Consider the following 115343-nt stretch of genomic DNA (forward strand, 5'->3'; position numbering starts at 1 on the left):
ACCACGAAGTGGCAATTTTCCCGCCGGGAGCCGGGATTGTTAAGGGTACGGCGATAGTACCCTTAACACGTTCACAGGCAGTATGGTTTCAGAGAAGTGATACCACTAAAGTGAACGGAACATTTTGCCAGAGATAACATGCCATTATCTTTGGTTCACCTGTAACGACAGGAGATTAATCTGCACGGCCCATATAGCGACGCTCTTCGATATGAATACGGATTTTTTCACCCGCACTCAAATACTCAGGAACCTGGATCACCAGACCGGTGCTCAGGGTTGCTGGCTTGTTGCGCGCACTCGCTGAAGCACCTTTAATACCCGGTGAGGTTTCAACGATTTCCAGGTCTACGGTCTGCGGCAGTTCAAGCGCCAGCAGTTGGCCGTCCCAGGTCAGTACCTGCATATCCGGCATACCGCCTTCCGGCATGAACAGCAGCTCTTCTTCAATCTGGTCTTTGGTGAAGGTATACGGGGTATAGTCTTCTTTATCCATAAAGATGTATTCGTTGCCATCGACGTAGGAGAAATCAACCCCGCGGCGGCTCAGGGTGACGGTATCCACGATATCGTCGCCTTTGAAGCGTTCTTCAACTTTCAGACCGGTACGCACATCAGAAAAACGCATTTTGTACAGCGTAGCTGCACCACGTGCGGATGGTGATTGAATATCGATATCTTTTACAATCAGCAGCTTGCCGTTGTAGTTTAGTACCATACCTTTTTTAATTTCGTTCGCTCTTGGCATCGAAAAAATCCTGTAGTGAGGAGTGTCTAAAATATCGCGTAAAACTACTCGCGCCGGGGCATTCAGGCAAGCGGAATTCATGCTTTTGCTGGTGCCAAAAAGGTGGTACTGTGCGCTTCCCGCACAATCCGATGGTTTACGATAAAGAGAGTACTGTATGGAATGCCGTCCGGATTGTGGTGCATGCTGCACCGCGCCTTCAATCTCCAGTCCCATCCCTGGCATGCCTGATGGCAAACCTGCTAATACGCCATGCGTTCAGCTGGATGAATCCCTGCGTTGCAAAATTTTTGCTTCGCCGCTACGACCAAAAGTGTGCGGCGGTTTACAGCCCAGTGCGGAAATGTGCGGACAGACGACGCACCAGGCCATGGTTTATCTCATCGAGCTTGAAGCGCTGACCGCGCCTTAAACGTCCTTGATGCGCGCCAGGCACACAACGGTGGCGACGATCATCACCAGCGCAAACCAGAACACCGCGTGATAGTTCCAGATTTCAGCGGCAATCCCCGCCAGCGATCCGGCAATAATCCAGCCCACGCGAATGGTATTCGTATACAGGGTCGTTGCTGAGCCTGCCTGTCCTGGCATCAGATCCTGGAAATAGAGCATGCCAATCCCGCCGAGGATGCCGATGTAAATCGCGTTCAGCAGTTGTAAGCCAAGTAATATCGCCGGAGAGTGAGCCAGCAGCATACCGGCATAAAAGAAGAACCCGGCGACGACGGCAATTCTCATCAACAGACGTTTGCCCAGACGCTTTGCAAAATAGCCAGCCAACAACATGGTCGGGATTTCCAGTCCGGCTGCGGTACCCATCATGATGCCAGCCAGTTTTTCCGGCAGATGCAGTTCGTTGATGATAAACAGCGGCATATTAATGATATAGAGACTATTAGTGCCCCACATTAATGTGCAGATAACAAACAGCAGCAGCGTGTCGCGTCGATTGCGGCGCGGGGCCTCAACTGCGCCTGTTGCGAGAGGCACGTTTTTACTCATCGAGGGTAAAAATAACCAGACCATTACGCCGCAGACAACAAACGCCACCGCTGCGCTGAGATACATCACCGTAAAGCTGAACCCCATGGCCAGCGCGTAGGCCAGCGGTGGGCCAATTACCCAGGCCAGCGAAACCTGCGCACGTAATATTGAGCTGAACATGACGGCTTCCCGACCTGTGCGGTCGGCGTGTTCACGGGCGAGAGCGAACATTTGCGGGTTGGCAGTCGATCCAAAGCTGCTGAGGAATACCCCGATAAACAGCAGAATAAAATAGTTACGGTTCCAGGCGAACAGCACGCAGGCCAGCATCCCCAGCACGCAGCAAAACACAATCAGGTTTTTGCGATCGCCTTTTTTATCCGAGCGCCCGGCCAGAAACTGACTCACCAAAATGCCGATCACGGCGCTGCCGGTAAAAAAGAACCCGACCATGCCGGGACGGGCATGGACTTCATCCGTCAGAAAAAGGCTAAGCGTTGGCGTCTGCAACGCACCGGCGATACCCGTCAGAAATGCGACAAGCAGGAACGCCGAAGACGTTAAATCAAACGCCTTGGGTGTGGCGGCTACGGGGGTGTTATGCATGTTTTGATATCAATGATGTGAAGAGACGCGGAGTTTACGCCGCTTGTCAGAAAATAAACAGGGAGCCAAATCAAAATCGGCATCAAAAATCAAAATAGCATTTCAGTCAAAGAATGCTGTTTGCTGACGTTGCTGAATCTGACAAGCTGACGCCGTTTTTCCGTCAGCAGTTTTTTCTCCCTCGCAGAGAAAATGTGCGTTATCTCTAAATTCAGCAAGTAATTTGTCAACTTTACTTGTGTGCTGAAGAAAAAAGAGCAAGACTTCTTGAAACGTTTCAGCGTCATCTCGCCATAACTGATGGAGTCAGGTGACGCCTTTTTTCTCATGTTAGCTGAATCGTTTCAAATCAGCGGGAGAGGAGAACCATGTTCCAGTTATCTGTTCAGGATATTCACCCGGGCGAACAGGCCGGGAATAAAGAAGAGGCTATTCGCCAGGTTGCCGCTGCCTTAGTGCAGGCGGGTAACGTCGCGGAAGGCTACGTCGATGGCATGCTGGCGCGCGAACAACAGACGTCCACGTTCCTCGGCAACGGTATTGCGATTCCTCACGGTACGACGGACACGCGCGATCAGGTGCTGAAAACCGGTGTGCAGGTTTTTCAGTTTCCTCAGGGCGTGACCTGGGGCGAAGGGCAGGTTGCTTATGTGGCAATCGGCATCGCCGCAAGCTCTGATGAACACCTCGGTTTACTGCGTCAGCTGACACACGTGCTGAGCGATGACTCCGTCGCTGAACAGCTGAAATCTGCGACCACGGCGGAAGAACTGCGTGCGCTGCTGATGGGCGAAAAGCAAAGCGAACAGCTGAAGCTTGATAACGAAACGCTGTCGCTGGATGTCGTGGCCAACTCGCTGGTGACGCTGCAGGCACTCAACGCGGCACGACTGAAAGAAGTCGGTGCGGTTGACGCCACCTTTGTGGCCAGAGCAATCAATGAGCAGCCGATGAATCTCGGTCAGGGGATCTGGCTGAATGACTGTGCTGAAGGCAACGTGCGTAGCGCTGTTGCGGTCAGCCGTGCAGCAACAACATTCGATGTAGAAGGTGAAGCGGCAGCCCTGCTGGTGACCGTCGCCATGAATGACGATCAACCGGTTGCCGTGCTGAAGCGCCTTGGCGATCTGCTGCTGAATAATAAAGCTGACCGTTTGTTGAAAGCCGATGCGGCAACGGTGCTGGCGCTGCTGACCAGCGATGACGCCTTAACTGATGATGTACTGAGCGCCGAATTTATTGTGCGCAATGAGCATGGTTTACATGCCCGCCCGGGCACCATGCTGGTGAATACGATTAAACAATTTAACAGTGAAATTACCGTGACAAATCTTGATGGAACCGGCAAACCGGCGAATGGACGCAGTCTGATGAAAGTTGTGGCATTAGGCGTGAAAAAAGGACATCACCTGCGCTTTACCGCCCAGGGTGAAGATGCTGAACAGGCACTGAAGGCGATTGGCGAAGCCATCGCGGCAGGTCTGGGGGAGGGCGCGTAATGAGCAGACGTGTTGCGACTATAACCCTTAACCCGGCTTACGACCTGGTGGGTTTTTGCCCGGAAATTGAACGCGGTGAAGTGAACCTGGTTAAAACTACCGGTCTGCACGCGGCAGGGAAAGGAATTAACGTCGCTAAGGTTTTGAAGGATTTAGGTATCGATGTCACTGTGGGCGGCTTCTTGGGTAAAGACAACCAGGATGGTTTTCAGCAGTTGTTCAGCGAGCTGGGTATTGCCAACCGTTTTCAGGTTGTACAAGGGCGTACCCGTATCAACGTCAAACTGACCGAAAAAGACGGTGAAGTATCTGACTTTAATTTCTCCGGCTTTGAAGTCACCCCGGCTGACTGGGAACGCTTTGTGAATGACTCGCTGAGCTGGCTGGGCCAGTTCGACATGGTGTGCGTCAGCGGCAGTTTGCCGACCGGCGTGAGCCCGGAAGCCTTCACCGACTGGATGACGCGCCTGCGCAGTCAGTGTCCTTGCATTATCTTTGATAGTAGTCGTGAAGCGTTGGTGGCGGGTCTGAAAGCGGCACCGTGGCTGGTGAAACCAAACCGTCGTGAGCTGGAAATCTGGGCAGGCCGCAAACTGCCGGAAATGAAAGATGTGATTGATGCGGCGCATGCGCTGCGCGAGCAGGGTATTGCTCACGTGGTGATTTCACTCGGCGCGGAAGGTGCGCTGTGGGTTAACGCTTCAGGTGAATGGATTGCTAAACCGCCGTCAGTTGAGGTGGTCAGCACCGTCGGCGCGGGTGATTCAATGGTTGGCGGTCTGATTTACGGCCTGCTGATGCGTGAGTCCAGTGAACATACCCTGCGTCTGGCGACGGCTGTTGCCGCCCTGGCAGTAAGCCAAAGTAATGTAGGCATTACCGATCGTCCTCAGTTGGCCGCAATGATGGCGCGTGTCGACTTAAAACCGTTTAACTGACAGCTGGAGAGGCATAATGAAAACGCTGCTGATTATTGACGCTAATCTCGGCCAGGCTCGCGCTTACATGGCGAAAACCCTGCTTGGAGCGGCGGCACAGAAAGCACATCTGGAAATTATTGATAATCCGAATGATGCCGAACTGGCAATTGTTCTGGGCGATACGCTTCCTGCCGACAGTTCGCTGAACGGCAAAAAAGTCTGGCTGGGCGACATTGGTCGTGCGGTTGCGCACCCTGAACTGTTCCTCAGCGAAGCGAAGGGCCATGCAAAACCTTACAGTGCCCCGGTTGCAACAGCACCTGTGGCCAGCAGTGGTCCAAAACGCGTGGTGGCAGTGACGGCGTGTCCGACCGGCGTTGCTCATACGTTTATGGCTGCTGAAGCGATTGAAACAGAAGCGAAAAAACGTGGCTGGTGGGTGAAGGTCGAAACCCGAGGTTCTGTTGGCGCAGGCAATGCCATTACGCCGGAAGAAGTGGCTCAGGCGGATCTGGTGATTGTGGCAGCTGACATTGAAGTTGATCTGGCGAAGTTTGCCGGCAAACCGATGTACCGCACCTCTACGGGTCTTGCGTTGAAGAAAACCAAGCAGGAGCTGGACAAAGCGCTGGAAGAAGCAACCCCGTACCAGCCAACCGGTAAAACGCAGACTTCAGCAACCGAAAGTAAGAAAGAGAGCGCGGGGGCATATCGTCACCTGCTGACGGGCGTCTCTTACATGCTGCCGATGGTGGTTGCTGGCGGTCTGTGTATTGCACTCTCGTTCGCTTTTGGTATCGAAGCGTTTAAAGAGCAGGGTACGCTGGCGGCGGCGCTGATGCAGATTGGCGGTGGTTCAGCTTTTGCGCTGATGGTGCCGGTTCTGGCAGGTTATATCGCGTTTTCCATCGCTGACCGTCCTGGTCTGACGCCGGGTCTTATCGGCGGTATGCTGGCGGTGAGCACCGGTTCCGGCTTTATTGGCGGGATTATTGCTGGTTTCCTTGCCGGTTATGTGGCGAAGCTTATCAGCACGAAGTTGAAACTCCCGCAGAGTATGGAAGCGCTGAAACCGATCCTGATCATTCCGCTGTTCTCAAGCCTGGTGGTTGGTCTGGCCATGATTTACCTGATCGGCAAACCGGTGGCTGGCATTCTGGAAGGTCTGACCCACTGGCTGCAAACCATGGGTACGGCGAATGCGGTGCTGCTTGGAGCGATTCTTGGCGGCATGATGTGTACCGATATGGGTGGTCCGGTTAACAAGGCGGCGTATGCTTTCGGTGTGGGTCTGCTGAGTACGCAAACTTATGCGCCGATGGCGGCCATCATGGCGGCAGGTATGGTTCCCCCGCTGGCTCTGGGTTTAGCAACGCTGGTTGCGCGCCGTAAGTTCGACAAAGCTCAGCAGGAAGGCGGCAAAGCTGCGCTGGTACTGGGCCTGTGCTTTATCACCGAAGGGGCTATTCCATTCGCAGCCCGTGACCCGATGCGCGTTCTGCCTTGCTGTATCGTTGGTGGTGCGATTACCGGTGCTATTTCGATGGCAGTGGGTGCGAAGCTGATGGCGCCACACGGCGGGCTTTTCGTCCTGTTAATTCCAGGTGCAATTACGCCGGTACTGGGATACCTGCTGGCCATTATTGCCGGTACGCTGGTAGCCGGTCTCTCCTACGCGGTGCTGAAGCGCCCGGAAGATGAGGTTGTGGCAAAAGCGGCATGATTTAATGCTGACATCAGGGGCAGAGATTTCTCTGCCCCTTTTTTTATCGATTAACTGCTGCCTGAAGATGGATATGTAAAACGGTTCAGGCAATCATTGGCGCGATGATAAAACCAAAGGCAACGCCAGCAATGATCCCACCCAGTCCTGGCAGCATAAACGGATGGTTTAAGACATACTTGCCCACGCGTGTTGTCCCTGTGGTGTCGAACTCCATTGCCGCCAGCGAAGTCGGGTATGTTGGTAGAACAAACACCCCGGTTACCGCCACATAGGAGGCCAGAATCGCCCATGTAGGTACGCCGAGCGCAACGGCCAGAGGGATAATCAGCGGCGTTGTGGCGCCTTGCGAGTAGAGAAGTGCGCAGGTACCAAACAGCACCAGCGCCAACAGCATCGGATAAGCCCGTAGAATATCGCCTGCGATATCCTTAATCTCCGCTAAGTGGGCATCAATGAAGGTCGTTCCCAATGTAACAATCCCGAGAATGACGGCCAGTGAACTCATCCCTGCTCGAAATGTGGAGGTCAGGACAATAGCATCGGTTGATGTTTTGCATAACACCACCATCAGGCAAGCGGCAGATAACATACAAATAATGATGATATCCCGGGTATTCATTGGGTTGCCGGCATCAAATCCTGGGCGTAGCTGCGGGCAGGCGGCAAGAATAACGATGACGACCGTTGCCAACATGAACAGGGCGACTGAGAGTTTGGCACCCGGTACAGTGCTGTTTTGCCCTTCATATTTACGCACCAACCCTTTTTGCAGGCGTTCAAGATAGACTTCATCATCTTGTAGCTCGCATCCCTGACGTGAGGCGATAAAAGCGGCGGCCATCGCGGCAACAAACGAAGCTGGCAGACATACCGCCATAACCTGGATAAAGGTGACACCGTTGCCTTCCATAATGGTCAGCATCGCCGCCATTGCGGCACTGATCGGCGAACCGGATATCGCCACCTGAGAGGCGACCACGGAGCCGGCGAGCGTACGAGAAGGGCGGATACCGGACTCTTTGGCGACTTCGGCAATCACCGGTAGGGTAGAAAATACAATGAACCCTGTTCCGGCCATAATGGTCATCGACCAGGTGATAATCGGTGCAATAATATTGATATATTTAGGATTACGCCGCATGAAATTACCGGCTACGCGAACCAGATAATCCATACCTCCGGCGGCCTGTAGCGCCGATGCTGCCACGACAACTGTCATAATAATGAGAATAACGTCAACGGGGGGCGAACCAATTTGTAGATCAAATCCCAACGTTAAAATAGCCAGCCCCAGCCCGCCGCATAAACCGATACCTATTCCGCCGAGGCGGATACCAAAAAATATTGCACCTAACACGACGATAATTTCTAACCAAACCATAATGGCCTCCGCCAGAGAATAATTTGTTATTAAAATAAGTGTTTGTTTAATGCTTTATTAATCTGGTGACGGCTGTTATTGCGCCAGAAGATGATGTTTACCAACCCGTTTTTCGTACCATTTAATACCAGCGCGTACTAATGAACCGGTTGAGTCAATATATTTATCTGGGGAGTTTTTGACTGCGTTGGCAAGAATGACGGGGACTTCAGTACATCCCAGTACAATGACTTCTGCACCGCGTGAAAAGAGCATTTCAGCCTGTTCATTCATCAGCGTTTGTGCCCGCTTAAGATCGCCGGCTTTTAAGCAATAAATACTATCCATGACTTTTTCCTGACCGGATGAATCAGGGCTGACACAGGTTAAGCCAAGAGATTCTATGCCTTTTTGGTAGAGTCCCATGTAAAGGGTGGCGTTGGTAGCAAGTAAACCGATACGCGATTTTCCGCAGTTTTTGACTTCATTCATGGTGGTTTCAACGATACTGAGTAACTCTGTATGACAGCACTCTTTTAATTCATTAAACCAAAAGTGGGCAGTATTACAGGGGATCACAATACACTCCGCACCAGCATCTTCCAGTTTATGCATATAATCACGCATTGCCGGAAGTGGGGAATGACCATGATGCATTAACGCATCGGTTCGATCTGGAATATCAGGGATGGATGAAATAATTAATGGGATATGTTCCTGATCGCGTTGCGCTGCGGTAAAGGTGACGAATTTATTAAAAAGATCGACGGTTGCAGCAGGTCCCATACCACCAAGTACGCCAATTAAACCTTTCACGATATATACCTCTATTACCGATATTTAATATCAGGGCTGGTGTGTGTCTGGTGTCTATGTTTAACAGCAGTGTGTCGTGAGGAGAAATGCAATAATGTATGGTTCAATGCAAAAACTGCATGGGTGCAGTTTCTTTTGCCACCTCAGCAGGCCAGTAATCAGGCAGGTGTCTGAAATTCCGCGGCGATAAGCGGTCGTGGTCGATGGGTAAAGAAACAGGTTAATGTCAAAAACGAAGGTGTTATGCAAAAAACGAATCACCTGATGCTGATGTTGAATATCATCTCTGAGCATATTCAGGCATGATGCTTAAGACTAATTGACATATTTAAACATCCGCGTGACAGGCATGAAAAATATCGAGACAAAATGGTTATATGACTTTTTGACGCTGGAAGCGTGTCGTCATTTTTCCCAGGCCGCGGAGGAGCGCAACCTATCCCAACCGGCATTTAGCCGGCGGATCAAGGCGCTCGAATCCGCCGTTGGGGTGTTGCTGTTTGACCGTACGACGAGTCCACTGCAGCTGACGGAGGAGGGTAAGTTATTCCATTCGCAGACTCGTAGCCTGCTGCAACAGCTGGAATGTAACTTAGATGAGCTTAGTGGTCACAACCTGCTTGGCGTTCCCAATATCAAAATAGCGGCAGCGCATTCTCTGTCGCTGACGATGTTGCCCAGATTAGTACATTCAATGTCGGCATGGGGCGAGGAGTTTGTGTACCACGTCGAAGCGATTGACGTAGTCCAGGCAGTGAATACGCTGCGCGAGGGGAAAAGTGATTTCATTATCTCCTTTCGCGATGAAGACTTAATGCAGTCACCTTTCTGCGGCTTGAAGGTGTTTGAGTCTGAGCTGTATCCCGTCTGTGCTGCGGATTCACAGGGTAAGGCGTTGTTTGATATCTATCAGCCGCAGGTGCCGATACTGAACTATACCAGCACATCCTACATGGGAAGATTGGTTAACCGTCACCTGGCGGAGGTGGGGAGTATTTCGGCGCGTACGCTGTTTATGTCTTCGATGAGTGAGCTATTGAAGAATATGGCATTGGATGGGCATGGTATTGCCTGGCTGCCAGCGTGGACGATCGTGAACGAACTACGGGATAAACGCCTGGTTTGTCTGGACACGCCGGAGTTGATGGTGCCTATTCAGGCCTATATTTATAGAATGGATACACGTTTGAATAAAACCGCTGAGCACTTCTGGCGGATTTTGTACAACCATATGCCAGAGGATCTGGTTTCACTTAGTTGATACGCGCCAGTTCGGCTGGCGCGTCTGAAAAACCTCGGGTTAGGCCACCGCTTTTTCTGTTTGCTGGGCTTTCAGCCAGGCAATCTCTTCTGCCCAAATATCTGGATTAATGGTTTCCAGCACCAGCGGAATGCCGTCAAAACGATTGTCCTGCATGATCCAACGGAAGGCATCGTGGCCAATATTGCCTTCACCTAAGCTGTGGTGACGGTCAACGCGGCTGCCAAACGTGCTCTTGGCGTCGTTCAGGTGCATACCGCGCAGATATTTGAAGCCGACAATTCGTTCAAATTCCGCAAAGGTCTTTTCGCATTCCTCAACGGAACGCAAATCGTAACCGGCCGCGAAGGCGTGGCAGGTATCAATACAGACGCCGACACGGGATTTATCTTCTACGCCGTCGATAATGGCGGCCAGGTGCTCAAACTTAAAGCCAAGGTTGCTGCCCTGTCCGGCGGTATTTTCAATGACCGCCGTAACGCCCTGGGTCTGGGCGAGGGCGATGTTGATCGATTCCGCAATGCGCGCCAGACATTCATCTTCCGGAATCTGCATCAAATGGCTGCCTGGGTGAAAGTTCAGCAGGGATAAGCCAAGCTGTTCGCAGCGTTGCATTTCATCAAGAAACGCATCACGCGATTTTTCCAGCGCATCGCTGACCGGGTGACCGAGGTTAATCAGGTAGCTGTCGTGAGGCAGGATTTGTGCGGAAGTATAGTGATACTTCTCACAGGCAGATTTGAAATCATCAATGATTTCGGTGGTCAGCGGCGCGGCACGCCACTGACGCTGATTCTTGGTGAACAGGGCGAATGCGGTCGCTTCGATTTCTGCGGCTCGAATAGCGGCGTTAGCCAAACCGCCAGCGGCGCTTACGTGCGCTCCGATGTATTTCATAAATTAAACCCGCCATACTCAAATGCAAAAGGAGGAAGTATAGCGGGTTAATGGAGGTGAGTCGTGCTCGTTTATGCCATCAGCGCGTGGATAGCGAGGTTAATCGCGCCACCGCCCACAATCAGCCAGACAAACAGCAGCAGGGCCATCAGTAACGGTTTAGCACCGGCTTTTTTCAGGGCGCTAACGTGAGTGGTCAGCCCCAGTGCGGCCATCGCCATTGCCAGCAAAATGGTATCCAGTGTTACCAGCATGTTCACTACCGACTGCGGCAGAAAGTGGAACGAGTTAAAAATCGCGACCACAATGAACAGGATGGCAAACCACGGAATGGTGATTTTGCTCTTCTCACCACCGGAGGCCGGAGACAGCTGTTTAACGCGAGCGGCCAACAGGATAAGGAACGGTGCCAGCATCATGACGCGCAGCATTTTGGCAATAACTGCGGCATTTTCCGCATCCGGGTTAATGGCGTGCCCGGCAGCCACAACCTGAGCGACTTCATGCATGGTGGAACCAATGTAAATGCCGTAGGTTTCCGGGCTAAACCAGTGTGCCAGCAGCGGATACATTGCCGGATACAGGAAGATAGCGATGGTACCGAAGATCACTACGGTGGCGACAGCGACGGTTACCTTACTGGCTTCCGCTTTCACTACCGGTTCGGTTGCCAACACGGCGGCGGCACCACAAATGCTGCTCCCCGCGCCAATCAGCCAACTGGTGTGGCGGTCCAGACCAAACACTTTTTGCCCCAGGAAACAGGCAATCATAAAGGTACTGCTTAGCGTTAACACATCAATCACGATACCGCTGACGCCGACATCAGCAATTTGCGCGAAGGTGAGGCGGAAGCCGTAGAGGATGATCCCCAGACGTAATAAATGTTGTTTAGCAAACAGCACACCGCCGTCACAGCTTTTCCAGATGTGCGGATAGACGGTGTTGCCGAGAACCATCCCCAATAAGATTGCTAAGGTGAGGGCGCTGAACCCGGCACCTGCAACGGCGGGAATGGATCCACCCCATAAGGCGACCCCAGTGATAACTGCACTCAGGGCGAGCCCCGGAATAAAATGCCACGCTGTACGACGATGAGTCTGCAAGGTGAGTTCTGTCATATCCTTCTCCTTTATCTGGGTAAAAGAGTACGGCGAAGTGGTTTAAAAATAAAATTGATTATATATTTATAATTAATCTATATAAGTGGTATACCCGTCATACTTCAGGTTGCATGTGCGCTGGCTGCAACTCGAATTATTTAGGGTATAAGTAACGGTTATCCGGTGGAAAACGACTATGCATATCACCCTGCGACAACTTGAAGTGTTTGCTGAGGTATTAAAAAGCGGCTCAACGACCCAGGCATCTGTCATGCTGGCATTGTCGCAGTCGGCGGTGAGTGCGGCACTTACCGATCTGGAAGGGCAACTCGGCGTGCAACTGTTTGACCGTGTTGGTAAACGACTGGTGGTCAACGAACACGGGCGCTTGCTCTACCCACGGGCGCTGGCGCTACTCGAGCAAACGACCGAAATCGAACAGCTTTTCCGCGAAGATAATGGCGCTATCCGGGTTTATGCCAGTAGCACCATTGGCAACTATATTCTCCCTGCCATGATCGCCCGCTATCGGCATGATTTCCCCGATTTGCCGCTGGAGCTTAGCGTGGGCAACAGCCAGGACGTGATCAATGCGGTGCTGGATTTCCGGGTAGACATCGGGCTGATTGAAGGGCCGTGTCACAGTACGGAAATTATCTCTGAACCGTGGCTGGAAGACGAGCTGGTGGTGTTCGCCGCACCGTCGTCACCGCTTACAAAGGGACCCGTTACGCTGGAACAACTGGCTGCTTCGCCGTGGATACTGCGTGAACGAGGATCGGGTACGCGTGAACTGGTGGATTACCTGCTGTTGTCTCATTTGCCGAGATTTCAGATGGCAATGGAGTTGGGTAACTCCGAGGCCATTAAGCATGCGGTTCGCCATGGCCTCGGGATCAGCTGTTTGTCACGGCGGGTCATTGCCGAGCAGTTACAGGCGGGAACGCTGAGCGAAGTTCCTGTGCCGCTTCCGCGTTTGGTCCGCACGCTGTGGCGTGTTCATCATCGACAAAAACATATCTCCAATTCCATTACGCGCTTTTTGCACTACAGCGACCAGGTAGAGCAGGGGGAATAGGACGTTCACTGTCGTAATGACTCCTTTTTGCATACTGGCGGTTGCGTTTTAACCGCCTTGCCCCCTCTATTTTCTGCTTTACTTATAATCCGCGGCCAGTCATGAAGGTCTCTTATAACAGCGCATTTGTGCCGGAAGAATGCCGTTTCGTCTGCTACAATCGCGCCTCATTTTTTGGATGGATAGCATTTTCACATGGTTTCCGAAACTAAAACCACAGAAGCGCCCACGCTACGTCGTGAACTGAAGGCGCGTCACCTGACGATGATTGCCATTGGAGGCTCCATCGGTACAGGTCTTTTCGTTGCATCTGGTGCAACTATTTCTGCAGCGGGTCCTGGCGGCGCGTTGTTCTCTTATATTCTGATCGGTCTGATGGTGTATTTCCTGATGACCAGCCTCGGTGAACTGGCGGCCTATATGCCGGTTTCTGGCTCGTTTTCCACCTACGGTCAGAACTACGTAGAAGAAGGCTTTGGCTTCGCGCTGGGCTGGAACTACTGGTACAACTGGGCGGTAACGATTGCCGTTGACCTGGTGGCCGCACAGCTGGTGATGAGCTGGTGGTTCCCGGACACGCCGGGTTGGATCTGGAGTGCGCTGTTCCTCGGCGTGATCTTCCTGCTGAACTACATTTCCGTTCGCGGATTTGGTGAAGCGGAATATTGGTTCTCACTGATCAAAGTTACCACCGTCATTATCTTCATCGTAGTTGGCGTAATGATGATTTTCGGTATCTTCAAAGGCGCTCAGCCGGTGGGCTGGAGCAACTGGACGACCGGTGATGCACCGTTTGCCGGTGGTTTTGCTGCGATGATTGGCGTGGCGATGATCGTCGGCTTCTCCTTCCAGGGGACGGAACTGATCGGTATCGCGGCAGGTGAATCTGAAGATCCTGAAAAGAACATTCCACGTGCGGTACGTCAGGTATTCTGGCGAATCCTGCTGTTCTATGTGTTCGCGATTTTGATTATCAGCCTGATTATTCCGTACACCGATCCAAGCCTGCTGCGCAACGATGTGAAAGACATCAGCGTTAGCCCGTTCACGCTGGTATTCCAGCATGCGGGTCTGCTGTCCGCGGCAGCGGTAATGAACGCAGTTATCCTGACGGCGGTGCTGTCTGCAGGTAACTCCGGGATGTACGCTTCCACGCGTATGCTTTACACCCTGGCATGTGACGGTAAAGCGCCACGTATTTTCGGTAAACTTTCTCGTGGCGGCGTACCGCGTAACGCGCTGTATGCGACCACCGTGGTGGCGGGGCTGTGCTTCCTGACCTCGATGTTTGGCAATCAGACCGTATACCTGTGGCTGCTGAATACTTCCGGGATGACGGGCTTTATCGCCTGGCTGGGGATCGCCATTAGCCACTACCGCTTCCGTCGCGGTTATGTGCTGCAGGGCCACGATGTGAAGGATCTGCCGTACCGTTCTGGCTTCTTCCCGCTGGGTCCGATCTTCGCCTTTGTGCTGTGCCTGATTATCACTCTCGGCCAGAACTACGAAGCGTTCCTGAAAGACAGCATTGACTGGGGCGGCGTGATGGCTACCTATATTGGTATCCCGCTGTTCCTGATTATCTGGTTTGGCTATAAGCTGACCAAAGGAACTCATTTTGTTCGCTACAGCGAAATGAAATTCCCGGGTCGCGTGAAGAAATAACAGTATAAAAAGCATAACAAAAACCCCGGCATGATGAGTGCCGGGGTTTTTTATTGCGTCAGACTTAGAAGCTGTATGTCATGCCAACCGTGTAACGACGACCATCGAGAACGGTGTCGTAGGTATCGTAATCGATTTGCTTATCCAGCACGTTATACACGCCAGCGGTCATCAACAGATCCTTGGTGGCATAGTAACGTAAACCCACATCGACCTGCGTATAGGACGGCGTACCCTGTGCCATGGAAGTACGGCTCAGGTATTCAGACGTTTTTCCACGCAGATTCAGGCGGCTCCAGAAACCGAGATCTTGCGTGGCCTGCCAGTCCAGCGTCGTGTTAAACATATGCTTCGGCATTTTGTTCAACGGCTGGCCGGAGAACTGACCGCTTTTCTGCTCAGATTCCGTGTAGGTGTAGTTCGCGGTCCAGTTGACGTCTGACGTAATCTTCCAGCCGAAGGTGGATTCTACGCCACGCATATTGGCTTTATCGACGTTAACGCGATCGCTGACGAAGTCATAATGGGTATTGCCGATGGTGCAGGCCGGATCGGAACTGCTGTTACAACGGCGCACTTCAGTGATTTTGTTCTTGAAGTCGGTATTGAACAGGGTGACGCCCGCGTTGAGGTTATCGCCGTTATCCCACAGTAAGCCGATTTCTTCGCTGAGGCTTTTCTCCGGCTTCAGGTCCGGGTTGCCGACAATGATTCCGTTCAGACGACCGCCGCCGGTGACCTGTCCCCAGTTTGCTGATGACTGGCGCAGATCCGGGGCGCGATAGCCCGCCGAAACGCCGCCTTTTAAGGTCCATTGATCGCTCAGATGCCATACGCCATAGCCGCGTGGCGTCCAGTTGTCACCGTAGTTTTCATCCTTATCCATACGCAGACCGCCGGTCAGCGTAAAGGTATCGGTAACGGCCCATTCATCTTCAGCAAACAACGCCCAGCTCCAGCGGGTCAGTTTGTTCAGCCCATCAGCCGCTTGCAGCTGGTTGCCGTTATCGCGCAGTTTTTCATAACGGTATTGCCCGCCTAGCGTCAGGGTATGCGCTCCAAGGAATACCTGGTTCTGGTTATTGAAAATCGTGTTGTAGGACTTCATCTGGCGACCCGGGTTTTCGCTCTCTTCCTGCTGGACATAGCTGGTGGAGTTGAAGTCGTCGTAATAACCGCTGTGGGTTAGTGAATATGTCGTGTGCACATACTTGCTTTCGCTTTTGCTGTTCGGCTTACAGCTTCCGTTACGACAGTTTTCCTCAGCCATAGATTTGCCTGGGGTACTGTCGCGATCCTGCAATTCACGTGCGTAATCGAAATCGATATCGTTTTTATCGTCTGGCGTAAAGTTCAGGGTTAAGCCCCCGTTACGCATACGCTGTTCATTGTAGCCATTGAGGATTTTATCTTCCGCCCGATGGGAGAATAACCCGGTCACCTTCGCGCCAAGTAATCCGTCAATCAGTGGCCCAGACGCATAGGCGTTGGTCTGGTAAATATCACCGGAGTCTCTGTCTTCCTGGAAAGTGGCATCGCCGTGCAGAGAACCGGTCCAGGCTTTGGTATTCGACACTTTCTTGGTGATGACGTTAATGACACCGCCCATCGCGTCGGAGCCGTATAGTGATGACATCGGGCCACGGATGACTTCGATACGCTCGATGGATTCAAGCGGCGGCAGCCAACCTTGTTCAATACCTGAGTTGTCGCTATTAGGACGTGTGCCGCGGGTGCTGATGCGTTTACCGTTGACCAGGAAGAGCGTGTATTGCGAAGCCATACCGCGAATACTGATATCGCTGCTGCTCCCCCCGCCGGTGACGACGACGCCAGGGACATCTTTTAGCGCATCGGTGACATCGCGATAGGCTTTGTCCTCAATCTGCTGCTTGGTAATAACAGATATCGAAGCCGGGGCATCCTGAATTTTCTGCTCAAAGCCGGTAGCGGTAACTACCACGGTATCTTGTTCAGCGGCATGGCCGAGTGATGGGAGACTGGCGACGCATACTGCGGCAGCTACAGCCTTAACGTGAGGTATAGTCATTTGTATCATTCCATTTAAATGAATCAAACTGCGCGTCATGTGAAAGGCCATGACAATTGTATGTATTTGTCTTTTAAGGACTCTTTTCAGTAAAGAAGCGGGAGGATTGTACAAAAGTATGAATATTTGTAAACACAAATGATAATAGAAATCATTTGTGTTTGATGTGATTTAGGGTGAAATACTTTTTTAATCAATAAGATAGTGAAGGAAGAAAAAAGGAGAAAAAGTGAAGGAATGATGGAGAAATGAAGAGGGCTTACGCCCTCAACTCAGAAATTACTTCAGCAAATACTGGGCGTGGAAGCGCAGGTGATCCTCAATAAACGACGCAATAAAGTAATAGCTGTGGTCGTAACCTGGCTGGATGCGTAGCGTCATTGGCCATGCGGTCTGACGGGCTATTTCGGCCAGCACTGCTGGCTGCAACTGATCGGCAAGAAACTGATCGCTGTCTCCTTGATCAATTAGCGTCGGAATCGCGTCTGTGGGCTTACTGGCCAGCATTAACGCGCAGCTATCCCACTCAGTCCATTGTGTTTTATCTTCACCCAGATAAGCGCTAAAAGCCTTCTCGCCCCACGGAACGCGACAAGGGTTTACGATCGGCGCAAAGGCTGAAACGCTGGTGTATTTCCCGGGATTTTTCAGCGCCATAATCAATGCGCCGTGACCCCCCATAGAGTGCCCGCTGATGGCGCAGCGATCGCTGACGTTAAACTGCGAATGAATCAGTGCCGGAAGCTCATCACGCAGATAGTCATACATACGAAAATGCGTTGCCCATGGCTGCTGAGTGGCATTGAGGTAAAATCCCGCGCCATGGCCTAAATCGTAACCATCATCGTTGGCAACCTGCTCGCCGCGCGGGCTGGTGTCTGGCATCACCAGGACAATGCCGAGCTCAGCCGCGATGCGCTGTGCGCCGGCTTTGGTGGTGAAGTTTTCATCATTGCAGGTCAGGCCCGACAGCCAGTACAGCACCGGAGGCGGGGCGTTATCGCGGGGTGGCGGAAGAAAAATACTGAAGGTCATGGTGCAATTTAACGTGGTGGAGTCGTGACGCCAGCGTTGCTGCCAGCCTTCAAAACAGCGGTGCTCTTCAAGCATTTCCATGCGTGGCTCCTTGTTGTGTTGAACCTGTATGTGTTTGCGAACTCACCATAATACAGATTATTCATTGCGCTGTGAGTAACTTTCACTTCCGCATTGAGCAAACATACTTCATCATCTATATAACTTTACATTAACACTCGACGTCACCGGGCTGAACAGAAAGTGAAGTTGCTACAGCTGAAAGGCTGTGCCAATTTCAATAATTATCGCGGTGAATACTGGATTATGTGCGCCACCTCACGCACAATGTTCTGGCTGTGATACAGCCTAAAAACTTTGCCCCATGCAGGGCAGAGGCGCCCCACCTGCAGGAGAAGAAGAAATGTCATCACTCAGTAAAGAAGCGGCACTGGTTCATGAAGCGCTGGTTGCGCGTGGTCTCGAAACCCCGCTGCGCCCGCCCGTGCAAGAGATGGATAACGAAACACGCAAACGTCTTATCTCTGGCCATATGACCGAGATTATGCAATTGCTCAATCTCGATTTGAGCGATGACAGTCTGATGGAAACTCCGCATCGCATTGCGAAAATGTATGTCGATGAGATTTTCTCCGGCCTCGATTACGCCAACTTCCCGAAAATCACCGTCATTGAAAATAAAATGAAGGTGGACGAGATGGTCACGGTCCGCGATATTACGCTGACCAGCACCTGCGAACACCACTTTGTCACTATCGATGGCAAAGCGACGGTGGCGTATATTCCGAAAGATTCGGTTATTGGTCTGTCGAAGATTAACCGCATTGTGCAGTTCTTCGCCCAGCGCCCACAGGTACAGGAACGCCTGACCCAGCAAATTCTCACCGCGCTGCAAACGCTGCTCGGGACGAATAATGTGGCGGTGTCGATTGATGCGGTGCATTACTGTGTGAAAGCGCGCGGCATTCGTGATGCGACCAGTGCGACCACCACCACTTCTCTTGGTGGATTGTTTAAGTCCAGCCAGAACACGCGTCAGGAATTCCTGCGCGCAGTACGTCATCACAACTGATTAGGGCAGGAACCATGGAGCGTAATGTCACGCTGGATTTTATTCGTGGCGTCGCCATTCTTGGTATCCTGCTTCTCAATATTAGCGCCTTTGGCTTGCCAAAGGCGGCATATCTCAATCCTGCGTGGTATGGCGACATCACCTTATCCGATGCCTGGACCTGGGCGCTGCTCGATCTCTTTGCGCAGGTAAAATTCCTCACGCTGTTTGCGCTGCTGTTCGGTGCCGGTTTGCAAATGCTGCTCCCACGCGGTAAACGCTGGATCCAGTCACGGCTTACGCTGCTGGTGTTATTGGGTTTTATTCACGGTTTACTCTTCTGGGATGGCGATATCCTGCTGGCATATGGCTTGATCGGCCTGATTTGCTGGCGGCTGATCCGGGATGCGCCGTCGGTAAAAAGCTTATTTAACACTGGTGTGCTGCTGTATCTGGTGGGCGTTGGCGTACTGCTGCTGTTGGGTGTGATCTCCGGGAGCGAAACCAGCCGCGCCTGGACGCCGGATGCTTCAGCGTTGCTGTATGAAAAATACTGGAAAGTGAACGGCGGAATGGAAGCAATCAGCAATCGCGTGGATATGATGTCCAATAGCTTGCTGGCGTTGGGTGCTCAGTACGGCTGGCAACTGGCGGGGATGATGCTGCTCGGCGCGGCATTAATGCGCAGCGGTTGGCTAAAAGGGCAGTACAGTTTGCAGCACTATCGACGTACCGGCGTGCTGCTGGTCATCGTTGGGATGGCGATAAACCTGCCTGCTATCATCGCTCAGTGGAATCTGGACTGGGCCTACCGCTGGTGTGCTTTCCTGTTACAAGCCCCGCGAGAGCTGGGAGCGCCGATGCAGACCATTGGTTACGCCGCGCTGATGTACGGTTTCTGGCCGCAGCTTAGCCGTTTAAAATGGGTCATTGCCGTCGCCTGTGTGGGACGCATGGCATTAACCAACTATCTTTTACAAACCTTAATCTGTACCACGCTGTTCTATCAATTCGGCTTATTTATGAAATTCGACCGACTGGAGCTGCTGTATTTCGTCATCCCGGTCTGGGTCATTAACTTACTTTTCTCCGTGATATGGCTACGTTATTACCGCCAGGGCCCGGTGGAATGGCTGTGGCGTCAATTAACCCTGCGTGCTGCAGGGACATCATTACCGCGAACATCCAGATAACGATCTGGATCACATTCATTAACAAAATGGATGTAAGCGCTTTCATTCCTGTGACATCACTCACGCAGTCCGTTTCATTGTGCTGACAAAATACCCAGCCTGGGGTGTCTGCGGGCAGCCGCAATCTAAAACAGGGCAGTGAATATGGTAACCATTCGTGATGTGGCACGGCAGTCTGGCGTTTCTGTAGCGACCGTTTCCCGCGTACTGAACAACAGTGCGCTGGTGAGTCCCGATACGCGTGAAGCGGTAATGAAAGCAGTCACTCAGCTTGGCTATCGACCTAATGCCAACGCACAAGCGCTGGCGACGCAGGTAAGCGATACGATTGGTGTTGTCGTCATGGATGTATCAGATGCGTTTTTTGGCGCGCTGGTAAAAGCCGTGGATATGGTTGCCCAGCAGCATCAGAAGTATGTCCTGATTGGCAACAGCTACCATGAGGCGGAAAAAGAACGTCATGCCATTGAGGTGTTGATTCGCCAACGCTGTAACGCATTGATTGTACACTCTAAAGCACTGAGCGATCGGGAACTGGCCGAGTTTATGGATCAAATCCCCGGCATGGTGCTGATCAATCGCCTGGTACCGGGTTACGCCCACCGTTGCGTCTGCCTGGATAACATCAGCGGCGCTAAAATGGCGACCCGTATGTTGCTGAATAATGGTCATCAACGCATCGGTTATCTGGCATCAAGCCATCGCATTGAAGATGACACCATGCGCAAAGAAGGGTGGTTAACTGCTCTGAAAGAGCAGGGGATTGTTGCGGCAGAAAGTTGGGTCGGCACCGGTTCGCCCGATATGCAGGGCGGAGAGTCTGCGATGGTGGAACTGCTGGGGCGCAATTTACAACTGACGGCAGTCTTCGCTTATAACGACAATATGGCCGCTGGCGCGCTGACCGCGCTAAAAGATAACGGTATCGCTATTCCATTACACCTTTCAATCATTGGCTTCGATGATATTCCCATCGCGCGTTACACCGATCCGCAGCTAACCACCGTGCGCTATCCCATTGCCTCTATGGCAAAAATGGCGACGGAGCTTGCACTACAGGGCGCGGCTGGCACGCTGGATCCGCAGGCGACGCATTGCTTTATGCCGACGCTGGTACGTCGCCATTCAGTGGCGCTGCGGCAGAATGCGGCACCGATCACTAACTTATAACGCAGCGCGATGTAACCGCTTTCAATATGTGAGTAAATTCACAGTATATTAACAATGCGATAGCTATGATGACACTGTTTGTTGCGCTGTAACTACTATGTAACGGTGAATAATCACTTTCATCGAGGTATAGCTGCCTTAAACGATAATTAAAGCCTGTTTTGGGAGCGTTGCCAGACACGGAAGAAATATTTTTAAAAGTGAGCTTCGGCGTTCAGTAACACTTCAGTAACGTTCTGCCTGCCGAGCATTTATCTCAAGTACTACCCTGCATAATAAAACCGGAGATACCATGAATAAGAAGGTGTTGACCCTGTCTGCTGTAATGGCAAGCATGTTATTCGGCGCGGCTGCGCACGCTGCTGATACCCGTATTGGTGTGACTATCTATAAGTATGACGATAACTTTATGTCAGTGGTACGTAAGGCTATTGAAAAAGATGCCAAAGCGGCGCCAGATGTACAACTGCTGATGAACGACTCGCAGAACGATCAGTCCAAACAAAACGATCAGATCGACGTGCTGCTGGCAAAAGGCGTTAAAGCACTGGCGATTAACCTGGTTGACCCGGCAGCTGCAGGCACGGTCATTGAAAAAGCACGCGGACAGAACGTACCGATCGTGTTCTTCAACAAAGAACCTTCTCGCAAGGCGCTGGACAGCTATGACAAAGCGTATTACGTCGGTACTGACTCTAAAGAGTCCGGTATTATTCAGGGTGATTTGATTGCCAAACACTGGGCAGCTAACCCGAACTGGGACCTGAACAAAGACGGCAAAATTCAGTTTGTTCTGCTGAAAGGCGAACCGGGACACCCGGATGCTGAAGCACGTACTACTTACGTGATTAAAGAGCTGAACGACAAAGGCATTAAAACTGAGCAGCTGCAGTTAGATACTGCAATGTGGGATACCGCTCAGGCGAAAGATAAGATGGATGCGTGGATGTCCGGTCCGAACGCGAACAAAATTGAAGTCGTTATCGCCAACAACGATGCGATGGCAATGGGCGCAGTTGAAGCGCTGAAGGCACACAATAAAACCAGCGTACCGGTATTTGGCGTGGATGCCCTGCCTGAAGCACTGGCGCTGGTGAAATCTGGCGCTATGGCCGGTACCGTGCTGAACGATGCTAATAACCAGGCGAAAGCCACCTTTGATCTGGCGAAAAACCTGGCTGATGGCAAAGGTGCGGCAGATGGCACTAACTGGAAAATTGAGAACAAGATTGTTCGCGTTCCGTACGTAGGTGTCGATAAAGATAATCTGGCCGAGTTCACCAATAAGTAAATACTCCGTCTGTGGGCGCAATTTCATTGCGCCCTTAATAACGCACTCTGCAAGGCCAACAAGGTATAATTATGGTCAGCACACATACTCAGTCGTCAGGCGAATACTTGTTGGAAATGACCGGCATCAACAAGTCCTTCCCCGGCGTTAAGGCGCTTGATAATGTCAATTTAAAAGTCCGCCCGCATTCTATTCACGCCTTAATGGGGGAGAATGGCGCGGGGAAATCAACATTATTGAAATGTCTTTTCGGCATCTATCAAAAAGATTCCGGCAGTATTTTATTTCAGGGTAAAGAAATCGACTTTCATTCTGCTAAGGAAGCGCTTGAGAATGGTATTTCGATGGTACACCAGGAATTAAACCTGGTATTACAACGCTCTGTGATGGACAACATGTGGCTGGGACGCTATCCCACCAAAGGCATGTTTGTCGATCAGGAAAAAATGTACCGCGATACCAAAGCGATATTTGATGAACTGGATATTGATATCGATCCGCGTGCGCGCGTCGGCACATTATCCGTTTCACAAATGCAGATGATTGAAATTGCGAAGGCGTTCTCCTATGACGCCAAAATCGTCATCATGGATGAACCAACTTCATCGTTAACCGAGAAAGAAGTTAATCATCTGTTCACCATCATCCGTAAGCTGAAAGAGCGTGGATGCGGTATTGTTTATATTTCTCACAAAATGGAAGAAATCTTCCAGCTGTGTGATGAAATTACCGTTCTACGCGACGGCCAGTGGATTGCGACCCAGCCGCTGGAAGGGCTGGATATGGATAAGATCATCGCCATGATGGTAGGGCGTTCACTGAACCAACGTTTTCCGGATAAAGAAAACAAACCTGGTGAAGTCATTCTGCAAGTGCGTAACCTGACCTCGCTGCGTCAGCCGTCGATTCGTGATATCTCGTTTGATTTACACAAAGGGGAAATTCTCGGGATTGCCGGTCTGGTCGGCGCAAAACGCACGGATATTGTTGAAACGCTTTTTGGTATTCGTGAGAAATCATCGGGTACGATTACGCTACATGGCAAAAAGATTAATAACCACAGTGCAAATGAAGCCATCAACCATGGTTTTGCGCTGGTCACGGAAGAGCGCCGCTCAACCGGTATTTATGCGTATCTGGACATTGGTTTTAACTCGTTAATTTCTAATATCCAAAATTACAAAAACAAAGTCGGTCTGTTGGATAATTCCCGCATGAAGAGTGATACCCAGTGGGTAATTGACTCCATGAGGGTGAAAACGCCAGGCCATCGTACGCAAATCGGTTCACTGTCCGGTGGTAATCAGCAAAAGGTGGTTATCGGCCGCTGGTTATTAACGCAGCCAGAAATACTGATGCTGGATGAACCGACGCGTGGTATCGATGTTGGCGCGAAATTTGAAATTTACCAGTTAATTGCCGAACTCGCGAAAAAGGATAAGGGGATTATTATTATTTCCTCTGAAATGCCGGAGCTGCTGGGTATTACCGATCGTATTCTGGTGATGAGCAATGGTCTCGTTGCCGGAATTGTTGACACTAAAACAACAACGCAAAACGAAATCCTCCGTCTTGCGTCTTTGCACCTTTAAGATTAGGGGCTCCTCATGAGTGCGTTAAATAAGAAAAGTTTTCTTACTTACCTGAAAGAAGGCGGAATTTACGTTGTTCTTTTGGTTTTGCTGGCGATTATTATTTTCCAGGATCCCACTTTCTTAAGCTTACTAAACCTGAGTAATATTCTCACACAATCCTCGGTGCGTATTATTATCGCATTGGGTGTGGCTGGACTGATTGTTACCCAAGGGACCGACCTGTCGGCGGGGCGTCAGGTTGGCTTGGCGGCAGTGGTGGCAGCGACTTTGTTGCAGTCGATGGAGAATGCCAACAAGGTGTTCCCGGAAATGGCGACGATGCCGATCATTGTAGTGGTGCTGATTGTCTGCGTGATTGGTGCCATTATCGGTCTGGTGAACGGTATTATCATTGCTTACCTGAACGTGACGCCGTTTATTACCACCCTGGGTACGATGATTATCGTTTACGGGATCAACTCCCTGTACTACGACTTCGTCGGTGCATCGCCAATCTCTGGCTTTGACAGCGGATTTTCAACCTTTGCACAGGGCTTTATTGCACTGGGCAGTTTCCGACTCTCCTACATCACCTTCTACGCGCTGATTGCCGTGGCCTTTGTGTGGGTGCTGTGGAACAAGACCCGCTTCGGTAAAAACATTTTCGCCATCGGCGGAAACCCAGAAGCTGCGAAAGTGTCTGGGGTAAACGTTGCGCTGAACCTGTTGATTATCTATGCGTTGTCTGGCGTGTTCTATGCCTTCGGTGGTTTGCTGGAAGCCGGGCGTATCGGCTCGGCGACCAACAACCTCGGCTTTATGTATGAGCTGGATGCGATTGCGGCGTGCGTGGTTGGTGGCGTGTCGTTCAGCGGCGGGGTAGGTACCGTGTTTGGCGTGGTGACCGGTGTGATTATCTTCACCGTCATCAACTACGGTCTGACCTACATCGGCGTAAACCCTTACTGGCAGTATATTATCAAGGGCGGCATTATCATCTTCGCGGTCGCGTTGGACTCACTGAAGTACGCGCGTAAGAAGTAATCGTACAACGTAAAAAGCCCGGTGCAGCGCAACCTGCACCGGGCTTTTTTATCTGCGTTACAACGTTAACGCATGTTCTTTCTCTCCGGGTTTAAATTTCACCTCGCCCAGATCAATACAGGCTACCGGGCAAACGTGACCGCATAATAAACATCCCACACATTTTTCCGTATTGCAGTGCGGTGTACGGGTTTCCTCATTCCATTCCATCGCCTGATGCCCGCCGTCATAGCAGGAGATGTAGCAGCGACCACAGCCGACGCATTTATCAAGATGGATGTTCGGATAGACAATGTAGCTACGGTCAAGCTCCTCGGCGGGGATGATATTGGCATTGGCCAGACCCACCATCTCCTCCAGTGAGTCAAACCCTTGATCGGCGAGGTAATGTGACAGCCCGCTGATCATGTCCTCCACAATCCGATATCCATACTGCATGATCCCGGTGGTCACCTGCAGCGTGGCCGCGCCTAACAGTAAAAACTCGGCGGCATCTTCCCAGGTCTCAATTCCTCCAATGCCGCTAATCGGAAAATCCCGCAGTTCAGGGTGCATGCGTAGTTGTTGGATAAATCTCAAAGCAATAGGTTTAACGGCCTTGCCGGAGTAGCCGGAAATACTGGATTTACCGTTGACGACCGGCATCCCGATTTTCCTGTTCAGGTCGATATTAGTGATGGATTTAACCGTATTGATGGTCGCGATACCGTCGGCTCCTCCGCGTTTTGCCGCCAGCGCCACCTCACACATATCACCAATATTTGGTGTCATTTTAGCCAGCATTGGCAGGGGCGAACCGCGTTTAACCGCCCGACAGTATTTTTCAACCAGCTCAGGGCTTTGTCCTACATCGCTGCCCATAGCATGCGAGGTCATTTGCGGGCAAGAGAAGTTACACTCGATCATATCTGCACCCGCTTCTTCAACCAGGCGGGCCAGTTCCTGCCATTGCTGCTCATTTTCCCCCATGATCGACGCAATCAGGACCTTATCCGGGTAGTCTTGTTTCAGTCGCCGAATAGCAGCCAGATTCTCCTCCAGCGGATGCTCGGCAATTTGCTCCATGTTTTTGAAGCCAATAAAGCCGGTATCTTCTTTGCTGAGATGGTCAAAACGTGGGGAAACTTCATTCGCAATAAAGAAACCGATCGTTTTAAAAACAATGCCGCCCCAACCGCTATCATAGGCTTTGGCGCACATTTCATAACAGTTGCCCACCGGGGAGGAAGAGAGGCAGAACGGGTTGGGAAATTTGACGCCGCAAAAGGTAATAGAAAGATCTTTCGTTAACATGAGCAAGCTCCCTCTAAATAGTGATGAATGGCCTGAGCGGCTTCTTTTCCGGTTTTCACGGCGTAAACGACCGTTTTATCGCCTTCAACAATATCGCCCGCAGCAAACAGAGCCGGATCGGCGGTTTGGTAGTTTTGCGTATTGATAAGATTGCGCTGTGGCTTTAACGTGGCGAAATTATCAAGCTGAGCGTGTTGACCGACGGCAAGAATAATGTGCTCGGCTTCTAGCGTGAGTTCGCCTGGCAGGCGTACGTGCTTAAAGGTAACTTGATTTCCGCTTACCGCCACGGGCGTGAAACCGTCAATAATCGACACGCCTAATGCCTGGGTGCTGCTGAATTCTTTATCGCTGGCCGGAAAATCAGCCAGTTCTTCACGCGCGACACAAGTGACTGACGGGCAGCCCAGCAGTTTCAACGTACTGGCGACATCCATCGCCACATCGCCACCGCCGATGATCAATACACTTTTGGCGACGGTAATATCTCCGATTGATTGCCGGGCTCTTTGCAGAAAATCGACGGCAATTTCAACGTGATTCGCTTTCTCAAAAAGAGGCAATGTTGAGCCGTAAGACATACCTGGGGTAACCAGTACGGCGCGATATTCTGCTTTGAGTTGCTCAACGGAAAGGGCATTGCCGACTTCACAATTGCACTTGATGGTCACGCCCATTTCAACGATACGGGCAATTTCATGATCCAAAACCGAATGCGGCAAACGAAACTCTGGGATGCCATAGCGCAACCAGCCGCCTGGCTGAGCCTGTTTTTCGAAGATGGTTACGTCATAACCAAGATTGCTCAGCGTTACGCTGGCCTGTAATCCTGCCGGACCTGCACCGATAATGGCGACCTTGCCCAGCGTTTTTGTTGCTGGCTGATATATTTTCATCGCGGTCTGCTGTTCAAAATCGGTTATAAAGCGCTGCAGACGCGCAATATCAATAGGTTTATCAATTCCTGAACGCGTACACCCGCGCTGGCATAATTTTTCGGTTGGGCAAACTCGAGCGCACACCGCACCGAGCGCATTATTTTCGCGGATAGTTTCGGCTGCGCCTTTAAAATTACGGAAATAAATGGAGCGAATAAATTTCCCCGGGTCGGTTTGCGCCGGGCAATCCTGACTACAGGGGGCATCGTGACATAATAAACAGCGGGAAGCCTCTTTTATTGCTAATAATGGGGTAAAAGCAGGCGTGAGCTCATCCAGATAATTTTGTTGTGGCATATTTTCTTCCTTAATGCTTGAGTAAATTAAGGCAAACCGTTAATAACAAAATATAAAAAGTGAAAGGCTATTCTTAAGGCTAAGCACTGCAGGAAGAGTATTCTGTGAAAGGATTCACAAATAGAAGATAGTTTGAGGGAAATGCTGACGGGCAGCATTAATCCCTTATCTTGAAATGGTAACTATTATCAAAATATTAGCTATTCTCAAACGCTAATATAAAGGCAAATGCGTTATCGATAAAAAACTAAGTAAATAACCATACCGAAGGATAAGCACCCGCATCCAGCATAAACCAGTACGTAAGACCAAAATTGCAGCGGCTCTTGATTGCGATAAGCGAAAACCGGTTCGCGCGCATTCTTTTTAATTTTATCTACGGCTCCCGAGCGCCAGCCTTTCCAGGCTTCACGAAAACAAAACACGGGAATGAGCAGAAAGGCCAACACGACGAAAAGGGTTTGTACATCCATGCTTATTTTCCTTGTTTCTTTTGTAATTCGAGCAGTTGTTCAGGCGTGACTGCCGGATATCCCTGTGCATCGTCCGGTACCTGATGCATGGTAGGGATAGGGACCAGTGGGCCTAAAAAGCGGGGTTCACGTTTAAAAATGTAGAGATCGGCAAGTGCACCAAAACGGGCGCCAAATTCACGTACCCGCACGGTGAGCATATCTTTTGGTGAAGGTACGGCGTAGCACTGGGCCTGGATACCCATATGGAGCGCAATAAACAAGGCACGCTCACAGTGGAATCGCTGGGTAATAATGATGAAATCGTTGGTATCGAACACCTTACGGGTACGCACGATGGAGTCGAGCGTTCGGAACCCGGCGTAATCAAGCACGATGTCAGCGGGATCGACGCCTGCGGCAATCAGATCTTTACGCATCGTCATGGGTTCGTTGTAGCTTTGCTGCGCGTTGTCGCCGCTTAACAGCAGATAGTTTACCTTCCCGCTGTTATAGGCGTTCAATGCGCCCTGAATGCGGTAGCGGTAATACTGATTGATGACGCCGGTGCGGTAATACTTCGCCGTGCCCAGAACCACACCTACCTGGCGGTAGGGTAAATCCTGCAGTTCGTCGTAAATGTAGGGAGCAGTCTTCCAGCTCATCCACCGATCGAGTCCAAGCACAGTCAAAAGCAGCAAGCCCAGCAGGACTAACAGGCTGTAAAACACGCGCTTTAACATGCAGAAAACTCGTTATTTGGATGGAATTTCAATCAGGCTACTGTACCGGAAGACGTAGCGCAAGAAACAGTAATCTGATTGAGGGGATTTTAGTCACTGTTGCCCGATGACGTTACGCCATCGGGCAACACGACTTAGTTGAGTAGCACGCGCTCAATATTGTCGCAGCCCAGTGCTTTCAGCGTGGCAGATGTCGCATCCCACTGAATTAACGGCGCATCGGCTTTTTCAGCCAGCACGGCGCGTTGGATATCTGAATAATCATAACCGTTCAGATTCAACAGGTTCAACGCGCCTTGCAGTGGTGGCAGGGTTGGGTTAAAAGCGGCATTTTCAGCATAGCTGCCGCTAAAAATACGACCATCTTTACACTCCAGCGCCACGCCGCTTGGGGATTTGCTGTACGGCATATGACATCTGTTGGCAGCGGTGATTGCTGCCTGGGTCAACGCATCGCCCTGCAGTGCGAAGCCGTGATCCTGATCGTCCATCAGCAGCGTTTTAATCTCCAGATCCTTCGGGCCGAAGGCATCTGGCAGATAATCGCGTAGTACGTGTGGCGCACGTCCCGGCAGATGAATACGTAAATCCAGTCCGCTGTTTAGTTCGTTCATAAACTGGCGACAGTGGCCGCACGGCGTGTAGTTGACGGTGATGGCAGCGAGCCCTTTTTCACCGCGCAGCCAGGCGTGGCTGATAGCGCTTTGCTCGGCATGAACAGTTTGCTGCATGGTCGCGCCCAGGAACTCCATGTTCCCACCGAAGTACCAGTTGCCGCTGATGCCGCGAGAAATAGCCCCAACGTTGAAATTGGACAGTGGAGTACGTGCGCAGGCCGCAGCCAGCGGCAGCAGAGCGAATGCCAGCGCGTCTTCGTCCAGTCCCGATTCGCGTTTCAGCAAAGAGACCTGCTCAGCAGTCAGCATGGCGGGGAAATGCGCATCCGCCAGAACAGGGGCCAGGGCTGATTGCAAGTTATCCGCGAGTTGGGCAAAAGCAGTTTGAAAACGTGGATGCATGGCGATGCCTCATAACAATGTAATGGAATCGTAGTTTACGGACCTGTTATGGCTTTATATGTGATCTAAATCCCATTGCGCATGCAACTTATGAAACTTAAATGAAAAATGTGCAACGCATCGCAAATAAATAGCTAAAAAATGAAGGTTAACCCACCACCGCCAGAATAATCGGGAACAGGAATGGGGCAACCAACGAGGTGATAATGCCGCAAATAACCAGCGCCAGAGAACTAAACGCGCCTTCCTGGTAGTCCAGTTCTGCACAGCGTGCGGTACCCAGGGCGTGCGACGCGGTGCCCATTGCCAGCCCCCGAGCGGCCTTGGTGCGAATGCGCATCGCATTAAGCAACGTATGACCAAATACTGCCCCGAGGATACCGACAAAAATAACGCATACGGCGCTGATAGCCGGAATGCCGCCAATACTGCCTCCCACGGCCATAGCGATAGGCGTGGTGACCGATTTTGGCATGATAGACGCGGCAATTTGCGGTGATGCGCCCATCAACAAAGCGATTGTTGTACCTGTTACCATTGCCACAACGCTCCCGGCAAAACAGATAGCAATGATTGATTTCCAGCGGGCGCGAATTTGGTGCAGCTGTTCGTATAACGGATAGGCCAGCGCGACCACGGCAGGTTGCAGTAAATCGTTCAGTACTTCGCTGCCTTTGAAATAGTGATCGTAGGGAATGCCGGTAAGCAGCAGAATGGGAATAATCACCACCATGGCAACCAGCAGCGGGTTCAATAGCGGCATTTTAAATCGTGCAGCCAGCTTACGTGCGCCAAAAAATACCGCCAGCGTAAGAGGTAACGACCACCAGATATACGACATCATTCTTTAGACCCTTTTTGCCCAACGATTTTGCGTTCACCGTGCACAATGTGCGAGCTCCAGCTCACCACCAGGAAAACGACCAGCGTACTGATGGTACAGGACACCACTACCGGACCAAATTGTGCGCGGAGCAGGTCAAAGTACTGCATGATCCCCACGCCAATCGGGACAAACAGCAGGGCCATATAACGAATCAGCACGTAGCAGCCAGGGTTAACCCATTTTGCCGGTAACACCTGCAAAGCCAGTAAGACAAACAGAATCAGCATGCCGATAATGCTGCCCGGAATGGTGATAGGAAGTAGCGACGCAAGAAAAATACCTGCGTAGAGGCAGGCATAAATCAGGACGAATGCGCGCAAATATTGCCAGATAACGTTCAGTGCTTTGCTCATAGTTGAAACCCTTGACGAGACTGATTCATCATACAATTAAACTTAAAAACGTGCTACCGATCACATCATGAATTCTAAGCATAGAGGAAATAGATATCTGGAACATCGGGCGATGGCCCTAACTCTCCGCGCTAAGCCTGTGCCAGATAATACAAAAAACGATTCAGGGCGGTAGTAGGTGTTTCGTTGTTGCGCCAGAATACGCCGACGCTGCCTTTTTGTTCAATCTTCGGCAGATTCAGAATAGCCAGCTGTCCCTGGGCGGCATACCGTTGTGCCAGACGCAAAGAAAGAATAGAGATCATATCGCTACTTTGCAGCAGGTTGGTACTGACGTTGATCGACGCCGATTCAATGATGTTTTCCGGCAACATGACGCCGTTATCAACCAGCGCATTATCAATGCTTATCCGGATAGGGGTTCCTGTCGGCCAGACAATCCAGCGCCAGTTCGCCAGATCGTGCCAGGTGAGCAAGGGATATTTTGCCAAGGGATGATCGGGACGGGCGACGAAACAGACCGGCTCGGTATACAGCACCTGGTAATTGAGCGGCAACTGAAGCGCCCGGCCACCGACGCGACCGACGACGACATCCACCGAACCCGCGAGCAGATCGTGCAGCAGCGGGGTCATCACTTTCTCTTCGATATTAAGGTTCAGGGTTGGCAACTCTTTGAGCAAACCCAGTATTGCCAGTGAAACGCAGTCGGTCGCCACGGGTGAGCAGCCAATCTTCAGACTTCCCACCAGGCCGCCTTGCTTAAAACGGGCGATTTCATATTGCGAACGTTCCATATCATTGAGCAGGCGTTGGGCATGCTGCAGTAGCAGTTTGCCGCCTTCGGAAGGACGCAAGCCTTTGCTATGACGTTCAAAGAGGGTGATGCCAATCTCATCTTCGAGCTGTGATAACCATTTTGACAACGCTGGCTGGGTGATATTCATCATCCGTGCGACGTGAGTCAGATTTCCCTGTTCGCCCAGCGCGATAAGCGTTTGCAGGTGTTGCAACTTAAGTTTCTGCGCCCAGTTTGCCATTTGCTATAACCTCCAGGTTATGCCTCTGCATGAAAAGCCATTGTACATTTCATCTCCAAACATACAAAGTCGCAACATACCTAAAACAAAACAGACATCTACTCTACCTGCACTGAGGCATTCACTATGACTCATCAACGTGATCTACAAGCACTGATCGATTCCGCTCCCGTCGGTAAGACCCAGTGGCGCGTTATCATTTGCTGTTTTCTGGTCGTCATGCTCGACGGATTTGATACCGCAGCTATTGGCTTTATCGCTCCCGACATTCGTACTCACTGGCAGCTGACTGCCGGCGATCTGGCGCCGTTGTTTGGCGCAGGCCTGTTGGGGCTAACCGCTGGCGCATTGCTCTGCGGCCCATTGTCTGACCGTTTTGGCCGCAAACGGGTGATTGAACTCTGCGTGGCGCTGTTCGGCGCCCTGAGCCTGATTTCGGCTTTTTCTCCCGATCTACAAACGCTGGTTATTTTGCGCTTTCTTACCGGGTTAGGTCTGGGCGGCGCGATGCCAAATACCATCACCATGACGTCAGAGTACCTGCCAGCGCGGCGGCGTGGCGCGCTGGTGACCATGATGTTTTGTGGATTTACTCTGGGATCGGCGATGGGCGGAATTGTGAGCGCGCAACTGGTGCCGGTTATTGGCTGGCACGGCATTCTGGTGCTGGGAGGCGTTCTACCACTCATGCTGTTTGTGGCTCTGCTGTTTGCGCTACCGGAATCCCCGCGCTGGCAGGTTCGTCGCCAACTGCCGCAAAACGTGATTGCCAGAACCGTTAGCGCCATCACCCGGGAACGTTATGACACTACCCATTTTTATCTCAACGAGGGCACCGCGATTGCTAAAGGAAGCATTCGCCAGCTGTTCGTCGGGCGACAGCTGCCCATTACCCTGATGCTATGGGTAGTGTTCTTTATGAGCTTGCTGATTATTTATTTGCTTTCCAGTTGGATGCCAACGTTGTTAAACCATCGTGGAATTGATCTGCAGCATGCCTCATGGGTAACTGCCGCCTTCCAGATTGGAGGAACGCTGGGGGCGCTGGCGCTGGGGGTGCTGATGGATAAATACAATCCTTTTCGCGTGCTGGCCGTGAGTTATGCACTGGGCGCAGTGTGCATCGTCATGATTGGCCTGAGCGAGAACGGTCTGTGGTTGATGGCTCTGGCTATTTTTGGCACCGGCATTGGTATTAGCGGTTCTCAGGTTGGTCTAAATGCGTTAACCGCCACGCTATATCCGACACAAAGCCGGGCGACGGGCGTCAGCTGGTCTAATGCGGTGGGGCGCTGCGGCGCGATTGTCGGCTCGCTTTCCGGCGGCGTGATGATGGCGATTAATTTCTCATTCGATAACCTGTTTTTCATTATTGCCGTCCCGGCGGCCATCAGCGCGGTGATGCTTACGCTGCTGACGGTTGTTATCCGCCAGTCGGCCTCTGCCTCAAATACTCTGCCTCGCGCAGGTGTTGTGAATGAATAAGGAGAATCCCTATGTCTGAACTGAATCAGGATGTTAAGAACAGCCGTCAGCAGTTTTACCAGCATATTTCCGGGCAGAATCTGACCCCTCTGTGGGAGTCGCTGCACCGCCTGGTGCCGCCAACACCGAACGCACATTGCGCGCCTGCGTACTGGAACTATCAGGAGATCCGCCCTCTGCTGTTAGAAAGTGGCGATCTGATTGGCGCGAAAGAGGCGATTCGCCGCGTGCTGGTGCTGGAAAACCCAATGTTGCGCGGACAGTCTTCAATCACCCCAACGCTGTACGCAGGATTGCAGTTAATTATGCCGGGCGAGGTTGCGCCGAGTCACCGCCACAACCAGTCTGCGCTGCGCTTTATTGTCGAAGGGAAAGGGGCATTTACCGCCGTGGATGGTGAGCGCACCCAGATGCATGAAGGCGATTTTATTCTGACGCCGCAGTGGCGCTGGCACGATCACGGCAACCCGGGCAGTGAACCGGTGGTGTGGCTGGACGGTCTGGACCTGCCGCTGGTGAACCTGCTGGGCTGCGGCTTTGCGGAAGACTACCCGGAAGATCAGCAGCCGGTCACGCGTCAGGAAGGGGATTACTTACCGCGCTACGCGGCCAATATGCTGCCGCTGCGCCATCAGAAGGGTAACTCATCGCCGATTTTTAACTATCGCTACGATCGCAGCCGTGAAGCGCTACATGACCTGACCCGTATGGGCGACGCCGATGAGTGGGACGGTTACAAGATGCGTTACGTCAACCCGGTAACCGGCGGTTATCCCATGCCTTCGATGGGAACCTTCCTGCAACTGTTGCCGCAGGGCTTTTCCTCACGAATGGCGCGTACCACTGACAGCACTATCTATCACGTGGTGGAAGGAAGTGGGCAGGTCACCATCGGTAACGAGACCTTCAACTTTTCGCCAAAAGATATTTTTGTGGTGCCGACCTGGCACGGCGTGTCGTTCCAGACCCACGAAGATACCGTCTTATTCAGTTTTTCGGACAGACCGGTTCAGGAAGCGCTGGGGCTGTTCCGTGAAGCACGCTATTAATTTGGGAGAGAGAAAATGACGCAATATGTATTCGAACCACAAGCGCCTGTTACCGTTCCGGTGGTTGGTAGTGATGAACAATTTCCCGTACGCCGCGTTTATTGTGTGGGCCGTAACTATGCCGCTCATGCGCGTGAAATGGGCTTTGATCCGGATCGCGAACCCCCGTTCTTCTTCTGTAAACCTGCTGATGCGATAGTCCCGGTGGCAGCTGGTCAGATCCTTGAACTGCCGTACCCATCGCAGACCGATAACTATCACTATGAGATAGAGCTGGTGGTGGCGATTGGTAAAAAGGGCAGCGATATTCCGCTGGAAAAAGCGCACGAATATATCTGGGGCTATGCCACCGGTCTGGATATGACCCGCCGTGACCGGCAGATGGAGATGCGTCAGATGGGGCGTCCATGGGAAATCGGCAAAGCGTTTGATCTCTCCGCGCCCATCGCGCCGTTGCATAAAGCCAGCGAAAGTGTGGATGTTAACCATGCGCCAATCTGGTTGCAGGTCAACGGCGACGATCACCAGCGTAGCGATATTCGCCACCTCATCTGGTCTGTGAATGAAACCATCAGCTATCTGTCAGGCTTTTTCGAACTGCAGCCAGGCGATCTGATCTACACCGGTACACCCGAAGGCGTAGGGGCGGTAGTGAAAGGGGATGTGATCACCGGAAATGTAGACGGTTTAACCCCCATCGCCGTGAAGATTGTCTGAGGTGGATAATGAAGCTGTACAGTTTCTTTAATAGCTCCGCGTCATATCGTGTACGCATTGCGCTGGCGCTGAAGGGGCTCGATTACCAGACGGTGGGCGTCAATATTCGCATTGGTCAGCAGAACGAACTGGCCTACCGGCGAATGAATGCGGTGGGACTGGTGCCGACGCTGGTGACCGATGACGGAGAATCACTCGGGCAGTCTCTGGCGATAACCGACTGGCTGGATGGCCACTTTCCACAGTCGCCGCTGCTGCCCGCCGATTTCCCGGCGCGTAGTAAGGTGCTGGAAATCGTTTATGCCATCGCCTGCGATATTCACCCTGTAAATAATCTACGGGTGCTGCGCTACCTGAGCGAAGAGCTAAAGGTCAGTGAAGAAGATAAAAAACGCTGGTATGCCCACTGGATCCAGCAAGGGTTAAGCGCGGTGGAACAGATGTTGCGCCAGAGTCACTCGGGGACGTTTTGCGTGGGGGACGCACCGACGCTGGCGGATTGCTGTCTGATCCCGCAGTGGGCAAACGCGTTGCGGATGGGTTGCGATCTGAGCGGATATCCACGCTGTCAGGCGGTATATGATGCCTGTACCCAGCTTCCGGCGTTTATCGCCGCTGCGCCCGAGAATCAACAAGACAAAATTCCAGCCTGATAAGGAGAACGACAATGGCTAAAGTGACACGCGCAATTATCGTGGGTGGCGGGATTGGCGGCGCGGCGACCGCGCTATCGCTGGCCCGTCAGGGCATTAAAGTGATGTTGCTGGAGAAAGCGCACGAAATTGGTGAAATTGGCGCGGGTATTCAGCTCGGGCCGAATGCATTCTCTGCTCTGGACAGCCTTGGCGTGGGGGAAGTTGCCCGTCAACGCGCCGTTTTTACCGACCACATCACGATGATGGATGCGGTAAATGCGAAAGAGGTAGTACGGATTGAAACCGGGCAGGCGTTCCGCGATCACTTTGGCGGTCCTTATGCGGTTATCCATCGAGTTGATATTCACGCCAGCGTTTGGGAAGCGGCGCTGGTGCATCCTAACGTTGAGTATCGCACTTCAACTAATGTGGTTGATATTCGCCAGACAGAGAATGACGTGACGGTATTTGACGAGCACGGCAACAACTGGACGGCGGATATTCTGGTGGGCTGTGACGGTGTAAAATCGGTTGTTCGTCAGTCTCTGATTGGCGATGCGCCACGCGTTACCGGGCACGTGGTCTATCGCGCCGTGATTGATTGCGATGATATGCCAGAAGATTTGCGCATTAACGCGCCGGTATTGTGGGCCGGACCGCATTGTCATCTGGTGCACTATCCACTGCGCGGCGGCAAACAGTACAACCTGGTGGTGACCTTCCACAGTCGTCAGCAGGAAGAGTGGGGGGTGAAGGATGGTAGCAAAGAGGAAGTGCTCTCCTATTTTGCGGGTATTCATCCACGCCCTCGTCAGATGCTGGATAAACCGACGTCATGGCGGCGCTGGTCAACCGCCGATCGTGAGCCGGTAGAGAAATGGGGAACCGACCGCATCACGCTGGTGGGAGATGCCGCGCACCCGGTGGCGCAATATATGGCGCAAGGAGCCTGTATGGCGCTGGAAGATGCTGTCACGCTAGGTAAAGCGTTACAGCAGTGTGACGGCGATGCGGCTGATGCCTTTGCGCTGTATGAGTCGGTGCGTATTCCGCGTACCGCACGTATCGTCTGGTCAACGCGCGAAATGGGACGCGTCTACCATGCCGCAGGCGTCGAGCGTCAGGTGCGTAATCTGTTGTGGAAAGACAAGTCGCAGGCGGAATTTTATCGCGGTATGGAGTGGTTATACGGCTGGAAAGAAGATAACTGCTTGCTGCCACGCTGAGCCTCTTTAATCTCCCGAACGGAGGCGCTACCATAGCGCCTCTTTTTTTGCGGGTGACGATATGCGTGTTTTACTGGCGCCGATGGAAGGCGTGCTCGACTCACTGGTGCGCGAGCTGCTGACTGAAGTGAATGATTACGATCTGTGCATCACCGAGTTTGTGCGCGTGGTGGATCAGCTCCTGCCGGCAAAAGTATTTCATCGACTCTGCCCGGAACTGCATAACAACAGCCGGACGCCATCCGGCACGTTGGTTCGCATTCAGCTGTTAGGACAGTATCCGCAGTGGCTGGCGGAGAATGCCGCGCGCGCGGTAGAACTGGGATCGTACGGTGTCGATCTGAACTGTGGTTGTCCGTCGAAGCTGGTGAACGGCAGCGGCGGTGGCGCAACGTTACTGAAAGATCCTGAGCTTATCTACCGGGGCGCAAAAGCTATGCGCGAGGCGGTCCCGGCTCATCTCCCGGTGACGGTGAAAGTGCGTCTGGGCTGGGATAACAGCGATCGGCAGTTTGAAATTGCCGATGCCGTGCAGCAGGCTGGCGCCAGCGAACTGGCGGTGCATGGTCGAACCAAGGAACAGGGCTATAAGGCAGAACATATTAACTGGCAGGCGATTGGCGAGATCCGCCAGCGACTGACTATTCCGGTTATCGCGAATGGCGAAATCTGGGACTGGCAGAGCGCCCAGGATTGTATGGCCATCAGCGGATGCGATGCGGTGATGATCGGACGTGGCGCATTAAATATTCCAAACCTGAGCCGCGTGGTGAAATACAACGAGCCGCGTATGCCGTGGCCTGATGTCGTGACGCTGTTGCAAAAATATACCCGTCTTGAAAAGCAGGGGGACACCGGGCTGTATCATGTAGCGCGGATTAAGCAGTGGTTAGGGTATCTGCGAAAAGAATATTCAGAGGCAACCGCGCTGTTTCAGGAAATTCGTGCGTTAAACAATTCGCCGGATATCGCGCGTGCGATTCAGGCTATTACCCTTTGAACACAGCTGATGCGCCAGACCGGATTAAATGCTAATGCCTTATCCGGGCTGGCTGATAGGCAGCAATATCAAAAAATCATCTTAAACACGCCTGTTACCACCAACAGTCCAATCAGAAAAATAATCAGAATAACCCACAGCAGAATTTTCATTAACTTTCCTTTTTTTGGTAAGTTCAGATTGAGTATAGGAAAGTATTAATCATTCTGCCTGGAGGCGCTGTTATGCTGGTTTACGTGCGCTGAGCAGAAACACCATCGGCCGCTCTTTTTCTTCATCTAACGCTGGGTTTTCAGCAATCTGTTGCGCGGAAGGTCCCCATTCATCGACACAAACGATGTCGAATCCGGCCCCAATCAGCGCATTAATCCAGGTCGCCAGCTTACGGTGCTGTTTTTTGACGCCCTCAGCAAACCAGTTACTGATGCGCTCACCTTCCTGCTGATAATGATTAATCGGCCAGGAGAGTTGCCCGGTTTTATCTTTGATCCAGCCCTGGTTAAGCGGTGCGGTATAAATTGGATGCTCAGCAGAGAAAACCAACATGCCTCCCGGTGTTAATGACTGGTAAATGGTTACGAATAATCGTTCTATATCGTGCAAATAGTGCAGGGCAAGCGAGCTATAAACCAGATCAAAGGAATTTGGGGACAAGGTAAGCGTTTCGAGATCTTCACGCTGATAAACGATGCCATTACCCTGCGTCATACTGTGCGCCTGAGTTAACATTTTTTGTGAAATATCCAGCCCCACTACACTGGCAGCCTGATTATCGCGTGCGTAGCGGCAAAACCAGCCATATCCACAGCCCAAATCAAGAATGTTTTTGCCTTGAAGAGAGGGGAGCATCGCTTGTATTGTCGGCCATTCTGGCGCGCCGTCGAGCCCCTTTACTGAACGATCCAGTGTGGCATATCCAGCAAAGAACTCAGGATCGTCATAGATATTCTGTGACATAAAATCTCCATCCATTAATTATTAAAACTATTTAACCTATATTATTCACGAGGTGTATATTTTTCTGATTTTATATTTTTATTGCCAAAGATGTATTGCCACGCGTAACTAAAAAAGCAAAAGCGACAAGTCGTAATCTCTGCACATCTTTTCTTACCTGTATATCTCCATGAATCGTAATTCTGTGTTTATCACCACGGCATTGTTGCCGCTTTTTGTTCTGATGGCAGGCTGTGCGCCTATGCATGATGACCGCCAGTCTCTGTCACAGCAGACCCCTGCTGCGAATGTCGATACCACATTGCCTGCCGCGTTAAAAAATGGCTGGCCGGACAGCCAGTGGTGGAGGGCATATCACGACCCACAACTTAATGCGTTGATTGACAGCACGTTGCGAAATTCTCCTGATATGCAGGTAGCGGAACAGCGCATTCAACTGGCGGAGGCGCAGGCTAAGGCCGTGGAAGCACAGGATGGCCCGGAGATCGACTTCTCCGCAGACGTTGAGCGTCAGAGAATGTCAGCTGAGGGTCTGATGGGACCGTTTGCCATTACCGATCCGGCCGCCGGAACAACAGGACCGTGGTACACCAATGGAACCTTTGGTTTAACCGCTGGCTGGAATCTGGATCTGTGGGGTAAAAATCGGGCTGAAGTGACGGCGCGTATTGGGGCCGTTAAGGCACGTGAGGCTGAGCGCGAGCAAACCCGGCAGCTGCTGGCGAGCGGTGTCTCCCGCCTTTACTGGGAATGGCAGACGCAGGCGGCGCTGAAAACCGTACTGACGCAAATCGAAAGCGAGCAGCAAAATGTGATAAGCGTCGATCGTCAGCTGTATCAAAACGGTCTAACTTCTTCAGTGGAAGGCGTTGAAACTGATATTGACTCCAGCAAAACAGAGCAGCAGTTGAATGATGTCAGCGGCAAAATGAAGGTGATTGAAGCACGGCTGAGCGCGCTGACCAATGCCCAGTCCACTGCCCTGAAGCTCCATTCGACCCCACTGCCCGCGGTCGAAAGCCAGCTCCCGTCACAATTGGGTTACTCGCTACTGGCCCGCCGCCCGGATTTACAGGCGGCGCACTGGTACATTGAGTCATCGCTGAGCAGCATTGATGCGGCGAAAGCGGCGTTTTATCCCGATGTGAATCTGATGGCATTTTTACAACAGGATGCGTTACATCTGAGTGACTTGTTCCGCCATTCCGCGCAGCAAATGGGCGTAACCGCCGGGCTGACTCTGCCTATCTTTGACAGCGGCAGGTTGAACGCAAATCTCGATATTACGAAAGCGCAAAGCAACCTGACGGTGGCGAATTACAACAAAGCGGTGGTGGATGCGGTGAATGACGTGGCACGTGCCGCATCGCAGGTAGAAACATTAGCGCAGAAAAATCAGCATCAGCAGCAGATTGAACATGACGCTCAGCGCGTAGTGGGGCTGGCTCAGGCGCGCTTTAATGCGGGTATTATTGCGGGCTCCAGGGTCAGCGAGGCAAAGATCCCGGCATTACGTGAGCAGTGCAACGGTCTGCTTTTGCAGGGCCAATGGCTGGATGCCTCAATTCAGTTGACCAGTGCGCTGGGCGGCGGTTATCACGCGTCCTGATTAATCGGCCCGACGGTGTTCCGCTGTCGGGCCATCTTCATTGCGCTTTACGCGTGCTTCGCCGTTTCATCCACCAGCGGACGCCCGCGACAATCCCGATAACCAGCACCAGCCAGATGCCATGCTTGATATGCTGGTCAAGGCTGTGCAGCCACGGCGCTATCACTTCACCACCGATGTAGCCCAGAGTCGTAAATAACGATGCCCAGACAAACGCGCCAAGAATATTTAGCGGTAAAAAGATCTTCGGCGGCAGGTGACTGGCGCCAATCAGTAAGGGACCAATAACGCGAAAGCCGTACATAAAGCGCGTACCGACCACAAACAGGTAAGGACGTCGCTGGATCATCTTCTGTGCGTAATCAATTTTCGCCTGGTGGCGCGAGAAACGCTGCAAAATTTTGCCGCCAAAATGACGTCCGAGTAAATAAAGCAACTGATCGCCAATCATCCCGCCCAGCGCGACCGAGAGTACCACCAGGGGAAATTTCAGGACGCCCTGATGCGCCGCAACGCCGCCTAACAGGGTAATGGTTTCGCCTTCCGCCAGACTGCCGATGATTAACGCAGCATAGCCGTATTGCGCAACATAATGATTTATATCCATACGATTGTATGACCTCCACTGCTAATAGCATACACCCTATGATTGTTTGATGCCGGAAAAGCCGCGTAGTAGCACTTAAGGTCGCTCAGCTCTCCAATGCCTGATGGCGCTTCGCTTATCATGCCTACGCCTGAACAAACTTTTTACCCGGCGCTTCGGTATTTTTTCTGTGTACATAAAATAATCAAAAGCTGAATTATACTTGAAGTGTTGAGGTCCGGAGCTGACAACAAGGGGGCGGTATGAACCATGTCTGGGGGCTGTTTTCCCATCCCGATCGTGAAATGCACGTGATCAACAGCGAAAACGAAAGCGTTTCGCATCACTATACCCACCATGTACTGCTGATGGCGGCAATCCCGGTGGTTTGCGCATTTATCGGCACCACGCAAATCGGCTGGAATTTTGGCGATGGCAATATCCTGAAGCTGTCTCTGTTGACCGGATTTGCGATGGCAATTCTGTTTTACGGGGTGATGCTGGCGGGCGTCGCCGTCATGGGGCGGGTTATCTGGTGGATGGCGCGTAATTACCCGCAGTGCCCATCGCTGGCGCATTGTATGGTTTTTGCAGGATATGTCGCGACGCCGCTGTTTTTAAGCGGACTGGTCGCACTTTATCCGCTGGTCTGGCTGTGCGCATTGGTGGGGACCATCGCGTTGTTTTACACCGGCTATTTACTTTATCTCGGTATACCTACGTTCCTGAATATCACACGCGAGGAAGGGTTAAGTTTTTCCAGTTCGACGCTGGCGATCGGTGTGCTGGTACTGGAAGTTCTGCTGGCTATTACGGTAATCCTGTGGGGTTACGGCTACCGATTATTCTGACGGATAAACCTGTCTGCGCTGCGTTGTTGACGTAAAAGTCAGCAACGCAGCATTTCGAGACGATTCTCCTGTGGCGGCAAACCTGCCGGATCGCTATGATGCCTGAGCTAGCTTGAGATAATACTTAGTCTCTGGCGGTGTGCGTTGTGACGTGCGTGAACCATTATCAGAAATCTCATCATGCTGAAATTCCGAGTTTCATTATTAAGCCTTGCCCTGGTGCTGGCCGTTCCTTTTGCACCCCAAGCCGTGGCGAAAACGGCAACTACCGCAGCGGCTTCTCAACCTGAGATAGCGTCCGGTAGCGCGATGATTGTTGATCTGAATACCAACAAAGTTATCTATTCGAACCACCCGGACCTTGTGCGTCCGATTGCGTCGATTACCAAATTAATGACCGCGATGGTGGTGCTTGATGCACGACTGCCGTTGGATGAGAAACTGAAAGTTGATATCAGTCAGACACCGGAAATGAAAGGCATCTACTCTCGTGTGCGACTGAACAGTGAAATTAGCCGTAAAGACATGCTGCTGCTGGCGCTGATGTCGTCAGAAAACCGTGCGGCAGCCAGTCTGGCGCATCATTACCCTGGCGGTTATAACGCGTTTATTAAAGCCATGAATGCCAAAGCGAAAGCGCTCGGCATGACTCAGACACGCTTTGTGGAACCAACCGGCTTATCGATTCATAACGTCTCGACAGCTCGTGATTTAACCAAGCTGCTGATCGCCAGCAAGCAGTATCCGCTGATTGGCCAGTTAAGCACTACGCGTGAAGATATGGCGACCTTTGCCAACCCGGCTTATACGCTGCCATTCCGTAACACCAACCATCTGGTATACCGCGATAACTGGAATATTCAGTTAACCAAAACCGGATTTACCAATGCGGCGGGCCACTGTCTGGTGATGCGCACGGTGATTAACAATAAACCGGTGGCGCTGGTGGTGATGGATGCGTTCGGTAAATATACCCACTTTGCCGATGCCAGCCGTTTACGCACCTGGATTGAAACCGGCAAGGTGATGCCGGTTCCGGCGGCAGCGCTGAGCTACAAAAAGCAAAAAGCGGCGCAGATGGCGGCGGCAGGTTCAGCTACGGGTGAGCAAACCGCGCAGAACGATTAAACCGTAGGCCGGGCAAGCGAAGCGCCCCCGGCAACGTGCCCGATGGCGCTTACGCTTATCGGGCCTACGATTCTTTCCAGAACTTTTGCTTACTCGTTTTACCAATACCCGGATTCATACTGTTGGTGGGGTCATTCTCGCGGTAAAAACGGGTTAATGTTTCCGGTGCTTTATACAGATGTCCGACGTTATGCTCTGCCGGATACTGTGCTCCGCGCTCGTGCAGAAGCTCCAGCATCTGCTCTTTCAGCGCATGTGCATCCACGCCTTTTTTCACGATGTAATCCTGATGGAATACATAGCACATAAAGTGACCGTAATAGAGCTTATGCACCAGTTGACTGTCGATTTCTGGCGGCAGATGCTCATACCATTCGGTGTCGTTACGACGCAGCGCGATATCCAGCGCCAGAATATCTTCTACTTCATCGGCATGTACGGCCTGATAACGAATCGCCGCGCCAGCCGCCGCAAAGCGATGCAAAAACGCCTTGCTGCCTTCTTCTGGGGTACAGGCAAAGAAGTCGCCTTCAGCGGTTTTGAAATATTCGCTGAGCCAGTTTTGCGCTTCAGCCACGCCGCCACCGGCCATTTTTAACAGCAGGTGATGCTCGTACTTATCGCGCCAGCTTTTCATGCGTGCCGGTAAGTGGCTGGGGAACAAATGACCAAATTTCTGCATTGCCCGGTCGGTGAAATGCGGACGGAAAATTTTCACTTTTTCCAGCATCGCATCGGTGCGACCTTTCAGGGTGAAAAAGAACGGCATTTTGTCGGTGCCGAGCTTGTCGATCATCAGAAACGTATCTTTGCCATATTGCTCGGCGATGTCGTAAATATCGCGGTGCATATATTCACCAGCAACCGGCAGGTGCTCGAATTTTGCCAGAATATGACGGCGGATTTCCGTCAGCACTTCAGGCTGATTGGTACCGATGTAAAAGACCTGCTGATTTTTTTCGGCTTCGAAGGTGTCCAGACGCACGGCGAAAACCGCTAGCTTACCTGCACAACCGGATGATTCAAACAAGCGATCCGGGTCGGCGTTATAGCGGGCGGGCGTGTCCGCCTCAATATCTCTGACGCGGGTGACATAGTCGTGATCGTGCGCGTGTCGCCCGTCGTGGCGGACATCGTCATCTTTAATCCGCTCGTCATCAAGTTTGCTCAGGATCTGTTCCGGGGTCTGGCCCAGCTCGATACCCAGATGGTTGACCAGCTGCAATTTACCTTGTTCGTCAATACGCGCAAACAGCGACATCTCGGTATATGCCGGGCCGCGCTGTACCAGCGAGCCGCCGGAGTTGTTGCAAATGCCGCCAATTACCGAAGCGCCAATACAGGATGACCCGATCACAGAATGTGGCTCACGGCCAAACGGTTTGAGCGCCTTTTCCAGCGAATACAACGTTGTACCGGGATAAGCCAGCACTTGTTCGCCTTTGCCGATGACGTGCAGTTTATCCAGGCGCAGGGTGCTGATAATGACAATTTCGCGGTCGTAATCATTTCCGCTCGGCGTAGAGCCTTCGGTCAGGCCGGTATTGGCGGCCTGCATCAGGATAATTTTATCAGCGGCGACGCAAGCATTGAGAACGCGCCACAGCTCTAAAAGCGAGCCGGGGAACACAACGGCGAGCGCTTCGCCCTGGCCGGAGCGGAATCCCTTGCGATAGCGGGCCGTTTTAGCAGGTTCAGTGAGCAGGTGAGAATGACCAACCAGACGGGTCAGTTCATTCAGGAAAGCTTTATTATCTGTTGTAATGGAAGACATTCTCCACTCCTTGTGGTGGGACTCAATATCAGGAACAAGCATAGCGCTTTGTATGACAATACGCTTTCTCATTCATATTGTCTCTGGTTCGTCTTCTAATGATTTGCGCTGGTTTTGAAAATTAGGAGAATAACCTTAGCTTTCTTTATCGCTCCCGTTTAGTCTTACGGCAAACTGCGGTTTTTGTTATATTTTCGCTGCCTCGTCGGGAAAAAATAAAGAGAGAATCAACATGAAATGGCTATGTTCTGTAGGTGTCGCGGTGAGTCTGGCGTTGCAACCAGCGCAGGCGGACACGCTGTTTGGTAACCATCCTCTGACGCCAGAAGCGCGGGATGCATTCGTTACCGATTTACTTAAACAGATGACCGTGGATGAGAAAATTGGGCAACTACGCTTGATAAGCGTCGGGCCTGATAACCCGAAAGAAGCCATCCGCGAGATGATCAAAGACGGGCAGGTTGGGGCAATTTTTAACACCGTCACGCGCCAGGATATCCGCAAAATGCAGGATCAGGTGATGGAACTCAGCCGCCTGAAAATTCCTCTCTTTTTTGCCTACGACGTATTGCACGGCCAACGTACCGTGTTCCCGATAAGTCTCGGCCTGGCGTCCTCTTTTAATCTCGATGCGGTCAGAACCGTTGGCCGTATTTCCGCGTATGAAGCCGCCGATGATGGTCTGAATATGACCTGGGCGCCAATGGTCGATGTCTCTCGCGATCCGCGTTGGGGCCGTGCTTCAGAAGGTTTTGGTGAAGACACGTATTTAACGGCTACGATGGGTAAAACCATGGTTGAAGCGATGCAGGGTAAAAGCCCGGCGGATCGCTATTCGGTGATGACCAGCGTCAAGCACTTCGCCGCTTATGGCGCGGTTGAAGGTGGCAAGGAATATAACACCGTCGATATGAGCCCACAGCGTCTGTTCAACGACTATATGCCGCCGTATAAAGCCGGGCTGGACGCTGGTAGCGGTGCGGTAATGGTAGGACTTAATTCGCTAAACGGTACGCCTGCAACCTCAGATGCATGGCTGCTCAAAGACGTGCTGCGTGATGAATGGGGCTTTAAGGGTATTACCGTTTCCGATCACGGCGCGATTAAGGAACTGATTAAGCACGGTACTGCCTCCGATCCTGAAGATGCGGTGCGTGTGGCGATCAAGTCCGGCATCAATATGAGTATGAGCGATGAGTATTACAGCAAATATCTTCCGGGCTTGATTAAATCCGGCAAAGTGACGATGGCGGAGCTGGATGACGCCGCGCGCCACGTGCTGAATGTGAAATATGATATGGGGCTGTTTAACGACCCGTACAGTCATCTGGGGGCCAAAGAATCTGACCCACAGGACACCAACGCGGAAAGCCGCTTGCACCGCAAAGAGGCGCGTGAAGTAGCGCGAGAAAGCCTGGTGCTGCTGAAAAACCGTCTGGAAACGTTGCCGCTGAAAAAATCCGCCACCGTGGCAGTCGTCGGTCCGCTGGCCGACAGCAAGCGTGATGTGATGGGCAGTTGGTCCGCTGCCGGTGTTGCCGATCAGTCGGTAACGGTACTGACGGGAATTAAAAATGCCGTCGGCGATCAGGGCAAAGTGCTGTACGCCAAAGGGGCGAATATCACCAACGACAAAGGCATTGTCGATTTCCTCAATCTATATGAAGAGGCGGTGAAGGTTGACCCGCGCTCGCCGCAGGCGATGATCGATGAAGCCGTGAACGCAGCGAAGCAGTCTGACGTGGTGGTTGCGGTAGTCGGCGAAGCGCAGGGTATGGCGCATGAAGCTTCCAGCCGCACCGATATCACTATTCCACAGAGTCAGCGTGACCTGATTGCCGCGCTGAAAGCCACCGGTAAACCTCTGGTTCTGGTACTGATGAACGGACGTCCGCTGGCGTTGGTTAAAGAAGATCAACAGGCCGATGCGATCCTCGAAACCTGGTTTGCCGGGACGGAAGGCGGTAACGCCATCGCCGATGTGCTGTTTGGTGATTACAACCCGTCAGGCAAGCTGCCGATGTCTTTCCCGCGCTCTGTCGGACAGATCCCGGTCTATTACAGCCATCTCAATACCGGTCGCCCGTATAACGCAGATAAGCCGAACAAGTACACGTCGCGCTACTTTGATGAAGCGAATGGTCCGTTGTATCCCTTTGGTTATGGCCTGAGTTACACCACGTTCACGGTTTCTGATGTGAAGCTCTCTTCTCCAACGATGAAGCGTGACGGGACCGTGACGGCCAGCGTGCAGGTGACCAACACCGGCAAGCGCGAAGGTGCGACGGTGATTCAGATGTACTTGCAGGACGTGACCGCTTCCATGAGTCGTCCGGTAAAACAGCTGAAAGGTTTTGAGAAAGTGAATCTTAAGCCGGGTGAAACCCAGACCGTCAGCTTCCCGATTGACATTGACGCGCTGAAGTTCTGGAATCAGCGTATGCAATACGATGCAGAACCTGGCAAGTTTAACGTCTTTATCGGCGTGGATTCCGCCAGAGTGAAGCAGGGCGAATTTGAGCTGCTGTAATTGATTAGCGAGTAAAGGCCGGGTTTCCGGCCTTTATCTTTAGGTGTATGCGCCGCGTCTGCTTCTTATTTCTCATCACGTTATTGCTAACGAATCCCTCTCTTACTCCCCAATTGCCAGGTTAAGCCCTGATTTTTCGACTATGCTTTTTCCTCAAGTCTCTGAAAAGGGCCGCAAAAGGATGAGGAGTACAGCATGATAATCTCAAAAGTATCGGCGGGTTCGCTGGCGCTGTTAGCTGCGATAAGCCTACCCTTACAGGCCGCGTCACCCGTCACGGTCGGTTCAAAAATAGATACCGAAGGGGCGCTGCTCGGCAACATTATTTTGCAGGTGCTCGAAAGCCATGGCGTGAAAACCGTCAATAAAATACAGCTTGGTACCACCCCAGTGGTGCGTGGGGCAATCACCTCCGGTGAGCTGGATATTTATCCGGAATATACCGGTAATGGCGCATTCTTTTTTAAAGATGAAAATGATCCCGCGTGGAAAAATGCGCAGGCTGGATTCGACAAAGTGAAAAAGCTGGATGCAGAGCAAAATAAGCTGGTCTGGCTAACCCCTGCACCCGCCAACAACACCTGGACCATTGCAGTACGCCAGGATGTTGCGCAAAAGAACAAACTTGAGTCCCTTGCTGATTTAGGCCGTTACCTGAAGGACGGAGGAACGTTCAAACTTGCCGCCTCTGCTGAATTTATCGAACGGGCTGACGCGCTGCCTGCGTTTGAAAAAGCTTATGATTTCAAACTGAATCAAAATCAGCTGTTGTCGCTGGCTGGGGGAGATACCGCGGTGACGATTAAAGCGGCGGCGCAGCAGACCTCCGGAGTCAATGCGGCGATGGCTTATGGCACCGATGGCCCGGTTGCGGCGCTCGGTCTGCAAACTTTAAGCGATCCAAAAGGTGTCCAGCCCATTTATGCGCCAGCACCCGTCGTACGTGAGTCGGTGCTAAAAGACCATCCGCAAATGGGAGAGTGGCTGCAACCGGTATTTGCCAGCCTGGATGAAAAAACGTTGCAACAACTGAATGCCAGCATTGCCGTGGAGGGACTGGATGCGAAAAAAGTCGCAGCAGATTACCTGAAGCAAAAAGGATGGGTGAAGTAACGGCGTTTGCAGCGGGTGGGTGTTTTGTCGAATATTTCAGTCAATCGGGTGCTGTTGTTGCTGGTGCTTCTTACTTTCGCGTCGGCAGCGCTGCCTTTCATTAGCTATGCACCTAATCGTCTGGTGTCCGGCGAAGGTCGTCAACTCTGGGATATCAGCTCCGACACGGCATGGGGATTGGCGGTGGCCTGTTTGCTGCTATGTCTTCTGAGCGTTGTACCGGGAAAGCCCGGCAATATATTGGCGCTTATCGTTTGCCAACTGTTGGTGATCGCCGCGCTGGTAACCGCAGGTACAACGGCAACGTATCTGGCGAAGACAGGGGCTCCGCTGGCCAGAACCAGTCTGGGCAGTGGATTCTGGTTGGGCGTGGGGCTGATGCTGCTGGCCGCCAGTGACGCTATTCGTCGCATCACCGCTCAGGCACTGTGGCGTTGGGCGCTGCATGCTCAAATATTCATTGTGCCGCTGGTGCTTTTGTTCTCCGGCACGTTTAACGATCTTTCCCTGCTTAAAGAATATGCCAACCGCCAGGATGTCTTCAACGACGCCCTGGCGCAACATTTGACGATTCTGTTCGCTACCGTGGTGCCCGCGCTGCTCATTGGTGTGCCACTGGGCATCTGGTGTGCTTTCTCTGTCGCCCGTCAGGGGCCGGTTTTTGCGGCACTGAATATCATCCAAACCATTCCTTCAGTCGCGCTGTTTGGCCTGTTAATTGCGCCACTTGCCGGGTTGGTGAAGCACTTTCCTTTATTGGGCAAGTTCGGCGTCGCGGGAACTGGTATGACGCCTGCGCTTATTGCGTTGGTGCTGTATGCGTTGTTACCGCTTGTACGTGGCGTTGTGGCTGGGTTGAATCAGGTTCCGCGCGATGTGCTGGAAAGCGCCCGGGCTATGGGGATGAGCGCGCGTCAACGGTTTATCTCGGTGCAATTTCCCCTGGCGCTGCCGGTCTTCTTACGCAGTTTGCGCGTGGTGATGGTGCAAACCGTGGGAATGGCGGTGATTGCTGCGCTGATTGGCGCAGGGGGATTTGGCGCGCTGGTCTTTCAGGGATTGCTCAGTAGCGCCGTCGATTTAGTGCTGTTGGGCGTGATCCCGGTCGTTGTGCTGGCAGTGTTGATTGATGCGCTGTTTGATTTAGGTCTCGCGCTGCTAAAGGTATCGAATAATGATTGAATTTCGCCAGGTCAGTAAAACCTATGGTCAGCAAAAAGCCGTTGATGACCTTAACCTGCAGTTAGGGGAGGGCAGCTTTTCGGTGCTAATCGGCACGTCAGGTTCGGGGAAGTCCACCACGCTAAAGATGATCAATCGGCTGGTTGAACACGACAGCGGGCAGATCCGCTTTGCCGGAGAAGAAATTCGTAGCCTGCCGGTGCTGGAGCTACGACGGCGCATGGGGTACGCGATTCAGTCTATTGGCTTGTTTCCCCACTGGACCGTCGCGCAGAACATCGCCACCGTACCGCAACTGCAAAAGTGGTCGCGCTCACGTATTGATGACCGAACAGATGAACTGATGGCTCTGTTGGGCCTTGAGGCGAGTTTGCGCCACCGTTATCCGCATCAGCTTTCCGGCGGACAGCAGCAGCGGGTCGGGGTTGCGCGTGCGTTGGCGGCGGATCCGCAGGTGCTATTGATGGATGAGCCTTTTGGCGCGCTGGACCCGGTCACTCGTGGTGCGCTGCAGCAGGAGATGACGCGTATTCACCGTCTGCTCGGGCGTACCATTGTGCTGGTGACGCATGATATCGACGAGGCGCTAAGACTGGCGGAGCATCTGGTGCTGATGGATGCAGGAAAGGTCGTGCAGCAAGGCACGCCGCTGTCGATGCTCACCGCGCCAGCGAATGATTTCGTACAAACCTTTTTTGGCCGCAGTGAACTGGGCGTACGGCTGTTGTCGCTGCGTACGGTAGGCGATTTTATTCGTCGCGGAGAACACTCAGACGGCGAGCCGCTGGTGGATGAGATGACGCTTCGTGATGCGTTATCGGTGTTCGTGGCGCGCGGTTGCGACGTTTTACCGGTCGTGACGCTGCAGGGGGTACCCTGCGGAACGCTCCATTTTCGCGATTTGCTTTCGGAGATGCCGACCCGTGAAACGTCTTGCTGATCCACTGCTGTGGCTTGTTGCGTTGTTTCTGATCCTGTTGGTTGGATTGCCTCACAGTCAGACCCTGTTTAGTTCGCTGTTTCCTGAGCTGCCACGTCCCGTGTATCAGCAGGAAAGTTTTACGGCGTTGGCGCTGGCCCATTTTTCTCTGGTGGGGATTTCAAGCCTGATCGCCATCATTATTGGCGTTGGGGCGGGAATTGCGGTAACCCGACCCTGGGGCGCGGAATTCAGGCCGATAGTGGAAACGATTGCCGCCGTGGGGCAGACATTTCCGCCAGTTGCGGTGTTGGCGATAGCTGTACCGGTGATGGGATTTGGTCCTGAACCGGCAATTATTGCGCTGATCCTGTATGGGGTATTACCGATCTTGCAGGCAACCCTGGCGGGACTTGGCGGCATTTCTTCCAGCGTGATGGATATTGCCAGTGGAATGGGCATGAGTCAGGGGCAACGGCTGCGTAAAGTAGAGTTACCGCTGGCGGCCCCGGTTATTCTGGCCGGGATTCGCACGTCGGTGATTATTAATATAGGCACCGCAACCATCGCCTCAACCGTTGGAGCGAACACGCTGGGTACGCCGATTATTATCGGGCTGAGTGGGTTCAATACCGCCTATGTAATTCAGGGGGCGCTGTTGGTCGCACTGGCGGCGGTAATTGTTGACCGCGGTTTTGAGAAATTAGCGAGACATCTTACCCGGCACGTAAAATAAAGGTATAACCTGCCAGCATGACACCGCCGATACCGCCGATGGCCATCAGCAGGAAGAGGGTAATGACACCGATTTTAGCTGCGCTCATTATGCACTCCTTATGTGAATCCAAGGATTGTACACTATTTGTTAATAGAATATTAAATACCGAGTGGATAAATATCGTGACCCAACGCGCGCCATTCATTCAGCTGTTGTTGCTGAGCGGGCGTTTGGTTCTCGCCGCACCAGACAAGCAAGGTGCGACCTTCAAACAGCTCCGGTCGCAGTTGGTTCAGCGAATGGGCAAGGACGTCAATGCGCCACCCCTGCTGGCTGGCGACCCAACCTTCCAGCCATAAGCGGGTCGTATCCTGAATGTTCCAGCCAACCACCAGAGCATCTTTGCCCTGTTTCTTGCGTGCTGAGGCAAGACAAATCGCGATGTAGTTGATCAGTACGCCGTCGAGGATCCCCAGTAACGCCTGGAGGATCGGCTGCTGACATTGCAGACGTCGGCGTAACGGAATGAATAAATGGGTGTTGAGCGTTTGTGCGGGATAATCCTGACCACGCTCTTTAATCCACAGTCTGAGGCTATGCAGATTATTACTTTGCAAATAGCTCAACAGCGTCTCTTGTTGTTCACGCCAACCGTTATGCACATCAATGCTCTCATTGCTGAGCAACATTTTAACCTTGCTGACCTGGACACCGTTGTTGATCCAGCGTTTTATCTCACGGATCCGATCGATATCCGCGTCGTTAAACAGGCGATGTCCGCCGTCTGTCCGTTGCGGTTTCAGTAATCCGTAACGCCTCTGCCACGCGCGTAAAGTGACAGGGTTGATATCACAAAGCAAAGCCACTTCACCTATTGTGTAAAGCGCCATCGTCGTCTCACTTATGCTTGCGAGGTCCCAGTTTTACTTTAGACGCTCTTTTGCGAACCAGGTAGTTTTGTCTGTTTTTTGATCAATGAATGGGTGAGTTTGTAGTCATGATCGCGCTTTCGAGTGATCGTTCTCACAAATTCCTTTTTTTTTGCAACACTTCAAAGAAAGTTACGCGCAGCCCATGTATGTTACGCGCTTTTAAGAGATGTGTGGTTGGCGGGTATGTACGAGTTTAATCTGGTGTTGCTGCTGCTTCAGCAGATGTGCGTGTTTCTCGTTATCGCGTGGCTCATGAGCAAAACGCGTTTGTTTATTCCGCTGATGCAGGTGACTATCCGGCTGCCGCACAAACTGCTTTGCTACGTTACCTTTTCCATTTTCTGCATTTTGGGCACCTATTTCGGGCTGCACATTGATGACTCCATTGCGAATACTCGCGCTATTGGTGCGGTAATGGGCGGGCTGCTTGGCGGCCCTGTGGTTGGCGGCTTAGTCGGTCTGACCGGTGGTTTACATCGTTATTCAATGGGCGGCATGACGGCGCTTAGCTGCATGATCTCGACCATTGTGGAAGGGTTGCTCGGCGGACTGGTGCACAGCGTGCTCACCCGTCGTGGTCGTACCGATAAAGTATTCAGCCCGCTGACGGCGGGCGCCATTACCTTTGTTGCTGAACTGGTGCAGATGTTGATCATCTTATTGATCGCCAGGCCGTTTGATGATGCCTATCGACTGGTCAGCAATATTGCCGCGCCTATGATGGTGACCAATACCGTCGGCGCCGCCTTATTTATGCGTATTTTGCTCGATAAACGGGCGATGTTTGAAAAATATACCTCCGCTTTTTCCGCCACCGCGCTCAAAGTTGCCGCTTCAACGGAAGGGATTTTGCGCCAGGGGTTCAACGAGGTTAACAGCATGAAGGTTGCTCAGGTGCTGTATGAAGAGCTGGATATCGGGGCCGTGGCGATTACCGATCGTGAGAAACTGTTGGCATTTACCGGTATTGGTGACGACCATCATCTGCCGGGCAAACCTATCTCTTCCTCGTACACCCAGCGGGCGATTGAAACCGGTGAGGTGGTTTATGCCGACGGCAATGAAGTCCCTTATCGCTGCTCTTTGCATCCGCAATGTAAATTAGGTTCGACGCTGGTGATCCCTCTGCGGGGTGAAAACCAGCGGGTGATGGGGACCATCAAACTGTATGAAGCCAAAAACCGTCTCTTTAGCTCAATCAACCGCACGCTGGGGGAAGGGATCGCCCAACTGCTTTCGGCTCAGATTCTGGCCGGGCAGTATGAGCGGCAAAAAGCGATGCTCACGCAGTCGGAAATAAAACTCCTGCACGCCCAGGTCAATCCCCATTTTCTGTTTAATGCGCTCAACACCATCAAAGCTGTGATCCGACGTGATAGCGAGCAGGCCAGCCAACTGGTGCAGTATCTGTCGACGTTCTTTCGTAAAAATTTAAAACGCCCGTCGGAAATTGTGACGCTGGCCGATGAAATTGAACACGTTAATGCTTATCTGCAAATTGAAAAGGCACGGTTCCAATCGCGTCTTCAGGTGACCTTGACGGTGCCAGAAGAACTTTCGCATCAGCAATTACCCGCCTTTACTCTGCAGCCCATCGTGGAAAATGCCATCAAACACGGTACTTCTCAGTTGCTGGATACCGGTGAAGTATCGATTACCGCCCGTCGAGAAGGGCAATATCTGATGCTGGATATCGAAGACAATGCCGGGCTGTATCAGCCAACGTCAGAAGCCAGTGGACTGGGTATGAATCTGGTCGATAAACGACTGCGCGAGCGGTTTGGCGATGATTTTGGCATCAGTGTAGCGTGTGAACCTGACCGCTTTACCCGAATCACTTTACGACTTCCTCTGGAGGAACTGGCATGATCAAAGTGCTAATTGTCGATGACGAACCGTTAGCCCGGGAGAATCTGCGGATCCTGTTGCAGGAGCAAAGCGACATCGAGATTGTCGGCGAATGTTCGAATGCGGTGGAAGCCATTGGCGCGGTACATAAATTGCGTCCGGATGTTCTGTTCCTTGATATTCAGATGCCGCGAATCAGCGGCCTGGAAATGGTTGGCATGCTTGATCCCGAGCATCGTCCGTACATTGTTTTTCTGACCGCCTTTGATGAGTATGCGGTGAAAGCCTTTGAAGAACATGCGTTTGATTATCTGCTCAAACCGATCGAAGAAGCTCGACTGGAAAAAACGCTGATCCGTTTGCGTCAGGAGCGCACGAAGCAGGATGTATCACTCCTGCCAGAAAATCAGCAGGCGCTGAAGTTTATTCCGTGCAGTGGCCACAGCCGAATTTATTTGCTGCAAATGGATGACGTGGCGTTTATCAGCAGCCGTATGAGTGGCGTATATGTGACCAGCAGTGATGGTAAAGAAGGCTTCACTGAGCTGACGCTCAGGACGCTGGAGAGCCGTACTCCTCTGCTGCGTTGTCATAGACAATATCTGGTAAATATGGCGCAATTGCAGGAGATCCGTCTGGAAGACAACGGCCAGGCGGAACTGATTTTGCGTAACGGGCTGACCGTTCCGGTGAGTCGTCGTTATCTTAAAAGTCTAAAAGAGGCGATTGGACTGTAAAACTGATACACTGCGCGCCATTGCATCACCGACTGTTGAAGGCTCTATGCTAAGTAACGATATTCTTCGTAGCCTGCGCTACACCCTGAAAGCGAACAATAACGACATGGTGCGTATTCTTGCGCTTGCTGACATGGAATCCATCTCCGCAAATTTCGATACCTGGACGACAAAAGAAGATGAAGACGGGTTTGTCCGCTGCCCGGATATCATTCTCTCCGGTTTTTTAAACGGTCTGATTTATCATCTGCGTGGTAAAGATGATTCTGCACCGGAACTGGCGCTTGAGCGTCGTGTTAACAACAATACGGTGCTGAAAAAACTGCGTATCGCTTTTTCACTGAAAACCGATGATATTCTGGCAATTATGACCGAGCAGAAATTCCGTGTGTCGATGCCGGAAATTACCGCCATGATGCGCGCACCGGACCATAAGAATTATCGCGAATGCGGCGATCAGTTCCTGCGTTATTTTCTGCGTGGTTTAACGTCGCGAGAGCATAAAAAGAAAGCGTAAAGCTGCGCTGGCGACCACGATCAAAATCGGGTCGCCGATGCTTTACTTCACTTCTTTAAAACCCGCCGATTCCATTACCGTTTGCATTTGCTTCATGCTGATGTTTTTATCGGCGTTTTCAGATAGTTTCATCCCTGAAATGGCCTGCAACGCTTTTATATCAACTTTTTCCATATCGATAGTGACATTTTCTTGCGCGTAGGTATCTGAATAGGTGAGTTTTTCTTCTATGCCAGTAATGTTTTGATATTTGGCGCTTAATGCGTCGAATACTTTTGCTGCTTCTTCTTTATTGCTGGCACCGACTGACGCATAGCTGATTTTACTTTCAGAGATTTGCTTCAGGACCTTATCACCTTTATAGGTGTAAGAGACAGTGATATCCGAACCGTTGAGGTTGGCATTAAATGTTTTTGTCTCTACTTTATCACCGCATCCTGCCAGGGAAAAAAACACAACCGATACCACGGCGAGAGAGAAAAATTTTAGTAACGCTTTCATGTAAAACTCCATTTCATGAATATTGGATGTTAAACAATAATCTCCACGAATCTGGTAAGCCCGGACTACCTTGATCCCAGAGCAGTATAGAATAAATCTAATATTAACAACTGAGCAGTCCGAAAATGGAGCAAGGGTTAAGATTAGAGGAAGCACTCACGTAGCAAAAAAAAAGCGCTGCGGTTGCAGCGCTTGAGATACTTGACTTACTTCACCTGTTGGCCCGGTTTTGCACCTTCATCCGGGCTTAACAGGAAGATATCTTTCCCGCCAGGACCTGCGGCCATTACCATCCCTTCAGAAATGCCGAAGCGCATCTTACGAGGAGCCAGGTTAGCAACCATAATGGTCTGGCGGCCAATCAGGGTTTGTGGATCCGGATACGCAGAACGAATACCAGAGAAGACGTTTCGTTTCTCACCACCGAGATCCAGCGTCAGACGCAGCAGTTTGTCGGAACCTTCCACGAATTCGGCGTTTTCAATCAGCGCTACGCGCAGGTCAACTTTGGCGAAATCGTCAAAGGTGATGGTTTCCTGAATCGGGTCATCCGCCAGCGGACCGGTTACTGGTGTGGCAGCGGCTTTTACTTCTTCTTTCGACGCTTCCACCAGCGCTTCAACTTGTTTCATGTCGATGCGATTGTACAGCGCTTTAAAGGTGTTGACCTTGTGACCGAGCAGTGGCTGCTCAATGGCATCCCAGCTCAGTTCGCAGTTAAGGAACGCTTCCACACGTTCAGCAAGCGTTGGCAGAACCGGCTTCAGGTAAGTCATCAGCACACGGAACAGGTTAATGCCCATGGAGCAAATTGCCTGCAGGTCGGCATCGCGGCCTTCCTGTTTAGCCACAACCCACGGTGCTTGTTCGTCAACGTAGCGGTTTGCCACGTCGGCCAGCGCCATGATTTCGCGAATAGCTTTACCAAATTCACGGCTTTCCCATGCTTCGCCGATCACTGCTGCGGCGTCGGTGAAGGTTTTATACAGCGCCGGGTCGGCCAGCTCAGTCGCCAGAATGCCGTCAAAACGCTTAGCAATAAAGCCTGCATTACGGGATGCCAGGTTGACTACTTTGTTGACGATATCGGCATTAACGCGCTGGACAAAGTCCTCCAGGTTCAGGTCGATGTCATCAATACGTGAAGATAGTTTCGCCGTGTAGTAATAGCGCAGACTGTCGGCATCGAAGTGCTTCAGCCAGGTGCTTGCCTTAATGAAGGTGCCACGAGATTTAGACATCTTCGCGCCGTTCACCGTCACATAACCGTGGACGAATAGGTTGGTCGGCTTACGGAAGTTACTGCCTTCCAGCATGGCAGGCCAGAACAGGCTGTGGAAGTAAACGATATCTTTACCGATGAAGTGATACAGCTCGGCGTCGGAATCTTTCTTCCAGTATTCATCAAAGCTGGTGGTGTCACCGCGCTTATCGCACAGGTTTTTGAATGAACCCATATAGCCAATTGGCGCGTCCAGCCAGACGTAGAAGTACTTGCCAGGCGCATTCGGGATTTCAAAACCGAAGTACGGGGAATCGCGGGAAATATCCCACTGTTGCAGGCCGGATTCGAACCATTCCTGCATTTTGTTGGCGACCTGCTCCTGTAACGCGCCGCTGCGTGTCCACGCCTGCAGCATTTCGCTGAATGACGGCAGGTCAAAGAAGAAGTGTTCGGAGTCACGCATCACCGGCGTCGCGCCAGACACAACGGATTTCGGCTCGATAAGTTCGGTCGGGCTGTAGGTTGCGCCGCAGACTTCACAGTTATCGCCGTACTGATCCGGAGACTTACATTTCGGGCAGGTGCCTTTAACAAAACGGTCCGGCAGGAACATGCCTTTTTCCGGATCGTAAAGCTGGGAGATTGTACGGTTCTTAATAAAACCGTTTTCCTTCAGGCGCGTGTAAATCAGCTCAGACAGCTCACGGTTCTCTTCGCTGTGCGTCGAGTGGTAGTTGTCATAGCTGATGTCAAAACCTGCAAAATCAGTCTGATGCTCCTGACTCATTTCACCGATCATCTGCTCTGGCGTGATCCCAAGCTGCTGTGCTTTCAGCATGATTGGCGTACCGTGTGCGTCGTCCGCGCAGATGAAGTTAACCTGGTGGCCGCGCATTCGCTGGTAACGGACCCAGACATCAGCCTGGATGTGCTCCAGCATATGGCCGAGGTGGATTGAGCCGTTGGCGTACGGCAGCGCGCACGTTACCAGAATTTTCTTCGCGACTTGAGTCATAGTGGGCAATTACTTCTTTTGTAGTGAAAAGGGCTTTGATAGTACCAAAATGGTAATTACTGCGCCAAGCGATAAGGGCATTTATCCGTAAATGAATAATTGTTGCGGTTGGAGTAAACTACCTGGTGACTATTGTATATTCAGAACAACAAAAAGGAGTCGGGATGAACGCACAATCCCAGGCCAAATCACCAGAGACCCTGCGCGCCATGGTTGCCGGGACGCTGGCGAATTTTCAGCATTCAACCCTGAAGCATAATCTGACGACGCTTAAAGCGTTGCACCACGTCGCCTGGATGGATGACACGTTGCACGTTGAGCTGGTCATGCCGTTCGTCTGGCATAGCGCGTTTGAGGACTTAAAAGAGCAATGTAGCGCCGATCTGCTGCGTATTACCGGCGCGAAAGCGATCGACTGGAAACTGTCGCATAACATCGCGACGCTGAAACGCGTGAAAAACCAGCCAGGTATTAATGGTGTGAAAAACATCATCGCCGTCAGTTCAGGTAAAGGTGGCGTGGGTAAATCCTCTACCGCCGTGAACCTGGCGCTGGCGCTGGCTGCAGAAGGGGCGAAGGTGGGGATTCTGGACGCCGATATTTATGGTCCGTCTATCCCGACAATGCTTGGCGCGGAAAACCAGCGTCCAACCTCGCCAGATGGTACCCACATGGCGCCGATCATGTCTCATGGTCTGGCAACGAACTCCATTGGTTATCTGGTCACTGATGATAACGCGATGGTGTGGCGCGGCCCGATGGCCAGTAAAGCGCTGTTGCAGATGTTGCAGGAAACCTTATGGCCGGATCTTGATTATCTGGTACTGGATATGCCGCCGGGCACTGGTGACATCCAGTTGACGCTGGCGCAGAACATTCCGGTAACGGGCGCGGTTGTTGTCACTACGCCGCAGGACATCGCGCTGATCGATGCGAAAAAAGGCATTGTGATGTTCGAAAAAGTCGAAGTGCCGGTATTGGGTATTGTTGAGAATATGAGTATGCATATTTGCAGCAATTGTGGCCATCATGAGCCAATCTTTGGCACCGGTGGCGCGCAGAAACTGGCCGAGCAGTACCACACCCAACTGCTGGGACAAATGCCGCTGCATATTTCTCTGCGTGAAGACCTCGATCGCGGTACGCCGACGGTTATCAGCCGTCCAGACAGCGAATTTACCGCCATTTACCGCGACCTTGCAGGGCGTGTGGCGGCACAGCTGTATTGGCAGGGAGAAGTTATTCCGGGCGAGATTGCTTTCCGCGCGGTGTAATTTATAGCGTTACAGATATTCACCGCATTAATGTATTATTGATGCGGTGAATATATCAAATTTAAAAATATTACGATATTGTTCATTCTGCGTTTATAATTCATACCTTTTTCCGAATAAATCATCTCAATGCATCACTGTAATTGATCAAATCTATCTCATTAATCTACAATTTCAATTGGATTGAACAGCGCGTTTTGCCCGTATTACGCTGACAGGCCATCTGCATGTTATTTGATGTTAACCACAGAGGTGACGATAAAAATGAAAATTAGCTCGCTGATGGGAACTATCATTCTGACTTATGGAATAAGTGCATCTGCGTTTGCTTCCGATACCGCGACCTTAACAATCAGTGGACGAGTAACCGAACCAACCTGTAGTACCGATGTTGTGAATAATGACGTGCAACAGCGGTGTGGCAAGACACTTCATTTTTCAACTGTTAACGATGTTGCTTCTTCACCTGCGCGCGGGGTGGTGACGGAAGTGGTTACAGTCCCTGGCGATACCACGCGACAGATCGTACTCAATCGCTACGATTAAAAAGAACGCCTTTATTAACCACATATCATTTTAATGAATGATATGTGGTTTTTTTATGCATAGAATAAATCCTTCCTGGCAGTTAATTGCATAGATTTATTAATTCTGAAAATAATACAAATCCTGATTTATTTGTTGCATGTATATTGCGATTTGTAACTTGTTTTAAATCAATAAAACAACGTGTTTACATTGCGGCAACGTTTCAGCTGTGAGAATTTCTTTTCAAGAGATAACTGCTCTTAACAAATCGAAATTAATTCATTAGGGAAGATATTATGAAACGTTCAATTATTTCTGCTGCTGTTCTGTCTGTTGTATTTATGAGCGCTGGGGCTTTTGCTGCTGATACCGATCAGGGTGAATTAATTATTACGGGTAAGGTGGTTGGAACTACCTGTAAATTTACTGGTGATTCCACCGCGACTATTGGTATGAACCAAATTGGTGCTGACAGATTAAATGCTTTGAGTGCTGGTGGTATTTATGATGGTTACACAAATAAAACTACTGTACCACTGACAGTAGAGTGTACGGGGACTGAAGCACCGAAAATTACTTTTTCCAGTTCTCAATTCGATAGCACGAATAAATACATTACACGAAATACTGCCTCGAATAACGGTGCTGGTTTTGCAGTCTATTATGGTAATGAACAGGTTAATCCTGAGTCTGGTATTCAGTTAACCAAAACAGCCGACAATAAATATGTTCTGGACTTTAGTGCGCGTTATGCGAAAGTTGGAACTGGTATTGTCGAGAGTGGTGATGTTGCCTCTTCGCTTACGATGACCGTAGTTACTGATTAAGATTACTATCCTGTTTGTCGGCGGCTGCGGCCGCCGATTATTTCTGTAGTAAGGATAATTATAATGAAAAAGATATTAGCATTATTTTTGGCTGGCACAGTATTGCCTGCGTGGGGTGGGATTTATATTTACGGTACGCGTATCATTTATCCGGCGCAGAAAAAAGAGATTACCGTGCAGTTAATGAATGAAGGCAATCGCAGTGCACTCGTCCAGTCGTGGATTGATGATGGTGACACCGACCTGCCGCCGGAGAAAATTCAGGTACCGTTTGTGATGACACCGCCGGTGGCAAAGGTGAGCGGTGGTTCTGGCCAACAGCTGAAAATTAAGCTGTTGCCAAATACGTTGCCGAAAGATCGCGAAAGTTTATTCTTCCTTAACGTGCTGGATATCCCACCGAACTCTGCGGATTCCGAAGGTAAGAACATCATTAAATTTGCGATGCAAAACCGTATTAAATTTATTTATCGCCCGCAGGGAATTGCCGGCGTTGATAAAAGTAGCTTTACCCAACTGAACATCAGGAATAGTGGTAGCGGTATTACAATCAAGAATAATTCGGCTAACTGGATAACTATCCCTGAGCTTAGCGGTAAAGCGAAACTTAATAAAGAAACTATGCTGTTGGCACCGTGGTCAGAAAAAATGCTGAGCACTGCTGCTATTGTGAGTCATTACAATGTTACGCTTATTGATGATCACGGCAATTATTTGAGTGAAAAAATCAAAGCTGAAAAATAGCTCAAGGACTGGCTATGTCAAAGATTAATTCGATTACACTGGCCATTTTGTCGGTGCTGGCGACTTCATCATCTGTATGGGCTGAAGAAGAAACGTTTGACACCCACTTTATGATTGGTGGTTTAAATGGTGAGAAAATATCACGCTATCTAATTGATGGTGATAAGCCCATGCCAGGCATGTACGAGATGGATATTTATCTGAATAATCAATGGCGTGGTCATTATGATATTAATATTAAAACCGATCCCGATGAAACATGTTTATCCTGGGCGCAATTACAGCAGATAGGCATTCGTACCGACGGTATTAAAGCGGATAAAAGCGTGGATTGTGTTCCGCTACGATCAGCAGTCCAGGGCGGCAACATAGGGTATGATATTGGGCAGTTTGCATTAAATCTAAGCGTGCCTCAAGCATTTGTGAACGAATATGAACCGGGTTATATGCCTCCCGAAACTTGGGACCGTGGAATTAACGCATTTTATACGGCTTATTATGCCAGCCAGTATTACAGTGATTATAAACACGGCGGTAATGATAAAAGTAGCTATGTTAATCTGAACAGCGGGTTGAATTTGCTGGGTTGGCAGCTGCATTCGAATGCCAACTATACCAAAGGCAACGAAGGTAGCGGCGAGTGGAAAAGTAATACGTTATATATGGAACGTGGTATTCCGTCAATTCTCGGTACATTGCGCGTCGGGGACATGTATACCGGGGCGGATATTTTTGACGCGGTACGCTTTCGCGGGGTGCGTATCTGGCGTGATATGCAAATGTTACCGAACTCAAAACAGAATTTTACCCCAGTAGTACGTGGTATTGCCCAGAGTAACGCGCTGGTAACCATCGAACAAAATGGTTTTGTGATTTATCAAAAAGAGGTCTCTCCAGGCCCATTTGCCATTGATGATTTGCAGCTTGCAGGTGGTGGTGCAGATCTGGATGTGAGTGTTAAAGAGGCAGATGGTTCGATAAGACATTACCTGGTACCTTATTCATCGGTACCGAATATGTTGCAGGCAGGTGTGGCGAAATATGATTTGGCTGCCGGACGTAGCGATATTGCAGGTGCGAGTAATCAGTCTGATTTTATGCAGGGTAGTTATTTTTATGGCTTGAACAATCTGCTTACAGTTTATAGCGGCTCAATGTTATCGGATAACTATTATTCATTTGTGCTTGGCACAGGATGGAATACGCCAATTGGTGCGGTTTCGGTAGACGCCACACGATCGCACAGTGAGCAGGATAACGGCGTTTTTGACGGACAGAGTTATCAGGTAGCATGGAATAAATATGTCGCACAGACCGGAACTCAGTTTGCGCTGGCGGCCTTTCGCTACTCTTCGCGGGATTATCGTACCTTTAACGATCACGTTTGGGCGAATAACAAAAATAGCTACAACCGTGATGAAAATGATGTTTATGACATTGCTGATTATTATCAGAATGATTTTGGCCGTAAGAATAGTTTTTCCCTGAACATCAATCAGGCATTGCCTGGCGACTTGGGATTTCTGGCCGTAAGCGGTTTGTGGCGTGATTACTGGCAACGCAGCGGAACGGGTAAAGATTATCAAATAAGTTATTCGAACTCCTGGCAACGTATCAGCTATACCTTTGCCGTTAGCCAAACGTACGATGAGGATAATCACGAGGATAAGCGTTTTAACCTGTATATCTCCATCCCATTCTCGTGGGGGGACGGGATATCTACCCCTCGCCGCGATCTGTTTGTCTCTAACTCAACGACATTCGATGATGACGGTTATCAGTCGAATAACACCAGCTTAAGCGGGGTGGCGGGTAATCGCGATCAGTTCAGCTACGGCGCCAACCTCAGTCACCAACGGCAGGGGAATGAAACAACTGCGGGCGGTAATATGGCCTGGCGCGCGCAGATAGCGACCATAGGCGGCAGCTACAGCCAGTCGAATAAGTATCAACAGGCCAGCGGTAATATTCAGGGCGGTGTTGTGGTGTGGTCTGACGGCGTGGCGCTGACGTCACGGCTTTCCGATACTTTCGCCATTGTTAAAGCGCCGGGTTTACAGGGGGCGGCGGTGCAGGGACACCGTTACTTAACAACGGACAGTAAAGGTTACGCTATGTATGACAGCCTGACGCCGTATCGTGAAAATATGCTGATGCTGGATTTGTCCGATAGTAAAAGCGACGTGGCGCTGCTGGGTAATCGTAAAGCTACTGTTCCTTATCGCGGCGCGGTCGTGATGACGGAGTTTGAAACCGATCAGCGTAAGCTATGGTATTTCCTCGCCAAACGACCAGACGGCTCTCCGTTATCGTTCGGCTATGAGGTTGAAGATAGCGCAGGTAATAACGTCGGTCTGATCGGCCAGGGCAGTCGGTTATTTATTCGCACCAACGATATTCCCGCATCGGTACGCGTCGTGGTTAATAAAAATCAGGGACAATTCTGCACGATTACCTTCGATAAGGTGATTGATGAGAATAAAGTCTATATTTGCCGATAAGGGATTCGTTTATGAAAAAATATTGGGTTTTAATTTTATGTTTGCTTCCTTTCTTGGTGCAGGCTAAATGTACCTTAGGTTCGAATACATCAGCACAACAAACGATAGAGCTGGACATGACGACAGTAACGGTGGGTTCTCCTGTTCGTCTTGTAATAAACACAAACCTAAACGATACTTTTTCATGTAATGAAAATACAGATTTTATGGATTATACGACGCCATTTCAAAACTATGTCATAGAATTGAAGGAACCCGGTGCGAATAAATCTATTTTTCTAAAGTTTAACATGCTCGAAAACACTGAATTTCCTGTTGCGACGGGTAATGGGGGAGGGGTAATTGCCTCAAAATCATATACAACACAAGAGGCGTTTAACTCAAAACCATTTATTCTTGAAGTTTCATATATAACACCTGGCAGTGCTGATTTAACGATATCTAGTGGTAATACGATAAATTTGGGGCGTCCGGCAATAAATATTTTAGCTGATAATTCATGTCGGAAGAGTCTTGGGGCGTGGCTATGGTGTTGGTTGACAGGTAAACTGAGTGGTAAAAACACTTACGCACAAAATATTACATTTACCGTCAAGCACAAACCAACAACCTGTCGTTTCTCCCAGTCGACATACGAAATTAAGATGCCGAATACGACGCTAAAAGAAATGTTAAGCGCAAACAATACTAAATCTGGTTCCACAGAACTGGAACTGAAATGCGAAAGCATCAATAACGTCACTACCAATCCAGTGAGTTTTAAAGTGGTACGCGGCGACTGGGATAGCAGTGGAACGATACTGAAAAATACCGTAATGAATGGCGCAAAGGGAGTGGGTTTCCAGATTTTTAACGGCAGTGCGACATCGCCGTTGAAATTGGGGGATACGCTGATGAACAAAATAGCTAAACTGACTGAAATCAAAAGTAGTTACACTTTTCCCATCACTGCGAAATATGTTCGCGTAACAGGAGAATCACTACAGCCTGGTGACGTACAAAGTAAAGTGACCTTTGCGGTATCTTACGACTAATTGATTGGTGGTTATCTCACGTACTTTCTTGCTGAAAGTACGTGTTTTTATTCGATTAGCGGTGATAAAAAATCTCGCCATCGTAGGCTTTAATGATCTTAGCATCGGCATCATTGACCAGCACATACGCGCCGCCCATGTAGGTCCAGTGGGTGCCTGCCGTCGGCGCGGGCAGATTGCGTAGATTCCACTGTTTAATGGTGTATTCTTCGGTGAGATACAGTGGTGGAACCTTGTCACCGGGTTTGAAATGGGTGAAGTCAGCAATAAAGCTGCTCAGTTCATACTTATCGATACCGGTGGGGGCAGCTGTTGCGGTTGGCGCGGCCCAGACGACGCTGCTTGCAAGCAGAAGTGCACCCAGCAACATTTTATTCTTCATACCCATCCTCTCTACCTCTTCGGGTCATCAAAATCAGTCATGTATCATTCCTGGCATACCGGATGTCTGACAAGGACTATTTTGTGATCACTCCAGTCATTTCGTAAAAAGTGTAAATGAAAGTACAGAATTGCAGCAACCTTGACCAGTAGTTTCACTGTGAGGGCGGGTAGTACGCCAATTTACATCGCTAAGCACAGGCAGTATCCTGTTACTGAAACCAGCATATTACGTTTGTGTTTCAACGACTCGGGGTGCCCTTCCTTGTGAAGGCTGAGAAATACCCGTACCACCTGATCTGGATAATGCCAGCGTAGGGAAGTCTGACACTGCCCGTGTCCCTTCTTCGCGCGGGCAGGAGCTGAACCATGCAGCCTGACCTGCACAGCCGCGCGCTCGCGGCTCACACTTTGCACCAATTTAGAACCCTATCCCCGCTCACACACTGTATGACCAATGAGGTCGTGCAAAGCTTTACTGCCAATACACTACTGGCGCTGGGCGCATCGCCGGCGATGGTGATCGAACCTGAAGAAGCCAGCCAATTCGCCGCTATTGCCAGTGCATTGCTGGTTAATGTCGGTACCTTAACTCAGGAGCGGGCCACGGCGATGCGCGCCGCCGTTGAGCGGGCTTATCATGCTAAAACCCCGTGGACGCTCGATCCCGTTGCCGTAGGCGCGCTTGAGTTTCGCCGCCGCTTTTGTCTGGATTTACTGTCGCTACAGCCTGCTGCTATTCGTGGCAACGCTTCGGAAATACTTGCTCTGGCCGGCATGAACGGTGGGGGACGCGGCGTGGATACAACCGATACAGCTGTCGCTGCGCTTCCGGCAGCGCAGGCGCTGGCTCGTCAGATTGGGACCATTGTCGTGGTTACCGGCGAAGTGGATTACGTCACCGATGGTCAGCGTACCGTTTGCGTGGACGGCGGCGACCCGTTAATGACTCGCGTGGTGGGCACCGGATGCGCGCTATCAGCGGTTGTTGCAGCCAGTTGTGCCTTGCATGGTGACCGACTTGATAACGTCGCCTCCGCCTGTAGCTGGATGAAACAGGCCGGGCAAATCGCCACCGAGCAATCAAACGGACCGGGCAGCTTTGTCCCGGCATTTCTCGACGCCCTCTATAACCTGAACGCCCAGGAGTAAGCATGAAACGGATTAACGCATTAACGATCGCCGGAACCGATCCAAGCGGTGGCGCGGGTATTCAGGCCGATTTAAAAACCTTCTCGGCGCTGGGCGCATACGGCTGTTCAGTTATTACGGCGTTGGTGGCGCAAAATACGCGCGGGGTGCAGTCGGTGTATCGTATTGAACCTGACTTTGTCGCTGCGCAACTGGACTCTGTGTTGAGTGATGTGCGTATCGACACCACAAAAATTGGTATGTTGGCGGAGACGGATATTGTTGAAGCGGTCGCCGAACGTTTGCGTCGCCATCGGGTACAAAATGTGGTGCTGGACACGGTGATGTTGGCGAAAAGTGGCGATCCGTTGCTGTCACCCTCGGCGGTAGAAACGCTGCGTACCCGTTTGCTGCCACAGGTTTCGATTATCACCCCTAATTTACCCGAAGCAGCTGCACTGCTCGGGGCATCGCATGCGCAGACTGAGCAGGAGATGTTAGAGCAGGGAAGAGCGCTACGGGCGCTGGGTTGCGAGGCGGTGTTGATGAAGGGCGGTCATCTGGATGACGCGCAAAGCCCGGACTGGCTCTTTACTCGCGACGGCGAGCAGCGTTTTACCGCGCCGAGGGTGATGACCAAAAATACCCATGGCACCGGTTGTACGCTATCGGCGGCGTTGGCAGCCTTGCGTCCGCGCCATAACAACTGGGCCGATACCGTACAGGAAGCCAAACTGTGGCTTTCAGCGGCGCTGGCACAGGCAGACACGCTGGAAGTTGGCGAGGGAATTGGTCCGGTGCATCATTTTCACGCGTGGTGGTAATGGGTATACTGGCTGCAGAAACGGCGGCCAGGGAAAAGATAAATGGAACAAGCGCATACCCAGCTTATCGCACAACTGAATGAACGTATTTCAGCGGCGGATAACACGCCGCTGTATATGAAATTTGCGCAGACGGTGAAGAATGCTGTGCGCAGTGGGATCCTGGAACACGGCAATATCCTGCCCGGCGAGCGCGACCTCAGCCAGTTGACCGGCGTTTCTCGGATTACGGTACGCAAGGCGATGCAGGCCCTGGAAGAAGAAGGTGTAGTAACACGTGCCCGCGGTTACGGAACGCAAATCAACAATATCTTCGAGTATTCGCTCAAAGAAGCGCGCGGTTTTTCTCAGCAGGTGGTGTTGCGTGGTAAAAAACCGGATACGTTGTGGGTTAACAAAAGAATTGTACCTTGCCCGGAAGAGGTGGCACAGCAGTTGGCTGTTGTCACAGGAAGTGATGTCTTTCTGCTCAAACGCATTCGTTACGTTGACGAAGACGCAGTATCTATTGAAGAGTCTTGGGTACCCGCACATCTAATTCATGACGTGGATGCCATTGGTGTTTCTCTGTATGACTATTTTCGTAGCCAGCATATTTTCCCGCAGCGTACGCGCTCACGCGTCAGCGCCAGAATGCCGGATGCAGAGTTCCAGGCGCACATTCAAATGGATAGTAAAGTGCCGGTACTGGTGATCAAGCAGGTAGCGCTTGACCAGCAGCAACGGCCTATTGAATACAGCATCAGTTACTGTCGTAGCGATCTATACGTTTTTGTGTGCGAGGAGTAGCGCCTCGCGTGATGGGGCGCAATCGCCGCCACGATGCCCAACTACCCAGGACGCCACCGCGTTACCTAACAGCACTGAGTCGGCCAGCGTCCAGCCAGACGCTAGTCCGGCCAGCATGCCACCGGCGTGGCTGTCTCCTGCGCCGATAGTATCAATGACCGCCGTTGCAAATGCCGGTACGCAGCCGGATGTCTGTGCGCTGAAATACCATGCGCCGTCTTTATCGTGACGCACGACCACCGGTGCGGTGAAACGCTGCACCCATTCTGCGCCAAAACCTTCCACATCCTGACTCAATGCAAATCGCTCGGCAGCAATTTCCGCCTCCTGACGATTAAGTGACACCAGCGGACGGCAGGCCATAATTCGTACCAGTAAGGGCTCGGGAATGTCGCCGATGCGCGGGCCAAAATCGATAAACGGTGTCACCTCTTCCAGACCTTCCAGCCACTGCACCAGCAATTCACCGCACGGGGACGCTAGCTGATAACCCGAGAGATACACCAGGCTATGACGCGGGATATCCAGCTGTGCCAGCCAGGCGGCATTCCACTGATTCTCAACGCCGCTAAAGGACATAAAGGTACGTTCGCCATCCGGCTCCACCAGCGCCAGACACCAGCCGTTATCGCCTTCGGCGTTGTCGATCAGACTGTGCAGCCCCTCTTTTGCCATCCGATTGCGGATAATGTCGGCCCACACCCCCTGACCCAGCGGTAACGCATTACTGGCGTCGATACCTAAGCGCTTGAGCGCTACGGCAATATTGAGTGCGCAGCCGCCAACGTTCACGCCTTGCTGTTTGAGTTCGATGTCACAGCCTCGCCAGGGAAGGGCATACGCATCGGCAATGACATCAATCACCGCTGCACCCACCACCGTTACTGGCCGCTGTGTACGTAACTGCGAGAGAAGTTGTTGCAGATGCGTATTGCTCATAGCGCCTCCCGCTGCTCACGCAGTCGCATTAACCCACTGGCGTAGCGGGTAAAGTCCAGCTGATTAACCGCATCCAGTTCATGTTTTAATACCGGATTAATCGCACTTACGCCATGGAGCGCGCCACAAATGGCGGTAGCCATCGCTCCGATGGTATCGGTATCGCCGCCGAGGTTCGCGCACAGAATGGCGCAGCGGTTGGGATCGGTCTGCGCCAGTTCGACCATCGCGATGGCGCAAGGCACGGACTCAATCGTACTGGTTCCGGCTCCCACCACCTGATACAGCTGTTCGCTGGCAGACTCAATGCCGTCGGCATCACGGACGATTTTCAGCGCCATCTCAAGGCGTGCAGAGAGAGAGGCGCTAAAGGTAGTGATCCGCTTTTGCTGCGCGTGAAGGGCAATGGCAGGCAGCGCATCGACAATCTCCGACCATGTTCCTCCGTCGATGGCGCGAGATACCGCCCACGCGACGACAACGGCTCCCGCGATAGCCAGATCCGATTTATGCGTCGGGCTGGAGGCCAATGCCACATCATCGATAAAGGCATCAAGATTGCGGGCGGGTAGCAGGCATCCCAGTGGCGAAACGCGCATTGCCGCACCGTTGGTCACGCCATTATTCTCCAGTTCGGCGACAGGTTTGCCGTCGCGAATGGCTTTGAGCGCAATTTTTGAGGTCGGGCCGAGCACGTTTTTATTAAAGGCATCAAAACGCTCTGCCCAGGCCAGAATATTGCGACCGATAACGTCGGGTACAATCTCGCCGTCGCACTCAAGCAGGGCATCTGCCAGACACAACGCCATAGACGTGTCATCAGTAAACTCTGCCTGGTTAAAGTAGCAGGCAGCATTATTTTCCGCCGGACCAGGCAAAAAACTGTCGATCCAACCGAAATGGGCTTTAACCCGGGTTCTTGGCCACAGTTCCGACGGCATGCCCATCGCATCCCCTAACGCCTGCCCATAAAGAGCACCGAGAATACGTTCTGCTTTCATTTTACTTCCCCTTGTTTCAACGCTACATCGCGATCGTCCACCTTAATGGCGGTGATTTCTTTGTCAGATTCGCGAAAGAAAATCATAAACATCACGGCAATGACGGCAATCATGACCGCGCCAAATCCCCACATGCCAGCCCAGTTAAAGGTGAGACCATTAACCGGTTCCTGGTAAGCAAACATTTTTTCCATCATCACGCCGCCCAGACGGTAACCGAGCAGGCTGCCGAATCCCTGACAGCAGAGGGTGATAAGCCCTTGCGCTGCGGTGCGCATGTGAACCGGCGCTTTTTTATCGACATAGATGTAGGCCGTGACGTAATAGAAGTCGTAACTGACACCGTGCAGCAGAATGCCGAGAAACAGCAGGGCGTAAGTGAAATATTCTTCCGCACCACCGTAAACGAAAAATCCGTAGCGGATCGCCGCAGTAATAAGACCAAGCAATAATACCTTTTTAATGCCAAAGCGTTTGGTGAAAAACGGTAGTGCCAGCATAAAGAAGATTTCAGAGAACTGGCCCAGCGTCATCCAGCCGGTGGCGTTTTTCATTCCGACTTCTGTCAGGTAGCCGTTGGCGAAGATGTAATAGAACGCCAGTGGCATCGCAAACAGGAAAGAACAAAAGAAAAAGACGAGGAAATTTTTATCGCGCAGCAGGATCAGCGCATCCAGACCCAGCATGACTTTGAAATCCATTTTACCGGTACTTTTTGGTGGCGTATCCGGTAAGAAGAACGCAAAGACGCCCAACAGTGCAGAGCTTCCGGCAGTGATCAGCAGGGGAATATTGGTGGGTGAAATGTCGCTATAGCCAAGCATTTGCGGTAAGAAACCACAGGCCAAACCAGAGGCAATCCAGCCGATGGTTCCCATCACTCGGATGCGCGGGAAATCACGCTCAACGTCCGGTACGTTGGCAAAAGCAATACTGTTAGTCAGCGCAATCGTCGGCATATAGGTCAACGAATAGGCCAGTAACAGCGGGAAGAATCCGCTGAAGGTGGTTTGCTGGGCGGCGAAGTACATCAGAATAGCGCCGACGAACATCAACACCGCCAGCACTTTTTGCGCGGAGAAAAAGCGGTCAGTGATTGAACCGACCAGAATGGGCGACAGGATCGCGGCGATCGCGGTACAAGCGTAGGACCAGCCGATCTCCCCGGCGCTAAAGCCGCTTTTACTCAGCCACAGCCACAGCGGTACAAACCAGGCGCCCCAGATAAACCACTCTACAAACATCATGAACGACAGCTTAACTGTAGTTTTCATCTTTAAATCCTTCATGACAGGTAAGGTACGCATTGATAGTACCATCATGCAATACCTTTAAAATACCTTTGAGGTCTAAATTTGACCGCCTTAACATTATTTCTTCCTGAATCGAGCCAGCAGAAGTTGCTGAAAAGTGCGCTAAAGATGGAAAAAAAGCGCAGTCGGTACCAGGCTTAATGCTGCCCGCAAAAAGTCGGGTCAGGACAATCCACATTCCGGTTTCAAATCGGAAATTACGGGAGCATAGCTATGACTGATATTGCGCAGTTGCTTGGCAAAGACGCCGACAACCTTTTACAGCATCGTTGTATGACCATTCCTTCTGATCAACTTTACCTGCCTGGACATGATTACGTCGACCGTGTGATGGTGGATAACAATCGGCCGCCTGCCGTGCTGCGTAACATGCAGACGCTGTATAACACGGGGCGACTGGCCGGGACAGGGTATCTGTCGATTCTACCGGTGGACCAGGGGGTAGAGCACTCCGCTGGGGCATCATTTGCGGCTAACCCGCTGTACTTTGATCCGAAGAATATTGTGGAGCTGGCTATCGAAGCAGGGTGCAACTGCGTGGCATCGACCTATGGCGTGCTGGCTTCTGTCTCCCGCCGCTACGCGCACCGCATTCCGTTCCTCGTTAAAATTAACCACAACGAAACGCTCAGCTATCCGAATACGTTCGACCAGACGCTGTATGCCAGCGTAGAGCAGGCGTTCAATATGGGCGCGGTTGCGGTAGGGGCAACCATCTATTTCGGTTCAGAAGAGTCCCGTCGCCAGATTGAGGAGATTTCGGCCGCATTTGAGCGTGCCCATGAGCTGGGTATGGTTACCGTGTTGTGGGCGTATCTGCGTAACTCCGCGTTTAAAAAAGATGGCGTGGATTACCATGTTTCTGCCGATCTTACCGGACAGGCTAACCATCTGGCTGCCACTATCGGAGCGGATATCGTTAAGCAGAAAATGGCGGAAAATAACGGTGGGTATAAAGCGGTTAATTTTGGCTACACCGACGATCGCGTCTACACCAAGTTGACCAGCGAGAATCCAATTGACCTGGTACGTTATCAACTGGCGAACTGTTATATGGGGCGCGCCGGGTTAATTAACTCCGGCGGCGCGGCTGGCGGCGAAACTGATCTCAGTGATGCGGTACGTACGGCGGTGATTAACAAACGAGCAGGCGGCATGGGGCTGATTCTTGGACGCAAAGCATTCAAGAAAACCATGGCCGACGGCGTTAAGCTGATTAACGCCGTGCAGGATGTTTATCTGGACAGCAAAGTTACCATCGCCTGATTACAGCCGGGGTGTCGTTGTGTTAGCGCAACAGTGGACAACCCGGCGGCAGTCTGCAACGTAACGCCTCAGGCAGGATTTCAATATGAAACTCCTGTCCGCTGAGCGGTTCGCCGTCAAGATTAAAGGTAATTTCGTGTGGGGCGCGGATATCAAACCACGATGATGCGCCCTCGATGATGTTAGGGTTGTCTTCGGATTGCGTTAACGCCGAAAGCAGCCCTGGCAACAGTTCTTCGCCGGTAAAAATGCGCAGTTGCAACAGACCATCGTTGATCAGCGCCGTTGGGCAAAGCTGTTGCCCGCCTCCTGCCTGACGACCATTACCGATACCAATCACCAGCGCCTTACCCTGCCAGTGAAAATCTTCCCCACGAATATCGCAGACGTCGGGTTTGAGCGTATCCATGCGCATTAATCCGTGGATAAAGTATGATACGCCACCCAACGCAGCTTTGAGTTTTTCCGGCGTTTCGGTAGTGATACGTGTGCCGAAGCCGCCGGTCGCCATGTTGATAAAACAGGTTTTATCATTGACCTGCACCATATCGATCGCTGTCGCATTTGCGGCGATAGCCAGCTTTAACGCCTTATCGAGGTCGTCGGGTATCCCCACGCTGGTGGCAAAATCATTTGCCGTTCCCAACGGTAAAATACCCAGCGCCGGAATATTGTCGCCCTGCGACTGGATCAGCGCCGTCGAAACTTCGTTGATGGTGCCGTCGCCGCCGCCGGCAATCACCGTTTCAACGCCTAGCTGACGAGCTTCATCAACGTAGCGTTGGGCATCGCCTTTTTCCCAGGTCACGCGAACATGGATTTCCACGCCTTCATCGCGAAGCTTCGCAATGGCATCACGCAGGGGGAGATTATCAGCACTTTTTCCATTGAGGATCAGTAAACTGGCAGGGAACGCTATCATCCGTTTGCCTCACTTTTTTTCGTTTTAACAAGTGTATGCCAGGAAAGTGTTTATGGCGTAAGAACTGACTGAAAGCGCAGGCGAAGAGATAAAAAAAGCCGCAGAGCGCGGCTTTTCAGATTGGGCAGACGTTACTGCGGGAACCACTGATCGCTGATTTTCTGGTACGTGCCGTCAGCTTTGATTGCCGCCAGCGCGCTGTTCAGTTTTTCCAGCAGGGCTTTGTTATCCGGGCGAACCGCGATGCCAAGGCCAGTACCGAAGTATTGCGGGTCGGTTACTTTGTCAGTGGCTACGCCTAACTGCGGGTTGGTTTTCAGCCACTCGTTAACCACAGCAGTATCGCCAAATACGCCATCAATACGGCCATTTTTCAGGTCGATAATCGCATTCTGATAGCTATCGTAGGCCACGGTTTTCACCTCAGGATGTTTATCCTGCAGGTATTTCTGATGGGTGGTGCCGTTTTCCATACCGATGCGCTTACCTTTCAGGTCGGCAAAGGTTTTATAGGTGTCTTTTTTCGCAATCACCAGCGCGGAGTTGGCATAGTAAGGCTGAGTAAACGCAACCTGCTTGCTACGCTCAGGTGTGATATCCATTCCGGAAATAACCGCATCATATTTCTTGAATTTCAGCGCGGGGATCAGGCTATCGAAAGCGTGATTGGTGAAAGTACATTCTGCCTGCATTTGTTTGCACAGCGCCGTTGCCAGGTCGATGTCAAAACCGACAATTTTATTGCTGGCGTCCAGTGATTCAAATGGCGGATACGTGGCTGATACACCGAAACTAATTTTATCAGCAGCTGAGGCGCCAGCGGCGAAAGTAGCAAGTAATGCGGCCAGTACTAACTTTTTCATGGTGGAACTCCCGTCTGTCAATCTTATGATTATTTACCGTGTCTGCGGCGTGGATTAACAATGCCATTTAATGAATTTGTATGCAATAAAAATGATTAAATATTTTTAATGGCATAAAAAAAGACGGACAATTTAGGTTGTTGTCCGTCTTTGTATTTTTTGCTTATGCACATTTTTCAGATGGCGGTGTTAGACCTTATCCGACCTACAAAGGCACAAATACCGATTTAATCCCGATGTTCAAACGCCAGCGCTTTACGTTCGATTAAGCGCATCATCAGCGTCAGCAAGCCGTTGACGATCAGGTAAATCACACCCGCAGCACCGAATACCATAACGTCATAAGTACGGCCGTACAGCAGCTGGCTATAACCCATGACTTCCATCAGGGTGATGGTGTAAGCCAGTGAGGTACTTTTAAATACCAGCACCACTTCGTTGGAATATGAGGAGAGGGCGCGTTTAAAGGCGTACGGCAACAGAATCGCCAGCGTATCCTTTTTGCTCATCCCCAATGCACCGCAGGACTGCCACTGGCCTTCCGGGATTGCACGGATAGCGCCGTAGAACAGTTGCGTAGTGTAGGCAGCACTGTTTAACGACAGCGCAATTAAGGCGCATAACCAGGGTTCAGAGAGCAGATGCCACAGTACCGGATATTCTTGCAATGCCGGAAACTGTCCTGGTCCGTAGTAGATCAGGAAGATTTGCACCAGCAGCGGTGTACCGGTAAACAGCGTGATATAAGCGCGAACCAGCCACACCAGTACCGGCGTTTTCAGCGTCAGGATGACGGTGAAGATCAGCGCCAGTACCAGAGCAACCACGATGGAGGCGACCGTCAGCGTCAGGCTTGTATGCAGCCCTTTCAACAATTCAGGTAAATACTCAAGCATCAGCCTGGTCTCCGCTCAAAACGTGTCGCGCGCAGGTCAATGCGTTTGAGAATGTACTGACTCACCAGCGTAATCACCAGGTAAATAGCGGCCGCCACAATGTACCAGGTAAACGGCTCCTGGGTACGGGTAGCGATGCTCTTGGTTTGCAGCATCAGATCGTTCACGCTGATAAGGCTGACCAGCGCGGTATCTTTCAGCAATACCAGCCACTGGTTACCCAGTCCCGGTAAGGCATGACGCCACATCTGCGGCATCACCAGACGAAAGAAGATCGCGGCTTTAGACAAACCTAACGCCTGACCTGACTCCCATTGCCCGAGTGGCACGGCCTTCAGCGCGCCACGCAGCGTTTGCGACGCGTAAGCGGCATACAGCAATGACAGTGCAATGACACCGCACAGGAACGGGCTGACGTCGAAGTTTTCGATCTGCATCTGAACCGGGATTTGTACAAACCCGAGATTGATCGTAAAGCCATCGGCCAGCGTCAGCAGCAGTTGTGAGGAGCCGAAATAGATAAACAGAACCACCAGAATTTCTGGCAGACCGCGCAGGATGGTGACCAGGGCCGAGCCCGCCCATGCCACCGGGCGCCATTTTACTGACTCCCAGACGGCAAAAAACATGGCGAGCGCAAGGCCAATGATCAGCGCACAAACGGCAAGGCCGACGGTCATCCCGGCGGCGCTTGCTAAAGGAAAAAATTCATTCATCAAATATTACTTCTGGAACCATTTGTTGTAGATGGTCTCGTAAGTCCCATCTTTCTTCACTTTTTCCAGCGCAGCGTTAAATTTCTGCTGCAGCTCGGTATTGCCCTGGCGCACAGCGATGCCCAGACCGGTACCGAAGTAATCTTTATCAGTGACTTTGTCGCCAACCGCGGCCAGTTTTGGATTGTCTTTCAGCCACTCTGTCACTACTGCGGTATCACCAAAGACGCCGTCAATACGACCGTTTTGCAGATCGAGTTTGGCATTCTGATAGCTGTCATACGGTACGGTAGTCACTTCCGGATGTTTATCCATGATGAATTTCTGGTGCGTCGTCCCGTTTTGAACGCCGACTTTTTTGCCTTTCAGCTGATCAATGCTGGTGTATTTACCCTGTTGGCCAACAAACAGCGCAGAGTTGTCGTAGTAAGGGGTGGTGAACAGAACCTGTTTTTCACGCTCAGGCGTGATGTCCATACCGGCCATCACCGCGTCAAAACGACGGAATTTCAGGCTCGGGATCAGGCTGTCGAAGGCCTGATTGGTGAAGGTACAGGTAGCGTCAATCTCTTTACACAGCGCATTCGCCAGATCAACGTCAAACCCTACGATCTTGTTGTTAGCATCGATCGATTCAAACGGAGGATAAGACGCTTCGGTGGCGAAACGAATGGTTTGGGCTGCGGTAGCGGAAAGGCTAAAACCTGCGATTAGCGCGGCAATCAGAACTTTTTTCATTGTATTGTCCCGAATCTTAGTGAGAAAGATAGTTTTTAAACGCTTCGGTTTGCGGGTTGGCAAAGCAGCTCGCATCCCCAAACTCGACGATATGACCGTTTTCCATGTACACCACGCGACTGGCCGTTTTACGAGCAACTTCCACTTCGTGGGTGACGATCACCTGAGTAATATTGGTTTCTGCCAGCTCACGAATGATGCTGACGATTTGGGCGGTGATTTCCGGGTCAAGCGCTGCGGTAGGCTCATCAAACAGCAGCACCTGTGGTTCCATCATCAACGCGCGGGCAATGGCCACACGCTGCTGCTGGCCGCCGGACAGATGCAGTGGATAGCGATCGCTGTACGGCTTCAGACGCAGTCGTTCCAGCAGTTTCTCGGCACGCGCCATCGCTTGCTCTTTCGTCAGCCCCAGTACGCGGCAGGGCGCTTCAATCAGGTTCTGCACCACCGTGAGATGCGGCCAAAGATTATATTGCTGGAAGACCATGCCCACGTTTTGACGCAGATCCCGAATGGCTTTATCTGACGGGGTTTTCGTGAAGTCGAAACGGTTACCAGCAATAGAGAGCGTGCCCGAGCGCGGCATCTCAAGCAGGTTGAGTACGCGCAGTAGCGAGCTTTTCCCGGCTCCACTTGGGCCAAGTAACACCAGTGTTTCACCCTGAGGGCAATCCAGCGTGATATCGAACAGCGCCTGATGTGCGCCGTAGAAGCAGTTAATGCCGTTTAATTGAATACTCATTGACACTCGATACTGGCAGTCTGATAGCTATTGAAGCCGCAGATACTACCTTTGACAGAATAGTTATGCAATATTTATGCGTTAAAAGTTAAATGCAAACCGCATTCTTCTCTAAACATAGCACAAAATAGCGAGGCCACCAGTGGGCAAGAATAATTGTCGGCATTCTATGCAGAATGCCAGACAATTAATGGGGGTTATGATTTGGGCGAGTAAATGGCGCGATTAACGGTTTTCGACAGACTGGCGCAACGTCCCGGCTGGCGCGTGTACGCTGCCGCCCAGATAGCGTACATCATCAACGACCCAGCACTGGCCTTCGCGGATCATCAGCACTTCATCACGCCAACTCTGGTCACCCTGTTTCAGCTCTACGCGTAGCGGAATGTTGCGTGCATCACTATTCGGAATAGTCGATGCGCTGGCGACGCTGGCACTGTCCGGAAGTGTGGCGCGGCTGGAGAACGGATCACTGTTAAACAGGTCGCGGTGTGCGTTATCGCGACTGGCATCGTTCAGCAGTTTAGCCAGGTTGTCGCTAAGGTATGGACGAAGTGGGGTAAGATCATTGTTTCGATGCTGAATACGGTAATCATAGAATTGTTGAGCCACGCTGTCTGGCCCGCCTTCTACGCATGAACCGCTACGCGTGCCGTTATCTTTATAGACCGGCGTCACGGTCGTACAGGCGCTGAGAAGTAGTGCAAATGGAACCAGCAGAGAGAGTTTCGAGTAGCGCATAATGATTTCCTTATTAGCTTTCTACTATTAGTGTTCTACGTTGATAGAATATATCCTTTCAATGATAGTGGATCGGTTCGATAATGCTTTTGAGATCGTGCTCTTAGCGCAAAAAGGAGATTAACCATGCAGTTTTCGACTACCCCTACGCTGGAAGGGCAGAGCATCGTGGAATACTGCGGTGTTGTGACTGGCGAAGCCATTTTAGGCGCGAATATTTTCCGCGATTTTTTCGCCGGCATTCGCGATATTGTCGGCGGTCGCTCCGGCGCGTATGAAAAAGAGCTGCGTAAAGCGCGTGAAATTGCTTTCCAGGAGCTGGGCGAACAGGCCAAAGCGCTGGGTGCTGATGCGGTGGTCGGTATTGATATTGATTACGAAACCGTGGGCAAAGACGGCAGTATGCTGATGGTGAGCGTCAGCGGTACCGCGGTGAAAACTCGCCGATGAAGCGTCTGTTGTGTCTGCTGGCATTTACGCTGTTGCTGGTGGGATGTGCTGGCGAAAAAGGGATTGTCGACAAAGACGGGTATCAGTTAGATACCCGCCGTCAGGCACAGGCTGCTTATCCACGCATTAAAGTGCTGGTTATCCATTACACGGCCGATGATTTTGACTCTTCTCTGGCTACGCTGACCGATAAAAACGTCAGCTCGCACTATTTGATCCCGGCTGTGCCGCCGCTCTACCACGGCAAACCTCGTATCTGGCAACTGGTGCCGGAAAAAGATCTGGCCTGGCATGCGGGGATTAGCTTCTGGCGTGGCGCTACGCGTATTAACGATACCTCAATTGGCATTGAGCTGGAAAACCGCGGCTGGCAAAAATCGGCAGGGATAAAATATTTTGCGCCGTTTGAGCCCGCGCAGATTCAAGCGCTGATCCCATTGGCGAAAGATATTATCGCCCGCTACGACATAAAACCGCAGAACGTGGTAGCCCATGCGGACATCGCGCCGCAACGTAAGGACGATCCTGGACCGCTTTTCCCATGGAAAGTGCTGGCCGAACAGGGAATTGGCGCGTGGCCGGACACTCAGCGCGTAGCATTTTATCTTGCCGGACGAGCGCCTCATACGCCGGTAGCAACCGAATCTTTACTCGATCTGCTGTCGCGTTACGGCTATGAGATAAAATCTGATATGACGCCGCGCGAACAGCAGCGGGTGATTATGGCCTTCCAGATGCACTTCCGCCCGACGCTGTGGAACGGCGTGGCGGATGCAGAAACTCAGGCGATTGCCGAAGCGTTACTGGAAAAATACGGGCAGGGTTAACGCAGAATACCAATGCCTGATGGTGCTTCGCTTATCAGGCCTACGGCTAATTTAGGCTGGATTTTGTAGGCCGGATAAGGCGCTTGCGCCGCCATCCGGCAATGGTTAACGCGGCAGCTTACCGTGGTCGCGCAGCCAGGCCGCGGTACGTTCAATCCCTGCATCCAGCGTCACAATGGGCTGATAACCCAACTCTTCCTGAGCGCGGGTAGTATCCAGCGTAAAATCAAAATTTAGCTTCGAGACGCCGTAATGCGTCAGCTTTGGCTCTTTTGCCGATTTATTGCCTAAACGCTCCATGCTGCGGGCAATCATGTCCAGCATCGGGTAGGGAACGGAGCGGATCCGACAATCAATATTCAGCTCGTCGATGAGCTTCTGCACAATGCTGCGCAGAGTGCGATGCTCGCCGTTGGTAATGTTGTACGCGCGACCTGACGGCAGCTTATCGCAGGCTTGCTGACTTGCCAGCCACATCGCGTGCACTGCATTTTCGTAGTAGGTCATATCTACCAGCGCACTTCCGCCGTGCGGCAACAGGATGCTGCCATAGTGGTACATCATATGGGCCAGGCGCGGGATAAAGACCTTATCGTGTGGTCCGAACAGGCTTTGCGGACGCAATACCGTAAAACGCGTCTGCGGGTTGGCCTGCGCCAGCAACGCGATCACGTCTTCGCCAGCTGCTTTGCTGCGGGCAAATTCATTGGCGAAGCGGTGCGGGCGAAAGTCCTCTTTGATATCGCGATGGTGGTGATAATCAAAATAGAGCGACGGCGAGGAGATATGAATGAAGTTGCGAACGCCCCAGGCCACGGCCCACTCGCCCAGACGGCGAGTTGCGCGAACGTTGGCCAGATCGAAGGCTTCCTGAGTTCCCCACGGTGAGGTAAAACTGGAGCAGTGCCACAGCGTGTCGATGCCGGCAAGCATCACTTTTGCTTGCGAAGAAACCAGCTCGGTCAAATCCGCATGCACAAACTCTGCGCCCATTTTCTCCAGCAGCTTGCCCATCGCTTCGTTGCGACCGGTGGCTCTGACGCTGACGCCTTTGCTGCATAAAAACTCAACCGCGTTTCGGCCCAAGCCGCTGGTGGCTCCGGTAACCAGTACCTTCATATCAATCCACTGTGTTTAAAAAACGTCGTGCGCATTCTTCCGTGAAATACGCCTGTATGCAATGGGAAACATGAAAGAATACAGGCTCTTTTTATCATTAGTCTGTGATTTGTTCTGCAAGTTTGGCTATACGCTTCGCCATCCCCCTGAAAATGAACAGGTGGGCGGGGATCATCAACAGCCAGTAGAAGAGGCCAGGCATACCGTGTGGATGCCACCAGGCGCGTACATCAATGCGTCGATGATCGCCTTTATCTTCCAGTGTGAAGCTCAGGCGACCCAATCCCGGCGCTTTCATCCCAAACAGCAGCGTCAGCTGTTTCTCCGGCTCAACGATGATGACTTTCCAGCTATCAACGGTGTCGCCAACTTGCAATAGTGGGTGTTCGGGACGACCTTTTGCCAGCTTATGGCCGACCAGCAGGTCCAACGCCGCGCGCGTCTTCCATAGAATATTGCCAAAGAAATAGCCTTCTTTGCCGCCGAGTCGATTCACTACCTGCCACAGTGCTTTTTTACTGGCGGAGGTTTCAACGCTAAAGCCAGCTTGTTTGGCGAAATAGCCATATTCTGGACGCCAGCGGGCAAACGCCTGTGCGTCGTAACCCCAGTCGCTGGAGTTGACCAGCTTCTCTTCTTCCTTCAACGTACTGCGCACCGCGTCATCAAAGGCAATCAGCTTTTGCGGGATCAGCGCACGTAGTTCGGTGTCATCTGCCAGCAGGTCGTGTTTTAAGCCCTGGATCAGCGCTTTGGCCGTGGTTGGCGGCACTGACGTAATGACGTTTAAAAACCAGACCGAAATCCAGCGGGTAGGGAAGGGGATGGGGATGAGCAGGCGATGTTTACCGCTGACCGCCATAAAATGCTCGAACTGTTCCTGATAGCTCAACACCTGCGGGCCGGCTGCTTCGAGTACGCGGTGATGTTGCGTGGGATGATCCAACAACGCCACCAGGTAGTACATCAAATTCTCCAGCGCGATGGGTGTGGTTCGTGAGCGCACCCAGCGCGGAGGGGTGAGTACGGGCAGGTTGTAGACCATGTCGCGCATCACTTCAAAGGCAGCGGAACCTGCCCCCACGATAATGCCCGCACGCAATTCCGTCATTGGCACGCCTGATTCACGCAGAGTATCTGCGGTTATCTGTCGCGCACGCAGATGATCGGATTGTTCATGCCGGGGAGCCTGTAATGAGCTCAGGAAAATAAGCTGTTTGACCGGTGTATTACGCAGTGCATCGCGGACGTTCATCGCCACCTGACGTTCGTGGGCGATAAAATCACCGCCTTCACCCATGCCATGGACCAGGTAATAAACCGTATCAACACCCGCCAGCAGCGGGGTGAGGTTATCTGGCCAATTCAAATCGACTTTATGGCAACTGACGTTGGCCAGTTGCTGCTTTTCCAGCCGTTCAATGCGACGTGCCGCAGCCAACACCTGATGCCCTTGCTGACTGAGCGCCTGTACCAAATGCTGACCAATGTAGCCACTGGCGCCAAGAACCAAAATCCGTTGCGGCACGCCCATCTCCTTATTGGGTTAAAAAAGCGCGCCAGTGGGCGACGACTTCAGCAAGTTGTTCACGTGATACGTCCAGATGCATCACCAGGCGCACAATCGGGGAGGCGTTAATCAGCACACCCTGCGCTTTCATATATTCACCCAGCGCGGCCGCGTGCTCTTCGCCAACGCGAACAAACAGCATGTTGGTGTCGTGGCGCATGACGTCCGCCCCTGCTTCGCGCAGTTGCTCCGCCATCCAGGCGGCGTTGTCATGGTCTTCCTGCAAACGCGCCACGTTATTTTTCAGCGCATACAGTCCGGCCGCCGCCAAAATACCCGCCTGGCGCATGCCGCCGCCGGTCATTTTGCGCCAGCGAATGGCACGCTTGATGTACTCGTGGCTGCCGACCAGCAGCGAGCCTACCGGCGTTCCCAGACCTTTGGAAAGACAAATGGTGAACGAGTCGCAGTATTGCGTGACATCTTTAAGCTCACAGCCATAGGCGACGATGGCGTTAAAAATACGCGCGCCGTCGACGTGCAGGGCAAGATTGCGCTCCCGGGTGAATTCCCAGGCCTCTTTCAGATACTCGCGCGGCAGCACTTTGCCGTTATGCGTGTTTTCCAGACTGAGCAGACGGGTGCGGGCAAAATGGATATCGTCTGCTTTTATTTTTGCTGCCACTTTGTCCAGCGGCAGGGAGCCATCCGGCGCGGCATCGATGGGTTGCGGTTGAATGCTGCCGAGCACCGCTGCGCCACCCGCTTCGTAGAGATAGTTATGCGCGCCCTGACCGGCGATATACTCTTCGCCGCGCTGACAATGGCTGAGCAGTGCAACCAGGTTCGCCTGAGTGCCGGTAGGTAAGAAAATGGCGGCTTCTTTGCCAGAAAGCTCGGCCGCGTATTGCTGGAGGGCATTAACGGTAGGATCATCACCGTAGACGTCGTCCCCGACCGGGGCGGCCATCATCTCTTCGAGCATGGCGCGACTGGGTCGGGTGACGGTATCACTGCGTAAATCAATCACGGGCATTCCTTTTTAAGTGAGGTAATGCCCTCTGTTTTACCTGAGCCAGTTCGTTTTCGCCAGTTCGATCACTTCATCACCGCGTCCGCTGATGATTGCGCGCAGCATATACAGGCTAAAACCTTTGGCTTGTTCGAGTTTGATCTGCGGCGGGATCGCCAGCTCTTCTTTCGCCACCACCACATCGACCAGCACCGGGCCGTCAATTGACATCGCCCTTTGCAGCGCCTCATCAACCTCTGAAGATTTCTCCACGCGAATGCCCGTGATGCCACAGGCCTCGGCAATCCGCGCGAAATTCGTGTCGTGCAGTTCGGTGCCGTCAGTCAGATAACCACCAGCTTTCATCTCCATCGCCACAAATCCCAGCACGCTGTTGTTGAAGACAATAATCTTCACCGGTAACTTCATTTGTACCACCGACAGAAAATCGCCCATCAGCATGCTAAAGCCGCCGTCACCGCACATTGCCACAACCTGACGTCCTGGTTCGGTCGCTTGTGCGCCGAGTGCCTGCGGCATGGCATTAGCCATCGACCCGTGGTTAAACGATCCGAGCAGGCGACGTTTGCCGTTCATTTTCAGATAGCGTGCTGCCCACACCGTTGGCGTGCCAACGTCGCAGGTAAAGATGGCATCGTCAGCGGCAAAGTGGCTGATCTGTTGCGCCAGATATTGCGGGTGAATGGCTTTATCGCTGGGTTTGGCTAAATCATCCAGCCCTTTGCGCGCCTCGCGGTAGTGCTCCAGTGCTTTGTCCAGGAACTGCCGCTCGGTTTTCTCTTCCACCAAAGGTAGTAGGGCGCGTAACGTGGATTTAATATCGCCTACCAGCGCCATATCAACTTTACTGTGCGCGCCAATACTCGCCGGATTGATATCAATCTGAATAATTTTGGCGTCGGTGGGGTAGAACGGGCGATAGGGGAACTGGGTACCGAGCAGGATCAGCGTGTCGGCATTCATCATGGTATGGAAGCCGGATGAAAAGCCAATCAGCCCGGTCATACCCACGTCATAGGGGTTATCGTACTCAACATGCTCTTTCCCGCGCAGAGCGTGCACGATCGGGGCTTTGATTTTAGCCGCAAACTCAACCAGCTCTTTATGCGCACCGGCGCAGCCGCTGCCGCACATCAGGGCGATGTTGCTGGAGTAGCGCAGCAGTTGCGCCAGTTTTCTCAGCTCTTCCTCTTCCGGGGTGACTACCGGGAGCGGCGCATGATACCAGTGCGTGGTGGCGCTTTCAGGGGCGGGCTTCAGCGCCACGTCGCCGGGTAATACCACCACGGAGACGCCACGGTTGAGCACCGCTTTACGCATAGCTATAGCCAGCACCTGGGGGATCTGCTCAGGGCTGGAGACCAGCTCGCAATAGTGGCTACATTCACGGAACAACTCTTGCGGGTGGGTCTCCTGAAAATAACCACTGCCTATCTCACTGGATGGAATATGCGCGGCGATTGCCAGTACCGGAACGTGGTTGCGGTGGCAATCAAACAGGCCGTTAATCAGGTGCAGGTTTCCCGGTCCACATGAGCCGGCACAGACGGCCAGCTCACCGGTCAGTTGGGCTTCTGCGCCTGCGGCAAAAGCGGCAACCTCTTCATGGCGGGTTGGCATCCAGTCAATCGTGCCCATACGATTCAGACTGTCACTAAGGCCATTGAGCGAGTCTCCCGTCACACCCCAAATACGTTTAACGCCAGCTTGTTCGAGTGTTTTAGCAATAAAAGCGGCAACCGTTTGTTTCATGGTTTTCCTTCTCCTCTAATGTGATACCGGTTACAAGTTTAGATGAAGATAATCGTTATGCTTCTCATTACCCCTTATTTCCGGCAGGTTTCATTTAATCTGTATTAAGCGTAGTTTGTTATTGGACATGGTGAAACAAGGAATAAATTCAAATGGTTATAAAACTATTAAATACAGTTAACCGGGTACTGACTCACGAAGATTTTGGCAAGTTTTTGTTACGCCTTGCCGTCGGTGGGCTGATGCTGTTTCATGGGCTGCATAAACTGTTTGCTGGTATTGATGGCATCAGCGGTATGTTGATAGCGAAAGGTTTCCCAGGCTTTATTGCGTACGGCGTTCTGCTGGGAGAGGTTGTAGCGCCGTGTCTGATTATTCTAGGCATCCTGACGCGTCCGGCAGCGTTGGGGCTGGCGTTTACGATGGTTGTGGCATGGCTGATGGTCGGGATGGGCGAAACCTGGACACTGGATAAAACCGGTGCATGGGCGATTGAAAGTCTGGTGTATTTCTTCATCGGTGCGCTGGCCGTGGCGTTTTTGGGGGCGGGGCGTTACTCCGTTGCAGGAAATTCTGCCTGGCGATAGTTACCATTTGAGAGTCAATACCGAGGCGGGGGGCGCTAACGGTTTGCCCGCCTCGTCGTTCAATCTATCGCTAATCTATATGTCATCACTGTTCCATAGTTTGTGCCGACGTCTCAGCGCTCGCTGCGTCAATGCCCTTGCCATCGCGGCGCCTATTTCAGCACTGACAACCAGTCCCTGAATAAACGGACGATCGTGCATCAACCACGGCAGCCCGCCAAAAGCGATGCGATTGCGGGCGTTTTCCGGCGCTTGCAGCGTGTAATCTTCGCCGATGTCCGGGATCTCATCGCCACAGGCCAGCAGTTGATGGCGTAGCGTTGGGAAAGGGATATCTTTGCTCTGCAATGCCCGTTGCCCTCGGGCGTCAATAAACACATCGAATTCGCTGCGTCGACCGTGGTGGTAAATTACCGTCATTTCCTGCTCATTCGTACGCTCATAATCCGCACCAAGTGTGAGGATCTCAATCAGCCCGGCGTCGTGCAGCGCCAGCAGTCGGCGGACTGATTCAGACGGGATTGCCGCATAATTATCGATAAACACGCGCGCCAGTCCTTGCTTAAAGCGCTTTTCATCAGGCGGATCAAGATGCGGGACGATCTCTTCGATTACCTCGTGTAGCCGCAGCAGGGTATAGCGCCACGCGACGGTACGCTGTTCCTGTTTGTTGCGTTCAACTTCAATCAGGTTGCGCTTCGCCCATTCAAAAGGTTCGTGCTCAAGCCTGTCGGCAAAGTAGGCCTCGGGGAATGTATCGGCGTTGAGCGTCTCAAGTGCTATCTCTTGGCTCCATTGCGGGGCTGCATCTTGCAGTTGTTGTACAATAATCCGGAAAATGCGGTCCAGTAATCCTTTTTGCCCATGGACAATGACGTCTTCAATTGCTTCAGGCGTTGCGATATTCAACGATTCATAGGGCAGAGGGCAGTAAAAATCCGCTTCAGGCAGCACACCGCTGCGCGACGTTAGGGTCAGCTTCAGGCTTTGGCTGTCGGATTTACAGATAAACTGGAGTGCGTTATCAGCCCCGGTGGTGAAGTCACCGTGTTGGCAGGCCACGGCCATCGCTGCGTCAATCGCGCTGAGCGAGGTGCCGAGAATTCCTACCCGACAAGCGCTAATCTGGACGTCCATCAGACCGGTCCACGGGCTGGGGAAAAACTTCCGTGTCTGTACATCCGTTTCAGGCCACAGATGACCGGTGGCGATAGCGGCGAAGTCCACCTCGACAGGCTGTAAAGCATGATTGATCCACAGAGAGACCCCATTCGGGGTCGCTTGCAGGTCGGTGACTTTGCTTAATTCGTTTATGCTAATCGTGAAGCCTGAGCCTCGCGCTTTCTCGACGATAGCGAATAAACGATCGCGATAATAGTCACCGAGGATCACGCGGGGCAAAAATTGCCGTTCATGCAAAGAATTACGTTCAATCCGAAACTGCGCCAGATAGTCATCACTTTGATTCTGTAGCCACGTCAGATAACTGATATAAATCGGTGGGATCTCTATGCTGGCTATATTTGCCAGCATGAAGTCTGCGTTGTTGTCGCTGTTATAAGGCATGCCAACGCCCGCCTCTTCAGCTTGCTCATAAAGCTCTATTTCCAGCGGTTCACCGCGCTCAACCAGGGCATGAAACGTATAAATCCCGGTGGGACCGACGCCGACAATGGCCACTTTTTTCATGGGGATCCTTGTAGAAAGTTCGACGTGGTAGTCGGGGATTATGCTTAATCTGCGAAGGGTAAGTGTGGTCGATAATTCACGGGGGGAAGGAGGTATTTTGCCGGGTAGAGTGAAAATATCAGAATTTTGCAGCGCCTGAGAGCATAAAAAAAGGCCACCCGGTACAGCCAGGCAGCCTTTTGCACATCAGATACCGGCCAATTACGCCAGCACTAAATCACCCTGCGGATGGCAGGAACAGGCCAGCACATAACCTTCAGCGATTTCTGCGTCGGTCAGCGTCATGGTGCTGCTGACCGTGTAGTTACCGTCAACCACTTTGGTTTTGCAGCAGCCGCAAACGCCTGCACGGCATGCGGCGACAACCGGAACCTTGTTGCTTTCCAGCGCTTCCAGCAGCGTACTGCCCACCGGCGCATAGAACTCTTTCGCCGGCTGTAGCTTGGTAAACTTCAGACCACTGGTGGCGGCTTCGGCAACAGGTGTGAAGAACTGCTCTTTAAAGAAGCGCGTCACACCCAGTGCTTTGACTTCTTTCTCGACCAGATCCATATACGGTGCCGGGCCACAGGTCATCACTGTACGCGAGGTCAGATCCGGTACGCTTTTCAGCAGTTCGGTAGTCAGTCGGCCAGAAACAAAACCTTCGGTGGCATTGTTTTCAGCAACTAATGTCACCGGATATTCACGCCACTCGTCGGCAAAAATGACATCTTGCGGCGAGCGAACGTTAAAGATTACCTGTACATCCGCTTGCGGGCGGTACTTTGCCAACCAGCGACGCATTGACATGATTGGCGTAACGCCACAGCCTGCGGCCAGCATCAGGAACTTGTCTTCCGCTTTATCTTCACAGGTGAACTCACCCATGGCATCGGACAGCCAGATATAGTCGCCGCGCTTCACGTCGCGGGTTAGCCACTGTGAACCTGCGCCATCGTCAATCCGGCGGATGGTCAACGTAATGTACTCGCTAACGCCCGGTGTTGAGGAAATGGTGTAAGCACGCAGCGTATCCGCTGAATTACGTACGCTGACCAGTGCATACTGCCCGGCGCGGTAAGGATAATAATCGTGGCACAGCAACGAAATTGTCCATACATCCGGCGTTTCCTGATGGATGTGGTGAACCTGCATCCGCCATGGGCACTGATGAGTTGGCATTGTCATTCTTTACTCCTTACGCGCTCAGCAGTTGCTTCATGTCTTCTTCAACGGTGGTCACGGAACGCAGACCAAATTTCTCGTTGAGAATTGCCAGCAAATCCGGTGTGAAGAAACCAGGCGCAGTCGGGCCAGTGACGATGTTTTTCACGCCCAGAGACAGCAGGGTCAGCAGAATAACAATCGCTTTCTGTTCGAACCAGGAGAGCACCAGAGACAGCGGCAGATCGTTCACGCCACAGCCCAGTTTCTCTGCCAGGGTGACCGCCAGGATAATGGCAGAGTAGGCATCGTTACACTGACCGGCATCGACCAGACGCGGCAGACCTTCGATATCGCCGAATTCCAGTTTGTTGAAACGGTATTTACCGCAAGCAAGGGTCAGAATCAGGCAGTCGTCTGGTACGCTGGTGGCGAAGTCGGTGAAGTAGTTACGTTCACCACGTGCGCCGTCACAACCGCCAACCAGGAAGATGTGACGCAGTTTTTCGCGGCTCACCAGGTCGATCAGGGTATCAGCAGCGCCCAGCAGGGTCTGACGACCGAAACCTACGGTGATCAGGTGCGGAATTTCACTGTACGGGAAGCCAGCCATCTGCTGCGCCTGTGCGATAACCGGACCGAAATCGTCACCTTCAAGGTGGCTCACGCCCGGCCAGCCGACGATGCTACGGGTCCAGATACGGTCGTCGTAGGCGCCAACGGTTGGGTCGATGATGCAGTTAGAAGTCATCACGATTGGGCCAGGGAAGCGGGCGAATTCAACCTGCTGGTTCTGCCAGCCGCTGCCGTAGTTACCGATTAGGTGTTTGAACTTACGCAGTTCCGGATAGCCGTGTGCTGGCAGCATTTCACCGTGGGTATAAACGTTAACACCGGTGCCTTCAGTCTGCTCAAGCAGGTTGTACAAATCTTTCAGGTCGTGACCGGAGATCAGGATGCACTTACCTTCGGTTGCTTTTACGTTGACCTGAGTCGGGGTCGGGTGACCGTATTTAGTGGTTTCACCGGCGTCCAGAATGCTCATCACTTTGAAGTTCATCTGGCCGATTTCCATTGAACACTCCAGCAGAGCGTTCATATCGGAAGGCCAGGTACCCAGCCACGCCATGATTTTGTGGTACTGAGCATAGATATCGTTGTCGTACTGACCAAGAACGTGGGCGTGCTCCATGTAAGCTGCCGCACCTTTCAGGCCGTACAGACACAGCAGACGCAGGCCGAGGATATTATCGCCGATGGTCGCTTTGTCTTTATTCGGGGTGAATTCAGCGGCCTGACGTTGCAGGTCGCCCAGATCGTCGCTGACCAGTTGCAGATCGGCCATCGGGTTGGTGACAGCTGCGTTCGCGTCGATGTTCAGGCATTGTGCTTTCAGGGCGTCGCGCATGGCGATAGCTTCACGGGCATAGCCAACAATACGCGGGGAATCGAAGTTTACGTTAGTCAGCGTGGAGAAGAACGCACGCGGCGCAAAGTTATCAACCTCATGGTCGATGATGCCGTATTCACGTGCTTTAACAGCCCATGCAGACAGACCTTGTAGGGAAGCAATCAGCAGATCCTGCAAATCGGAGGTTTCAGCCGTTTTACCGCACATACCCTGCGCGTAAGAGCAGCCGTTTCCTGCCGGAGTACGGATGGTTTGTTCACATTGCACACAAAACATGGTCACACCTTTTAAAGTTATATTTAATATACATGTTTAAGATTATGCCTGTGCGCGTAGGGATAAAAGGGATTTCTGCTACTACTTGCAGGGAGATTGATTTAGCGCAATTTTGGCGGTAGCTGACTACCGCCAGAGAGGTATTTGCCCGGGCGTCAGGCGGAGAAAAACGCCATCAGCAGAGGCACTAACAGACTCAAAATAAAGCCGTGGACGATGGCTGCCGGGACCATTTCCAGGCCGCCGCTGCGTTGTAAAACGGGCAGGGTGAAATCCATTGATGTCGCGCCGCATAATCCCAGTGCGGTAGAGCGGCTGCGGCCCACCATTCCTGGAATCAACATAATGGCGATCAGTTCACGGGCCAGGTCGTTAAAGAAGGCGGCACTACCAATTACGGGTCCGAACGATTCGGTCAACAGAATACCGGACAGGGAATACCAGCCAAAACCTGATGCCATCGCCAGCGCGGTTTTCAGCGGCAGACCGAGGATCAATGCATTGATAACCCCCGCCAGCATCGAACTGGCGACGACGACGACGGCCACGATCATCCCCCGACGGTTTAGCACAATTTGCTTTAAGGTCATACCGCTGTTGCGCAGTTGGATCCCCACCAGGAACAGTAAAAAGATTAACGTATATTCGCTGGCTTCGGTGGCATGCTGCAGAATGGAAAGCCCAGTGAGGCCGAGCAGGAAACCGATGACGACGACGCCGCAAAGCTGGAGCGACTCAAGCGCCATTGCAATTCGCGAGGGGAGCTTTTCTTGCTTGTGGTTGTGTCTCCAGGGCAGCGAACGCTCCAGCCAGAACAGCGCCGCAATATTACACAGTATAATGACCGTCACGCTGACTGCAGAATAATGAAGAATAGCTAACAGGTTGCTGGCGAGATTATCCAGAAACGCCAGGCTAATACCCATAAAAAAGAGAATAAGGTAGACGATCCAGCTCAACAGGCGATTGATAAGTTGTAATGCAGTCCTGTGCCGGAGCGGAATAAGGTAGCCCACAATAAGGGGAACCAGAATGATTAACAGCCCTGAAAACATGAAAACCAGATCCTTGCTGAGAAGTAAGACGAAATGCGCTAGCACACACTACTCAAAGCAAAGAGGGGAGTAAAGTTGCAAATAAAAGGAAATATAGAGAGGATAAAAAAGACCTGACTTGCGCCAGGCCTTTTTTGTTAGCGATTAATCGCGTTTTTCCAGCAGAGTGCGGTAAATAAGGCCGCCGAGTACCCCACCGATAATCGGCATAACCCAGAAGAACCACAATTGTTGCAATGCCCAGCCGCCCTGGAAAATGGCTACTGCGGTACTACGTGCCGGGTTTACGGAGGTGTTAGTGACTGGAATACTGATCAAGTGGATCAGAGTTAACGCCAGACCAATTGCGATAGGTGCAAAACCTGCCGGAGCATGTTTATCGGTCGCGCCGTGGATCACTAATAAGAAGCCTGCGGTCAGAATAATTTCAATGACGACGGCAGAAAGCATGGAATAACCGCCTGGTGAATGTTCACCAAAGCCGTTTGAAGCAAAACCACTGGCCGTTGCATCAAAACCTGCTTTACCGCTGGCAATAAGATACAGCGCCGCTGCTGCAACAATACCGCCTACAACCTGAGCAATAACGTAACCAATAACATCTTTTGCCGGGAAACGACCGCCAGCCCATAAACCGAAGGTTACCGCCGGGTTAAAATGCCCACCTGAAATATGACCCACGGCGAATGCCATGGTTAATACGGTCAGGCCGAATGCCAGCGCGACACCGGCAAATCCAATTCCCAATTCCGGGAATGCGGCTGCCAGCACTGCACTACCGCACCCACCAAAAACGAGCCAAAACGTACCGAAGAATTCAGCTGCTAATTTCCTGAACATAACCACCTCAATTAAAAGTTCCGGGTTCGTATTCCTTGCCCGGTAATTCATCGCTAAAAGGGACGATGATGAAAGAGCGGGTATTTTAGAAAAAAATATCATCCCTTCGCCAGTTAAATTGATGAAAAAATTTGATTTAAGGCAATATGTTGCGATTCCTTTTTGAATCTTGGATGAATGAAGCATAGTCCAACTAGCGAAAGGACGATGATTAAGTTCTGAAATTATATTCAGGAGAAAACATAAGAAGAATATTCTTATTTTTTTTGCTTTTGCGATTCACGCCAGATTGATATCGGGTGTCCTGAGCACCCGCTTGCCGTTATACTCCTGATAACTTGAAGGAAAAAGTTAGCATTTCCGGAGGCTATATGATTCTCGAACGCGTTGAGATTGTTGGATTTCGTGGTATTAACCGTCTGTCGTTGATGCTGGAGCAGAGCAACGTGCTGATTGGGGAGAACGCGTGGGGTAAATCCAGTCTGCTGGATGCCTTAACCCTGCTGCTGTCGCCGGAGCCAGACTTGTATCATTTTGTCCGCGAGGATTTCTGGTTCCCGCCGGGCGATATACAGGGCCGGGAACACCACCTGCACATTATCCTGACGTTTCGTGAATCCCAGCCGGGTCGTCACCGGGTACGTCGCTATCGCCCTCTGGAAGCCAGCTGGACGCCGTGCCAGGATGGCTATCACCGCATTTTTTATCGTCTGGAAGGCGAGTGTGCGGATGACGGTAGCGTTCTGACCTTGCGCAGTTTTCTTGACGGCGACGGCCATCCATTACCTCTCGATGACATTAACGATCAGGCGCGGCATCTTGTGCGCCTGATGCCGGTACTGCGTCTGCGCGACGCGCGGTTTATGCGACGGATCCGCAACGGTACCGTGCCGGATTCGGCGGACGTCGAAGTCACCGCCCGCCAACTGGATTTTCTGGCGCGTGAGCTGGCTACCCGACCGCAAAACCTGACCGACGGACAGATCCGCCAGGGGTTATCGGCCATGGTGCAGTTGTTGGAGCACTATTTTTCCGAGCAAGGGGCTGGCCAGTCCCGCTACCGTCTGATGCGCCGTCGCTCCAATAACGAACAACGGAGCTGGCGCTATCTGGATATTATTAACCGCATGATTGATAAACCCGGAGGACGTACGCATCGGGTTATTCTGTTGGGCCTGTTTTCGACCCTGTTGCAGGCCAAAGGCACGCTGAGGCTGGATAAAGACGCCCGACCTTTATTGCTGGTGGAAGATCCGGAAACGCGTTTACATCCCATCATGCTGTCGGTGGCCTGGCACTTGTTGAATTTACTGCCTCTGCAGCGAGTGGCGACTACCAACTCCGGTGAGCTGTTGTCCCTTACGCCCGTGGAACATGTTGTTCGTCTGGTACGTGAATCATCCCGCGTTGCCGCCTGGCGGCTGGGGCCGGGTGGGATCAGTGCAGAAGATGGTCGGAGAATCGCATTTCATATTCGTTTTAATCGTGCGTCATCGTTGTTTGCCCGCTGCTGGTTGCTGGTAGAAGGCGAAACGGAAACCTGGGTTATTAACGAACTGGCCCGTCAGTGCGGACATCACTTTGATGCAGAAGGGATTAAAGTTATTGAATTCGCCCAGTCCGGCCTTAAGCCGCTGGTTAAATTCGCCCGCCGGATGGGTATCGAGTGGCATGTGCTGGTCGATGGTGATGAAGCCGGGAAAAAGTATGCGGCCACGGTACGTAGCTTATTGAATGACGACAGAGAGGAAGAGCGTGAGCATTTGACCATGCTCCCCGCGCTGGATATGGAACACTTTATGTATCGCCAGGGGTTTGCTGACGTCTTTCACCGGGTGGCGCAAATCCCGGAGAACGTGCCCATGAACATGCGCAAAATTATCTCCAAGGCGATACATCGTTCGTCAAAACCGGATTTAGCCATTGAGGTAGCGATGGAAGCCGGGCGGCGCGGCGTTGACGCAGTGCCAACGCTGCTGCGAAAAATGTTTTCCCGCGTGCTGTGGCTGGCACGCGGCAGAGCGGATTAGTGGTGAAACATCGACGACAGCTGCGAATGGATGCTGTCCAGTAGCTGATAGCGGCGGCGGTATTCTGCGCGTTTTTTGCTGGCAATATCCGCCTCGCTTTTTCGCGCCAGCGTGCGCGGAATATGATAGTACCCGTGTCTGTCGCACTCGCCGCCAACCGATTCCCAAAATGCGTTGTAGTCGGAATGAATTACCTTATTTTTATCGTGGTAGCGTTGGCTGCGAAAGATATGCTGTTCATTGCTGACTGCCATAACATTATCGATATTCAATCGCTCTGCTAACCGGCAAATGGCTTCCATTACAATACGTTTTGGGAATATCCCGTGACAGGACTTGGTCGCTTTTTGGATTGCTTCGTGAGGAAGTTGCGCATTGCCCTGCACACCGCCAATAAATAATGTACTTTTGCCATTATATTCGCAGAACGTAAACGTCATTTTAGTCAGTACGTCGCCGTCGCCATTTTGCACCTGAATAGTGCTCTCTCCCTCTTTATCCAGCACCGGGAACATCATCATGGTTACGGTAAATATATCGCCATCTTTGCCTTCAATTTGCGCCAGTTGTAAGCCGTCATTGCTTAATAAGGCGTTAAATTCTGCGGGTAAAAATGCATGGCGGATAACATTATAATGAAAACGCACCGCGTCTAAACGCATTTTACGGGTGAAGTTTGCGGCAAGGTAAGGACGATGCAAACGCACCGGCAATCGGGGTTGGTGGGATAGCAGGTTTTCAAGATCCGGCCATTGGGACAGTTCTGTCATCCATTCCTGGGTGAGGCGAGGTATCAAGAGTGAGCGCCAGATAAACTTACGACGAAAGCTCCGCTTATCCCAGCAATGTGCGGGACGTAAATGACCGCTGCTCAGGCTGTAAAAAAGACCAAAGCTGGTGACGGGTTTGGTGGAAAGAAAAGTGCTTTCAGTTAGTTGACTCATAATATAAATCCGATTGATACCCTGGTACTAATTTCAGCACAGCGGATCTTAACCATTCATCAATAACTCTGTTATTCTTGCGCTTTTCAACGGCGATTTATTTAACGTTGATGTTTAGCACTCCACTCTGGTGGACGTATTGGGGGAATTGGGGCATTTATGAAGCTCAAGGGAAAAATCAAAAAACGCTATTTTCTGTTCGCCATCATCCTTATTGTGGCGGTAATTGCACTTTGGCGAACGCTTAATGCGCCTTTACCTCAGTATCAAACATTAATTGTTCGTCCGGGCGATCTGCAGCAAAGCGTGCTGGCTACCGGTAAACTGGATGCGCTGCGTAAAGTTGACGTCGGGGCGCAGGTCAGCGGGCAGTTAAAAACGCTGTCGGTCGCGATTGGCGATAAAGTAAAAAAAGATCAGTTGCTCGGCGTAATCGATCCTGAACAGGCGCAAAACCAAATCAAAGAGGTTGAAGCGACGCTAATGGAATTGCGCGCCCAGCGTTTACAGGCAGAAGCTGAGTGGAAACTGGCGCGGGTGACGCTTTCCCGTCAGCAACAGCTGGCAAAAACCCAGGCCGTTTCACAGCAGGATCTCGACACGGCGGCCACCGAAATGGCGGTCAAACAGGCGCAAATTGGCACAATTGACGCGCAAATTAAACGTAATCAGGCTTCTCTCGATACGGCAAAAACCAACCTTGATTACACCCGCATTGTCGCGCCAATGGCAGGCGAAGTAACGCAAATTACTACCCTGCAAGGGCAAACCGTTATTGCCGCCCAGCAGGCACCTAATATTCTGACGCTGGCGGATATGAGCACCATGCTGGTAAAAGCGCAGGTTTCTGAGGCTGATGTAATTCACCTGCAACCTGGGCAAAAAGCCTGGTTTACCGTACTGGGCGATCCGCAGACGCGCTACGAAGGCACGCTCAAAGATGTTCTTCCGACGCCAGAGAAAGTGAATGATGCGATTTTCTACTATGCCCGCTTCGAAGTTCCCAATCCGAAAGGGATCCTGCGTCTGGATATGACCGCGCAGGTCCATATCCAGCTCACTGATGTCAAAAATGTTCTGACGATCCCGCTGTCGGCACTGGGCGATCCTATTGGTAACAACCGCTATAACGTCAGGCTACTGCGTAACGGCGAAACCCGCGAACGTGAAGTGGTTATCGGCGCGCGGAATGACACCGATGTGGAGATCGTGAAAGGGCTGGAAGAGGGGGATGAAGTCATTACCGGCGAGGGCAACGCTGGAGCTGCAAAATGACAGCATTGCTTGAACTGAGCCATATCCGCCGCAGCTATCCCTCAGGTGAAGGCCAGGTTGAGGTGTTGAAGGACGTATCCTTGAGCATTCAGGCCGGGGAAATGGTGGCGATTGTCGGGGCGTCGGGTTCGGGTAAATCTACGCTGATGAACATTCTCGGCTGTCTGGACAAACCTACCAGCGGTACGTACCGGGTTGCCGGGCGGGATGTTTCCACGCTGGATAGCGATGCGCTGGCACAGCTGCGCCGTGAGCATTTCGGCTTTATCTTCCAGCGCTATCATTTGCTGTCACATTTAACCGCGGCGCAAAATGTCGAGGTGCCTGCTGTCTACGCTGGCACCGAGCGTAAGCAGCGCCTGGCGCGTGCGCAGGAATTACTCCAGCGGCTGGGTCTGGGCGACAGGGTTGATTATCAACCTTCTCAACTTTCCGGTGGTCAGCAGCAGCGGGTAAGTATTGCGCGTGCGCTGATGAACGGGGGACAGGTTATTCTTGCTGACGAACCCACCGGCGCGCTGGATAGCCATTCCGGCGAAGAAGTAATGGCGATTTTGCATCAGCTGCGCGATCGCGGACACACGGTAATTATCGTCACGCACGACCCGCAGGTTGCCGCACAGGCCGAGCGGGTCATTGAAATTCGTGACGGCGAGATTGTGCGCAATCCGCCGCCACAGAAACCCTCTGGCGGACGCGATATCGCGGAGCCAACGGTGAAAACGGCATCCGGCTGGAGCCAGTTTGTCAGCGGTTTTCGTGAAGCGCTTACCATGGCCTGGCTGGCAATGGCTGCGAATAAGATGCGAACGCTACTGACCATGCTTGGGATCATCATCGGTATTGCTTCTGTGGTGTCGATCGTGGTGGTAGGCGATGCGGCTAAACAACTGGTACTGGCAGATATTCGCGCTATTGGTACTAACACCATTGATATCTATCCTGGCAAAGATTTCGGCGACGACGATCCGCAATATCAACAGGCATTGAAGTATGACGATTTGACGGCGCTACAGAAGCAGCCCTGGGTCAGTTCGGTAACACCTGCAGTATCGAAGAACCTGCGGTTACGCTATGGCAATATCGACGTTGCTGCCAGTGCTAACGGCGTGAGCGGCGACTATTTCAACGTCTATGGCATGACATTTAGCGAAGGGACCACCTTTAACGCCGAGCAACTGGCGGGGCGCGCTCAGGTGGTGGTGCTCGACAGTAATACCCGGCGCCAGTTGTTCCCCAATAAAGCGAAAGTTGTCGGCGAAGTCGTGCTGGTGGGAAATATGCCGGCCACGGTAATTGGCGTTGCAGAAGAGAAACAGTCGATGTTCGGCAGTAGCAAGATCCTGCGGGTCTGGCTGCCCTACAGCACCATGTCCGGACGAATTATGGGGCAGTCGTGGCTGAACTCGATCACTGTGCGAGTAAAGGATGGTTTTGACAGTGCCCAGGCCGAACAGCAACTGACCCGACTGTTGACGTTGCGCCACGGTAAGAAGGATTTCTTCACCTGGAATATGGACGGTGTCTTGAAAACCGCTGAAAAGACCACACGTACATTACAACTCTTCCTGACGCTGGTGGCGGTGATTTCGCTGGTGGTTGGTGGGATTGGCGTGATGAATATTATGCTGGTTTCGGTAACCGAACGAACGCGTGAGATTGGCATTCGTATGGCGGTTGGCGCGCGTGCCAGTGATGTGCTGCAACAGTTCTTAATTGAAGCGGTGTTAGTGTGTCTGGTTGGTGGCGCGTTGGGCATTAGCCTGTCGATGCTGATCGCCTTTACACTTCAGCTATTCCTGCCGGGCTGGGAAATTGGATTCTCACCCGTCGCGCTGTTGACGGCGTTCCTGTGTTCGACTGCAACCGGGGTGTTGTTTGGCTGGCTACCGGCGCGGAATGCGGCACGTCTGGATCCAGTAGATGCTCTGGCGCGGGAATAATGCCACAGAGATAAAAATGCCAGCCGCAAAGGCTGGCATTTTGACTGCGGGATGTACACAATGAGACAGAAGAGCTATGCGACAGCTTCTGCTTCAATGACAGGCACGATGACACTGGCATGATTGCCTTTTGGCCCCTGGTGGACATCAAACTGGACAGACTGTCCGGCTTTTAGCGTTCTGTAACCATCCATCTGAATGGTGGAATAATGGGCGAAAATATCTTCGCCGCCGCCTTCGGGGCAAATGAAACCAAACCCTTTGGCGTTGTTGAACCACTTAACAGTACCCGTTTCCATACTTCGACATCCTTCGTAAATCTTATATAAGTAAGATGGAATGAACCGGTGGCGGAGTGGGGGCTGTTCAAAACCTCGCCAACTCTCGAAACTACAATTTAGAGAAATCAGGCGGGGCGTCAAGCGCCAGGCAGACAGAATAGGGTAAAAATGCATCAAAATTTGAAGCAGTTAACGCTATTGTCGGTTATGTGACAGATGTCGCGGATGGCACTAATAGATGATAGTTATCTAATACTTGAGGTAGATTGATTGTGCGCATAGGCTGCTTGTCAGCGGCAAGATTTTCTGCCGGAAACCGTAACTGAAGATGACGACTGACAATGGGTAAGACGAACGACTGGCTGGATTTCGATCTGCTGGCGGAAGACAAATTGCGCGACGCGCTAAAACCGCCATCTATGTATAAAGTGATATTAGTCAATGATGATTACACTCCGATGGAGTTTGTTATTGACGTGTTACAAAAATTCTTTTCTTATGATGTAGAACGTGCAACGCAACTGATGCTTGCAGTTCACTATCAAGGCAAAGCGATTTGCGGCGTGTTTACTGCCGAAGTGGCTGAAACCAAAGTAGCGATGGTGAACAAATATGCGAGGGAGAACGAGCATCCGTTGCTGTGTACGCTGGAAAAAGCCTGAATGCAGGCATAAACATTGGGGGAGGTGCCTATGCTCAATCAAGAACTGGAACTCAGTTTAAACATGGCTTTCGCCAGAGCGCGCGAGCACCGACATGAGTTTATGACCGTCGAGCACTTGTTACTGGCGTTGCTCAGTAACCCGTCGGCCCGCGAAGCGCTGGAAGCGTGTTCTGTGGATCTGGTGGCGCTCCGTCAGGAACTCGAAGCCTTCATTGAACAGACCACACCTGTATTGCCTGCCAGTGAGGAAGAGCGCGACACGCAGCCGACGTTGAGTTTTCAACGTGTACTGCAACGTGCGGTCTTTCATGTTCAGTCCTCCGGACGCAATGAAGTTACCGGCGCAAATGTGCTGGTTGCTATCTTCAGCGAGCAGGAATCTCAGGCGGCTTATCTGCTGCGTAAGCATGAAGTAAGTCGTCTTGATGTGGTGAATTTTATCTCTCATGGCACGCGTAAAGATGAACCCAGCCAGTCTTCTGACTCTGGGAATCAGCCAAATAACGAAGAGCAAGCTGGCGGGGAGGACCGTATGGAGAACTTCACGACTAACCTTAACCAGCTTGCCCGAGTGGGCGGAATTGATCCGCTCATTGGCCGGGACAAAGAGCTGGAGCGCGCCATTCAGGTACTGTGCCGTCGCAGAAAAAACAACCCGCTGCTGGTGGGAGAGTCTGGTGTCGGTAAAACCGCCATTGCCGAAGGCCTCGCCTGGCGTATTGTCCAGGGTGATGTGCCTGAAATCATGGCTGATTGTACCCTTTACTCCCTGGATATCGGCTCGCTGCTGGCAGGCACCAAATATCGCGGTGATTTTGAAAAACGCTTTAAGGCGCTGCTGAAACAGCTGGAACAGGATACTAACAGCATTCTGTTTATCGATGAGATCCATACCATTATTGGCGCGGGTGCGGCATCGGGCGGCCAGGTGGATGCGGCTAACCTGATCAAGCCGTTGCTCTCTAGCGGTAAGATCCGTGTTATAGGCTCCACAACCTATCAGGAATTCAGCAATATCTTTGAAAAGGACCGTGCGTTAGCGCGCCGTTTCCAGAAAATTGATGTCACTGAGCCATCGGTAGAAGAGACCGTGCAGATAATCAATGGTCTGAAGCCGAAATACGAAGCGCACCATGACGTCCGCTATACCGCCAAAGCGGTGCGTGCAGCGGTCGAACTGGCGGTGAAATACATTAACGATCGTCATCTGCCGGATAAAGCGATTGACGTGATTGATGAGGCGGGCGCACGTGCGCGTCTGATGCCGGTCAGCAAGCGTAAGAAAACCGTCAACGTGGCGGATATTGAGTCCGTAGTGGCCCGCATTGCGCGGATCCCGGAGAAGAGCGTATCGCAGAGCGATCGCGACACGCTGAAAAACTTGGGCAACCGTTTGAAAATGCTGGTATTCGGACAGGATAAAGCCATTGAGGCGCTGACTGAAGCGATCAAAATGAGCCGTGCCGGTCTGGGACACGAGCATAAGCCTGTCGGTTCGTTCCTTTTTGCCGGACCAACTGGCGTCGGTAAGACCGAAGTCACGGTGCAGCTCTCCAAAGCCCTCGGCATTGAACTGCTGCGTTTTGATATGTCCGAGTACATGGAACGCCACACAGTCAGCCGTCTGATTGGTGCGCCTCCAGGATATGTCGGTTTTGACCAGGGCGGTTTGCTGACGGATGCTGTTATTAAGCATCCGCATGCGGTACTGCTGCTGGATGAAATCGAAAAAGCGCACCCGGATGTCTTTAACCTGTTGCTGCAGGTGATGGATAACGGCACGCTGACCGACAATAACGGGCGTAAAGCGGATTTCCGCAACGTGGTGCTGGTCATGACCACCAACGCTGGTGTACGTGAAACTGAGCGTAAATCGATTGGGTTGATTCATCAGGACAACAGTACTGATGCGATGGGCGAAATCAAAAAAGTGTTTACGCCGGAATTCCGTAACCGTCTCGACAACATTATCTGGTTCGATCATCTCTCTACCGAGGTGATTCATCAGGTTGTTGATAAGTTTATCGTCGAGCTTCAGGTTCAGCTGGATCAGAAAGGTGTCTCTCTTGAAGTGAGTCAGGAAGCACGTGACTGGCTGGCAGAGAAAGGCTATGACCGCGCAATGGGCGCACGTCCAATGACGCGTGTTGTCCAGGATAACCTGAAAAAACCATTGGCTAACGAACTGCTGTTCGGTTCGCTGGTGGATGGCGGTCAGGTGACCGTTGCGCTGGATAAAGAGAAAAATGAGCTGACCTATGGTTTCCAGAGTGCACAAAAGCACAAGCCAGAAGCGGCACATTAATCTTTAATCACCTAATGAGCCGGGCGTAATGCCCGGTTTTTTTTCGCCTGAAAGTAAAGATTTGAATTGGGGAGATTCGGAGAGTTTAAACGGCAGGCAAAAAATAAGCCTGCGTAAGGGAGATTACGCAGGCTAAGGAGGTGGTTCCTGGTACAGCTAGCATTTATGGGTTATGTTTTTCAGCGGAGGGGATAATACCCTTAATGAACGAAACGGTATGTGATCGATTTCTAAGAATCTTCCGAACGCTGGAAAATAACCGTAATTAACTACTTAGCATGCGGGTTACGTGTGGACTCGCTGGCAAAATTACGCATCAACAATGCATAATTCAGGTCGATATCCTCTGGTACAGGCATCCACACGGTGTAACCATCGCCCGGCGCAACTGGCATGGCTTCGCCTTTCGCGTTTTCCATCTGCTCGAGAGTAAAGTTGATATTGCCTTGTGGGGTCATCAGCTCCAGGCTGTCGCCGACGGTGAATTTGTTTTTTACCAGCACGGCCGCCAGTTCACCTTTACGTTCGCCGGTGAATTCGCCGACAAACTGCTGACGCTCGGAAACAGAGAAGCCGTATTCGTAGTTCTGATAGTCGTCATGTGTATGGCGGCGCAGGAACCCTTCGGTGTAACCACGATGCGCCAGGCCTTCCAGCGTTTCCAGCAGTTGCGGGTCGAACGGTTTACCGGCTGCGGCATCATCAATGGCTTTACGATAGACTTGCGCGGTACGTGCACAGTAATAGTACGACTTGGTGCGGCCTTCGATCTTCAGGGAATGCACGCCCATCTGCGTCAGGCGCTCAACGTGGGCAATGGCACGCAAATCCTTCGAGTTCATGATGTAAGTGCCGTGTTCGTCTTCGAATGCGGTCATGTACTCACCCGGGCGCTGGGCTTCCTCAATCATAAAGACTTTGTCTGTTGGTGCGCCAATACCCAGCGTGGGTTCGACGTTTTGTACCGGGATAGGCTCGTACTTATGCACGATATTGCCCACTACATCTTCTTTCCCTTCCTGCACGTTGTATTCCCAGCGGCAGGCATTGGTACAGGTACCCTGGTTTGGGTCACGCTTGTTGATGTAGCCAGAGAGCAGGCAACGTCCGGAGTAGGCCATGCACAGCGCGCCATGAACGAAGATCTCAAGCTCCATATCCGGCACCTGGGCGCGGATCTCTTCAATTTCTTCCAGCGACAGCTCACGGGAGAGGATCACGCGGGTCAGCCCCATCTGCTTCCAGAATTTCACCGTCGCCCAGTTTACGGCGTTAGCCTGTACCGAAAGGTGAATGTCCATGTCAGGGAAGTTTTCGCGCACCAGCATAATCAGACCAGGGTCTGACATGATCAGTGCATCCGGCCCCATTTCCACCACCGGTTTCAGATCACGAATGAAGGTCTTCAGCTTGGCATTATGTGGGGCAATGTTAACCACCACATAGAATTTTTTACCCAGTTCATGGGCTTCATTAATACCGAGTTGCAGGTTATCGTGGTTGAATTCGTTGTTGCGTACGCGCAGTGAGTAACGCGGTTGGCCCGCATACACAGCGTCTGCGCCATAGGCGAAAGCGTAACGCATGTTTTTCAGCGTTCCCGCCGGGGAAAGGAGTTCCGGTTTAAACATAATTTTCTCGTTCTGATGACAGGTCAGACTCGCCCCACTCAATGAGGCGGTTAGGGGAGTGCCCCCATATTAAGGGCGGGCATTGTAGCGCTGCAGGGAAGGCAGGTAAAGAAAAACGCCGGGCGACAGCGTTGCGTTACCCGGCTGAGCGAGTAATTATCAGGTCTTATCTTTTATCGTCTGACTGACACCATTGGTCTTAACCGAAGTAATACCGGTCTCGCGTGACTGTTCATTCGCATACAGTTGACTGCTACCAATAATCTGGTGGTTTGCAGCTTTCAGGTTGAAATGTAATTTTCCATTAGCCGCTGTTTTTTTCTCATAACGCTCATCCATAGGGCTGTTAGCCTGGACAGATGCGATCCCTTTTTCCGCAGCGCTTTTGGTAGTGTAAAGCTCGCTGGTAAGGATTATTTCCCCGTTCCCAGCTTTAAGAACAAAGCGGTACTGATCATCGCTACTCTTACTTAATTCAAACCAACCAGCCATATGAACTCCTTGATTAAAAGTTTTAGATCAAACAGTTATTGACGACAGTGTTGTCAGAAAGAGTATGAGCGATATTTGGAGAGTTGCTAGTCACCAGGGCCGCATGAAGCAGCGGGCCCTGAAGGGCAGGAGTGTTTAAGCAATTCGGCAGGCGTCGGCTTCCCAGCGATACCCCACGCCATAGACCGCGCGGATAAACGACTGCTCAGCATCCAGCGACTCCAGCTTGCGTCGCAGGTTCTTAATATGGCTGTCGATGGTGCGGTCGGTAACGACGCGATAATCGTCATAGAGATGGTTAAGCAATTGTTCTCGGGAGAATACTTTTCCCGGCTCATGTGACAACGTTTTAAGTAAGCGGAATTCAGCGGGTGTTAAATCGAGCATCTTCCCACGCCAGGAGGCCTGAAAACGGCCTTCATCGACGATAAGCGGGCTTTCTGCATCCATTTGTTGTAGTTCGCGCTGCGGTTTGCATCGGCGCAGGATCGTTTTAACACGCGCGACGACTTCGCGCGGGCTGTACGGTTTACAAATATAATCATCTGCACCGATCTCCAGCCCCAGCAGGCGATCAATCTCTTCGATTTTAGCGGTTACCATCATGATGGGGACTTCTGAGAAGCGGCGGATTTCCCGACACAGGGTCAGACCATCGGTACCGGGCAGCATCAGATCCAACAAGATCAGAGCGGGCGGTGTTTGGCGCACGTAAGGCAGAACCAGGTCGCCGTGGCTGATGAGCGTAGGAGCGTAGCTCGCTGCCCGCAGGTAGTCGATGAGCAGTTGCCCCAGCTTGGGTTCGTCTTCCACGATCAGAATACGCGGTGTGTTTTCATCAATGGGTAACTCAGTCATACATCTCTCTGTAAATCGCGTTCCAGCGGTAACTCTACTGTAATGCTAACCCCACCAAAAGGCGAATGGGCGGCGCGGATCAGACCATTATGCGCTTGTACGATATTGACGCAAATCGCCAGCCCCAGTCCGGAACCTCCGCTGGAGCGGTTACGCGAGCCTTCGGTGCGATAAAATCGTTCAAACAGCTTCTGTAACTGCTCGTCACTTACGCCGGGAGCGGAATCCGCGAAGGTTAATAACACCATGCGTTCGCGTTGTTCGGCGCTGATGTGCAGCCCGCCGCCGCTGTCGGTGTAGCGCAGGCTGTTTTCCAGCAGATTGTTGAACAACTGCATCAGACGATCCCTGTCGCCAAATACCGTCATGCTGTCCGGGAGCGAGAGTTGAATCGTCAGTCCACGGCTGGCAAAGCGTTCACGAAATGCGCCGCTTGCCACCTCAAGCAGCGGGATAAGATCCAGCGATGATTTCTGATAGGCCAGCGCGCCTTCATCTGACATGGAGAGCTGATGAAGGTCGTCAACCAGTTTGGTGAGCGTACCCACTTCAGCCTGCAAAGAAGCAACGGAGTCGGGCGTGAACTGGCGGACGCCATCCTGAATGGCCTCCAGTTCACCGCGCAACACCGCCAACGGCGTGCGCAGTTCGTGAGAAATGTCGGCCATAAAGTCACGACGCATCTGCTGGTTTTTTTCCAACGTACTGGCGAGCTGGTTGAAGTCCTGCGCCAGCTTGCCTAGCTCATCCGTACTGGTTGGCGTAACGCGAGTGGTGAAATCGCCCGCCGCCAGTTTGTGCGTGCCTTCCACCAACCGTTTAACCGGGGCCAGCAGGCTGCGCGCCAGCGTAAACGTTGCCAGCGCAGCCAGAATCGTGGAGAGCGCGACGATAAGCCAGCTGGAACGTCTTTGCTGCATGTCGAAATTGATATCGGTATTACGCGTTAAACGCTCCACCGGAGAGGCAATCACAGCACCCACTTCGCTACCGTTGACGCGGATGGGATGGCGCATACCGTCGCGGGGGACAGGAGCCCGCGGGCCGACCAGTACGTGGGCATTTTGATCGACAACCCAAAACTGTGTACGCCAGCCGTGTGGCGGCATGCCTGGACCCGGTTTATCATCGTCGTTGTCGTGTTCAAAAGAGCGCAGGATCTGGAAAACAAAACGATCGTTATTGCGTAAGAATCGCCAGTTGCCGTGCTGCGCGTACTGCTCGCTTAACGCGTCGCTGAGCATTTGCAGCCGCTGTTCGTTACCGTGCTTAATATAGTCGATAAAACCGCGTTCGAAGCTTATGCGTACGGCCCAGTGCATGCTGATCAGCAACACAATGCAGGTGGCGAAAATCGCCAGAAACAGTTTGCCGGTGATACCGGGCCGCCAGAACTTCATCAGGTGCTCCTTTTGCGTCGTGAAATCACCGCATTGGTTTGCGTGTCGTTCGGCACGCGGGCAAAAATAATGGCGGGCAGCGCAATAATGAATGCAATGCACAGCCAGGTATACATAAAGACGCTATGCGTACTACCGCTGTCGATGGCGATATGTTGCTGGCCAAACATGCCTAACAGCAGACCCGCGATGGTCACCCCGATACTCATCGACAGCTGCATGATCATCGACAGCAAGCTGTTGCCGCTGCTGGCGAGATCGTCAGGCAGATCTTTTAACGTCAGGGTATTCATGGATGAAAAGCGCGTTGAGTTGACCATTCCCTGTAAAAACAGCACGAAGGGCAGGGCGTAATACCAGCCCAGCAGTGCCGTGGTCATTAGCAACAGACTGACCAGCGACAGGCCAAGCGTGGTGGTAATCAGTACGCGACGATAACCAAAGCGGTTAACGACCTGCACCACAATGCGCTTCATGCCCATACTGCCCAGCACCATCGGGATCATCATCAGTCCGGCATGAAACGGTGAAAAACCGAGGCCAATCTGTAAAAACACCGGCGTCATAAACGGCAGCATACCGCTGCCGATGCGACCGGCAAAACTGCCGAACAGACCTAGCGAGAAGGTCGATGTGCGAAACAGATTCAGGCTAAACAGCGCGCGGGGATTTCGATGGGCGTGTTTCAGATACAGCGCAATAGCCAGCACCCCGCAGATAACCAACGCCGCCAGCGTGATACTGGAGAGGCCTGTTCCTTTGCTGCCATCGAGCGCCAGCGTCAGAACCGCCATACCGACCGCCAGCATCGCGAATCCGGAGAGGTCGAAGCGTCGGGTTTGCATGGTGTAGTTGGGCATCAACATTAACGTCGCTATCGCGCCGACAATGCCTACCGGAATGTTAATCAAAAAGATCCAGTGCCAGGAGGCGTATTCAACCAGAATTCCGCCTAACGCTGGGCCCAGCAGCGGGCCGATTTGACCGGGTAAAGTGACAAACGTCATCGCCGCCATATATTGCTCACGCGGGACGATTTTCATCACCGTCAGCCTGCCAACTGGCACCATCATCGCACCGCCAACGCCTTGTAAGACGCGCGCCATCACCAGCTCGTTGAGCGTGCTGGACCAGGCGCAAAACAGCGAACCAAGCGTAAACAGGATAATGGCGGTGAAGAAGATATTACGCACGCCAACTTTGTCCGCCAGCCATCCGCTGGCGGGCAGCATCACGGCAACGGTTAAAACATATGACACTATGACCATATGCATGTGTAACGGGCTTTCCCCGAGGCTTGCCGCCATCGAGGGAAGCGCGGTATTAACGATGGTGGTATCCAGCGACTGCATAAAAAAACCAAATGCCACAATCCAAAGTTGCCAGCGGGTGCTGTCGGGAAGTTCTGTCATAACTCTGCTACCGGTTTGCTGTTTTTACGCGAAAAACGCAGACGCAGACGGTCGAAAAAGAGATAGACCACAGGCGTGGTGTACAGCGTCAGGAGCTGGCTCACGACCAGCCCACCGACAATGGTTATCCCCAACGGCTGGCGCAGCTCAGAGCCATCCCCTGCGGATAACACTAACGGCAGTGCGCCAAATAACGCCGCCAGCGTGGTCATCATGATTGGGCGAAAGCGCAACAGGCAGGCCTGGAAAATAGCTTCTTCCGGCTGCAGCTGACCGTTTCTCTGCGCTTCCAGCGCAAAATCGACCATCATGATGGCGTTTTTCTTCACAATTCCAATTAATAGCATGATCCCTATCAGGGCGATTAGGCTGAATGGGGCATTGAACAGCTCCAGCGCCAGCAAAGCCCCGACCCCTGCCGAAGGTAGCGTGGAGAGAATGGTCAGCGGATGTACATAGCTTTCATACAGCATACCCAGCACGATATAGACGGTGGCGATGGCGGCGATAATCAGGATCACCTGCGAGTTCATAGTGTCCTGAAATACCTGGGCGGTACCGGCAAAGCTGCCACGAACCGTGGAGGGGACGCCGAGCTGGGTCATGGTTCTGTTGATGGCCTCTGTCGCTTCTGACAGTGAAGAACCTGTCGGCAGGTTAAACGACACGGTTGAGGCGGCAGATAATCCCTGATGGTTTACCGACAGTGGGGCATTCGCTGGCTGCCATTTGGCAAAGTACGATAACGGGATCGCTTTACCGTCATTGTTGATGACGAACATTTTGTCCAGTGCGCTGATGTCCTGGGTGTAACGTCGATCGACCTCCATCACCACTTTGTACTGGTTCATCGGCTGATAGATGGTTGAAATTTGTCGCTGACCAAAGGCGTTATTCAGCAGGCTGTTGGCGGCCGCCACGTCGATCCCAAGACGAGACATGGTGTCGCGATCGTAAATCAGATTCATCTCCGCGCCATTGTCCTGCTGATCGGAGTTGACGTCCGCCAGTTGGGGCAGGGCGGCAAGCGCCTTACGGATCTTCGGTTCCCACTCACGCAGCGCCGCCAGATCGTCGGACAGCAATGTGTATTGATAGCTGGCGTTGGCCTGGCGTCCGCCAACGCGGATGTCCTGCACCGCCATCAGAAACAGATTCGCACCTGGTTCTTTTGAAAGCGCAACGCGCAGGCGGTCGATCACCTGCTGAGCGGTTTCACGGCGCTCATCGCGTGGCTTGAGGGTAATAAACATCATCCCGCTGTTAACCCGTGACCCACCGGTAAAGCCGGTGACATTGTTCACCGCCGGATCGTCGCGGATGATCTTCATAAAATCCTGCAGTTTACCGCGCATCGCCTGGAAAGAGATGCTCTGGTCAGCCTGGATCCCTCCCATCAATACGCCCGTATCCTGCTCCGGGAAGAAGGTTTTGGGGATGGAAATATAAAGCCAGATATTCAGCGCAATGGTGCCGAGTAATACCACGCCCACCAGTCGCGTGTGGCGCAGTACCCATTTAAGTGAAGTGCCGTAGCTTTGCTGCAGCGCTACCAGCACGCGACCAAATCCCTGTTTACGCGGCTGTTCACGTGGGGCGCTGGATTTAAGCATCCAGCCGCACATCATTGGCGTTAATGTCAGCGACACCAGCAGCGAGATACCGATGGCAACCGACAGCGTGACGGCAAATTCGCGCAGCAGGCGTCCAGGCAATCCGCCCATTAACAGCAGCGGCAGGAATACCGCCACCAGCGACAGGCTCATGGAAAGCACGGTGAATCCCACTTCGCGCGTACCCTGTAACGCCGCCTGGAGTGGCTTCATTCCCGCTTCCAGGTGGCGGGCAATATTTTCCAGCACCACGATAGCGTCATCTACGACAAATCCCGTGGCAATGGTTAACGCCATCAATGACAGGTTGTTCAGGCTGAATCCGCACAGATACATGGCGGCAAAGGTACCGATCAGCGAGACCGGAACCGCTACGGCGGGGATCAGAGTCGCACGCCCGGATCGCAGGAAAACAAAGACCACCAGGATAACCAGCGCCACGGAGATAATCAGCGTCTGTTCAACTTCCTCTAATGAAGCGCGAATGGTCGGTGAACGGTCCTGGGCGATTTGCAGATCGATGGCGGCCGGGACCAGCGTTTGTAACTCCGGTAATTTGGCGCGAATGCTATCTACCGTCTGAATAATATTGGCTTCCGGTAGCTTGCGGATCATCAGCAGAATGGCCGGTTTGGCGTTGGTCATCCCCGCGTTACGAACGTCCTGTACAGAGTCGGTTATAGACGCAACATCACCCAGTCGCACCGCTGCGCCGTTGTTATAGTGGATGATAATAGGTTGATATTCGGCGGCGGTTTTCAGCTCATCGTTAGTTTGTACCTGCCAGCGATGGGTATCATTCTCGATAGCGCCCTGCGGCTTACGCACGTTGGCATTGTCGATCGCGCTACGCACGTCGTCCAGTGACACGCCCTGGTTAAACAGCGCCTGCGGGTTGAGTCCTACCCGCACGGCAGGCAGAGAACTGCCTCCAACGTCCACGTCACCTACACCGTCGATTTGCGCGATGGTCTGCGCCAGTTGTGTTGATGCGAAATCGTACAGTTCACCCTGCGAGTAAGTGTCCGACGTCAGCGTCAGGATCATGATTGGCGCATCGGAAGGGTTAGCTTTGCGATACGTTGGTCGGCTCGGCATCCCGCTGGGCAGCAGGCTTTGCGCGGCGTTAATCGCGGCCTGAACGTCCCGCGCCGCGCCATTGATGTCACGGTCGAATTTGAATTCGAGAATAATACGCGTACTGCCAAGCGAACTACTCGAAGTCATTTCGTTTACGCCCGCGATGCGGCCCAGCGAGCGCTCCAGCGGAGTTGCGACCGAAGACGCCATCGTTTCAGGGGAGGCACCGGGTAATGATGCGCTGACCATTATCACCGGAAAATCCACCTGCGGCAGCGGAGCGACCGGCAGCAGACGAAAGCCCAGAATACCGCATAGGGTGATAGCCACCGAAATGAGAATGGTCGCCACCGGCCGATGAATGAAAAGCGCGAAAAATTTCATTTACGCTTCCTCTTCCTGACGCGGGAAGCGGCTTTTCACATACAGCGACAGACGGTCAAACAGCAGATAAATTACCGGGGTGGTAAACAGGGTTAATACCTGACTCACAAGCAGTCCACCGACCATGCCAATGCCTAACGGACGGCGTAACTCTGCGCCCACGCCGGTACTCAACATCAGCGGCAACGCGCCGAGCAGTGCCGCCAGCGTAGTCATCAGAATTGGGCGGAAACGCAGCAGACAGGCCTGGAAAATAGCATCGCGCGGTGCCATGCCTTGTTCGCGCTCCGCGGCAAGGGCAAAGTCGATCATCATGATGGCGTTTTTCTTGACGATACCGATGAGCAAAATAATGCCAATAATCGCGATGACGTCCAGTTCGCTGCCGGCAATCATTAACGCCAGCAGTGCCCCGACGCCCGCCGTCGGCAGCGTGGAGAGAATAGTAATTGGGTGAATAAAGCTCTCATACAGCACGCCGAGCACGATATACATCGCCACAACCGCAGCCACAATCAACCAGATGGTATTTCCCAGCGCGGCCTGGAAGGCGAGCGTGCTGCCCTGGAACTGGGTCGTTATATTTGCGGGCAGGTTAAGCGTTTTTTCGGCGTCCAGAATCGCCTGTACCGCATCACCCAGCGAATGTTCGTCTGGCACGTTGAACGAGATGGTAGTGACCGGGAACTGATCGAGGTGGTTAATCGACAGCGGGGCAAAACGCTGTTCAATACTGGCGATTGCGCTGAGCGGTACTATGCCACCGTCGCTACTGGTCAGACGTATTGTATCCAGTGCCGCAAGCCCCGGCGTATTGTTGGTGTTATGTTCTAACACCACGCGATATTGATTTGCCTGGGTGTAAATAGTCGAAATCAAACGCTGGCCGAAGGCGTTGTACAGGGCGTTGTCGACATCTGACATGCTGATGCCCAAACGGCTGGCGCTGTCGCGATTGACGTTCACATACGCTACCAGCCCTTTGTCCTGCCAGTCGCTGCTGACGTCGGACAGTTGCGGTAGCTGCTGTAGTTTTGCTATCAGCTGTGGAACCCAGGTGCTGAGGGCATCAAGGGATGTCGCTTGCAGCGTGAACTGATATTGCGTCCGGCTCACCTGAGTATCAATCGTCAGATCCTGAGTGGGTTGAAGATAAAGGTCAACTCCGGGAACCCTGTCAACCGTGTCCTGTAAGCGCGCAATCACTTTCTGCACCCGATCGTCACGTTCATCCAGCGGTTTAAGGTTGATTTGCAAACGCGCGCTGTTCAATGCCGGATTAGTACCATCCACACCGACAAAAGCGGTCAGGCTCTCTACCGCCGGATCTTTAAGGATGACATCTGAAACCTGGCGCTGGCGCTCGGCCATGCTGGCGAATGAGCTGGACTGCGGTGCCTGTAGCGTACCCTGGATAATGCCGTTGTCCTGGATTGGGAAGAAACCTTTGGGGATAAAAACCCAAAGCATGACGCTCAATGCCAGCGTGCCGAGCGCTACGCTAAGTGTGAGCCACGGATGGTTAAGTACTTTTGCCAGCCAATGACCGTACCCGGCTATGACGCGATCAAACATTCGCTCTGAGGCGCGGGAGAAGCGATTTTGCTTACGCAATGAGGCCTGATTCAGCATGCGCGCGCACATCATCGGCGTAAGAGTGAGCGAGACAACGGCGGAAATCAGAATCGCCACCGCCAGCGTAACGGCGAATTCACGGAACAAACGCCCGACAATATCGCCCATGAATAGCAGTGGGATCAATACCGCAATCAATGAAAACGTCAGGGAGATGATGGTAAAACCAATCTCGCCCGCGCCCTTCAGGGCAGCAGTCAGCGGTTTTTCGCCTTTTTCGATATAGCGTGAAATATTCTCGATAACCACGATAGCGTCATCCACAACAAAGCCTGTCGCGATGGTTAGCGCCATTAAGGTCAGGTTGTTGATGGAGAAATCAAGAAATACCATCACCGCGAAGGTGCCGATTAACGACAACGGTACGGCGACTGCAGGAATAATCGTCGCCGGAACATTGCGCAGAAACAGGTAGATAATCATCACCACCAGCGCTATCGCCAGCATCAACTCGAACTGGGTGTCTGCAACAGAGGCACGAATATTGGTGGTGCGATCGGAAAGTACGCTGACCTTAACCGATTTGGGCAGGCTTTCGGTGAGCTGTGGCAGCATCTGGCGGATACTGTCTGCCGTGGAGATAATGTTCGCCCCAGGCTGGCGCTGCACATTCATCACTATAGCTTGTTGCTTATTTGCCCATGCACCCAGCCAGCTGTTTTCTGCTCCTTGTTCGACGGTAGCAACATCGCCCAGACGCACCGGTGCACCGTTTTTATAGGCAATAATGAGCTGACGATATTCATCTGCGGACTGCATCTGGTCGTTAGCTGAAAGGGTAACGGCGCGCGTTGGGCCATCAAGACTCCCTTTTGCTGAATTGACGTTGGCACCGGTAATGGCCGTACGGATGGTTTCGCTGGTAAGACCGAGTGCGGCAATGGCCTGAGCGTTAAGTTTCACGCGGACCGCCGGACGTTGCCCACCGGAAAGTGTTACCAGACCCACGCCGGATACCTGAGAGATTTTCTGCGCGACGCGGGTTTCGACCATATCTTCCACTTGCGTCATCGGCATGGCGCTGGAAGTGACCGCCAGCGTCATGATCGGCGGATCTGCCGGGTTTACCTTGCTGTAGACCGGAGGGTTAGGTAGATCGCTGGGTAATAAATTGGTGGCGGCGTTAATCGCGGCCTGAACTTCTTGCTCGGCAACATCCAGCGGGAGCGTCAGTTGAAACTGTAACGTAACGACCGATGCGCCACCGGAGCTTTGTGATGACATCTGTTTTAAGCCAGACATCTGGCCAAACTGACGTTCAAGCGGCGCGGTTACCGCCGAGGTCATGACGTCCGGGCTGGCGCCAGGGTAGAGCGTAACGACCTGAATCGTGGGGTAATCCACTTCAGGTAAGGCGGCGATTGGCAGAAAGCGATAACCGATAATACCGGCAAGCAAAATCGCGACCATCAGCAGCGTAGTGGCGACGGGGCGCAGAATGAACAGGCGCGATGGTCCGCCTGTGTTGTCCGGAGGTAACACCTGCATCAGGAGTTGGCTCCTTTTTTGCCGTATCCGCGTGGCGCTGTTTTCTCATCGGAAACAGAGGCGTCGTGCGCCTCAACGACTTCGACTTTTGCGCCTTCCGTCAGACGGTCAATACCGTCAGTCACGACCCGATCGCCTGCGGACAACCCAGCGGCGATCACCACTTTTTGGCTGTCCTGAATACCCGGTTTAACCAGATGCTTGCTCACTTTGTTGTCGCTGTTCAGTACCCAGACAAAGTGCCCTTCGTTGCCCATCTGCAGGGCTGCTGTTGGGATCACAACGGCATTTTGCTGCGTGTCGACCAGCATGCGGGCGTTGACGAACTGGTTAGGGAATAACGCATCATCCTGATTGTTAAAACGGGCTTTAACTTTGATGGTTCCTGTAGTGGCATCAATCTGATTGTCGAGACTGAGCAGGACGCCTTCACTCAGTTTTTGTGAATTGGTTCGGTCCCAGGCTTCGACCTTCAGCTGGCTCCCCGATTTTTGTGCCTGCAACACGGTAGCAATGTCGTTTTCAGGCAAAGTAAATATCAGGTCGATGGGATGAGTTTGCGTAATGACGACGATCCCGGTGGTATCGCCGCTGGAAATTTGGTTACCGACATCGACCTGCTTCAGGCCGACACGACCATCGACAGGTGCGGTTATCCGACTCCAGTCGAGCTGCAACTGAGCGCTGGCGACACTGGCTTCATCCGCTTTGATTGTGCCTAACGTCTCATTGACCAGCGCCTGCTGGGCATCCAGCTCCTGGCGGGAGACCAGATTGGTTTTAACCAACTGTTGATAGCGGGCAAGATCGCGACGGGCATTCGCCAGCGTGGCTTTATCTTTTGCCAGTTGTCCCTGCGCCTGAGCCAGAGTGACTTTGAACTGGCTGGGATCTATCTCTGCCAGCAGGTCGCCGGCTTTTACCTGTTGTCCTTCCTCAAAGTGTAAGGCAATGAGCTGACCGTCCACCCGGCTACGTACCGTGGCGGTATTGGCGGCAGTAATGGTACCCAGCCCTGTCAGGTAACGTGGAACGGCTTCCTCGGTGGCAGTGGCAGCCTGCACGGGAGCCAACGGTCCGGAGCGCATTCCACGGCGTGCCGACCCAGGCGTGTGCTGTGCTGGTTTGGTCGCGCCCGGTGCGGTTTCCTGGGAAGCGCTGCGGCTTTGCCAGAACCAGATGGCGGCGACGGCGGCCACGACGATCACGATTGCTATCACCCAGCGGGATTTATTACTGCCTTTCATTGTTATGAGTTTCTCATCCTGAAACGATTCGCGGAATGATACTAGTTTAGCCAGTGAACAAGGGAGAAAAATGGAGGAATTATGAAACACTGTCGGGATTCGTCTGAATGCTGACGCGGCTTTGCGAGGCGTTACGCAACAATCGGTGGTGAAGATAGCGAATGCGCAATTGTGCGATAGAGTGCTGACAAGGCAAAAAGGAGGAAAGCCAGAGATTTCTGCGGGACGCTGGAACGGGAAAGCCCCTCCCGAGGAAGGGGCCAAAATAAGGAAAGGGTTATGATGAAGCAGGTCATCATACTGGTGATACTCTTAGTCATTAGCTTCGCGGCTTACTAAGACACCAGGGGGAGGGGAAACCCTCCCTAACCCTCACTCCTGAAAATAAGGCACAGTAACGATGATGTCAATACGCGTACCTTTAAGCCTGCGAGCCGCTTAGCGGAA

Annotated in this window: 104 protein-coding genes and 1 riboswitch (1 of these 105 only partly in view); of the genes, 49 read left to right on the forward strand and 55 right to left on the reverse strand. The window is 52.2% G+C overall.

Annotation, left to right across the window (positions count from 1 at the left end; genetic code table 11):
- Nucleotides 1-175: 175 nt before the first annotated feature.
- Entirely contained in the window at nucleotides 176-748 is a 573-nt protein-coding gene (yeiP, locus tag OGX67_RS24545) for an elongation factor P-like protein YeiP (protein ID WP_003027452.1), read from the reverse strand.
- A gap of 157 nt (nucleotides 749-905) precedes the next feature.
- On the opposite strand from yeiP, the gene OGX67_RS24550 reads away from it, so the two are divergent.
- Nucleotides 906-1160 carry a YkgJ family cysteine cluster protein gene (locus OGX67_RS24550; RefSeq protein WP_003027451.1) on the forward strand — a complete coding sequence of 85 codons (255 nt, stop codon included), beginning with the start codon at nucleotides 906-908 and terminating at the stop codon, nucleotides 1158-1160.
- On the opposite strand, the gene setB is transcribed toward OGX67_RS24550, so the two are convergent.
- Nucleotides 1157-2338, reverse strand: a complete 1182-nt coding sequence (setB, locus tag OGX67_RS24555; RefSeq protein WP_286527730.1) for a sugar efflux transporter SetB — start codon at nucleotides 2336-2338, stop codon at nucleotides 1157-1159. The two genes, OGX67_RS24550 and setB, sit on opposite strands and share 4 nt — an antisense overlap.
- Before the next feature lie 368 nt (nucleotides 2339-2706).
- On the opposite strand from setB, the gene fruB reads away from it, so the two are divergent.
- From fruB to fruA, 3 genes are read left to right on the forward strand one after another with little or no spacing between them, the layout of a single operon-like run.
- On the forward strand, nucleotides 2707-3837 hold the full coding sequence (gene fruB, locus OGX67_RS24560) for a fused PTS fructose transporter subunit IIA/HPr protein (RefSeq protein ID WP_044711441.1): 1131 nt from the start codon (nucleotides 2707-2709) through the stop codon (nucleotides 3835-3837).
- Nucleotides 3837-4775 (forward strand): 1-phosphofructokinase, encoded by a 939-nt coding sequence (gene fruK, locus OGX67_RS24565; RefSeq protein WP_003027446.1) that lies wholly within the window; start codon nucleotides 3837-3839, stop codon nucleotides 4773-4775. Before fruB ends, fruK begins: the two co-directional genes overlap by 1 nt.
- Before the next feature lie 16 nt (nucleotides 4776-4791).
- On the forward strand, nucleotides 4792-6480 hold the full coding sequence (fruA, locus tag OGX67_RS24570; protein ID WP_057064016.1) for a PTS fructose transporter subunit IIBC: 1689 nt from the start codon (nucleotides 4792-4794) through the stop codon (nucleotides 6478-6480).
- An 85-nt stretch (nucleotides 6481-6565) separates the two neighbouring features.
- Here fruA and OGX67_RS24575 read toward each other — a convergent pair whose 3' ends face one another.
- Both OGX67_RS24575 and cuyB read right to left on the reverse strand, forming a co-directional pair.
- Nucleotides 6566-7864, reverse strand: coding sequence for an anaerobic C4-dicarboxylate transporter (locus OGX67_RS24575; protein WP_003845167.1), 1299 nt, complete (start codon nucleotides 7862-7864; stop codon nucleotides 6566-6568).
- Nucleotides 7865-7939: 75 nt separating this feature from the next.
- Nucleotides 7940-8659: a cysteate racemase gene (cuyB, locus tag OGX67_RS24580; protein WP_003027440.1), complete on the reverse strand. Its 720-nt coding sequence runs from the start codon at nucleotides 8657-8659 to the stop codon at nucleotides 7940-7942.
- Nucleotides 8660-9008: 349 nt separating this feature from the next.
- Between cuyB and hypT the strand changes: the two genes are divergently transcribed.
- Entirely contained in the window at nucleotides 9009-9920 is a 912-nt protein-coding gene (hypT, locus tag OGX67_RS24585) for a hypochlorite stress DNA-binding transcriptional regulator HypT (protein ID WP_003840090.1), read from the forward strand.
- A 39-nt stretch (nucleotides 9921-9959) separates the two neighbouring features.
- On the opposite strand, the gene nfo is transcribed toward hypT, so the two are convergent.
- Complete coding sequence (gene nfo / locus OGX67_RS24590) at nucleotides 9960-10817, reverse strand: deoxyribonuclease IV (protein ID WP_003027428.1); 858 nt, start codon at nucleotides 10815-10817, stop codon at nucleotides 9960-9962.
- Nucleotides 10818-10888: 71 nt separating this feature from the next.
- The gene (locus tag OGX67_RS24595) at nucleotides 10889-11938 is read right to left on the reverse strand and encodes a YeiH family protein (RefSeq protein ID WP_003027424.1); all 1050 of its coding nucleotides are present in this window, start codon (nucleotides 11936-11938) and stop codon (nucleotides 10889-10891) included.
- A 178-nt stretch (nucleotides 11939-12116) separates the two neighbouring features.
- Between OGX67_RS24595 and yieE the strand changes: the two genes are divergently transcribed.
- The gene (yieE, locus tag OGX67_RS24600) at nucleotides 12117-12998 is read left to right on the forward strand and encodes a DNA-binding transcriptional regulator YeiE (RefSeq protein ID WP_071667258.1); all 882 of its coding nucleotides are present in this window, start codon (nucleotides 12117-12119) and stop codon (nucleotides 12996-12998) included.
- A 195-nt stretch (nucleotides 12999-13193) separates the two neighbouring features.
- Entirely contained in the window at nucleotides 13194-14663 is a 1470-nt protein-coding gene (gene lysP, locus OGX67_RS24605; RefSeq protein ID WP_003027419.1) for a lysine-specific permease, read from the forward strand.
- Between the two features lie 64 nt (nucleotides 14664-14727).
- On the opposite strand, the gene OGX67_RS24610 is transcribed toward lysP, so the two are convergent.
- Both OGX67_RS24610 and fghA read right to left on the reverse strand, forming a co-directional pair.
- Nucleotides 14728-16713: a ligand-gated channel protein gene (locus OGX67_RS24610; protein WP_003027416.1), complete on the reverse strand. Its 1986-nt coding sequence runs from the start codon at nucleotides 16711-16713 to the stop codon at nucleotides 14728-14730.
- A 279-nt stretch (nucleotides 16714-16992) separates the two neighbouring features.
- Nucleotides 16993-17829 carry an S-formylglutathione hydrolase gene (gene fghA / locus OGX67_RS24615; RefSeq protein WP_257651045.1) on the reverse strand — a complete coding sequence of 279 codons (837 nt, stop codon included), beginning with the start codon at nucleotides 17827-17829 and terminating at the stop codon, nucleotides 16993-16995.
- 322 nt (nucleotides 17830-18151) lie between these two features.
- On the opposite strand from fghA, the gene folE reads away from it, so the two are divergent.
- From folE to mglC, 6 genes are all read left to right on the forward strand, one after another.
- The gene (gene folE / locus OGX67_RS24620; protein WP_003027410.1) at nucleotides 18152-18820 is read left to right on the forward strand and encodes a GTP cyclohydrolase I FolE; all 669 of its coding nucleotides are present in this window, start codon (nucleotides 18152-18154) and stop codon (nucleotides 18818-18820) included.
- Between the two features lie 14 nt (nucleotides 18821-18834).
- Entirely contained in the window at nucleotides 18835-19992 is a 1158-nt protein-coding gene (yeiB, locus tag OGX67_RS24625) for a DUF418 domain-containing protein YeiB (protein ID WP_061548540.1), read from the forward strand.
- Nucleotides 19993-20136: 144 nt separating this feature from the next.
- Complete coding sequence (gene galS, locus OGX67_RS24630) at nucleotides 20137-21162, forward strand: HTH-type transcriptional regulator GalS (protein WP_003027402.1); 1026 nt, start codon at nucleotides 20137-20139, stop codon at nucleotides 21160-21162.
- 292 nt (nucleotides 21163-21454) lie between these two features.
- Nucleotides 21455-22453: a galactose/glucose ABC transporter substrate-binding protein MglB gene (mglB, locus tag OGX67_RS24635; RefSeq protein ID WP_003027399.1), complete on the forward strand. Its 999-nt coding sequence runs from the start codon at nucleotides 21455-21457 to the stop codon at nucleotides 22451-22453.
- 71 nt (nucleotides 22454-22524) lie between these two features.
- The gene (gene mglA, locus OGX67_RS24640; protein ID WP_003027396.1) at nucleotides 22525-24045 is read left to right on the forward strand and encodes a galactose/methyl galactoside ABC transporter ATP-binding protein MglA; all 1521 of its coding nucleotides are present in this window, start codon (nucleotides 22525-22527) and stop codon (nucleotides 24043-24045) included.
- Nucleotides 24046-24060: 15 nt separating this feature from the next.
- On the forward strand, nucleotides 24061-25071 hold the full coding sequence (gene mglC, locus OGX67_RS24645; protein ID WP_003027393.1) for a galactose/methyl galactoside ABC transporter permease MglC: 1011 nt from the start codon (nucleotides 24061-24063) through the stop codon (nucleotides 25069-25071).
- A 57-nt stretch (nucleotides 25072-25128) separates the two neighbouring features.
- On the opposite strand, the gene preA is transcribed toward mglC, so the two are convergent.
- The 8 genes from preA to OGX67_RS24685 form a co-directional block, all read right to left on the reverse strand.
- The gene (gene preA, locus OGX67_RS24650) at nucleotides 25129-26364 is read right to left on the reverse strand and encodes an NAD-dependent dihydropyrimidine dehydrogenase subunit PreA (protein WP_057063021.1); all 1236 of its coding nucleotides are present in this window, start codon (nucleotides 26362-26364) and stop codon (nucleotides 25129-25131) included.
- A complete protein-coding gene (locus OGX67_RS24655) occupies nucleotides 26358-27599 on the reverse strand; it encodes an NAD(P)-dependent oxidoreductase (RefSeq protein ID WP_257651046.1) in 1242 nt (413 codons plus the stop codon). Before OGX67_RS24655 ends, preA begins: the two co-directional genes overlap by 7 nt.
- 233 nt (nucleotides 27600-27832) lie before the next feature.
- Complete coding sequence (locus OGX67_RS24660) at nucleotides 27833-28072, reverse strand: DUF2542 family protein (RefSeq protein ID WP_003027385.1); 240 nt, start codon at nucleotides 28070-28072, stop codon at nucleotides 27833-27835.
- A 2-nt stretch (nucleotides 28073-28074) separates the two neighbouring features.
- Nucleotides 28075-28794 (reverse strand): outer membrane permeability protein SanA, encoded by a 720-nt coding sequence (sanA, locus tag OGX67_RS24665; RefSeq protein WP_003027383.1) that lies wholly within the window; start codon nucleotides 28792-28794, stop codon nucleotides 28075-28077.
- 134 nt (nucleotides 28795-28928) lie between these two features.
- A complete protein-coding gene (gene cdd / locus OGX67_RS24670) occupies nucleotides 28929-29813 on the reverse strand; it encodes a cytidine deaminase (protein ID WP_257651047.1) in 885 nt (294 codons plus the stop codon).
- A 148-nt stretch (nucleotides 29814-29961) separates the two neighbouring features.
- Nucleotides 29962-30657, reverse strand: coding sequence for a CidB/LrgB family autolysis modulator (locus tag OGX67_RS24675; protein WP_003027380.1), 696 nt, complete (start codon nucleotides 30655-30657; stop codon nucleotides 29962-29964).
- On the reverse strand, nucleotides 30654-31052 hold the full coding sequence (locus tag OGX67_RS24680) for a CidA/LrgA family protein (RefSeq protein ID WP_003027379.1): 399 nt from the start codon (nucleotides 31050-31052) through the stop codon (nucleotides 30654-30656). Before OGX67_RS24680 ends, OGX67_RS24675 begins: the two co-directional genes overlap by 4 nt.
- A 131-nt stretch (nucleotides 31053-31183) precedes the next feature.
- On the reverse strand, nucleotides 31184-32092 hold the full coding sequence (locus OGX67_RS24685; protein WP_003840122.1) for a LysR substrate-binding domain-containing protein: 909 nt from the start codon (nucleotides 32090-32092) through the stop codon (nucleotides 31184-31186).
- Nucleotides 32093-32218: 126 nt separating this feature from the next.
- On the opposite strand from OGX67_RS24685, the gene mhbT reads away from it, so the two are divergent.
- The 6 genes from mhbT (at nucleotide 32219) to dusC (ending at nucleotide 38204) form a co-directional block, all read left to right on the forward strand.
- A complete protein-coding gene (gene mhbT, locus OGX67_RS24690) occupies nucleotides 32219-33577 on the forward strand; it encodes a 3-hydroxybenzoate transporter MhbT (protein WP_257651048.1) in 1359 nt (452 codons plus the stop codon).
- An 11-nt stretch (nucleotides 33578-33588) separates the two neighbouring features.
- Nucleotides 33589-34626, forward strand: coding sequence for a gentisate 1,2-dioxygenase (gene gtdA / locus OGX67_RS24695; protein WP_003840127.1), 1038 nt, complete (start codon nucleotides 33589-33591; stop codon nucleotides 34624-34626).
- Between the two features lie 15 nt (nucleotides 34627-34641).
- Nucleotides 34642-35343 carry a fumarylacetoacetate hydrolase family protein gene (locus OGX67_RS24700; protein ID WP_016150651.1) on the forward strand — a complete coding sequence of 234 codons (702 nt, stop codon included), beginning with the start codon at nucleotides 34642-34644 and terminating at the stop codon, nucleotides 35341-35343.
- Between the two features lie 8 nt (nucleotides 35344-35351).
- Nucleotides 35352-35996, forward strand: a complete 645-nt coding sequence (gene maiA, locus OGX67_RS24705; RefSeq protein WP_163208433.1) for a maleylacetoacetate isomerase — start codon at nucleotides 35352-35354, stop codon at nucleotides 35994-35996.
- 14 nt (nucleotides 35997-36010) lie between these two features.
- Nucleotides 36011-37204, forward strand: a complete 1194-nt coding sequence (locus OGX67_RS24710) for a 3-hydroxybenzoate 6-monooxygenase (protein ID WP_003840133.1) — start codon at nucleotides 36011-36013, stop codon at nucleotides 37202-37204.
- Nucleotides 37205-37265: 61 nt separating this feature from the next.
- Nucleotides 37266-38204, forward strand: a complete 939-nt coding sequence (dusC, locus tag OGX67_RS24715; protein WP_016150649.1) for a tRNA dihydrouridine(16) synthase DusC — start codon at nucleotides 37266-37268, stop codon at nucleotides 38202-38204.
- A 68-nt stretch (nucleotides 38205-38272) separates the two neighbouring features.
- Here dusC and yohP read toward each other — a convergent pair whose 3' ends face one another.
- Nucleotides 38273-38356: a small membrane protein YohP gene (gene yohP / locus OGX67_RS27020; protein WP_015572324.1), complete on the reverse strand. Its 84-nt coding sequence runs from the start codon at nucleotides 38354-38356 to the stop codon at nucleotides 38273-38275.
- Nucleotides 38357-38426: 70 nt separating this feature from the next.
- Complete coding sequence (locus OGX67_RS24720; protein ID WP_096889776.1) at nucleotides 38427-39161, reverse strand: class I SAM-dependent methyltransferase; 735 nt, start codon at nucleotides 39159-39161, stop codon at nucleotides 38427-38429.
- 169 nt (nucleotides 39162-39330) lie between these two features.
- Here OGX67_RS24720 and mdtQ point away from each other — a divergent pair, with 169 nt between their 5' ends.
- Entirely contained in the window at nucleotides 39331-40770 is a 1440-nt protein-coding gene (gene mdtQ, locus OGX67_RS24725; RefSeq protein ID WP_054528583.1) for a multidrug resistance outer membrane protein MdtQ, read from the forward strand.
- Nucleotides 40771-40807: 37 nt separating this feature from the next.
- Here the strand turns inward: mdtQ and OGX67_RS24730 are convergent, their stop codons facing one another.
- Nucleotides 40808-41377, reverse strand: coding sequence for a DedA family protein (locus tag OGX67_RS24730; protein WP_286527744.1), 570 nt, complete (start codon nucleotides 41375-41377; stop codon nucleotides 40808-40810).
- Between the two features lie 242 nt (nucleotides 41378-41619).
- Between OGX67_RS24730 and OGX67_RS24735 the strand changes: the two genes are divergently transcribed.
- Both OGX67_RS24735 and pbpG read left to right on the forward strand, forming a co-directional pair.
- Nucleotides 41620-42207, forward strand: coding sequence for a Yip1 family protein (locus OGX67_RS24735; protein WP_196614889.1), 588 nt, complete (start codon nucleotides 41620-41622; stop codon nucleotides 42205-42207).
- A 180-nt stretch (nucleotides 42208-42387) separates the two neighbouring features.
- Nucleotides 42388-43335 carry a D-alanyl-D-alanine endopeptidase gene (gene pbpG, locus OGX67_RS24740; RefSeq protein WP_003027363.1) on the forward strand — a complete coding sequence of 316 codons (948 nt, stop codon included), beginning with the start codon at nucleotides 42388-42390 and terminating at the stop codon, nucleotides 43333-43335.
- A gap of 64 nt (nucleotides 43336-43399) precedes the next feature.
- Here the strand turns inward: pbpG and dld are convergent, their stop codons facing one another.
- The gene (gene dld, locus OGX67_RS24745; protein ID WP_003027361.1) at nucleotides 43400-45109 is read right to left on the reverse strand and encodes a D-lactate dehydrogenase; all 1710 of its coding nucleotides are present in this window, start codon (nucleotides 45107-45109) and stop codon (nucleotides 43400-43402) included.
- 232 nt (nucleotides 45110-45341) lie between these two features.
- Between dld and bglX the strand changes: the two genes are divergently transcribed.
- From bglX to OGX67_RS24770, 5 genes are all read left to right on the forward strand, one after another.
- Entirely contained in the window at nucleotides 45342-47639 is a 2298-nt protein-coding gene (gene bglX, locus OGX67_RS24750; protein ID WP_049015356.1) for a beta-glucosidase BglX, read from the forward strand.
- Nucleotides 47640-47834: 195 nt separating this feature from the next.
- The gene (osmF, locus tag OGX67_RS24755; RefSeq protein ID WP_220393147.1) at nucleotides 47835-48752 is read left to right on the forward strand and encodes a glycine betaine ABC transporter substrate-binding protein OsmF; all 918 of its coding nucleotides are present in this window, start codon (nucleotides 47835-47837) and stop codon (nucleotides 48750-48752) included.
- Between the two features lie 15 nt (nucleotides 48753-48767).
- Nucleotides 48768-49934, forward strand: coding sequence for an ABC transporter permease (locus tag OGX67_RS24760; RefSeq protein WP_286527750.1), 1167 nt, complete (start codon nucleotides 48768-48770; stop codon nucleotides 49932-49934).
- Complete coding sequence (locus OGX67_RS24765; RefSeq protein WP_046670058.1) at nucleotides 49927-50874, forward strand: ABC transporter ATP-binding protein; 948 nt, start codon at nucleotides 49927-49929, stop codon at nucleotides 50872-50874. The genes OGX67_RS24760 and OGX67_RS24765 overlap by 8 nt, the downstream gene beginning before the upstream one ends.
- The gene (locus OGX67_RS24770; protein WP_048218229.1) at nucleotides 50858-51589 is read left to right on the forward strand and encodes an ABC transporter permease; all 732 of its coding nucleotides are present in this window, start codon (nucleotides 50858-50860) and stop codon (nucleotides 51587-51589) included. Before OGX67_RS24765 ends, OGX67_RS24770 begins: the two co-directional genes overlap by 17 nt.
- Here OGX67_RS24770 and OGX67_RS24775 read toward each other — a convergent pair.
- Nucleotides 51570-51677 carry a protein YohO gene (locus tag OGX67_RS24775; protein WP_003027354.1) on the reverse strand — a complete coding sequence of 36 codons (108 nt, stop codon included), beginning with the start codon at nucleotides 51675-51677 and terminating at the stop codon, nucleotides 51570-51572. The genes OGX67_RS24770 and OGX67_RS24775 overlap by 20 nt on opposite strands.
- 52 nt (nucleotides 51678-51729) lie before the next feature.
- Nucleotides 51730-52461, reverse strand: a complete 732-nt coding sequence (gene mlrA / locus OGX67_RS24780) for an HTH-type transcriptional regulator MlrA (protein ID WP_003027351.1) — start codon at nucleotides 52459-52461, stop codon at nucleotides 51730-51732.
- 225 nt (nucleotides 52462-52686) lie between these two features.
- On the opposite strand from mlrA, the gene OGX67_RS24785 reads away from it, so the two are divergent.
- Genes OGX67_RS24785 through OGX67_RS24795 form a run of 3 tightly spaced genes read left to right on the forward strand, consistent with a single transcriptional unit; the run spans nucleotide 52687 to nucleotide 55605 of the window.
- Nucleotides 52687-54372 (forward strand): sensor histidine kinase, encoded by a 1686-nt coding sequence (locus OGX67_RS24785; protein ID WP_003027348.1) that lies wholly within the window; start codon nucleotides 52687-52689, stop codon nucleotides 54370-54372.
- Complete coding sequence (btsR, locus tag OGX67_RS24790) at nucleotides 54369-55088, forward strand: two-component system response regulator BtsR (protein ID WP_003840155.1); 720 nt, start codon at nucleotides 54369-54371, stop codon at nucleotides 55086-55088. The genes OGX67_RS24785 and btsR overlap by 4 nt, the downstream gene beginning before the upstream one ends.
- 46 nt (nucleotides 55089-55134) lie before the next feature.
- Nucleotides 55135-55605 carry a YehS family protein gene (locus OGX67_RS24795; protein WP_003027346.1) on the forward strand — a complete coding sequence of 157 codons (471 nt, stop codon included), beginning with the start codon at nucleotides 55135-55137 and terminating at the stop codon, nucleotides 55603-55605.
- 42 nt (nucleotides 55606-55647) lie between these two features.
- On the opposite strand, the gene OGX67_RS24800 is transcribed toward OGX67_RS24795, so the two are convergent.
- Nucleotides 55648-56106, reverse strand: coding sequence for a YehR family lipoprotein (locus OGX67_RS24800; protein WP_057064672.1), 459 nt, complete (start codon nucleotides 56104-56106; stop codon nucleotides 55648-55650).
- A gap of 206 nt (nucleotides 56107-56312) precedes the next feature.
- Complete coding sequence (gene metG, locus OGX67_RS24805; protein WP_106875626.1) at nucleotides 56313-58346, reverse strand: methionine--tRNA ligase; 2034 nt, start codon at nucleotides 58344-58346, stop codon at nucleotides 56313-56315.
- A 164-nt stretch (nucleotides 58347-58510) separates the two neighbouring features.
- Here metG and apbC point away from each other — a divergent pair, with 164 nt between their 5' ends.
- The 6 genes from apbC to OGX67_RS24835 all read left to right on the forward strand — a co-directional run bounded on the left by apbC (nucleotide 58511) and on the right by OGX67_RS24835 (nucleotide 65254).
- Complete coding sequence (gene apbC / locus OGX67_RS24810; protein ID WP_003027343.1) at nucleotides 58511-59620, forward strand: iron-sulfur cluster carrier protein ApbC; 1110 nt, start codon at nucleotides 58511-58513, stop codon at nucleotides 59618-59620.
- Nucleotides 59621-59884: 264 nt separating this feature from the next.
- The gene (locus OGX67_RS24815) at nucleotides 59885-60166 is read left to right on the forward strand and encodes a DUF2574 family protein (protein ID WP_257651050.1); all 282 of its coding nucleotides are present in this window, start codon (nucleotides 59885-59887) and stop codon (nucleotides 60164-60166) included.
- 278 nt (nucleotides 60167-60444) lie between these two features.
- Nucleotides 60445-60975, forward strand: coding sequence for a fimbrial protein YehD (gene yehD, locus OGX67_RS24820; RefSeq protein ID WP_257651051.1), 531 nt, complete (start codon nucleotides 60445-60447; stop codon nucleotides 60973-60975).
- A gap of 63 nt (nucleotides 60976-61038) precedes the next feature.
- Nucleotides 61039-61719, forward strand: a complete 681-nt coding sequence (locus OGX67_RS24825) for a fimbrial assembly chaperone (protein WP_071697503.1) — start codon at nucleotides 61039-61041, stop codon at nucleotides 61717-61719.
- Between the two features lie 14 nt (nucleotides 61720-61733).
- Nucleotides 61734-64220, forward strand: a complete 2487-nt coding sequence (locus tag OGX67_RS24830; RefSeq protein ID WP_286527755.1) for a fimbrial biogenesis outer membrane usher protein — start codon at nucleotides 61734-61736, stop codon at nucleotides 64218-64220.
- Between the two features lie 11 nt (nucleotides 64221-64231).
- The gene (locus OGX67_RS24835; protein ID WP_071697505.1) at nucleotides 64232-65254 is read left to right on the forward strand and encodes a fimbrial protein; all 1023 of its coding nucleotides are present in this window, start codon (nucleotides 64232-64234) and stop codon (nucleotides 65252-65254) included.
- A 55-nt stretch (nucleotides 65255-65309) separates the two neighbouring features.
- On the opposite strand, the gene OGX67_RS24840 is transcribed toward OGX67_RS24835, so the two are convergent.
- Nucleotides 65310-65642, reverse strand: a complete 333-nt coding sequence (locus tag OGX67_RS24840) for an RcnB family protein (RefSeq protein WP_016150637.1) — start codon at nucleotides 65640-65642, stop codon at nucleotides 65310-65312.
- 234 nt (nucleotides 65643-65876) lie between these two features.
- A riboswitch (TPP riboswitch) is annotated at nucleotides 65877-65973 on the forward strand.
- 31 nt (nucleotides 65974-66004) lie between these two features.
- On the opposite strand from OGX67_RS24840, the gene thiM reads away from it, so the two are divergent.
- Genes thiM through OGX67_RS24855 form a run of 3 tightly spaced genes read left to right on the forward strand, consistent with a single transcriptional unit; the run spans nucleotide 66005 to nucleotide 68379 of the window.
- Nucleotides 66005-66787 (forward strand): hydroxyethylthiazole kinase, encoded by a 783-nt coding sequence (thiM, locus tag OGX67_RS24845; protein WP_071697506.1) that lies wholly within the window; start codon nucleotides 66005-66007, stop codon nucleotides 66785-66787.
- A 2-nt stretch (nucleotides 66788-66789) separates the two neighbouring features.
- Nucleotides 66790-67590: a bifunctional hydroxymethylpyrimidine kinase/phosphomethylpyrimidine kinase gene (gene thiD / locus OGX67_RS24850; protein ID WP_003844369.1), complete on the forward strand. Its 801-nt coding sequence runs from the start codon at nucleotides 66790-66792 to the stop codon at nucleotides 67588-67590.
- A gap of 42 nt (nucleotides 67591-67632) precedes the next feature.
- Entirely contained in the window at nucleotides 67633-68379 is a 747-nt protein-coding gene (locus tag OGX67_RS24855; protein WP_003027325.1) for a GntR family transcriptional regulator, read from the forward strand.
- On the opposite strand, the gene OGX67_RS24860 is transcribed toward OGX67_RS24855, so the two are convergent.
- From OGX67_RS24860 to OGX67_RS24870, 3 genes are read right to left on the reverse strand one after another with little or no spacing between them, the layout of a single operon-like run.
- On the reverse strand, nucleotides 68353-69318 hold the full coding sequence (locus OGX67_RS24860) for a PfkB family carbohydrate kinase (RefSeq protein ID WP_071697507.1): 966 nt from the start codon (nucleotides 69316-69318) through the stop codon (nucleotides 68353-68355). The two genes, OGX67_RS24855 and OGX67_RS24860, sit on opposite strands and share 27 nt — an antisense overlap.
- A complete protein-coding gene (locus OGX67_RS24865) occupies nucleotides 69315-70319 on the reverse strand; it encodes an ADP-ribosylglycohydrolase family protein (protein ID WP_071697508.1) in 1005 nt (334 codons plus the stop codon). Before OGX67_RS24865 ends, OGX67_RS24860 begins: the two co-directional genes overlap by 4 nt.
- Nucleotides 70316-71593, reverse strand: coding sequence for a nucleoside permease (locus OGX67_RS24870; RefSeq protein WP_003027315.1), 1278 nt, complete (start codon nucleotides 71591-71593; stop codon nucleotides 70316-70318). Before OGX67_RS24870 ends, OGX67_RS24865 begins: the two co-directional genes overlap by 4 nt.
- A 252-nt stretch (nucleotides 71594-71845) precedes the next feature.
- Here OGX67_RS24870 and fbaB point away from each other — a divergent pair, with 252 nt between their 5' ends.
- Nucleotides 71846-72898 (forward strand): class I fructose-bisphosphate aldolase, encoded by a 1053-nt coding sequence (gene fbaB / locus OGX67_RS24875; protein ID WP_003027312.1) that lies wholly within the window; start codon nucleotides 71846-71848, stop codon nucleotides 72896-72898.
- A gap of 22 nt (nucleotides 72899-72920) precedes the next feature.
- Here fbaB and yegS read toward each other — a convergent pair whose 3' ends face one another.
- The 7 genes from yegS to OGX67_RS24910 form a co-directional block, all read right to left on the reverse strand.
- Complete coding sequence (gene yegS, locus OGX67_RS24880; RefSeq protein ID WP_003027310.1) at nucleotides 72921-73820, reverse strand: lipid kinase YegS; 900 nt, start codon at nucleotides 73818-73820, stop codon at nucleotides 72921-72923.
- A gap of 131 nt (nucleotides 73821-73951) precedes the next feature.
- Nucleotides 73952-74683: an arginine ABC transporter substrate-binding protein ArtJ gene (artJ, locus tag OGX67_RS24885; protein WP_003027308.1), complete on the reverse strand. Its 732-nt coding sequence runs from the start codon at nucleotides 74681-74683 to the stop codon at nucleotides 73952-73954.
- A 227-nt stretch (nucleotides 74684-74910) separates the two neighbouring features.
- Nucleotides 74911-75579, reverse strand: coding sequence for an arginine ABC transporter permease ArtM (gene artM / locus OGX67_RS24890; RefSeq protein WP_213354792.1), 669 nt, complete (start codon nucleotides 75577-75579; stop codon nucleotides 74911-74913).
- Entirely contained in the window at nucleotides 75579-76295 is a 717-nt protein-coding gene (artQ, locus tag OGX67_RS24895; RefSeq protein ID WP_003027301.1) for an arginine ABC transporter permease ArtQ, read from the reverse strand. Before artQ ends, artM begins: the two co-directional genes overlap by 1 nt.
- 6 nt (nucleotides 76296-76301) lie before the next feature.
- A complete protein-coding gene (gene artI, locus OGX67_RS24900; protein WP_003027298.1) occupies nucleotides 76302-77033 on the reverse strand; it encodes an arginine ABC transporter substrate-binding protein ArtI in 732 nt (243 codons plus the stop codon).
- 16 nt (nucleotides 77034-77049) lie between these two features.
- A complete protein-coding gene (gene artP, locus OGX67_RS24905; protein WP_003027295.1) occupies nucleotides 77050-77778 on the reverse strand; it encodes an arginine ABC transporter ATP-binding protein ArtP in 729 nt (242 codons plus the stop codon).
- A gap of 225 nt (nucleotides 77779-78003) precedes the next feature.
- Entirely contained in the window at nucleotides 78004-78519 is a 516-nt protein-coding gene (locus OGX67_RS24910; RefSeq protein WP_048217339.1) for a lipoprotein, read from the reverse strand.
- Between the two features lie 126 nt (nucleotides 78520-78645).
- Between OGX67_RS24910 and OGX67_RS24915 the strand changes: the two genes are divergently transcribed.
- Nucleotides 78646-78969 carry a heavy metal-binding domain-containing protein gene (locus OGX67_RS24915; RefSeq protein ID WP_001160725.1) on the forward strand — a complete coding sequence of 108 codons (324 nt, stop codon included), beginning with the start codon at nucleotides 78646-78648 and terminating at the stop codon, nucleotides 78967-78969.
- Nucleotides 78966-79796 carry an N-acetylmuramoyl-L-alanine amidase gene (locus tag OGX67_RS24920; protein WP_003027275.1) on the forward strand — a complete coding sequence of 277 codons (831 nt, stop codon included), beginning with the start codon at nucleotides 78966-78968 and terminating at the stop codon, nucleotides 79794-79796. Before OGX67_RS24915 ends, OGX67_RS24920 begins: the two co-directional genes overlap by 4 nt.
- A 105-nt stretch (nucleotides 79797-79901) precedes the next feature.
- Here OGX67_RS24920 and OGX67_RS24925 read toward each other — a convergent pair whose 3' ends face one another.
- From OGX67_RS24925 to poxB, 4 genes are all read right to left on the reverse strand, one after another.
- Nucleotides 79902-80915 carry a 3-beta-hydroxysteroid dehydrogenase gene (locus OGX67_RS24925; RefSeq protein ID WP_003840192.1) on the reverse strand — a complete coding sequence of 338 codons (1014 nt, stop codon included), beginning with the start codon at nucleotides 80913-80915 and terminating at the stop codon, nucleotides 79902-79904.
- A gap of 97 nt (nucleotides 80916-81012) precedes the next feature.
- Complete coding sequence (locus OGX67_RS24930; RefSeq protein WP_086550845.1) at nucleotides 81013-82443, reverse strand: SDR family oxidoreductase; 1431 nt, start codon at nucleotides 82441-82443, stop codon at nucleotides 81013-81015.
- Between the two features lie 10 nt (nucleotides 82444-82453).
- On the reverse strand, nucleotides 82454-83455 hold the full coding sequence (gene ltaE / locus OGX67_RS24935; protein WP_016150626.1) for a low-specificity L-threonine aldolase: 1002 nt from the start codon (nucleotides 83453-83455) through the stop codon (nucleotides 82454-82456).
- A gap of 36 nt (nucleotides 83456-83491) precedes the next feature.
- Nucleotides 83492-85210, reverse strand: a complete 1719-nt coding sequence (gene poxB, locus OGX67_RS24940; protein ID WP_003027264.1) for a ubiquinone-dependent pyruvate dehydrogenase — start codon at nucleotides 85208-85210, stop codon at nucleotides 83492-83494.
- A 152-nt stretch (nucleotides 85211-85362) separates the two neighbouring features.
- Between poxB and OGX67_RS24945 the strand changes: the two genes are divergently transcribed.
- The gene (locus tag OGX67_RS24945; RefSeq protein WP_003027261.1) at nucleotides 85363-85797 is read left to right on the forward strand and encodes a DoxX family protein; all 435 of its coding nucleotides are present in this window, start codon (nucleotides 85363-85365) and stop codon (nucleotides 85795-85797) included.
- A gap of 75 nt (nucleotides 85798-85872) precedes the next feature.
- Here the strand turns inward: OGX67_RS24945 and OGX67_RS24950 are convergent, their stop codons facing one another.
- The 5 genes from OGX67_RS24950 to aqpZ form a co-directional block, all read right to left on the reverse strand.
- Nucleotides 85873-87486 (reverse strand): FAD-NAD(P)-binding protein, encoded by a 1614-nt coding sequence (locus OGX67_RS24950; protein WP_057063600.1) that lies wholly within the window; start codon nucleotides 87484-87486, stop codon nucleotides 85873-85875.
- 201 nt (nucleotides 87487-87687) lie between these two features.
- Nucleotides 87688-88656, reverse strand: coding sequence for an NADH oxidoreductase (hcr, locus tag OGX67_RS24955; RefSeq protein WP_003027256.1), 969 nt, complete (start codon nucleotides 88654-88656; stop codon nucleotides 87688-87690).
- Nucleotides 88657-88666: 10 nt separating this feature from the next.
- Nucleotides 88667-90319 (reverse strand): hydroxylamine reductase, encoded by a 1653-nt coding sequence (hcp, locus tag OGX67_RS24960; RefSeq protein ID WP_286527767.1) that lies wholly within the window; start codon nucleotides 90317-90319, stop codon nucleotides 88667-88669.
- 155 nt (nucleotides 90320-90474) lie between these two features.
- Complete coding sequence (locus tag OGX67_RS24965; protein WP_003027250.1) at nucleotides 90475-91374, reverse strand: LysO family transporter; 900 nt, start codon at nucleotides 91372-91374, stop codon at nucleotides 90475-90477.
- Between the two features lie 144 nt (nucleotides 91375-91518).
- A complete protein-coding gene (gene aqpZ, locus OGX67_RS24970) occupies nucleotides 91519-92214 on the reverse strand; it encodes an aquaporin Z (RefSeq protein WP_003840208.1) in 696 nt (231 codons plus the stop codon).
- A 371-nt stretch (nucleotides 92215-92585) separates the two neighbouring features.
- On the opposite strand from aqpZ, the gene OGX67_RS24975 reads away from it, so the two are divergent.
- A complete protein-coding gene (locus tag OGX67_RS24975; RefSeq protein WP_003036822.1) occupies nucleotides 92586-94244 on the forward strand; it encodes an ATP-dependent endonuclease in 1659 nt (552 codons plus the stop codon).
- Here the strand turns inward: OGX67_RS24975 and OGX67_RS24980 are convergent.
- Complete coding sequence (locus OGX67_RS24980; protein ID WP_016150622.1) at nucleotides 94241-95188, reverse strand: VirK/YbjX family protein; 948 nt, start codon at nucleotides 95186-95188, stop codon at nucleotides 94241-94243. The two genes, OGX67_RS24975 and OGX67_RS24980, sit on opposite strands and share 4 nt — an antisense overlap.
- A gap of 159 nt (nucleotides 95189-95347) precedes the next feature.
- Here OGX67_RS24980 and macA point away from each other — a divergent pair, with 159 nt between their 5' ends.
- The gene (gene macA / locus OGX67_RS24985) at nucleotides 95348-96463 is read left to right on the forward strand and encodes a macrolide transporter subunit MacA (RefSeq protein ID WP_003036818.1); all 1116 of its coding nucleotides are present in this window, start codon (nucleotides 95348-95350) and stop codon (nucleotides 96461-96463) included.
- The gene (gene macB, locus OGX67_RS24990) at nucleotides 96460-98406 is read left to right on the forward strand and encodes a macrolide ABC transporter ATP-binding protein/permease MacB (RefSeq protein WP_003840216.1); all 1947 of its coding nucleotides are present in this window, start codon (nucleotides 96460-96462) and stop codon (nucleotides 98404-98406) included. Before macA ends, macB begins: the two co-directional genes overlap by 4 nt.
- A gap of 74 nt (nucleotides 98407-98480) precedes the next feature.
- Here the strand turns inward: macB and cspD are convergent, their stop codons facing one another.
- Nucleotides 98481-98705 (reverse strand): cold shock-like protein CspD, encoded by a 225-nt coding sequence (gene cspD, locus OGX67_RS24995; RefSeq protein WP_003036813.1) that lies wholly within the window; start codon nucleotides 98703-98705, stop codon nucleotides 98481-98483.
- A gap of 323 nt (nucleotides 98706-99028) precedes the next feature.
- On the opposite strand from cspD, the gene clpS reads away from it, so the two are divergent.
- Nucleotides 99029-99349 (forward strand): ATP-dependent Clp protease adapter ClpS, encoded by a 321-nt coding sequence (gene clpS, locus OGX67_RS25000; protein ID WP_003036810.1) that lies wholly within the window; start codon nucleotides 99029-99031, stop codon nucleotides 99347-99349.
- Nucleotides 99350-99379: 30 nt separating this feature from the next.
- Entirely contained in the window at nucleotides 99380-101656 is a 2277-nt protein-coding gene (gene clpA / locus OGX67_RS25005; RefSeq protein WP_003036804.1) for an ATP-dependent Clp protease ATP-binding subunit ClpA, read from the forward strand.
- A gap of 269 nt (nucleotides 101657-101925) precedes the next feature.
- On the opposite strand, the gene trhP is transcribed toward clpA, so the two are convergent.
- From trhP to OGX67_RS25045, 8 genes are all read right to left on the reverse strand, one after another.
- Nucleotides 101926-103287, reverse strand: coding sequence for a prephenate-dependent tRNA uridine(34) hydroxylase TrhP (gene trhP / locus OGX67_RS25010; RefSeq protein WP_194857581.1), 1362 nt, complete (start codon nucleotides 103285-103287; stop codon nucleotides 101926-101928).
- A 159-nt stretch (nucleotides 103288-103446) separates the two neighbouring features.
- Entirely contained in the window at nucleotides 103447-103779 is a 333-nt protein-coding gene (locus OGX67_RS25015) for a YegP family protein (protein ID WP_204583447.1), read from the reverse strand.
- Nucleotides 103780-103914: 135 nt separating this feature from the next.
- The gene (baeR, locus tag OGX67_RS25020; protein ID WP_257651053.1) at nucleotides 103915-104637 is read right to left on the reverse strand and encodes an envelope stress response regulator BaeR; all 723 of its coding nucleotides are present in this window, start codon (nucleotides 104635-104637) and stop codon (nucleotides 103915-103917) included.
- Nucleotides 104634-106037, reverse strand: coding sequence for an envelope stress sensor histidine kinase BaeS (gene baeS / locus OGX67_RS25025; protein WP_257651054.1), 1404 nt, complete (start codon nucleotides 106035-106037; stop codon nucleotides 104634-104636). Before baeS ends, baeR begins: the two co-directional genes overlap by 4 nt.
- A complete protein-coding gene (locus OGX67_RS25030) occupies nucleotides 106037-107449 on the reverse strand; it encodes an MFS transporter (protein ID WP_044711356.1) in 1413 nt (470 codons plus the stop codon). The genes baeS and OGX67_RS25030 overlap by 1 nt, the downstream gene beginning before the upstream one ends.
- On the reverse strand, nucleotides 107446-110526 hold the full coding sequence (gene mdtC, locus OGX67_RS25035; protein WP_257651055.1) for a multidrug efflux RND transporter permease subunit MdtC: 3081 nt from the start codon (nucleotides 110524-110526) through the stop codon (nucleotides 107446-107448). Before mdtC ends, OGX67_RS25030 begins: the two co-directional genes overlap by 4 nt.
- The gene (locus OGX67_RS25040) at nucleotides 110527-113649 is read right to left on the reverse strand and encodes an MdtB/MuxB family multidrug efflux RND transporter permease subunit (protein ID WP_071697515.1); all 3123 of its coding nucleotides are present in this window, start codon (nucleotides 113647-113649) and stop codon (nucleotides 110527-110529) included.
- On the reverse strand, nucleotides 113649-114896 hold the full coding sequence (locus OGX67_RS25045) for an MdtA/MuxA family multidrug efflux RND transporter periplasmic adaptor subunit (RefSeq protein WP_257651056.1): 1248 nt from the start codon (nucleotides 114894-114896) through the stop codon (nucleotides 113649-113651). Before OGX67_RS25045 ends, OGX67_RS25040 begins: the two co-directional genes overlap by 1 nt.
- 279 nt (nucleotides 114897-115175) lie before the next feature.
- On the opposite strand from OGX67_RS25045, the gene OGX67_RS25050 reads away from it, so the two are divergent.
- Nucleotides 115176-115235 carry a type I toxin-antitoxin system Ibs family toxin gene (locus tag OGX67_RS25050; protein ID WP_100280300.1) on the forward strand — a complete coding sequence of 20 codons (60 nt, stop codon included), beginning with the start codon at nucleotides 115176-115178 and terminating at the stop codon, nucleotides 115233-115235.
- A gap of 99 nt (nucleotides 115236-115334) precedes the next feature.
- On the opposite strand, the gene yegD is transcribed toward OGX67_RS25050, so the two are convergent.
- Nucleotides 115335-115343: the end of a molecular chaperone gene (gene yegD, locus OGX67_RS25055; RefSeq protein WP_071697517.1), read on the reverse strand. Its footprint extends 1344 nt past the window's final position; 9 of the gene's 1353 nt are visible here — the last part of the coding sequence; its start codon lies beyond the right edge, outside the window — the gene reads right to left on this strand; it ends in the stop codon at nucleotides 115335-115337.

The sequence above is a fragment of the Citrobacter sp. Cf118 genome, from assembly GCF_030334095.1.
Taxonomy (GTDB): Bacteria; Pseudomonadota; Gammaproteobacteria; order Enterobacterales; family Enterobacteriaceae; genus Citrobacter; species Citrobacter freundii.

Coding starts and splice junctions, on each gene's coding strand:
- aqpZ (WP_003840208.1), bottom strand. CDS start 92,214: ATGTTCAGGAAATTAGCAGCTGAATTCTTCGGTACGTTTTGGCTCGTT.
- fruK (WP_003027446.1), top strand. CDS start 3,837: ATGAGCAGACGTGTTGCGACTATAACCCTTAACCCGGCTTACGACCTG.
- lysP (WP_003027419.1), top strand. CDS start 13,194: ATGGTTTCCGAAACTAAAACCACAGAAGCGCCCACGCTACGTCGTGAA.
- fbaB (WP_003027312.1), top strand. CDS start 71,846: ATGACTGATATTGCGCAGTTGCTTGGCAAAGACGCCGACAACCTTTTA.
- OGX67_RS24945 (WP_003027261.1), top strand. CDS start 85,363: ATGGTTATAAAACTATTAAATACAGTTAACCGGGTACTGACTCACGAA.
- thiM (WP_071697506.1), top strand. CDS start 66,005: ATGCAGCCTGACCTGCACAGCCGCGCGCTCGCGGCTCACACTTTGCAC.
- yegS (WP_003027310.1), bottom strand. CDS start 73,820: ATGATAGCGTTCCCTGCCAGTTTACTGATCCTCAATGGAAAAAGTGCT.
- hcp (WP_286527767.1), bottom strand. CDS start 90,319: ATGTTTTGTGTGCAATGTGAACAAACCATCCGTACTCCGGCAGGAAAC.
- setB (WP_286527730.1), bottom strand. CDS start 2,338: ATGCATAACACCCCCGTAGCCGCCACACCCAAGGCGTTTGATTTAACG.
- OGX67_RS24700 (WP_016150651.1), top strand. CDS start 34,642: ATGACGCAATATGTATTCGAACCACAAGCGCCTGTTACCGTTCCGGTG.
- OGX67_RS24835 (WP_071697505.1), top strand. CDS start 64,232: ATGAAAAAATATTGGGTTTTAATTTTATGTTTGCTTCCTTTCTTGGTG.
- OGX67_RS24575 (WP_003845167.1), bottom strand. CDS start 7,864: ATGGTTTGGTTAGAAATTATCGTCGTGTTAGGTGCAATATTTTTTGGT.
- apbC (WP_003027343.1), top strand. CDS start 58,511: ATGAACGCACAATCCCAGGCCAAATCACCAGAGACCCTGCGCGCCATG.
- OGX67_RS24950 (WP_057063600.1), bottom strand. CDS start 87,486: ATGAAAAAAGTGGCCATTGTCGGCGTCGGTCCCACCGGGATTTATACG.
- OGX67_RS24675 (WP_003027380.1), bottom strand. CDS start 30,657: ATGATGTCGTATATCTGGTGGTCGTTACCTCTTACGCTGGCGGTATTT.
- mglA (WP_003027396.1), top strand. CDS start 22,525: ATGGTCAGCACACATACTCAGTCGTCAGGCGAATACTTGTTGGAAATG.
- OGX67_RS24980 (WP_016150622.1), bottom strand. CDS start 95,188: ATGAGTCAACTAACTGAAAGCACTTTTCTTTCCACCAAACCCGTCACC.
- sanA (WP_003027383.1), bottom strand. CDS start 28,794: ATGTTAAAGCGCGTGTTTTACAGCCTGTTAGTCCTGCTGGGCTTGCTG.
- OGX67_RS24775 (WP_003027354.1), bottom strand. CDS start 51,677: ATGAGCGCAGCTAAAATCGGTGTCATTACCCTCTTCCTGCTGATGGCC.
- OGX67_RS24920 (WP_003027275.1), top strand. CDS start 78,966: ATGAAGCGTCTGTTGTGTCTGCTGGCATTTACGCTGTTGCTGGTGGGA.
- macB (WP_003840216.1), top strand. CDS start 96,460: ATGACAGCATTGCTTGAACTGAGCCATATCCGCCGCAGCTATCCCTCA.
- bglX (WP_049015356.1), top strand. CDS start 45,342: ATGAAATGGCTATGTTCTGTAGGTGTCGCGGTGAGTCTGGCGTTGCAA.
- OGX67_RS25040 (WP_071697515.1), bottom strand. CDS start 113,649: ATGCAGGTGTTACCTCCGGACAACACAGGCGGACCATCGCGCCTGTTC.
- OGX67_RS24870 (WP_003027315.1), bottom strand. CDS start 71,593: ATGAAAACTACAGTTAAGCTGTCGTTCATGATGTTTGTAGAGTGGTTT.
- yohP (WP_015572324.1), bottom strand. CDS start 38,356: ATGAAAATTCTGCTGTGGGTTATTCTGATTATTTTTCTGATTGGACTG.
- OGX67_RS24910 (WP_048217339.1), bottom strand. CDS start 78,519: ATGCGCTACTCGAAACTCTCTCTGCTGGTTCCATTTGCACTACTTCTC.
- mdtC (WP_257651055.1), bottom strand. CDS start 110,526: ATGAAATTTTTCGCGCTTTTCATTCATCGGCCGGTGGCGACCATTCTC.
- osmF (WP_220393147.1), top strand. CDS start 47,835: ATGATAATCTCAAAAGTATCGGCGGGTTCGCTGGCGCTGTTAGCTGCG.
- mdtQ (WP_054528583.1), top strand. CDS start 39,331: ATGAATCGTAATTCTGTGTTTATCACCACGGCATTGTTGCCGCTTTTT.
- fruA (WP_057064016.1), top strand. CDS start 4,792: ATGAAAACGCTGCTGATTATTGACGCTAATCTCGGCCAGGCTCGCGCT.
- OGX67_RS24915 (WP_001160725.1), top strand. CDS start 78,646: ATGCAGTTTTCGACTACCCCTACGCTGGAAGGGCAGAGCATCGTGGAA.
- baeS (WP_257651054.1), bottom strand. CDS start 106,037: ATGAAGTTCTGGCGGCCCGGTATCACCGGCAAACTGTTTCTGGCGATT.
- cdd (WP_257651047.1), bottom strand. CDS start 29,813: ATGCATCCACGTTTTCAAACTGCTTTTGCCCAACTCGCGGATAACTTG.
- OGX67_RS25015 (WP_204583447.1), bottom strand. CDS start 103,779: ATGGCTGGTTGGTTTGAATTAAGTAAGAGTAGCGATGATCAGTACCGC.
- poxB (WP_003027264.1), bottom strand. CDS start 85,210: ATGAAACAAACGGTTGCCGCTTTTATTGCTAAAACACTCGAACAAGCT.
- dld (WP_003027361.1), bottom strand. CDS start 45,109: ATGTCTTCCATTACAACAGATAATAAAGCTTTCCTGAATGAACTGACC.
- OGX67_RS24595 (WP_003027424.1), bottom strand. CDS start 11,938: ATGACAGAACTCACCTTGCAGACTCATCGTCGTACAGCGTGGCATTTT.
- pbpG (WP_003027363.1), top strand. CDS start 42,388: ATGCTGAAATTCCGAGTTTCATTATTAAGCCTTGCCCTGGTGCTGGCC.
- fghA (WP_257651045.1), bottom strand. CDS start 17,829: ATGGAAATGCTTGAAGAGCACCGCTGTTTTGAAGGCTGGCAGCAACGC.
- metG (WP_106875626.1), bottom strand. CDS start 58,346: ATGACTCAAGTCGCGAAGAAAATTCTGGTAACGTGCGCGCTGCCGTAC.
- OGX67_RS24925 (WP_003840192.1), bottom strand. CDS start 80,915: ATGAAGGTACTGGTTACCGGAGCCACCAGCGGCTTGGGCCGAAACGCG.
- hypT (WP_003840090.1), top strand. CDS start 9,009: ATGAAAAATATCGAGACAAAATGGTTATATGACTTTTTGACGCTGGAA.
- mglC (WP_003027393.1), top strand. CDS start 24,061: ATGAGTGCGTTAAATAAGAAAAGTTTTCTTACTTACCTGAAAGAAGGC.
- mlrA (WP_003027351.1), bottom strand. CDS start 52,461: ATGGCGCTTTACACAATAGGTGAAGTGGCTTTGCTTTGTGATATCAAC.
- thiD (WP_003844369.1), top strand. CDS start 66,790: ATGAAACGGATTAACGCATTAACGATCGCCGGAACCGATCCAAGCGGT.
- OGX67_RS24685 (WP_003840122.1), bottom strand. CDS start 32,092: ATGGCAAACTGGGCGCAGAAACTTAAGTTGCAACACCTGCAAACGCTT.
- OGX67_RS24825 (WP_071697503.1), top strand. CDS start 61,039: ATGAAAAAGATATTAGCATTATTTTTGGCTGGCACAGTATTGCCTGCG.
- nfo (WP_003027428.1), bottom strand. CDS start 10,817: ATGAAATACATCGGAGCGCACGTAAGCGCCGCTGGCGGTTTGGCTAAC.
- OGX67_RS24610 (WP_003027416.1), bottom strand. CDS start 16,713: ATGACTATACCTCACGTTAAGGCTGTAGCTGCCGCAGTATGCGTCGCC.
- OGX67_RS24840 (WP_016150637.1), bottom strand. CDS start 65,642: ATGGGTATGAAGAATAAAATGTTGCTGGGTGCACTTCTGCTTGCAAGC.
- OGX67_RS24975 (WP_003036822.1), top strand. CDS start 92,586: ATGATTCTCGAACGCGTTGAGATTGTTGGATTTCGTGGTATTAACCGT.
- OGX67_RS25045 (WP_257651056.1), bottom strand. CDS start 114,896: ATGAAAGGCAGTAATAAATCCCGCTGGGTGATAGCAATCGTGATCGTC.
- OGX67_RS24800 (WP_057064672.1), bottom strand. CDS start 56,106: ATGAAAGCGTTACTAAAATTTTTCTCTCTCGCCGTGGTATCGGTTGTG.
- artM (WP_213354792.1), bottom strand. CDS start 75,579: ATGCTTGAGTATTTACCTGAATTGTTGAAAGGGCTGCATACAAGCCTG.
- OGX67_RS24860 (WP_071697507.1), bottom strand. CDS start 69,318: ATGAGCAATACGCATCTGCAACAACTTCTCTCGCAGTTACGTACACAG.
- baeR (WP_257651053.1), bottom strand. CDS start 104,637: ATGACTGAGTTACCCATTGATGAAAACACACCGCGTATTCTGATCGTG.
- dusC (WP_016150649.1), top strand. CDS start 37,266: ATGCGTGTTTTACTGGCGCCGATGGAAGGCGTGCTCGACTCACTGGTG.
- yieE (WP_071667258.1), top strand. CDS start 12,117: ATGCATATCACCCTGCGACAACTTGAAGTGTTTGCTGAGGTATTAAAA.
- OGX67_RS24815 (WP_257651050.1), top strand. CDS start 59,885: ATGAAAATTAGCTCGCTGATGGGAACTATCATTCTGACTTATGGAATA.
- OGX67_RS24830 (WP_286527755.1), top strand. CDS start 61,734: ATGTCAAAGATTAATTCGATTACACTGGCCATTTTGTCGGTGCTGGCG.
- clpS (WP_003036810.1), top strand. CDS start 99,029: ATGGGTAAGACGAACGACTGGCTGGATTTCGATCTGCTGGCGGAAGAC.
- trhP (WP_194857581.1), bottom strand. CDS start 103,287: ATGTTTAAACCGGAACTCCTTTCCCCGGCGGGAACGCTGAAAAACATG.
- maiA (WP_163208433.1), top strand. CDS start 35,352: ATGAAGCTGTACAGTTTCTTTAATAGCTCCGCGTCATATCGTGTACGC.
- macA (WP_003036818.1), top strand. CDS start 95,348: ATGAAGCTCAAGGGAAAAATCAAAAAACGCTATTTTCTGTTCGCCATC.
- OGX67_RS24720 (WP_096889776.1), bottom strand. CDS start 39,161: ATGTCACAGAATATCTATGACGATCCTGAGTTCTTTGCTGGATATGCC.
- artI (WP_003027298.1), bottom strand. CDS start 77,033: ATGAAAAAAGTTCTGATTGCCGCGCTAATCGCAGGTTTTAGCCTTTCC.
- artP (WP_003027295.1), bottom strand. CDS start 77,778: ATGAGTATTCAATTAAACGGCATTAACTGCTTCTACGGCGCACATCAG.
- OGX67_RS24735 (WP_196614889.1), top strand. CDS start 41,620: ATGAACCATGTCTGGGGGCTGTTTTCCCATCCCGATCGTGAAATGCAC.
- yeiP (WP_003027452.1), bottom strand. CDS start 748: ATGCCAAGAGCGAACGAAATTAAAAAAGGTATGGTACTAAACTACAAC.
- gtdA (WP_003840127.1), top strand. CDS start 33,589: ATGTCTGAACTGAATCAGGATGTTAAGAACAGCCGTCAGCAGTTTTAC.
- OGX67_RS24710 (WP_003840133.1), top strand. CDS start 36,011: ATGGCTAAAGTGACACGCGCAATTATCGTGGGTGGCGGGATTGGCGGC.
- cspD (WP_003036813.1), bottom strand. CDS start 98,705: ATGGAAACGGGTACTGTTAAGTGGTTCAACAACGCCAAAGGGTTTGGT.
- OGX67_RS24865 (WP_071697508.1), bottom strand. CDS start 70,319: ATGAAAGCAGAACGTATTCTCGGTGCTCTTTATGGGCAGGCGTTAGGG.
- OGX67_RS24730 (WP_286527744.1), bottom strand. CDS start 41,377: ATGGATATAAATCATTATGTTGCGCAATACGGCTATGCTGCGTTAATC.
- OGX67_RS24655 (WP_257651046.1), bottom strand. CDS start 27,599: ATGCCACAACAAAATTATCTGGATGAGCTCACGCCTGCTTTTACCCCA.
- OGX67_RS24680 (WP_003027379.1), bottom strand. CDS start 31,052: ATGAGCAAAGCACTGAACGTTATCTGGCAATATTTGCGCGCATTCGTC.
- OGX67_RS25030 (WP_044711356.1), bottom strand. CDS start 107,449: ATGACAGAACTTCCCGACAGCACCCGCTGGCAACTTTGGATTGTGGCA.
- OGX67_RS24795 (WP_003027346.1), top strand. CDS start 55,135: ATGCTAAGTAACGATATTCTTCGTAGCCTGCGCTACACCCTGAAAGCG.
- fruB (WP_044711441.1), top strand. CDS start 2,707: ATGTTCCAGTTATCTGTTCAGGATATTCACCCGGGCGAACAGGCCGGG.
- OGX67_RS24855 (WP_003027325.1), top strand. CDS start 67,633: ATGGAACAAGCGCATACCCAGCTTATCGCACAACTGAATGAACGTATT.
- artJ (WP_003027308.1), bottom strand. CDS start 74,683: ATGAAAAAGTTAGTACTGGCCGCATTACTTGCTACTTTCGCCGCTGGC.
- galS (WP_003027402.1), top strand. CDS start 20,137: ATGGTAACCATTCGTGATGTGGCACGGCAGTCTGGCGTTTCTGTAGCG.
- OGX67_RS24965 (WP_003027250.1), bottom strand. CDS start 91,374: ATGTTTTCAGGGCTGTTAATCATTCTGGTTCCCCTTATTGTGGGCTAC.
- OGX67_RS24660 (WP_003027385.1), bottom strand. CDS start 28,072: ATGGATGTACAAACCCTTTTCGTCGTGTTGGCCTTTCTGCTCATTCCC.
- OGX67_RS24765 (WP_046670058.1), top strand. CDS start 49,927: ATGATTGAATTTCGCCAGGTCAGTAAAACCTATGGTCAGCAAAAAGCC.
- clpA (WP_003036804.1), top strand. CDS start 99,380: ATGCTCAATCAAGAACTGGAACTCAGTTTAAACATGGCTTTCGCCAGA.
- OGX67_RS24550 (WP_003027451.1), top strand. CDS start 906: ATGGAATGCCGTCCGGATTGTGGTGCATGCTGCACCGCGCCTTCAATC.
- yehD (WP_257651051.1), top strand. CDS start 60,445: ATGAAACGTTCAATTATTTCTGCTGCTGTTCTGTCTGTTGTATTTATG.
- artQ (WP_003027301.1), bottom strand. CDS start 76,295: ATGAATGAATTTTTTCCTTTAGCAAGCGCCGCCGGGATGACCGTCGGC.
- folE (WP_003027410.1), top strand. CDS start 18,152: ATGTCATCACTCAGTAAAGAAGCGGCACTGGTTCATGAAGCGCTGGTT.
- hcr (WP_003027256.1), bottom strand. CDS start 88,656: ATGACAATGCCAACTCATCAGTGCCCATGGCGGATGCAGGTTCACCAC.
- OGX67_RS24785 (WP_003027348.1), top strand. CDS start 52,687: ATGTACGAGTTTAATCTGGTGTTGCTGCTGCTTCAGCAGATGTGCGTG.
- preA (WP_057063021.1), bottom strand. CDS start 26,364: ATGTTAACGAAAGATCTTTCTATTACCTTTTGCGGCGTCAAATTTCCC.
- mhbT (WP_257651048.1), top strand. CDS start 32,219: ATGACTCATCAACGTGATCTACAAGCACTGATCGATTCCGCTCCCGTC.
- btsR (WP_003840155.1), top strand. CDS start 54,369: ATGATCAAAGTGCTAATTGTCGATGACGAACCGTTAGCCCGGGAGAAT.
- mglB (WP_003027399.1), top strand. CDS start 21,455: ATGAATAAGAAGGTGTTGACCCTGTCTGCTGTAATGGCAAGCATGTTA.
- yeiB (WP_061548540.1), top strand. CDS start 18,835: ATGGAGCGTAATGTCACGCTGGATTTTATTCGTGGCGTCGCCATTCTT.